We start from the raw sequence: 110507 nt of genomic DNA on the forward strand, positions 1-110507 counted from the left end.
GGGCCGGCGGGCGCCTCGCCGTCGCCACCACCACGTACGGCGCCGGGTTCACGAACGCGCTGACCCCGCTGGCCGAGGCCGTCCAGGCGGACATCCCGCTGCTGCTCGTGGTCGGTGATGCTCCCACTACCGGGCTGCGCGCGTGGGACGTCGATCAGGCCCTCGTGGCCAAGGGGCTCGGCGCCACGACGTTCACGGTCTCCGCCGCTCGTCCGCTGGCGGTGACGACGGCGGCGGTCGAGCACGCGCTCCGTCACCGCGAGGCCGTGGTGCTGGCCATCCCGTACGACCTCGCCGCTGCGGAGGCCGCCGAGGAGGAAACCCCGGCGGCGCCGGCACCCCTCCCCCGCCCGGCACCGGCGGCGGGTGACGTCGACCGCGTCGCGGCGCAACTCTCGTCCGCCGAACGGCCCCTGGTCCTGGCCGGCCGCGGCGCCTGGGTGAGCGGGGCAGGCGACGCGGCAGCACACCTCGCCGACCGCCTCGGCGCCCTCACCGCCACCTCGGGTCTCGGCGCGGGACTCTTCGGGGACGCCGCCGCCCTCGGCATCGCGGGCGGCTGGGCCTCGGAGCGCACCGCCGGTCTGATCGAGCAGGCCGACGTGGTCCTGGTCCTCGGCGCGCGGCTCAACCAGTTCACGCTGCGCTTCGGCCACTCCTTCGGCGCCGACGCCCGGGTCATCCAGGTGGATCTCGCCGCCGGCCCCACCTCGCCGGCCGTCACCGACTTCGTGCACGCCGATGCACGCCTCGCGGCGGAGGCGCTGCTCGCCGCCGTCGACCGCCGCGAGGGCGATCAGCGGTGGAGCACGCGTGCCGCCGGGGACGCCCTGCGGGCCCATGACGCCCGGGACGACGGCGAGCCGACGGCACCGGACGGCCGGCTGGACCCTCGGAGCCTGTGCCGCGCGCTGGACAGGATGCTGCCGGCGGACCGGACGGTGGTGCAGGACGGCGGCCACTTCATCGGCTGGGCGCCCGGGTATCTGCGCGTGCCCGCGCCGAACCGCCTGATCATGGTGGGCACTGCGTACCAGACCATCGGTCTCGGCTTCCCCAGCGCCGTCGGTGCAGCCCGCGCGCTGCCGGACTCCACCGTGGTCCTGTGCACGGGCGACGGCGGCGCGCTCATGGCCCTCGCCGATCTCGACACGGTCATCAGGACCGCACGCCGCGCCGTCATCGTGGTCTTCAACGACGCCGCCTACGGAGCGGAGGTCCACCAATATGCCGTTCGGGGCATAAACCCGGGGCCCATGCTGATCGACGAGGTGGATTTCGCCGCCGTCGCCCGGGCCCTCGGGGCGCGGTCCGCGACCATCGACGCGCTCGACGACCTCGCCGCGGTGGCGGGCTGGCTCGCGTCCGACGACGACGGAGTCCTGCTGCTGGACTGCAGGATCTCCCGGCAGGTCGTCGCCCCCTATATGCAGGAGATCGTCGCCGTCGCCGCCCGGGTGGGCGCCCGCTGAGGTCAGTGCCTCACGCGGTAGCGGGAGATCACGACGCCCGAGCCGAAGACACGGCTGCCGACGAGTTCGAGGTCCGCGCGGCGGTGGTGGCGTGGGAAGAACGGGCGGCCGCCCCCGACCAGCACCGGATGGACCCGCACCTGGTACTCGTCGATGAGGTCCAGCGCAGCCGCCTCCTCGGCGAGGGTGGCCCCTCCGATGGCGATGTCCCCCTCCGCCGGGTCGGCGCGCAAGCGCTCGATCTCGTCCGCCAGGCTGGCGGACGCTAGACGGGTGTTGCTCCCCCGCACCGCGGACAGCGAGTGGGAGAACACCACCTTCGGCAGCCCTTTCCACAGTGCGGTCCACTCGCGGTCCGGCTCGTCGGCCGAGGAACCCTGGTCGGCGGTCTCCCAGTACAGCATCGTCTCGTAGAGCCGGCGCCCCAGCAGGTGGACGCCGACCGTGCGGATCTCGTCGATGGCGGACCGGAAGACCTCCTCGTCGGGCGTCGTGAAGTCGAAGCCACCATCCGGACCGACGATGTAGCCGTCCAGGGAGACCCCCATCGAGTAGGTCACGTTGCGCATCAGCTCTCTCCTCCGTGATGTATCAGGACTCGGTACTTAGCAGGGTCACCACATCTCCCACGCTGATTGCTCCGGTGCGGTCGACGCGGGCCTGCACCCCGAACTCCATCCCATTGTGGACGGAGAGTGCCCTCAACGCCTTGGGACCGGCGCCCATCCCGGCCTGGGGCTGGTCGATCATCGTGCAGCGGGGCATGCCGGCATCGACGGTGACGATCACGTCCGCCCCGATGGCAAGCTCCACGCCCGTCCAGTCGCGTTCGAGGAACAGCGGAGCGGACCCCGTGTCCAGGACGAGATTCGGGCGGAAGCGACGTTCCTCCACCATTCCGCCCAGCAGGTCCGCGAGCGCGGCGAGGGACGACGTCGTCAGCAGGTGGAGCGGCGACTCGTCGTGGTGCTGGAGCGTGGTCCCCTGCCTCAGCACCAGCTCCTGGCCGAACCCCGTGGTCAGTGCCTCGGAGGCTGCAGGGTCATCCACCCGGTACGGGACACCCGCCGGACTGCGGAGGAGGGGGACGCCGTCGTGCCCGTCCAGCTCCGACGTCCAGTCCAGCAGCCCTGGGACGGGCCGGAAGCGGCGTGTGCGCTTGCCGCTGGCAATCCCGCCGTCGTGCGTGTAGACCGCCCAGCGGCGGTCGTGCTCGAGCCCCGACGGGGTGACGGCGGCGGCGCCCACCGCCTGGCCCGACGTCGACTTCACCGGATAGCGGTACAGCGCGCGGACCCGCCCGACGGGTGTTCCCTGGTGCGGCATGCGGTCATTCTCGCACCACGGCTCGCAGGCGTCACGGAGGCGCTGGAGCCGGCCACCACCCGGCAGGGGCGAGGCGCCCTCCGGAGAGCCGATCGGGGGGGGGGGGGGGGGGGGGGGGGGGGGGGGGGGGGGGGGGGGGGGGGGGGCTCTGGGGGGGGGAGATGGGGGGCCCCCCCCCCCCCCCCCCCCCCCCCCCCCCCCCGCAGCGTACGATGAGCCCTCTACCAGGGGGTCCCATGGCGCTCGAGGACGACGGACAGGCGGGTGGACGGATCCGCGGACCGGAGCGTAGCGCCGGCCCCGCCACGGATCGAGGGGTGAGCCGTGCGCGCGTGGTGGATTGACGACCCCGCGCACGATTCCCCCGATCCCACGGCCGGGCCCGGCACGAGGAGCACGTCGACGCTGGTGTTCGGCACCCGGCCCTACCCGGTCCCCGGCCCCGGTGAGCTGCTGGTGGGCGTCCGGGCCTGCGGGGTGTGCAGGACGGATCTGCACCTGGTCGAGGGCGATCTGCCGGCGAAACACCCACGCACCGTGCCGGGGCACGAGATCGTCGGCACGGTGGTGGACACCGGACCCGGCTGCCGGCTCTTCCGCGTGGGCGACAGCGTGGGCATCGCGTGGCTCCGCTCCACGTGCGGCGCCTGCCGCTTCTGCCTCCGGGGCGACGAGAACCTGTGCCTGTCCCCCCGGTTCACCGGCTGGGACGACGACGGCGGGTACGCCGAGCTCGTGACCGTGCCCGAGGCCTTCGCGTATGCGGTGCCGCCGGGGTTCGACGACGAGGAGGCGGCCCCGCTGCTCTGTGCCGGGATCATCGGGTACCGGGCGCTGCGCCGGTCCGGGGTGCGGCCCGGTGGTCGGCTCGGCATCTATGGCTTCGGGGCGTCCGCCCACCTCGCCGCGCAGGTGGCGCTGTTCGAGGGCGTGGAGGTGTCCGTCATGACCCGCTCGGCGAGCGCGCGGCGCCTGGCCGCGGATCTGGGCGCCGTCTTCGTGGGGGACGTCGCCGCGGAACCGCCGCAGCCGCTGGACGCCGCCATCCTCTTCGCGCCCGCCGGCAGCCTGGTGCCCGCCGCCCTGCGGGCCCTGGACCGCGGCGGCACCCTGGCCATCGCGGGTATCCACCTCAGCGACATCCCGGTGCTGCACTACGCGGACGAGCTCTTCCAGGAACGCCGGCTCTGCAGCGTCACGGCGAACACCCGGACCGACGGCCGTGAACTCCTGGCGCTCGCCGCACGCATCCCGCTGCGCCCCACCATCCAGCGGTATCCGTTCAGCGCCGCGGACCGCGCGCTCGAGGACCTGGCGGCGGACCGCGTCGACGGCGCGGCGGTCCTGCACCTGGCCGGCGGTACCGGTGGGGACACCGGGGCCGACGGGGCCTGAGCGCCGTGAAGTCCGCGGCCACCCCGGCGTCCCGGCGACGAAGTGGGTGACCCGGACGGCCGCCGGCCCGGAACGGTCCGCGCCCGCGGCAGGAGGTCGGGCCGACCGGCGGCGGCCTCAGGGCGCGAGCGCGACGCCCTCACCGGTGAGGTTGGCACGGAACCCGTCGCCCTGGACGGCGACGTCCCGGAGCACGAGCCCCTCGGGCAGGCCCTCGATCTCGTGCTCGATCGTGACGAAGCGGCGGACGATTGCGGCGATCCCGTCGGAGAGGAAGCCGGGGCCGCCGAGGTCGATCGAGCGCGGCTCCATGACGAGCCTGCCGTCCTCGACGTCGACGGTGCCGGTGGCGGTGACGGGGAGGTCCCGGCCCAGGGCTTGGACGGTGCGCACCACCGTGACCTGCCCGTCGTCGGCCGGGCGGACCACGGCGCCCCCGCCGAGCTCGGCGGCGACGGCGTCGAACGGCACCGTCGCGTCCACGGTGAGGCGCTCGGCGACCAACCCGGTCGGTCCGGTGACCACGCCCTGCCCGACGGCCCGGACGTCCCGCAGGGTCGAGCCTGCAGCCACCACGGTCCCGGCGTCCAGCTCGAGATCGGCGAGCCAGACCTCGTCCTCGCCCAGTCCGGCAGGGGGCTCCGCCTGCGGCTCTTCCAGGGGCGGCGGTCCGGAGTCCGCGCCCGCCGGCGCACCCCCGCCCGCGCCGGCCGGGCTGCTCGCCGCCCACCAGAGGACCACGACGGCGACCCCGAGGACGACGAGCATCCCCAGAGCACCGATCAGCCAGTCCCTCACGCGCGTCCACATCATCAGCACAGTCTGGTGGAGCGCCGCCTCGGACGCGAACCCCCGCTCCGGGACGGCCTGCCGTCAGCCGCGGGGCCGGAGGTCGTAGATCCGCCGGAGCTTGCCGCTGGAGCGCACGAGGGAGCCCTGCTCCACGACGGTGACGGCGCACGTGGAGCCGATGTGCGTCTTGACCTGGTGCCGGAGCTCGACGGCGGCCGCGGCGGCATCGGCGGCCGTGACGCCCTCGCGCGGTTCCACCTTGATGGTCAGCTGGTCCATCCGCTGGCCCTCGGGGCGCGTCAGTTCGAGCTGGAAGTGCGGGCTCAGGGCGGGGATGCGCAGCGTGAGCTCCTCGACCTGGGTGGGGAACAGGTTCACGCCGCGCACGATCACCATGTCATCGCTCCGCCCGGTGATGCGCTCCATGCGGCGCATGCCGGGCCGCGCGGTACCGGGCTGGAGGCGGGTGAGGTCGTGGGTGCGGTAGCGGATGATGGGCAGCGCCTCCTTGGTGAGGGACGTGAAGACGAGTTCTCCCGCCTGGCCGTCGCCCTGCACCTGCTCCGTGAAGGGGTCGATGATCTCGGGCCGGAAGTGGTCCTCCCAGATGTGCGAGCCGTCCTTGGACTCCACGCATTCGCCGGCGACGCCGGGGCCCATGACCTCGGACAGACCGTAGATGTCGCAGGCGTCGAATCCCGCGCGCCCCTCGAGTTCCTGCCGCATACCCTCCGTCCACGGCTCGGCGCCCAGCACTCCGGTCCTCAGGGACGTCGAGGACGGGTCGATCCCGGCGGCGGCCATGGTGTCGAGGATGGTCAGCAGGTAGGTGGGCGTGGCGAGGATGGCGTCGGGTTCGAAGTCCCGGATGAGCTGCACCTGCCGTTCGGTCTGGCCACCGGAGATGGGGATGACGGTGCAGCCCAGCCGCTCGGCGCCCGCGTGCGCCCCGAGGCCGCCCGTGAACAGCCCGTAGCCGTAGGCGTTGTGGACCTTCCAGCCGGCCTTCACGCCGGAGGCACGGAGCGAGCGCGCCACGAGGGACGCCCACCGGTCGAGGTCCCCCGCCGTGTAGCCGACGACGGTGGGCTGGCCCGTGGTGCCCGACGACGCGTGGATGCGGGCCACGCGCTCCTGCGGGACGGCGAACATGCCGAACGGGTAGGTGCTGCGCAGGTCCTCCTTGGTGGTGAACGGGAACTTTGCGAGGTCGGCGAGCTCGCGCAGGTCCTCGGGGTGGACGCCGGCCTCGTCGAACTTCCGCCGGTACAGGGGCACCTGTGCGTAGGCGTGAGCGAGCGTGGCCTGCAGGCGGTCCAGCTGGACGGACTCCAGGTGGTCGCGGGACCACGTCTCCTCGACGTCGAGGGTGGCGGGATCCGCGGCGGACGCGCGGAGGGGGGTGGTGGTCATGGCTGGTCCTTCGCACGGAGGGGTATGGGGTGGTGGGGCCGTCTCACAGGACGGATCCGACGGCGCGGGCCGCTGCGGCGACACGGGCGCCGATGGCCTCGACCGGCTGGTCGCTGCGGAGGTAGACGACGGCGAGCGCGGCCGGGAGCCTGCCGCGGACGTGCACGGGGGCGGCGACGGAACTGACGCCGGGGATCACCTCGTCCTGGCTCGTGGCGTACCCGGTGGCCGCCGCGATCCTGGATTCCTCCCGGTAGGGCGAGCCCGGCGCCAGGCGCTGCCAGTGCGCCTCGGTGAGGGCGGACTGGATGGCGATGCCGGGCGCCCCGGCGTCGAAGGGGTGGCGTGAGCCCGGCCGCTGGACCAGGGTGCCCTCGCCGTGCGGCGGTTCGACGGCGACGAGGGTGACGCAGTGGTGCCGGTCCCAGACCGCGATGAACGCCGTCATCTGCAGGTCGGACGCCACCGCGGTGAGTTCGGGCAGCGCGGCGGTCTGCAGCCTGGGTGCCACGCCCCGGGCCAGGTTCGCGAGTCCCGGGCCGGCCTGGAAACGGCCGCCGGCGTCCCGGACCACGAGCGAGTGTTCCTCGAGGGTGCGCAGGATCCGGTAGGCGATGGAGCGGTGCACCTCCAGCGCGCCCGCGATCTCCGCCGTCGTCAGTCCGTCCGGGGTCTCCGCGAGGATCTCCAGGGCCCGGATGCCCCGCGACAGGGTCTGGGAGGCGGGGGCCGACGGCGTCGCTCCTGCGGCGGCCGTCATGCCCGGGCCCGCCTGTGACATCCGCATGTCAGGCGAAGGCCCGTCCGGTGTCCGCCGCCCCGGGGCGGACCGCCCGGGAGGCCAGCAGCGGGGCGAAGAACGCGGCGAGGCCCGCCGTGTCGGCCAGTGGGAGCACGTGCGCCACGTACTGGTCGGGGCGGACGACGACGACGACGCCCGCGCGCTCCAGTCCGCGCAGGTCGAAGATGTCCGAGGCCGGATCGGCGGCGTACACCTTCTCGTAGTCGGTGAGCCCGAACGGGCCCACCGCCGGTGTGAACTCCGCCGGCACCCGCCCGAGGTCCACCTGCGTGTGGTCCTGCTGGTAGATCACCTTCAGGTCGAACCAGGCGTCCCGGTCGGCGTCCGGGCGCGTGGCGGCGAGCGGCGAGTCGGGGTGCGTGCCGATCCAGTCGGCGAACGCCGCCACACCGGAGGACGCACCGGGCTCCGCCCGGTCGGCGAATACGTAGAGGCGCCACCGGCCGTCCGCCGTCGCGTGGTGTCCGAGGTGCATCGGGACGCCGTCGCACACACGGACGACGGGCGCGGACTTGAAGCGCTTGCCGACGGGGAAGCCGGTGGCGAGGTCCTGGTGCGTGGGTTCCGCGACGAGCACGGACGGCGCGTACTGCGTCATGAAGCCCGCAGGGAACTCCATGGTCCTCACGTAGAAGTCCTCGAGTTCGGACGGGTCGGCGAACTCCTCCGGCTTGCGCGCCATGAGCGTCGACCATTCCTTGTCGAACGCGATGAGGTCCTTCGCGACGACCTGCCGTTCGGCCGAGTACGTGGCCAGCAGGGCCTCCGGGCTGCGGCCCTCGAGAACGTGCCCGAGTTTCCAGCCGAGGTTGAAGCCGTCCTGCATGGACACGTTCATCCCCTGGCCCGCCTTGGCGCTGTGCGTGTGGCAGGCGTCGCCGGTGATGAAGACGCGCGGGGTGCGGGTGCCCACGTCCTCCGGCAGGACGTCGTCGAACCTGTCGGTGAGGCGGTGGCCCACCTCGTAGACGCTGTGCCAGGCGACGTTCCGCACGTCGAGGGTGTAGGGGCTGAGGATCGTGTTGGCCTTGGCGATGATCTGCTCGAGCGTCGTGGCCCGGACCGCGCCGTTGTCCGCCGGGTCCACCTCGCCGAGGTCCACGTACATACGGAAGAGGTGCCCGCCCTCCCTCGGGATCAGCAGGATGCTGCCGCCGGCCCCGGACTGGATGGCGCACTTGCGGCGGATGTCGGGGAAGTCGGTGACCGCGAGGGCATCCATCACGCCCCACGCGTGGTTGGCCTTGTCCCCGGCGAGGGTGCAGCCGATCGCCTGACGGACCTTGCTGCGGGCGCCGTCAGCACCGACCACGTACTTCGCGCGGACGGTGCGCTCCGTACCGGCGCGCTCCCCCGCGGCGCGCGTGAGGGTGACCCGCACCGGGTAGTCCTGCTCGTGGTCGACCTCCAGCCCCGCGAATTCGAAGCCGTAGTCGGGTTCCATGCGGGTCGGCGCGTTCTTCATGAACTCGGCGAAGTAGTCGAGCACTCGGGCCTGGTTGACGATCAGGTGCGGGAACTCGCTGATGCCGGTCGGATCGTCCTCGGGGCGGGCGGTGCGGACGATGCGCGAGGAGTCGGCGGGATCGGGCTTCCAGAAGGCCATCTCGACGATCCGGTACGCCTCGTCGATGATGCGGTGAGCGAACCCGAAGGCCTGGAACGTCTCGACGCTGCGGGCCTGGATGCCGTCGGCCTGGCCGATCGCGAGCCTGCCCGGGCGGCGTTCCACGATCCGGGTGGTGATGCCGGGGAACTGGGAGAGCTGTGCGGCGGCGATCATGCCGGCGGGTCCCGTGCCGATGATGAGGACGTCGACCTCGTCGGGGAGCTCCTGCGGGCGGTCCAGTCCGACGCCGGCGGCCGGCTGGACGCGTGGGTCACCCGACACGTAGCCATGGTGGTGGAATTGCACGGGCTGGCCTCACTTCATCGTGGATGTGCCGTTCGCGACGTTCGATAATCGAACGCCGCGTTCTTCTTTCGTAGGCCGATGGTAGCCCGGGCGGCGGCGGCACTCAATGGCGCGCTGTGGCGTAAGTTACTGATCATGCAGAACCGCAAGCGTCCGGACGCGGCCGATCCGCAGTCCCTGCTGCTCGAGGACCGGAACATCACGGACTTCATCGACCAGTTGTCGGTCCTCGGAGAACAGCTCTTCACCGACGACGAGTCGGTGCCGTGCGGACTGATGTCCCGGCGCGGGAATCGGCGCCTGAACGTCAAGAGCAGCTCGGACACAGCCACGGCCCTCAACGAGCTCCAGCACCATGTCGGAGAAGGACCATCGCTGGCCGCGATGACGAACCATGAGCTCGTGATCGTCGACGACGCACGACGCGACGGGCGGTGGGCCCGTTATTTCGGCTCCTCTGCGGCCACCGGGTTCGCGTCGATGCTGAGCGTTCCACTGGAACTCGGACCAGAAGGACTCGCGACACTGAACTTCTACGCCCGCCCGATCGGATACTTCACCTCCGAGAGGCAACGGGTCGCTGCGGTGTTCGCCTCCCAGGCCGGCAGGGCCCTCGAGATGGCGATGCGGGTGGCCCGCTACCAGGACGCCGCGGCCGATCTGTACTCGGCGATGGAGACGCGGACCAACATCGACATCGCGGTCGGGATCATCCTCGGCCAGAGCCGGTGCACCCAAAAGGAGGCCTTCGAGATGCTCCAACGGGCCTCCAATACCCGAGGCCGGAAACTCAGCGACGTCGCCCGCGATCTGATCGTGCAAGCCACGGGCACCACGCCCCACACCCATTTCACGAACTGACAGACGCTTCCAGCGTCAGTGTCGACCCGCGTCATCGCGTCCACTGATCGCTATCGCCTGGTCCCGGACGGTGGTGCCCGTGCGGGCCGCCAGGTCGATGAGCTGCTGCATGGCCGTCTCCTTGTCGACGGCGTGGCGTTCCATGAGGATGCCACGAGCGATCCCCACGGCGTCCCGGCCGGCGAGCGCGGTCCTGCGCTCGTCACTCAGGCGTTGAGGGAGGTCGCTGGTCTGGATATGACCGAGCAGGGCTGCTGCGGATCGAGCGAGGCTCTGCAGGATCTTCCGGTCCGCGTCGGAGAACGCACCTGGGCTGTCCGAGTAGACCTTCATCGCACCCAACCGCCCCGGGTCCTTCGGCAGGGGCACGCTGAGGCAGGATCTGATTCCGCACCGGACGGCCGCTGCCCTCCACCTCTCCCACCGGAGGTCATGATGCGTATCGAGGATGTGGACGGGCGTGCCGGTCGCCCAGGCGCTCAGGCAGGGTCCTTCGCCCAACTCGTATTGCAGGTCGTCGACTTCGAGGACACCGTTGCTGGTGGCCCCGACACTCAGCCGCCCGCCGCCGCTGTCGAGAAGGCTCACACCCGCCCCGTCTGCTGACCGGATCACGGCGAAAGCGACCTCCGCGAGGCCGTCGACGGCGTCGTGGGCGGTCTGCTCCGTCAGGAGGCGGCCTCGGGTGCGCCCCGGGACCCCAGGCACCGGGGAGGGCGGAGGCGGTGTGGTGACCATGGGTTGCCGACCGATCGTTGACACGGGGACGCTGTCCTCGCCGTTAGTGGGTGAAGTGGGTGACGCGCTGCTGCGGGTCGTACGCGCTGACGATCCGTTCCTCGTCCTCGAGATCAAGGGGCACCGTCACGAGTGAACCGATACCCATGGCTTTCCCCGCAGCCCGGCCGGCGGCCTGACGCATGATCATCGCCCGAACCTCGACGGTCCCGCTGCGGGCTGGGGGTGGACCGGCCCGCCGTCGTACTGCCGGATCGCGGCATCGCCATAGCCGCTGATGGCATCCTCCGTGAGATCCTCGAGGCGGGCGAGCCCGAGAACCTCGAGGATGAGGTGGACGTGCCCCTCGACGGCGCGCAAGGGCAGGTTGAGCACCCGGGCAACGTGCTGGCCGGTCAGACCGCAGGCGATCATCGCCGCAATCGATTCCTGCCGATCTGTCAGGACGGGTCGCCGAGCGGATTGCACGGGTCCACTACCGTGCTTCGACACGGACGAGGTGAAACCGGGCGAGGGGGGCCCTGAAGTGTGGGCAGGCGACATGTCGGGACTCCTTGGCGGCAGAGAGAGCGTGGTGCCACCAGGGTCCGGGGTGTCAGCTTCAAGACTCCGCCATGCCCGCGTCTTCGTCAATCAGCGTGTCCGACCCGACGGCGATTGTTGTGGCTGCAGGGGGTGTGCACTGGGATACTGGGCGTTCAAGCCCTTGGACGGGAAGGCCGGGTTATGGTGGGGTCAGTTCTACGTGAATTCAGTGATCGTCGGCGGATTGTTGAGGGGCTTTCGGAACGATGAGTGTGCCTGCGGCCGTAGGGCCACAGCCAACGATCCGAGACCTGTCATGAAGACCGTATCCCCAGTCCTCCACCCGTGCGTCCGAAGCACCGGCCGACGCGTCCCGCCCCTCGCCCCGGGTGGGTGCGCGTGTTGAACCTCCCCGGTGATGACGATCTGTGTGCGGTGTTCCTGTCGGAACTGCCGGTGACAGGCGCTGCTATCTCGATCTTCGTCGGAACGGCGAACGAGACCCGCATGGGTGCGACGGATGACCGAGCGATCGCCTTGGACGAGGCGCAGTTCTCGGTCGGAGAGGGGCCACGATGGGATGCGATGCGGACCCGTGCGCCCGTGATCGTTCCGGATACACGCGCCGCTCACCTGGAATGGCCGGCTCTCGGCACTGCCCTTGCCGATGCGGGGGCGGCTGCTGTCTTCGTTCTGCCATTGATCGTCGGCGCCGTCAATATCGGTGTCGTGGAGATGTATCACACCCGTCCAGGATCACTCAGCGCCCCGACACTCCTTCATGCGCAGACGCTGACCAGCACGACGTCCTGGGCCCTGATGCACTCCATCCTCGACGAGGGTCGCCGCAACCCGGGAGCGATGACGGAGTCCGAGCCGCTCGCGCGTCGGGAGATCCACCAGGCCACGGGGATGATTCTCGTGCAGGCAGACGTGTCGGCCGCAGAGGCTCTCATGCTGTTGCGCGCACACGCTTTCGCCCACGAACAGACCCTCGCAGAGGCGGCACAGGCAGTCATCAACCGAAGTCTCACCTTCGCGGCGGAACCGGATGCTGTGTCGGACAGTGCCGGCAGTGAGGAACACTGATGAAAGTACTTCCATATTCCCGCCACCAGGGCGACGATACGAAGCAGTGCCGGAGGGCAGAACAATGGTGACCCGATCGAGACCCGAAAAAGTGAGCACCGCGTTCGTCAAGCTCGCCGATACCCTGGTCGCCGACTACGACGTCCTCGACATGCTCCACACTCTCGCCGAGGAATGCGTCGATCTCCTGCAGGTCGATCAGGTAGGCCTCCTGCTTGCCGGCCCTCATGGAGACCTCCAGGTCGTGGCGTCGACCAGCGAGGAGTCGGAACTCGTCGAGATCCTCCAGCTGCAGGCCGGAGAAGGCCCCTGCATCGAGTGTTACCACACCGGATCCGTCGTCACGATCGCTGATATCGCCGCTCTCGACAAGTGGCCGGCCTTCCAGCAGGCTGCCCTCCGGCAGGGTTTCGCGTCCGTCCATGTCGTTCCCCTGCGCATCCACGAGCGAGTCATCGGCGCCATGGGGCTCTTCGGCTCCGCAACCGGTGACCTGGAGCAGGAGGATGCCGTGATCGCCCAGGCGCTGGCGTCCGTGGCCACGATCAGCCTCCTGCAGGAGCGAACGATCCGGGAAAGCCAGATCGTGAACGATCAACTGCAGAGGGCGCTGAACAGCAGGATCATGATCGAGCAGGCCAAGGGTGTCATCGCCCAGATCTCCACGGTCACCATGGACGAAGCATTCAGTCGCCTGCGCAATCACGCCCGCTCCACGCACCAGACCCTTAATGACACCAGCCAGCAGGTCATCGACCGCACCCTGGTTCTCTGAAGCCGCACTCGGACCACCTTCCCCCGGCGGAAACGAGTGCGGTCGGCCCTGATCGCGGCTCCGGTGGGCGGCTACACTTGTGCCACTAGTTTCACCGGGACCGCTGACGGGCCCGCATGATCCGCCCTTCAACTGTTCGCATTGTCCGCGGAAAGGGTCAGGAAGATGCTGCGCTCGCGTTTCCTTCCACCGCCCCGGGCCAGGTGATGCACCCGTGACCGCGAACGAATCACTCGGGCTGGATCAGCTGTGTTCGGCTCTGTGCACCTCGTTCATCGAGGCGATACCGGTGTCGGGCGCTGCCCTGTCGGCATTCAGCGGATCCGCCCGGGAGACGATGCTGGGGGCCAGCGACGAGCTCGCCGCCCGGCTCGACGAGCTCCAGTTCGATCTCGGGGAAGGCCCTCGGTGGGAAGCCGCCCACTCCCGGACGCCCGTCCTCCTCCCCTATGTGCGCTCGATGACCCACGAGAAGTGGCCGGTCTTCGGAAAAGCGCTGACCGACACCGAGGTGCAGGCCCTGTTCGTCTTCCCGCTGGTCATCGGAGCCCTGGACGTGGGGGTCGTGGAGCTCTACCGGACCACCCCGGGCGAGCTGAGCCACTCCGAGCTGGTCGAGGCAGGCGTGCTCGCTGACGGGGCCGCCTGGAGTCTGCTGCGCCGCATCCTCGTCCCCGACGATGAGGACGACCCCGAAGAAGGGCTGACACCCTCCCGCCGTGAGATCCATCAGGCGACGGGTATGGTGCTCGCCCAGACCGGGGGGACGGCGGCCGATGCCCTGCTGCTGCTCCGAGGGCATGCCTTCGCGAACGGACAGACGGTACGGGAGACCTCCGGCGCCGTCCTCGACAGGCGGCTGGACTTCTCACCTCCGTTCGAATCTATGAAATGAACCTGAGGAGGCCTACCGTGGGCTTCATGGAATCCACCACCCGGGCAAGCCGGGTCAGTGCCGCGTTCGTCAGGATCGCGGACACTCTGGTCGATGAATACGATGTGCTGGACCTCCTGCACACGCTCGTCGACGAATGCGTAGGACTGCTCGACGCGACCGCTGCCGGGCTGATGCTCGCCGGTCCGGACGGTGTACTGCAGGTGCTCGCGTCCACCAGCGAGGAAAGCCGTCTCATCGAAGTCCTGCAGCAGGAGACCGGGGCCGGCCCGTGCGTGGAGTGTTACGTCACCGGGGTACCCATCACCATCCGTGACATCGCCGGGACCGGAGACCGGTGGCCGAGGTTCAAGGACGCGGCCGCGACCCAGGGCTTCCAGTCCGTGCATGCCTTTCCCCTGCGCGTGCGCGGCAAGACCATCGGTGCGATGAACCTGTTCCGCACCGAGACCGGTGAACTGAGCGAGGAGGACGTGGCCATCGGCCAGGCCCTGGCCGATGTGTCGACGATCAGCATCCTGCAGGAACGCTCCATCCGGGAATCCGCGATCGTCAACGACCAGTTGCAGCGGGCCCTGAACAGCCGGATCCTCGTCGAGCAGGCCAAGGGGGTGATCTCCCAGATCTCGAACGTCTCCACGAACGAAGCCTTCGAACGTCTGCGGACCTACGCCCGATCCCACAGGACCAGTCTGACCGACACGGCCGAAGCAGTGCTGCGGCGCACCCTCACCCTCTGACCACCAGCAGTCCTGTCGGACCGCCGACCGCGCAACCGGCGTCGCGGTTTCCTGCCGCTCAGCGGCAGCGCAGGGGCACGATGAGGAGGATGCGCGTTCCCTCGCCGGGGGAGCTCGAGATCGAGAGCGTGCCGCCGCAGAGTTCGGCGTGGTGCCGCATCGCCGTCGGGCCCCGGCCGGATACCAGCTCGGCGGACCCTGAGCCGTCGTCGGTGATTCCCAGCTCGAGATGATCCTGAACGGCCCGCAGGGTGATGGTGATGCAGTGCGCTGCAGCGTCCCGGAACGCACGGCACAGGCCTTCCCGGAGGACTCCCTGCACATGTTCGGCCACGCCGGGGTCGACAGCGATGTCGAGGGGCCCGGAAAGGCGCAACTCGGGCTGGAGAGCATGATCCCGGGCCATGGCCGCGACGAGGGCCAGGATACCGGCGCTGAAGGTCGGCGGGGGCGATCGGAGGGAGTGGATGGTACGGCGCAGGTCCCTGATCGCGGCATCCAGTTCGGCGCCCACGACGCTGATGCGTTCGAGGGCCTCACGGTCCGAGAGGTGTCTGCGCAGGCCCTGGATGCGCAGGCCCGCCGCGAACAGGCGTTGGATGACCTGGTCATTCTGCTGGACCATCTGCTCGGACCCGGCATCACCCGTCGGCCACGTCGGCGCGAGACGGGATGAAGGGGGTCGTGAATCGACGACGGAGGACATGATGGGCTCCTTGGCGGCTGGGAAGTGATCGTGCCACCAGGGTCCGGGGTGTCTGATACAAGACTCCGCCGCGCCCGCCCCGAGGTCAAGGAGTGTCGCATCCACCGCCCGGACCACGCATTGGTTGTCCGATCCGCTATCGGGGCGTCCCGGAGGTCGCCGGCGGGATGCTCATGATTCTCCCGTTCCTCGGTGGTCGACTGTCGGACTGGCCTCCAGGAGGGTCGGATCGGTCCACTGCGTGAGTGCGACGGTGAACCCGTGGACGAGGCGCTCGAAGCTGCGGTCGACATTCGCGCTCATGGCGAATGATCCCGTGGTCTCGAAGGAGACGAAGCCGTGCAGGGCGGAGCGCAGGGCGCGGATCGCGTCGACGGCGTCGTCGCCCGCCAGGTCGTAGGCGGCGAGGACGTCGGCGATGATCTGGACGCCGGCGAGTGAGACGGCCTCGTCCTCGATGTCGCCGGGAGAGGGCATCCGCTGGGAGGCTTCGTAGCGGGCGGGGTGGTCGCGCGCCCAGTCGCGGTACGCATGGGACATGGCGTGGATGGCGACGGCGCCGGACCGGCCGACAGCGGCGCGGGCCAGGACCTCGCCGAGTTCGCGCTTCGCGTGGACCGAGAGATCCCGATGCAGTCCTGCCATCGAGTCGATGTGCTTGTAGAGCGATGGTTGGCGGATGCCGAGCCGTCCGGCCAGCGCGGCGAGCGTCAACCGATGGAGGCCCACTTCGTCGATCATGAGCGCAGCCTCCTCCACCACGCGATCGCGGGAGAGCCCGGCCCTAGGCATGCTGCACGGTCTCGAGGAAGCGGAGGATGGCGTCCGAGGTCACTGCGGGCCGCTGCGCCTGGGGGTAGTGCCCGGCTTCGGCGACCATGACGACCTCCGCACGAAGAGCATCACCGACGAAGCGGGCTTCGGCCGCGGGATCCTTGAAGTCGGGGTCCTTCTCACCCATGACCACCATCGTCGGGGCGGTCACCGAGCCGAGCTTCGCCTCGGCGGGATCGTGATCGGTCTGCCGGGTGGTGAGCGAGAAGGCCCTGCCATAGGGCTTGCGCTTGAGGCTCGTCACCACCGCCTTGCGGTATTCCTCGAAATCGTCCGGCTTGCGGCCGGCATAGAGGGTGGGCATATAGCTCTTCCACACGACCGCGACCCATGGCGGGGCCATCATGGTGCGGAACATGGCCCGCGTGAAGGCATTGGACGGAGGGTTGCGCACGAACGGGCCGATCAGCACCAGGCCATCGACCCGGTGAGGGTGCTCGGCTGCGACGATGACCGCGGAACCGGCGGCCAGGGAGTTGCCGACGATGACCGCCGACCCGCCGAGCTGCTCGATCAGCGCCTGGACATCGCCGGCCGTCTCGACGTCGCCGTAGGAGGAGAAGGTCGTGTCGCTGTCACCGTGACCGCGAAGGTCGGTGCTCGCCACCGAGTAACCAGCAGCGACGAGCACCGGCGCCAGGAAGCGATAGGAGGAGCGCAGCTCCCCCATGCCTGGTACGAGGACGAGGAGCGGACCTGAACCCTGAAGGTCGTACGCCACGCGCCCCTCGGGACGGATGAGGTACTGGGTGGGAGGTGGGGAAGTAGAAGAGGTCATGCGGCTAGTGTGTATCCCTAGGAGGCTATAGTCAATAGCTTCGATGACCTGGAGCTCTAGGGTTCGTCGATGACCTCGCTGATGTACTGGATGGTGAGGACCGGCGAGCTCATCTCGTCGGTGCCGGCGACCAGCGCGACATACACCTGCTGGTCCTCGAAGCCGACGGCGATGTAGTCGAAGCTCTTCCAGGTGGGGTGTTCCGCAGCGCCGTGCCAGGCCGGGTGGAGCAGCAGGTCCTCCCACTCGGACTCCGGCGGCAGGCCGTCCAGCCCGAGGGCTGCGACGACCGAGTGCTCGACGGCGACCGGGCAGAGGAAGTACTGGCGGGACGCGTACGGGCTGATGTCGATCAGGGCACCCTCGGCGAGGGCCTTCTGCCGGGCCGGGCCCGGGTGCTTCTCGGGGATCTCGTGACTGAGCTGGTGCTCGAGCAGGTCGACCTGCTCCGTGTTGGGCATCCCCTCAGGGTGCAGATAGGGGTTGACCCGCGATGCCGGGTCCCGAGGCACGAACCAGGCAGGGGCTGTCAGCTCCTTGCCTTCCGGTGCCGGCAGGTACGCCTCCTCGAGCATGGAGGTCTCGTCGAGCAGCCCGATGATCAGTCGATCCAGGTTCACGGCTCCCAGGCCGGCGCCGTACTCGATGTCAGCATGGCGCACGCCCTTCTTCGCGAAGCAGTAGGCCGCGAGTTCATGCGCGAACGTGCGGGGACCCTCCCAGCCGAGTTCGAAGTCCGAGGCCACCTCGGCCGCGACGACGGCGAAGCGCTGCAGGAAGCCGGACGTGTAGTAGCGCCGGAACGCCGGCGGCAACATGTCCACGATCTGCGCCCCAGCGGAAGCGATGTACTCCTGCACATCGCCGCCCGCAGCCTCCAGGGTGCGCAGGGCGAAGAGGTCCTCGAAGAGTCCGCCCAGGACGATCGGGATCGACTGCCTCAGGGATCCGCGGAGCAGTTGCGCGAGGACCAGCTCCTTCAACCGGTCCTCGGGGGACTCGTAGTTGGATGCCGGCAGCCGGCCGTCCTCGTCGAGCTGCATGCGCCCGATGCAGGCACCCTGCAACTCCGGGCCGCCGAAGTAGCCGAAGAGGGTCAGATGCACGCCCTCGAGCTTCCGGCCCTCATTGATCAGGTCGATCTGCCCGGGGGTCAGGTTGTGCGGATCGATCTCCGGTGCCACGGCTCTCCTCGGTCGACGGTGGCGCCAGACTAGCAGCGACGCCTCCCCGGTGTTCCGTCACGCCGGTGAGGATGAGAACCTTCTCATCGACGGCTCATCGTGACCTTACGTCCGGGTGACTGAATGGAGACTTCCAGAGGATCAGCACTCGGTCAGGACATGAGTGCTGCCCTTCCATGCTCCGCAGGTCTCTGCGCGCACATCAGGAGGACCAGCATGCGTATTTCTGTCATCGGTTGCGGATACCTCGGGGCCGTCCATGCAGTGTGCATGGCCCAGCTCGGCCACGACGTAGTAGGCATCGACGTCGACCCCCGCAGGATCGGCGAGCTCCAAGCGGGGCGTGCCCCGTTCTTCGAACCGGGGCTGTCCGAACTGCTCGACGAGATCCTGACGACCGGTCGGTTGAAGTTCAGCTCCAGCATGGCCGATGCGGCGGGAGCGGAAGTGCATTTCCTCTGCATCGGAACACCGCAGCGAAAGGGCGAGTATGCGGCGGACCTGCACCACGTGGAGAGCGCCTTCGCGTCGCTGCTCGATTCCCTCGAGCCGGGCAATCTCATCGTCGGCAAGTCCACGGTCCCGGTGGGCACCGCGGCCCGCCTGGCGGACGACCTCTCGCGGCGGTACCCCGACGCCGACCTCGCGTGGAACCCCGAGTTCCTCCGTGAAGGATTCGCCATCAACGACACGCTGTCCCCTGACCGTTTCGTATACGGCCTCCCGGAGGGCGAGGCCGGCATGCGCGCCACCCGACTGCTCGACACCGTGTACGCCACACCCCTGTCGACGGGCACCCCGCGTCTACGCTCCGACTACGCCACCGCCGAGCTGGTCAAAGCCGCAGCGAATTCGTTCCTCGCCACGAAGATCTCCTTCATCAATGCCATGGCCGAAGTGTGCGAGGTCACCGGCGCGGACATAACACTCCTGGCCGACGCCATCGGTATCGACGATCGGATCGGTCGGAAGTTCCTGAACGCCGGCATCGGCTTCGGCGGTGGCTGCCTCCCCAAGGACATCAGGGCCTTCATGGCACGCGCCGGCGAGCTGGGCGCCGATCAAGCGCTCACCTTCCTCCGTGAAGTGGATGACATCAATGTCCGGCGTCGCATCCGCACCGTCGAGCTCACCCGCACGCTGGTGGGAGGCTCGCTCCTCGGGAAGCGCCTGACGGTGCTCGGAGCGGCGTTCAAACCCGACAGCGACGACGTCCGCGATTCCCCTGCCCTCAGCATCGCCGCACAACTGCAATTGCAGGGCGCGGAGGTCACCGTCACCGACCCCGAGGCGATCGACGGTGCACGGCGCCGCTTCCCGGAGCTCCTGTACGAGGAGGACCTGTCGCGTGCCATGCAGGACGCCGACGCCCTGCTGCTGCTCACCGAATGGGAGGAGTATCGCAACCTCACCCCGGGAGCGGCCGCCGCATCGGTGGGCACGAAGAACATCCTGGACGGCCGCAACGTCCTGGAGCCCGCTACGTGGCGCCGCGCAGGCTGGAACTACAAGGGAATCGGCAGGCCGTAGACCATCGCCGTGGCACCGGCGTGAGCCGTGCGAAAGATGAGAACTCCCTCATGCACCCATCATGCGCGGCTCATGCGGGACTGACGTACTGATATCTCCACCATCCCAGCACCAGGTCAAGAAAGCCGGCAATCAACGATGGCAGATTTGCAGCCCGAGGAGCTCAGGGTCGTCCTCTACTCCCATGACTCCCAGGGGCTCGGGCACACGCGCCGTAACCTCGCCATCGCCTACGCGCTGTCGGCCGGCCTGCCCAGCCACGCGAACCGGAAGGTGACCGGCCTCCTCGTCACGGGGGCATCCTCCGCAACACGCTTCGACGTCCCGGCGGGATGGGATTGGGTGGTCCTGCCGGGGATACGCAAGAGCACCGAGGGTTACCGTCCACGTCATCTGACCATCGGGCAGGATGCCCTCATCCAGCTGCGCATGCACATGATCGACGCCGTGTTCGACCGTTTCCGCCCGCACCTGGTGGTCGTCGACCGCCATGCGTTCGGAGTGGACGGCGAACTGGGACAGGCCCTGACGAACCTCCGCCTCAGGCGTCCGGCATGCAAGGTGGTCCTCGGACTGCGTGAGGTACTCGACAGCCCCCACGCGATGAAGCAGGAGTGGAGCAGAATGGGTGGAATCGACGTCCTGGCGCCGGTCTTCGACCAGATCTGGGTGTACGGAGATCCTGCGATCCACGACCCTCTGGGAACAGGGGAGATCCCGGGGACCCTCGGCCCGCTCGTCCGCTACACGGGCTATCTCGCCGCGGGCAGGGTCTCCCGCGGACGGTCGACCCCCGTGGGTCAGCCGTACGTACTGACCATGGCCGGCGGCGGCTCGGACGGCCTCGCGCTGCTGCTCGCCGCTGCCGGCGCCGAGGTTCCCGAGGGCTACGGGCATCTCGTCATCACCGGGCCCCAGATGCCGAAGGAGCACCGCCGCCTGGTCGAGCGGGCCGCGGGACCCGGCACGTCGGTCGTGGTGAAAGTGCGCGACGCGCTCTCCGAGATCGAGGGAGCCTCGGCGATCGTATCGATGGGCGGGTACAACTCCGTCAGCGAGATCATGACCACATCCGCTCCTGCGCTCATCGTTCCGCGGACAGAACCTCGGATGGAGCAACTCATCCGTGCCTCTGCGCTGGCCCGGCATGGTGTCGTCGAGATGTGCCACCCCGACGACCTCTCCCCGGAACTCATCGGCGCGTGGTTCGGTCGTGCCGCAGGCACCCGTGTGGGCCGTTCCACGGTCGACCTGACCGGTGTCGCCGCACTCGCCCCTCTGGCCACTGAACTCCTCGCCACCGAGGCGGGCTCCCAGGACCGGAGGTGGGTACATGCTGCTGTCTGACCGACCCGGACCGTCGCGCACCGCCTATGTCATGAAAATGTATCCGCGGTTCTCCGAGACGTTCATCGTGACCGAGATCCTTGCCCGGGAAGCGCAGGGCGAGGACCTCCGCCTCTTCTCGTTGCGTCCGCCGATCGACCCCCGATTCCACCCGGAACTCGCTCGCGTTCAGGCCGGCGTGACGTACATACCGAAGCCTTCGAGGATCCTCGAGGCCTGGGGCCTGCTCGGGGAAGGCCTGGCGACGATCCCCAGTTTCGGGGAGCGCTTCGCGCACATGCTGCCCGATCTACTGGCGATGGAGCCGACGGAAGCCCATCAGGGAGTCGGGCTGGCTGCGGAGTTCGCCCGCCAGGGCATCACCCACGCTCACGCGCACTTCGGATCGATGGCCGCCCGCGCCACCGCCATCGCCGCAGAACTCGTCGACATCCCCTTCTCCTTCACCGCCCACGCGAAGGACATCTTCCACGAGGAGGTGGACGCGGCGGTCCTGGCGGATCTCATGCGCCGGGCTCATCACGTCGTCACGGTCAGCGACTTCAACCACCGCTTCCTCGACCGGCTCGCGACCGGCGCGGACGCCTCCGTGCACCGCGTCTACAACGGCCTGGAACTCGGCCGGTTCCCGTACGAGGACCCGGCACCACGCGGGCCGGTCCTGCGTGTCTGCGCCGTGGGCAGGCTGGTCGAGAAGAAGGGCTTCCGCTACCTGCTCGACGCCGTCGCCCGGCTGAAGGCCGACGGCCTCGCCCTGGACGTCCGCATCGCGGGAGGCGGTCCTGAGCATGAGGATCTCCTTGCGCAAGTACGTGCGCTCGACCTCGCGGACGACGTCACGCTGCTCGGCCCCCGGACTCAGGAAGAAGTCGTCGCCGTGCTGCGGTGGGCCGACGTCTTCGTCGCGCCGTGCATCATGGCCGCCGACGGCAACATGGACGGCCTGCCGACCGTGCTCCTGGAGGCCATGGCAACCGGCGTCCCCTGTATCGCGAGTGACGTGACAGGAATTCCGGAGGTCTTCGATTCCGGGGACGGCGCCCCCACGGGCATCCTGACCCGGGCGGGGTCCACAGCCGATCTCGTCGACGCCCTCACCTACTGTGCATCCGCCGACCTGACCGGGATGGCACGCGCGGCGCGGCAGCTGATCGAGTCGTCGTTCGACTCCGTGGAGCAGGCTCGTCGGCTGCGCGAGCTCCAGGCCGGACAGGGCGCCCTGAGCTCGTCGAAGGGGTCCTGATGCACGTCGCCTATGTGTGCGTCGATCCCGGTATCCCGGTGTTCGGCTCCAAGGGAGCCTCTGTCCACGTCCAGGAGATCGTCCGGAGCTGGCTGGCCCGCGGCGCCGATGTCACCGTCTATTGCACGCGAATCGGCGAGTCGGTTCCCGACGACCTTGCCGGCGTGCGGGTGGTCACCCACCCCATTCCCCGCGGCAGCGGCCCGGAGCGTGAACAGTCCCAACGGGACGCCGCCGCTGCACTGGCTGCACAGGCCGTGGAGGACGGCGTCACCGCGATCTATGAGAGATACTCGCTCTTCAGTGATGCGCTTGCACGGATCATGAACGCATTGTCGGTCCCCGGCATCCTCGAGGTGAATGCGCCCCTCATCGATGAACAACGGACCCACCGCGCACTGCACGACGAGGGAGCAGCACTGCACGCACTCAGGATCCAGCTTTCGGCGGCGACGGTCGTTGCGTGCGTGTCCGATCCCATCGCTGCCTGGGTTGCCGCACACGCATCGTCCGATCCCCCGCCCAGGATCATCACTGCACCCAACGGGGTCAATGTGAGACGCATCGTGCCCGCACCGGAAGCCGATGGCACCCCCACCGTGGTCTTCGTCGGAACCCTGAAACCATGGCACGGGGTCAGCGACCTCATCGAGGCGAAGGCGCTGTCCGACGGTTCCTGGAGACTGAGGATCGTCGGGGACGGTCCCGAAGCCGCAAGCCTGCGTTCCCTGGCCGCCGCGAAGGGTGTGGACGCCGACTTCACCGGGGCGTCGACTCCTGCCGAGGTGCCCACGATGCTTGCCGGTTGTGCGATCGCGGTGGCACCCTATCCCCGGACCGAGCGGGAGGAGGAGCAGTACTTCTCCCCCCTGAAGATCTACGAGTACTGCGCCGCCGGATTGCCGGTCGTGGCATCGGCCGTCGGGCAGGTTCCGGGCATCGTCGACGACGGGGTGACGGGCGTCCTCGTCGAACCCTCGCACCCCGCGGCGTTGGCGGCCGCCCTGGACGAGCTCGCGGGAGACCCACTCGCACGCCGCACCATGTCCATGGCTGCCCGCCGGTTCGCGGAGCGCCACAGCTGGGACGCCGTCCTCGATGCCATCCTGGAAGAGAGCAACCTGTGAGCAGGCCGACCACCCCCGGTCCACCGACCTCCGGACCACCGGCGAAACCCCTTCGAAGGACGCTGCGCATGGTGCGGCCGCACCTCGGCCGGCACAGGACGCTCATGGCCGGCGGCGTCACGGCCCTTCTGCTGGAGGTCGCGTTCCGCGTTCTGGAACCCTGGCCCGTGAAATTCGTCATCGACGCCGTGACCAGGAGCCTCGGCGCCGATTTCTCCGGTGGTGGACCCTCAGCATCCCCGGGTCTGCTGATCCTGTGCGGGGCTGCGCTGGTGGCGATCATCGGGTTCCGTGCCCTGTTCAACTTCCTCGCCACCATCGCGTTCGCCCTGACCGGTTCCCGTGTGGCCACCGACCTACGGTCCCGTGTGTTCGCGCACGTCCAATCGCTGTCACTGTCCTACCACTCCTCGTCCCGGACGGGCGACATGGTCCAGCGCCTCATCGGCGACGTGGGGAAGCTCCAGGAGGTGGCCGTGAGCGCGGGCCTGCCGCTGATCGCGAACTGCATCACACTCGTGGCCATGGCCGGCGTGATGTTCTGGCTGGATCCCCTCCTCGCCCTCGTCGTCGTCGTCGCTTCGGCGGCATTCCTTCTGCTGTCGAGGCTGAGCACCGGGAGGATCACCGTCGCCGCACGCCGTACCCGGAAGGGCGAGGGGGCGCTGGCGAACACCGCGCAGGAGAGCCTGGGAGCCATCCGCGTCGTCCAGACGTACGGTCTCGAACAGACACTGGCACGCCAGTTCGGGACCAGCAACGAGAAGACGCTGCGCGAAGGCGTGCTGGCCCGCCGTCTGGCCGCGGCCCTCGAACGCCGCACCGATGTCATCGTCGGCGTCGCGACCGCACTGGTGCTCACGGGAGGCGGCTGGCGTGTGGTGCAGGGCGCCATGACGCCCGGCGACCTCGTCCTGTTCCTGATGTACCTCAAGACGGCGATGAAGCCCCTCCGCGACCTGGCGAAGTACACCGGGCGCATCGCCCGCGCGACCGCATCGGGCGAGCGCGTCGCCGATCTGCTCGATCAGCCGGTCGACATCGAGGACAGCCCCCACGCAGTTCCCCTGTCCCGGGTGTGGGGCGACCTCGAGCTGCGCGGCGTGACGGCAGGGTACACGCCCGACGAACCAGTGCTCCGGGATGTGGACCTGACGTTCATGGGCCACCGTCGCACAGCCGTCGTCGGCCCCTCGGGCTCCGGGAAGTCCACCCTCGCCTCGCTCGCGGTACGGATGATGGACCCGCAGACCGGGAGCGTCCACCTGGACGGCAAGGACCTCCGGCACGTGACCCTCGAATCACTCCGCTCCAATGTCAGCCTGGTGCTGCAGGACGCCGTCCTCTTCACGGGCACCATCCGGGAGAACATCCGCTATGGCCGCATCGACGCTTCGGACGAGGACGTGGAGTACGCGGCGAAGCTCGCCAACGTGCACGGCTTCGTGGCGCAGTTCCCGGACGGGTACGACACGACGGTGGGCGAACGGGGCGGGACCCTCTCCGGCGGCCAGCGCCAGCGGATAGCGATCGCGCGGGCGCTGCTGCGCGATGCACCGCTCGTGATTCTCGACGAGGTCACCACCGGCCTCGACAAGGACTCGCGCGCGGAGGTCCTGAAAGGGCTGGACCTGCTCTCGCGGCATCGCACCACGATCACCATCACCCACGAACCCGCCGTCGCGTTGACGCACGACTGGATCATCTGGCTCGAGGACGGGACCGTCCGCTTCGAAGGGTCCCCCGCGGACATCAGGGAGCACCCGGTCTACGGGGGGTGGGCCGGTGAAGCCGACGACGTCAAGGACCTGTCAGCCACCGGCCGGCGGCAGCCATGAGCGTCGCCCTCATCGACCCGGCGCTGCCCGCGCTGCCGGCCATCTTCGATCCGGTCGGATTGTCCGCCCTGTTCTCGCGTCCGGTGCACGCCGACCGGCTACGCCACAAGCAGGGCGTCTCCGCCGTCGCACGCCTCCGGACCCGTCACCCGGGACAGGCTCCACCGGCCGACGCCCGGCGGGCACCCGATGCGGATCCCGCCCCGCGATGGGTGGCGACCTACGCGCCGCACCACGCCGCCAAACTGGACAAGACGCTCGCGCGGGCCGCGAACCACGGATATGACATCGACGTGATCGGACTGCCCGGACGGCATACGCTCGTCGCCGGCCCTATCGGCCTGGACATGAAGCTGCACGACACCCTCCGGGCATTCGAGGGGCACCATCGCCTGTCCCTCGGGCCGGGCCGGGTCCTCAACTACAACCCCCACCGCCGCGTGGTCTTCCGGATGGAGACGGCCGCCGGCGCCACGGTCTGCAAGGCCGGCCGCGCTGATCCCGCAGAGACAGCCTTCCTCGCCGACCTCGCACGCCGCGGTGTCCCGGTCCTGCAGCGGATCATCCCCCTCGACGCGCCGCAGGCCGGCACCCTGCGCTACTACCCCTGGTTCGGACAGGGAGACCTCCAACAGGTGGCCGGCGAGGATGGTCACGACGCCGCCCGCTCCGCCGGCGCCGCCCTTGCACTCCTGCACGCACAACCCACCGACCTCGCACCACGACCAGCACGGGACCTGCTCCACAAACTGCGCACCCTGAACGAGCGGGACCTGCACCTGACGCCGGGAAGCCAGGCACGACTGAGCAGGATCCACGCCGCGCTCGTCCGACGCCTGGGCGACGACGACCGCACAGCCCTCGTCCATGGTGACTTCTCCGCTGATCAGGTGCTCGTCGACGCCTCTCACGTGGTGCTCGCCGACTTCGACCGGTCGACGACGGCGCCCCCCGGCACGGATATCGGCTCGTTCGTGGCCGTCGACCTGCTGCAGGAACGCGCTTCAGGCCGTACCCTGCGCGGACACTTCCTCGACGGCTACGAGGACGCCGGTGGGCGCATCGACCAGGACACCGTGCTCGCCTGGACCGCCGCACATCTCCTGGATCGCCTCGACGAGCCGTTCCGGTCCTGTTCACCCTCGTGGCGTGACGACACCGAGGAACGGCTCGAGATGCTCGCAGCCCTGGTCGCGTGATGCTCATCCCCGACGATGTCCTGGACAACGAGGGCACGCGGCTCACCATCCGCCGCACCTGGCCGCACGACGGTGGACTCACCATCGAAGCCGTCGACGAGACCACAGGGCGTCTGCGGGCCGGACACCTCGATGCGGATGGCACGGTGGCGTTGACGCCCTTCGGGGAGGACCCGGCCCTGGCAGGTCTTCCCGCGGCCGTCGACGCCGGTGAACTCCTGGTACACCGCTTCACCAGGAGGGCCGTCGTGAGGACGGACGGCGCATACCTGAAGCTCCTGCCACCTCGGAAGGTCGGCCGGGTCGTCACCGCTCACGCCACGGCTGCCGGGCTCGTCGCAGCCGCAGGCATCGCCACTCCCCGCGTCACCGCCGTCGACGGGGCTACGCTCACCCTGTCCGCGGTGCCGGGCGCCAGTCTGTACGATCTCGGCTGCTCGAGTACCAGTGCCGGGAGCGATGGCACGGCAATGCTCGACCACGCCTGGTCCGTCTGGGCCGCTCACTGGCCGGCTTTCGCCGCCGTCCCCGGTGGTGATGCTGGTCGTCTGCCTTCCTACGGCCCACATGACGAAGTCGAGACCCTCGCCACCTGGATGGTCCGCTGCCTCGACTTCGGTGCCTCTCCGGTCCCGGACGCGGCCCTGCGTGCGGCAGTACGCACCGCTGCCGGCCGTCTTCTGCACGGTACGGCGCAGGCTCCCGTCCTGTCCCACCGCGACCTCCATGACAAGCAGGTGCTCATCTCCGGCGGGGGGAGCAGCCAGGGGACGCTCGGGCTGATCGACTGCGACACGCTGGCCCTGGCCGAGCCGGCCCTCGACCTGGCGAACCTCCTGGTGCATCTGTCGTTCCGTGAGGCGCAGGGCCTCCTCAGCGCCCGACGGCGTGCCGCCGGGGAGCGTGCGATCCTCGCCGTGGCGGAGGAACTGCTGGTACCCGAAGACCGGCTGGACGCCTATGCGCTGTCGACGAAGCTGCGCCTCACGTGCATCTACGCCTTCCGCCCGCGTTGGCGGCAGCTCACGAAGGACTGGTTCCACGACTCCCTCTGATGCCGGCCGACGCGCTCGGTGCTCGGCGTCGGGCTAGGGCCGGGGACGATCGGCGACCAGTCGGTACCCCATGCCGCGGACGGTCGCGAACCGCTCCGGTCCGAGCTTGTTGCGGAGGTACCTCACATAGACGTCGACCACGTTGGAGCCGGGGTCGAAGTCGTACCCCCAGACGCGGGAGAGCAATTGCTCCCGGCTGAGGACCTGGCCGGGGTTGCGCAGGAACGCCTCGGTCAGGGCGAATTCGCGGGCGGACAGGTCCACCTCCCTGCCGTCGATGAGGGCGCGGCGGGTCCGGAGGTCCAGCTGGAGGCCTTCGTGGGAGAGGACGGAGCTCTCGGTGCGGGACGGATCCGGGCGCAGGCGCAGACGGACGCGGGCCAGTAGCTCCTCGAAGCGGAAGGGCTTGGTCATGTAGTCGTCGGCGCCGCCCTCGAGGCCGGCCACGGTGGCGTCCGTGGTGTTGCGCGCGGAGAGGATGATGACGGGGGTGTCGTTGCGGGCCTCCCGGAGTCGTCGGAGCACCGTGAAGCCGTCCTGGTCCGGCAGGCCGAGGTCGAGGATGACGAGTTCGAAGTCCCCGGTCTGCGCCAGGTGATAGCCGTCCCGTCCGTTGACCGCGCTGGTGGGCACGTAGCCGGCCGCCCGGAGCCCCTTCGCGATGAAGGCGCTGATGCGTTCCTCGTCCTCGACGATCAGGATCTGGGTCACGGTTCCTCCTTCGTGGCAGGGCCACGGTGCTCGCGGGATACTGCATCGGCCGGGTTCCGGCGGGCCGCCGTCGGAAGTTCGAGGGTGAAGGTGGAGCCGCGGCCTGGCGCCGACAGGACACTGACACCGCCGCCGTGGGACTGCGCGATCGCTTCGACGATGGACAGACCGAGGCCCGCGCCCTCGGCGCGTCTGCCGTCGGAGCCGCGTTCGAAGCGGCCGAAGATGCGCTGCTGGTCGGCGGCGCTGATGCCGATGCCTTCATCACGCACCCACAGGCTGAGACGGTCGCCGTCGAGCCGGGAGCCGACGGCGATCGTCGACCCGTCCGTGGAGAACTTCACGGCATTCGCGGCGAGTTGAAGCAGCGCCTGCGTGACCCGCCGGTCATCGAGTAGGACCTCCCCTTCAGCCCGTGAGTCGATGATCCATCGCCGGTCACCCAGTCCGCGTGCCTTGTCGAGGATGTCGTCCGTCAGGCGATCGACGCTGGTCGGTTTCGGGCGGACGAAATCGGGACGAGCGCTCCCGGCCAAGGTGACCAGGTCGTCGACGAGGAGACGCATGCGTTCCAGCTCGTCGAGGGCGACGGCCCGCACGGCGTCGACGTCCTCCCGATCGGTAGGATCCTGCAGCTCGAGGTGACCCTGGATGATGGTGATCGGCGTGCGGAGCTCATGGCCGACGTCGTCGAGCAGTTGCCGCTGCGACGTGAAGGACTTCTCGAGGCGGTCGAGCATCGCGTTGAAGGTCCGCGTCAGATCGGACAGGTCGTCGTTCCCGGTGACGACGATCCGCTGCGAGAGGTCGCTGTCATTGATGGTCTGTGCGGTCTCCCGGAGCCGCCGCACCGGGTGCAGCAGGTTGCCGATGAGCAGCCAGCCGACTGCGCCGATGAGCAGCAGCGCCCCGAGGCTGATCAGGGCGAAAGTGGTGAACGTCCGGTTCAGCTCCGCCCGTTCCGCGTCGATGTCGTAGGCGAGGACGAAGGTGGTGGGCTCCGTGTCCTCGCTCAGCATGACCGGCACGACGATGGCGCGGTAGGTGGCTCTGGCGGTGTCGATCGTCGTGATGGCGACGTCGTCCGCCGACGAGCGGTCCGCCGCGGCGGCCACCAGCTCGGGGTCGTCCTCGAGGCGCAGGGACACGGCGTCGTTGGCGAGGAGAACCGCGTCACTGGCGCGGATGCCCATCATGCCTTCGTTCGGGGCAGGAAGGGTGCGCTGCATGACGAGGTAGACGAGGGTCTCGGCAGTGACGAACGGAGATCGGGTGGCGGGATCGATGCCCGTCGCCAGAAGGGTCTCGAACTCCCCGAAACTGCGTTCCAGCGAGTTGTCGATGTCCGCGTTGAGTGTTGCCCGTTGCAGTCCGTATGCCGTGGTTCCTGCGAACAGGAGACCCAGGGCGGACAGGGCGAGCAGTGCGCTCAGTACACGGGACCGGACCGACCACCGACGGGTCGCACGGCTGAAGACGCGGCCGATCCGGTCCAGTCTGCCCCCGTCCTGCGCCGTCGGGGTGTACCGAGGCGGAGGTGGGCGGCGCACCAGGTGACCGCGGGCAGGCACCGCAGGGAGCGGCCGCGTCTTCTCAGTCGTCATCGTCGTCATCCCCATCGCCCACGTCGTCGTCATCGTCATCGTCATCGCCGATGATCGGTGGCGGCGCGGGCACGACCTCCGGTGGAGGGGCGGGGGCAGGGGCCGGAGCGGGGGTTGACGCAGGCACGGACGGTGTCGGGGACCCGTCTGCGGGCGGCTCCGGGCGCGGAGACTCCGGGGTGGGATCCGCCGGCGGGAGCGACGGCGGTCCCGGAACCGACGCGGGGTCGGTGAAGACGACCGCGGGTCCGAGCTGCTGATCGGGAGGATCACGCACGATATTGACGAGGGTGAGCACGCCGGTCACCATGAGGGCGGCAAGTACCGCGCCCAGGAGCCACATCTGAAGCGCCGCGGATCGCATGGCTCAAGTATCCCGCCGCTTCGTGAGACCAAGATGAGAAGGACTCGTCGATCGTGCTTATCCGCCGGCCACCGCGTACTCCCCGTGCAGGTCCTCCGCCAACCCTTCGATGTCCCAGGTCGTGGGTTCGCCCGTGGCCACGGCAGTCACGTCGACCACCATCCAGTTAGTGCCGCGGGCGAGGTGCACCTCACCCTGGTTCGAGCCGGTCCAGATCTCGAAGGCCTTCCGGAGGGAGTCCTCGTCCGGGTACAGATCGATCTGCACGTTCTCCGAGCACAGCTTCTGTTCGGACGTCAGCGCGCCCCCGTCCGCCGGCACGATCGGATCACCCGCAGGTTCGGCCTCGCACCCCAGCACTCCGTCCACGGCGGCGTACGCCTCGTCCATGGAGGTGAATGCCGGCGGGGCGTCGGTGTGCGCCTGCCCTGGGGTGCTGCAGCCGGCGAGCAACCCGACGGTGAGAACGGCGGCCGCTGCAGCGCCTGGAGAACGTCCTTGGTGCATAGCTTGTACCCCCATGACTATCGAACGCACTCTGCCAGAACCCGCCCGATAGGCGAAGCATCGCGTGAAGCGATGCCCGAGCCGACGACTCAATCCTTGAAGGTGAAGAACGTGACCGGCGCGGCGGTGGCTCCCAGTGCCCGGTAGAACTCCAGGGCGTGCACATCCTCATTGTCTGCAGGAACGAAGATCTCGTGAATGCCCTCGGCCGCGGCGGCGGCACGCAATTCGAGGACGAGTCGACTCGCGATGCCCTGCCTCTGATGGTCCGGCCGCACGGCGAGATCGTAGATGAACAGCTCCGACGACTGCGAGCGTGTCATGGGCAACGTGTGAGCGGTCAGGCCACCGATGATCTCCGGACCGATCGACGCCGCGAAGACCCAGAAATTCTCTCGCCCAAGAAGGTCATCGACATAGTCCTGACCGAGCTGCTCATAGTCCTCCTCGAAGACCCGCGCCATCATCTCGACCATGATCCTTGCCGTGGCAGCGTCCCCCCGGACCAGGCGCCTGACGTCGAGCTCGCTCATCGCAGCATCATCCCACGCTCCGACCGCCCCGTCCCGGGTGAGAGGCGCGATCCGTCAGGTGGCGCCGAATGCGTTCGTCCGTCGAGACGGTTGGTGGCCGTGGCAGCCTGCTCAGGGCCAGAGGGCGAAGGTGAGGACTGCGGCGGCGAGGACGAACAACGTGAACGCTGCTGGGAGGGAGCGTCGGACAATGCCCGTGGAGAACCGGTCCAGCACCTTGCGTAGGCGTGTCCTGACTGTATCGCCGTGAGTCATGCCGAGGGCGAGGAGGATCAGGCATGGGATGCAATAGACGAGCGCGTAGCTGGCGAGGACGACCAACCCGATGGGGATGTCGACATCCGCGGCGACCATGCGTTCGATGGCGATGAAGTAGGGAAACGCGTTGGGCAGGTCGGCTCCGGTGATGATCACACCCAGCGGGAAAGCAGTCCACACCCCGAACCACGGCGGAAGATCGATCCCTTTCCTCTCCCGGTCCCTGAAGCGGCGGAACCCTGCTACCGCGAGAGCGACGGCGGCGATGAGGAACACTGCACGGCGTAGCCAGATGAGCCCTTCACCTACGGCATCGGCGGCGACGCTGGCACCGAGGAAGATCGCCGTGCCGAGGGCGAAGACGGTGCTCATCGCCCCGAGAACGAACGTCAAGGCCGAACCGACAGGCCGATGGGCGACGGTGAGCAGGATCAGGGTGATCACGACGATCGTCGCCGGGTTCAACGAGTCGGCCAGGGCGAGACCCGCGATACCGGCGAGCAGTCCACCACCGATCACGTCGGGGACCTGCCATTCAGCCACTGCAGGATCGAGTCGAGGCTGGCCCCGGTGTCGTCGTCGGCAAGGCTGTTCAGCAGCATCCCGTCACCCAGGAGGCGGATGATCGAGGCCGTCACAGGGTCCCCCGTTTCAACGGTGAACAGGTGTTCCCACCGCCGGGTGGCCTCGGCCGCATGCTGCAGAAGCGTATCGGTCAGAGAGGTCCGATCAGTGAGCAGGATCGACATCGCCCGGTAGAGGGCAGCCTCTTCACGGGAGGACGACAAGCGCAACCAGGTCTCGACCACCGTGCCGCGCTCAGCGGCCGCGGTCAGAGCCTGGTCCAGATCCCGTATCGCCTGCACCGCGATGCCCTCCACCAGGGCATTGCGCGAGGAGAAGTGGTGCATCAACCCGCCCTTGGACACCCCCGCCTGCTGGGCGATCACCCCCATGGACGGCACCGACCCGGTCTCGATCGCCAATCGCCGAACGGTCTGCAGGATGTGTTCCCTGGTGCTCATGAAGCAACGGTACCACGAGAACCGACCGACCGGTCGGGTTGGTATCGGGAATCGGGCATCCTCATCACTCCCTCCGGCCTCCAGGTGACTGATCGTCGGTGCCGGCGGGGATGCGGATCCGAGGGCGTCATTCATCCGGCCATCTATTGACAAAGTTTATTGTCAAGCTCAGGATGGTCGCATGCAGGACGTCGAAGTCATCGAGAACGCAGAGGCAGCCGCCGTCGTGCTGGATCCGGTCCGCGCCAGGCTGCTCGGGGAGCTGGCCGTTCCGGCCTCCGCCGCCGGGCTCGCCCTGCGAGTCGGCCTCGCACGCCAGAAGGTCAACTACCACCTCAAGGCGCTCGAGCTGCACGGCCTGGTGGAACTGTTCGAGGAGCGCCGGCACGGGGGCATCACCGAGCGGGTACTGCGGGCGTCGGCTGCGTCCTACGTCGTATCACCCGCCGCCGTCAGCGCATCCGCGGCCGATCCGGAGGCCAACGACGACCACCTGTCGGCGGCCTACCTCGTAGCACTGGCCGGCCGCCTGGTGCGCGAGGTCGGCGCCCTGGCCCGCCGGGCCGGCGCATCCGGCAGGGCCCTGCCGACACTGACCATCGACACGCAGATCGGGTTCCGGTCGGCCGCCGACCGGGCTGCCTTCGCCGACGAGCTGACCGCTGCGGTACTCGACCTGGCCGCTCGCTACCACCATGACGACGGGCGCCCGCACCGGCTCGTCGTCGCTGCACACCCACTTCCCGAGGAGAACCGATGAACACGATCCCGAACGTCCCGTACCGCCTGGAATTCGCCGTCGAGGTCCCTGGGACCCCGGAGCAGGTCTGGCAGGCCATCGCCACGGCCAAGGGCATGAGCGCCTGGTTCCTGCCGACCGAGATGGAAGAGCGCGAGGGCGGCTCGCTGCATTTCACCATGGGCCCCGAGATGGGGTCGGATGGCCGGGTCACCGGCTGGGACCCGCCACGCTGCCTCGAGTACGAGGAGGACTGGGCCGCCCTCATGGGCAAGGACCCGGCTGCGCTCAGCCCGCTGACCTCCGAGTTCCTCGTCGAGGCCCGGTCGGGCGGCACCTGCGTGGTGCGCGTCACCAGCAGCGGCTTCGGGACCGGTGCCGCCTGGGAGTCGGAGTTCTGGGAGGACATGGGCGCCAACTGGATGCCGTTCTTCGACAACCTGCGGCTCTACCTCTCGCACTTCCCCGGCCAGGAGACCACGCAGCTCGAGGCCACCGCCTCCCATCCCGGCGACGCGCAGGCGCTCTGGTCGATCCTGCACGACGCGCTCGGACTGGGAGACGAGGGTGCCACGGTCGAGATTCGCGGTGCCACCGGCACGGTCGAGCGTGTAGGCGAGCGGCAGACGCTGGTCCGGCTCACCGCGCCGGTGCCCGGGATGCTCAGCGTCTTCACCTACGGCGAGAGCGCCGGGACCGCGACGGCGGGCGTACGGGCGTACCTGTTCTCCGCCGACGCGGCGGACTACGTGCGGCGCGAAGAACCGGAGTGGCAGAGCTGGCTTCAGGGGCTCACCGTCCCGGCCTGACCTGCGCGCCGTTCCCCGCGGGGGCGGTCGGAGACCGCGAAGCAAGCCTGATCGCGGTCTCCGAGTACGGCAGGCAGCACGGCTAGATGGTCTCCCAGGACCAGTTGGAGACGAGGTCGGTCACCCCGAGCTCACGCAGTCGTCGGTTCCCGAGCAGGCTGTCATCGAAGCGTGCACCCCCGCACCACGCACCCACCCGTGGTGCGCGGCCGGCGATCCGGGTGAGTCGATGCACGACGTCGGTCACCTCGGAGGTCACCGTCGCGGGCGTGATCTCGTCCGCCGAGCGATGGGTGAGCGTGTGGAAGCCCAGTGCGTGGTTCCGTGCCAAGCGGATCAACTCGTCGTCGCTCAGGGTGCCGGCACGGTCGTCCAGGACCTCGAGAGCGATGGGCAGGATCACGACGCGGAGCCCGAGCCGTTCGCAGATCGGGACGACCATCCGTGCCGCGTCCTTGTATCCGTCGAACAGGAGGACGACGACCCGCGGATGGAGCTCCTCGTCCGCGCCGGCCGTCAGGAGATCCCGGAGCCGTGCCAGCTTGTTCAGCCGCCGGTCCGCGATCTCGAGGTGTCCCGGCAGGACATCGTGGAAGTTCAGGGCGAGGAGCGGGATCGCCGACAGCTCACCCTTCGACCACCCTGCGCCTTCGCTCTCCAGCAGGAGTTCCCCGAGGACGCTCTGCAGGACGTAGGCCTCGTAGGTGAACGGTACGGGGCGCCGGAGTGCTGCCGGCAGTGGGCCCATGATGCCCGGGATCAACGTGGACGGATCCGCTCCGGCGGCCACTGCGGCGTCGTCGAGCAGCACCACCGGTGCTCCCCCGGGCTGCTCACCCTGATCCAGGATGTACGTCTCCAGCTCAGCGGCGCCCTGTTCACTGTTCATATGTCCGGCGTGTCCGGCGTGGGAGCGGGAGCACTACTGCTCACCGAGGACGAGTCGGGCGGCATGCCGGCCGGGCTCACGGTACAGCGGCAGCAGCCCGGCCGCGACGGCCTCGACGGCGTCACGATCCAGCCATGCCGGGCCGCCGAGCCGCTCGACGGCCTCGCCGGTCAAAATCACTTCCCGCCAGCCGTCGCCCTCGGGTCGCCGGCCCACGCGCGCGAGATCGCCCCGCCCGTCGTCGACCAGTCTCCGCACACCCGCCTCGCCGATCCGTCCATAGGCGACCGTTTCCACTTCGGTCCCGGGCACCACCACCTTGACCGCCCGTGCCACGCCGTCATCGGTCGGTCCAGGGGGCGTCAGGTCGGCGACAAGAACGTCGAGACCGTGGTCGGTCATGATCGCCAGCGGGTCGGCGGTCGGTCGCGTCGGGAGATCACGGAACCGCATGACCGATCGGCGGGAGAACACCGTGGTATCCAGGCGCGCCCGCACGGCTGCGTCCTGCTCCGCGCCGGCAGTCAGCCAGCCCACGGTTGCCTCGAGGACGCGCGGCTCCTCGGCGCCGGGATCGACGACGGCCAACGCGTCGTGCAGATAGTCCTGCGGCGTGATGCGTCGGACCGCGGCGAGGGGGCCGTGCATGAACGCCTTCCGGGCCCGGGCAGAGGCGAATTCGAGCACCGCCTTGCGCAGCGCCACATCCCGATCGGGATGTGCAACCTCCCCGCAGGCTGTCGCGACGACGAGATCGTCGCCCGGTGCGTGCCCGACGACGTACAGGTCGGACACCCCGTGATCGATCGACGCGATCTTCACCAGCACGTCCACCCCCGCACTGCGCAGCGCTTCGAGCACCTGGCGGGTCTCGGCGTCCCCGTCGTCGGGGCCCAGTTCGACGACCGTCCCCCGGTCGAGCGCCCGGAAGGTGAGACCGTTGCCGTCGCGCTGAAGAATCTCGAGGACACCGTGGACAACGGCCTGCCGCAGGCTCGTCCCCGCGCCCATCCCGTTCGCGACGGGCATCAGCAACCGCTCACCCGTATCGCGATCATCGAGCTCCGACGGGCTGCTCGCGACGAGATCGACCGGAACGAGCACCGGCTCCCCGTCGAGTTCGAGGGCCGGCGCGCCCCGGCGGTCGGAGCTGTCGAGGCTTCGGGTGGCGAGGGCTCGACGCATCGGCACCCAGGTCAGGACCATGTCATCGGAGTAGGGGGAGCCCACCGGCAGCCCCAGGGTCCGCGGGTCCGCGACTCCCGCTGCGCCATGGCGACGCCGGATTTCGCTGTACGACGCCGTCGTCCGCTCGAGGCGTGCGAACGCCATGAGGGAGAAGGCGCTCTCGACCGTCTCACCGAGAGCACCGACGCGCGCCTGCGCCGCGGACGGACCGTATCCGACGCCGCCCAGAGCCGCGCCTGCTCCCCGCCACCACGTCGCCCACGTCGGGACGCCGGTCCGGTCGAGGCCGTCGATCGCGAACTGCGCCTGCAACCCCGGGAGAGCGGCCTCGTAGGCTGCTGCGGCCGCCGCCAGTGCCCCCTCAGCCGGCAGCGCAGTCCCGCTCCTGTGCATCATGCCCCCAGTAGAGCACACGGCTCCACGATGCGATCCGAGTGGACGCCGTCGCCCGCAGACAGTAGTCCTCGGGGTCGTCGGGGACGGTCGCCGGGCGGAAATACTTTGCCGACGCCCTTCGGACTGTCGGCGCGGCGCTGTAGGTTGTGATCACCCTCACCCGGAAGGCATGAACATGACTATTTCCAGACGGCAGATCCTTGGCGGAGCAGGTTTCCTCGCGGCGGCGGCGGCGCTGAACGGATGCGCGGGATTCTCCGGCGGCTCCAACTCCGGCGGGGGTGACGGTGAGCAGGACACCCTGACGTTCACCACCTGGGGCAGTCCGGCCGAGGAGGAGGGTTTCCGCCGCGGGATCGAGGCGTTCAAGGCCGCCAACTCCGGTGTGGACGTCCAGCTCAATCTCGTACCCTACGAGCAGATCTTCCAGAACATCGACGCCCAGCTGCAGGCGGGGACGGCGCCGGACCTCTTCCGCGTCGACTACGGCACCATCGGTGCCTACAGCAGCCAGGACCAGCTCCTCGACCTCAGCAGCTACTTCGACACAGCGGCGGGCGAGGAGTTCCTGCCCGCCATGTGGCAGGCCGTCCAGTTCGAGGACAAACCGTACGGCGTTCCGCACCAGACCGACACCTCTGCCCTCGTGTACCGTACCGATCTCTTCGAGCAGGCGGGCATCACCAGTGTTCCCGACAGCCTCGACTCCGCGTGGACGTGGGAGGAGTTCCGCAGGGTTGCGGAGCAGCTCCGCGGCTCCCTCCCCGACGATCTCTACCCCTTCGTCTACAACTGGCAGCTCGGCGGTTCCACCCGCTGGCTGAGCTGGCTCTTCCAGGCCGGTGGCCGACTCTTCAACGACGATCTCACCGGCTCCGCCATCCAGTCCGACGCCGGGACGAAGGCCCTGGCCTTCACCCAGGGTTTCTTCACCGACGATCTCGTACCCCCCAGCAGCTCCGTGAAGTCCTCCACGTACGCGGACAACGCTTTCTCCGCCGGAACCACCGCCATGGCCTTCGTGGGCAACTTCGTGCTTCCGAGCCTGGATGAGGCCATCACCGACTTCGAGTGGAGCGCCACCTACCTGCCCCGCGACGAGCGTGGTGCCTGTGACCTGGGCGGCAACGCCCTCGTGGCGACGAAGAATGCCCGAAACCCCGAGCTTGCGGCCGAGTTCCTGAAATTCATGACGCAGCCGGATCAGATGTCGGACTTCTGTGCGCGCGCCATGGAGCTGCCCACCCTGAAGAGCCTCGTCGACTCCGAACTCGATTACCAGACGCGGCCGGACATCGCAGGCATCTTCGTGGAACAGGCAACCACCCTGGAGCCGTCCGACGTGGAGCAGCTCACCTCCCCCGCCATGGCGGCGATCAACCCCAAACTGCGCGACCAACTCGAGGCTGCCTTCACCCAGGGCCAGCCGGTCGAGGAGACCCTGGCGAACATCGCAGCAGCCGTGGATGAGGCAGCCGGCTGATGTCCGCCAGCACCTCGGCCCGCGAGGAGTCCACCGATGACACCCGAGGGCTGCCCCCACCGGTTCCCACCTACACGGCCAGGGCAAGGAACGGGGCGCATCGGCGCACGCTCGCCTCCTACGGCTTCCTGGGACCCAATCTCGTACTGCTCGGCGTGTTCCTCTTCCTGCCACTGGGCTGGGCCTTCCTGATCAGCTTCCAGGAATCCAGCGGCTTCGGAGCGAGTGGCTGGGTGGGGCTGCAGAACTACCAGCGGCTCGTCACTGATCCCACATTCTGGCAATCGGCGCTCAACACCGCCGTCTTCACCCTGATCACGGTGCCATTGAGCCTCGCCCTGGGGCTGGCCCTGGCGGTCCTCATGAACTCCGTGCTCCCTGGGCGCAAGCTCTTCCGCACGCTGATCTACCTGCCCATGGTCATCTCGGGCGTCGCCACGGCCCTCATGGGGGTGCTGCTCTTCGATGAGGCGACGGGCATCATCAACAAACTCCTCCGCGAGGGCGGGCTGGCAGGCATCCCCTGGCAGTCGCAGGGATCTGCCGCGTTCGCCTCGATCGTCCTGGTGACGCTGTGGATCCGCGTGGGGTTCAACATGGTCATCTACCTTGCCGGGCTGCAGAGCATCTCGCCGGAACTCTATGAAGCGGCGAAGCTCGAGGGCGCCAGTTCATGGCAGCAGTTCCGCTACCTCACCGTGCCCCTCGTCGGCCCGTCCACATTCTTCCTGCTGATCATGGACGTCATCTACTCCTTCCAGGTCTTCGACACCATCTTCGTGATGACCGGGGGAGGTCCGGGCCGGTCGACCTCGGTGCTGGTCACGTACGCCTACGAGAACGGCTTCGTCACCCGTGACCAGAGCTACGCGGCGGCTATCGGCATCGTGATCTTCCTGCTGACCCTCGTCTTCACCGTCCTCCAGTGGCGGGGCAACCGCACGCGCGACACCACCGGATAGCTCGACGCAGCGCCGGCCGGCACCGGTCGGCGCCAACGACCACCCATGACAGCCCACGAGGACAGGATTCCCATGGCGCATCCACTCTCCCCCAGGGGCAGTGACCGGGCGACTCGCCCGGCCGGTCCCCCAGCAGGACCGGCCGACTTCGTCCCCCGCGTCAAGCGGATATCGCCCGCGCAGCATGCATCCGCGGCGGCCCGACTGGTGACCGCCGTCATCGTGGGCCTGATCATGATGTTCCCGCTGTACTGGATGGTCACGATCGCCTTCTCCCCGAACGCCGACGTCTTCAGCCGCGAGCTGCGCATCTGGCCTTCCGAGTGGTCGCTCGAGAACTTCCGTACCATTTTCGGCCGCTTCCCGACGGCCACCTGGTTCGGCAACTCCGTGGTCATCACGGTTATCGTCACGGTCCTCACCGTGACCGTGAACCTGCTGGCCGGCTACGCCTTCGCCAAGCTCGACTTCCGCGGCAAGGGAGCCATCTTCCTCCTGGTGTTGAGCACGATGATGGTCCCGGTGCAGGTCCTGATGGTGGCGCAGTTCCGCCTCGTCACGGAGCTCGGGATCTACGGCACGTTCTGGGCGGTCATTCTGCCGTCGGCTGCTTCCGCGTTCGGCATCTTCCTCGCCCGCCAGTTCATCATCGCCATTCCCGACGAACTCATCGAAGCAGCGAAGGTCGATGGCGCGGGCACCCTCCGGATCTTCCTGCAGATCATCCTGCCGCTGTGCAAGCCGCTGATCGCCGTGCTCGTGCTGCTCACCGTGATGTACCAGTGGAACGATTTCGCGTGGCCGCTCATCGCGCTCAAGGACAGCCAACTCTTCACCCTGCCCATCGGCCTGCTGTACCTGAGAGGGCAGTACGGGGCCGACTACGGTGCCATCATGGCGCTGGCGCTCGTGTCCATCACGCCGATCGTCATCATGTTCCTCGCCTTCCAGAAGTACTTCGTGCAGGGCCTCGCACGCAGCGGCATCCGGTAGGAGGACAGAAGCAGCAGGGCGCCACTCCGGATCCGGCCGTCGCGTCACCCGACGGCGGCCTGCGCCACGGGGACAGTCGTCCGGGTCGCCGAGTCACCGAGGCCGTCGAGTATCCGGTGGAGTCCCCACAGATACTGTTCGGTGGACACGTACCGGGCCATGACCTGAGCGGCGGCGGCCGACAGCGGGTACGTCTCGGCCGGTATTCCGGAGAAGCCGGAGTACCGTGCCGCGATGCGATCCGCTTCGGGGGGTGCCTGACGGACGTCACCGAGTTCCGCCACCTCCAGGGCGATCGAGCCGAAGACGTAGACGATCAGCAGGTAGGAGGCCTTCGCTGCGTCCGTGGGCGAGAACCCTGCGCCGGAGAGGACTTCCATCAGCCGTTCATTGAGGGCAAGGGCGCGGGGTCCGTCCATGGGACCGCCGATCATCAGTCCGACGGCACCGGGATGAGCCGTGAGGCGCTCCCTCAATTCGACGGCCAGGAGCTCGATCCGCCGTCGCCAGGGCACGTCCGGATCCGCGAATGCCGCGTGATCGACCTGCCCGAGAAGATGCTCGACGATCGCCCTGATGACGGCGGCCTTGTCGGGGAAGTACGTGTAGACCGCGTTGGGAGCTACGCCGATCCGGGCGGCGATCCCTCGGATGGACGCCGCAGCGACACCGCCCTCGTCCAACAGGCCGAGAGCGGCCTCCACGATCTCCTCCCCGGTCGAAACCCTCCGCGGGCCGCGACGGGAACCCTTGAGTTGCTCGGCCATCGACGGACTCCTTACCCTTGACACTTTTCTGTACAGGGTACAGCATTTGTACACCGTACAGATAAGGTCTCGGGAAAGCAGGGTCGATCATGACAACCAGAAGCAGCATCAGGAGCCTACGGCGGCTCACCGGCACCCTCTTCGTGGTCAGCGCCGTTGCTTTCGCCGCTGCGGCGACAGCCCTGTCCATCGCCTTCGACTGGCCGGACATCCTGCGGGAACCGCCCGGCACCGTCCTGCCTGCTTTCGCAGCCGGCGGACCCGGCCTGGTCTGGCTCTGGTTCGCGACGGCCTGGACCTACGGCCTCCTCGCCCTGCCCGTTCTCCTCCTACCCGCGGCCCTCGGACTGCAGAGGAGTCCCGCAGTGCGGGTGGCTACCTCTGTGGGCGCCGCTTCGGTGCTGGTATCCCTCATCGGGTTCCTTCGCTGGGTGTTCGTCGTCCCACCACTCGCTGACTCCTATGTCACCGGTGATGCAGTGACCCGGGCGGCGGTGGAGGCTGCATGGACCGCGCAGCATCAGTTCGGGGGAGCGCTGCTGGGAGAACACCTGGGCCAGGTGCTCGTCATCGGCTGGTCGGTCACGCTCAGCGTGATCATCCTGCGCAGTGGGATCCTCCCACGCTGGCTCGGCACCGTGGGCATCGTTGCCGGCGCGATCTACCTGCTCAACCAGGGCGACGTCTTCTCGACCACCGTGCCCGGTTTCCCTGTCTGGGACCTGGCCGGGCTCCTCGGCAGCACCGCCTGGGGACTCTGGGTGGCCGCCCTCGGCGTCGCCCTGTTGACCCGCCCTGCTCCCGACCACGCAGGCTCTGCCGGCCGACCGGAGTCCACGTCCTTCCCTCACGCCCCGACGGACAGCCGGCCGGCCCCCTCCGGACCGAGGACCTGATCCTCATGGTGCACTCCCCCTCATTCCGATCCCCGTTCCTGCGCACCTGGCTTCTGTGGATTGCAGGATTCATTGCGTTCCCCGTCGCCGGCCTCATCGGCAGCTTCGTCGTCGGTCGCGTCGACAACAGCGCCTCGGCGCTCGTCGGCGGCGCGATTGCCGGGCTCATCATCGGCAGCGGCCAGACGCTGGCCGGCAACCACCGCCTGCAGGCGGGCAGGTGGATACCGGCGACCACTGTGGGGACGAGTGCGGGGCTGCTCCTCGGCGCCTCCGCGGTGGACTACGGCACGTCCCTCGCCGACCTCGCGCTGATGGGAGCCCTCAACGGCCTCGTCGTGGGCGCCTGCCAGGCTGCAGCATTGCCGCGCGGCGTGCGTCCCCGCTGGGTCTGGGCGGCCGTCGTTCCTGCCCTGTGGGCGCTGGGCTGGACCGTCACGACCCTGCTGCGGGTCAGGGTCGACGAACAGTTCATCGTCTTCGGAGCCACCGGGGCCCTCGTCTTCGCCGCACTCTCCGGACTCGCCCTCCACTGGCTCGTTCCCTCCCGGGCGGATGCTACTCCCGCAGCGCTCCCGACGAGGTCGGCGACAACGTGAGCGCCGGGCTGCACGTCATCTTCGGCACAGGAGCGATCGGCCTCGCCACCTACGATGCGCTCCGTCGCCGCGGCCGCACCGTACGACTCGTCAACCGTTCAGGCCAGGCCCCCGTCGGTGCTGACGTCGAGGTCCTCGCCGGCGATGGCCGGGACGCCTCTTTCGCAGTGAGCGCGGCTCGTGGCGCCGCCGTCGTCTACCAGGCACTGAACCCGCCGTACTCCCAGTGGAGTCAGCAGTTCCCGCCACTGCAGGCAGGCGTGCTGACCGCTGCCGAAAAGGCGGGCGCACGCCTGGTCAGTCTTGAGAACGTCTACATGTACGGGCGTCCCGCAGGACGCCCGCTCACCGAGGACCGCAGGAACAACGCCCACACCAGGAAAGGGCGGCTCCGGGCGGGCATGGCCGAGGAACTACTCGCAGCACACAGGGCCGGCCGCGTCGAGGTCACCATCGGTCGCGCGTCGGACTACTTCGGCCCCCGCGGCGGTGCCCAGTCCAACCTCGGCGACCGCGTCTTCCCCTCCGCGCTGGACGGCAGGACCGCGACAGTCCTCGGCAACCCCGACCAGCCCCACACCTACACCTACCTCCCCGACATCGGCGAGGGTCTTGCCGTCCTCGGCGACCACCCCGACGCCCCGGGACAGATCTGGCACCTGCCCAACGACCCCCACACCCGCACCACAAGACAACTCGTCGAGATCATCTACAGGCAGGCCGGCCGGCCTCGGCCCAAGCTCCGCGCCGTCCCGCCACTGCTGCTGCGCGCGCTCGGACTCATGAACCCCACCGTGCGCGAACTCCTCGAGATGCAGTACCAGTTCGAGGAACCCTTCATCGTCGACAGCAGCAAGATCACCGACCGCCTCGGCATCACCGCCACACCGATCGAACACGCCATTACCGAGACGCTCCGAACCTACCGTCAGGTGCAGGACCCATCGGAACCATAGTGCCGGTCGACACCGACCCCACTGCGGTGATCCCGGTGGCAGGCGTCGTCGCCCACGCTGCTGATCGCGGGAGGCTCAGCGCCGGATCCCTTTCCAGAAGTACGCCACGGGGCCCACGAAGTTGATCGCGATGATGGCAGCCCACATGCCCTTGCTGCCGTTCACCGTGTCCTTGGGCCGGGTGGCCAGGTCTGTCCAGGCGAACGCGGCCAGGGACAGTTGCACGGCGCCGAGGACCAACACCCTCGCCTTCTGCCCGTCCGTGAGGTCGCTCCAGCGCTTCTTGGCGGCTTTCTTCGAGTGATGGGTGGATGCATTGCGGTCAGCCATGGGGGTCTCCCGAGTCGGAGCCGGTACCGGAAGCGGGGCTGATGCCTCATCTCCCGGCGCACGGACAGGCGGTACGTTCGGATGCCAAATTCCACCACGGACCGCAGTCCACCACCATGCCCCGGGCGAAATTCCTGCGGCGGCAGAAGATACCCGACCTTGACGCATCCGAACGCCCCTGCCTACTCTTCGTATACGATTTCGTACTCGATGAGGAGCAACGGGTGGAACTGCTCGACGACGGCGTCCTGACCGCAGCCCGCAAGGTCATCGCGGTGCACATCAACTACCCCAGCCGGGCTGCCCAGCGGGGCCGCACGCCCGAACAGCCGTCCTATTTCCTCAAGCCACCCTCCTCGCTCTCCCTGTCCGGTTCCAACGTCGAGCGTCCTGCCGGCTGCGAGCTGCTCGGCTTCGAGGGCGAGATCGCCCTCGTCATCGGCTCCCCCGCCCGCCGGGTCTCCCCCGACACCGCGTGGAGCCACGTCCGCTGGGTCACGGCCGCCAATGACCTCGGCGTCTACGACCTGCGCTACGCGGACAAGGGGTCGAACCTGCGGTCCAAGGGCGGGGACGGCTTCACCCCGGTGGGTCCCGGGCTCCTGCCGGCCGACGCCGTCGACCCCGCCGCCCTCCGGATCCGCACCTGGCACAACGGCGCACTGGTACAGGACGACACCACCGCCGACCTCCTCTTCCCGTTCGCGCGGCTCATCGCAGACCTGTCCCAGCTCCTCACGCTCGAACCCGGCGATCTGATCCTCACCGGCACGCCGGCGGGAGCGTCGGTCGCCGGTCCGGGCGATGCGCTGGAGGTCGAAGTGACCGCGGGCGGCCTGTCCACGGGACGGCTGGCCACGACGGTCAGCGAGGGCACGACCCCCCTGGCCCCCTTCGGTGCCCGTCCGAGGGTGGACGACGTCCAGCGCGAGGAGGCCTACGGCTCCCGCGAGGCGGCCGGACTGCCCACGCCGCAGAAGGTCCTGACACCCTCACTGAAGGCGACGCTCGAAAGCGTCTCCACCGCCACCCTCTCCTCCCTGCTGCGCAAGCGGGGGCTGAACAACGTCAGCATCGACGGCCTGAGCTCCACGCAGCCGGGCCGGCGCGTCGTCGGACTCGCCCGCACCCTCCGGTACGTGCCGAACCGCGAGGACCTCTTCATCGCCCACGGCGCCGGGTACAACGCCCAGAAACGCGCCATCGACACCGTCGACGAGGGGGAGATCCTCGTGATGGAGGCCCGCGGCGAGAAGGGCACGGGCACGGTCGGGGACATCCTGGCCCTCCGTGCGCAGGTGCGCGGAGCGGCGGCGATCATCACCGACGGAGGCGTCCGCGACTTCGCCGCGGTGGCCTCCATGGACATGCCCACCTTCTACGCCAACCCGCACCCCGCCGTGCTGGGGCGGCGCCACATCCCGTGGGACACCGACGTCACGATCGCCTGCGGAGGGACGACCGTCCAGCCCGGCGACATCATCGTGGCGGACGCCGACGGCATCCTCGTGATCCCGCCCGCCCTCGCGGCGGACCTGGCCGCGGACGCCGTCGCCCAGGAGCGGGAGGAGACGTTCATCGCGGAGATGGTGGCCGACGGGCACGGCGTGGACGGCCTGTACCCGATGAACGGCGCCTGGAGGGAACGCTACGGCCAGTGGCAGGAACGGCATGCTCATGGCTGAGCCGGTAGCGACCGACGACGCCCCCGCGGCGGGCAGCAAGTCGCAGCAGGCCTACGGTGCCGTGAAGCAGCGGATCGTGGACGGCGCCTATCCTCCCGGACACCGGTTGGTCCTGGCCGCCATCGCGCAGGACCTGGGGGTCAGCGTCGTGCCCGTGCGTGAGGCCATCCGCCGCCTCGAGGCCGAGGGCCTGGTGACCTTCCAGCGCAACGTGGGAGCGACGGTCGCGGGGATCGACCCCACCGAATACCTCTACACCATGCAGACCCTGAGCCTCGTCGAGGGAGCGGCGACGGCGCTGTCCGCACCGCTGATCGACGCCGAAGTGCTGGACCGGGCCGGCGCGGTCAACGAGGAGATGCGCGCCTGCCTGCAGGACTTCGATCCCCTCCGTTTCACCCGGCTCAACCAGGACTTCCACGCCATCCTCTTCGAGCGCTGCCCCAATCCGCACATCCTCGACCTGGTGCACCGCGGGTGGAACCGGCTCGCGTCGCTGCGGTCCTCGACGTTCCGCTTCGTGCCCGAGCGCGCCCGCGAGTCCGTCGAGGAGCACGCGCACCTGCTCTCCCTCATCGCTGACGGTGCCGACGCCGACACCATCGAACGCTTCGCGCGCCTCCATCGCAGCGCCACCCTCGACGCCTACCTGACGCACTTCAGCGCCACCGAAGCAGCCACCGACGCAGACCCTGACGCAGCACACGACCACGGTTAGGACCCACCCATGACGAGCCCCGGTGCACAGCCGATCGCAGCAACCGAGCAGCACATCCCGGAAGGACTGCCGTCCTCCCTCCAGCACTACATCAACGGCCGGTTCGTCGACTCCGTGGGCGGGGCGACGTTCGATGTCCTCGATCCGGTGTCCAACACCACGTACGCCACCGCGGCGGCCGGCCAGCAGGAGGATGTCGATCTCGCGGTGGCCGCCGCACGGGAGGCCTTCACCGACGGACCGTGGCCGCGGATGAAGCCCCGCGAGCGCGCCCGCGTGCTGAACCGGATCGCCGACGCCGTCGAGGCGCAGGAGGCCCGGCTCGCCGAGCTCGAGACCTTCGACACGGGCCTGCCGATCACGCAGGCGAAGGGCCAGGCCCTGCGCGCTGCCGAGAACTTCCGCTTCTTCGCGGACCTCATCGTCGCCCAGTTCGACGACGCCATGAAGGTGCCCGGCTCCCAGATCAACTACGTGAACCGGAAGCCGATCGGCGTCGCCGGCCTCATCACCCCGTGGAACACGCCGTTCATGCTGGAGTCCTGGAAGCTCGCGCCCGCCCTCGCCACCGGCAACACGGTGGTCCTGAAGCCCGCCGAGTTCACGCCCCTCTCCGCGTCCCTGTGGGCGCAGATCTTCAGGGACGCCGGGGTGCCCGACGGCGTCTTCAACCTCGTCAACGGTCTCGGCGAGGAGGCCGGGGACGCCCTCGTCAAGCACCCCGACGTCCCCCTCATTTCCTTCACCGGGGAGACCACCACGGGCCAGACGATCTTCCGGAACGCCGCGGCGCACCTGAAGGGACTCTCGATGGAGCTCGGCGGGAAGTCCCCGTGCATCGTCTTCGCCGACGCGGACCTCGACGCCGCGATCGACTCGGCCCTCTTCGGGGTCTTCTCTCTCAACGGCGAGCGCTGCACCGCCGGCTCCCGCATCCTCGTCGAGCGGCCCGTGTACGAGGAGTTCTGCGATAAGTACGCGGCCCGCGCGAAGACCATCGTCGTCGGCGATCCCCACGATCCGCGGACGGAGGTCGGGGCGCTCGTGCACCCGGAGCACTACGCCAAGGTGGCCTCCTACGTGGAGATCGGCAAGACGGAGGGCCGCCTCCTCGCCGGTGGCGGGCGCCCCGAGCACCTGCCCGAGGGCAACTACATCGCGCCCACGGTGTTCGCGGATGTCTCCCCCGACGCGCGGATCTTCCAGGAGGAGATCTTCGGGCCCGTCGTCGCCATCACCCCGTTCGAGGACGACGCCGAGGCGCTGGCGCTGGCCAACAACACGCGCTACGGGCTCGCGGCCTACGTGTGGACGAAGGACCTGACCCGCGCCCACACCTTCGCGCAGAACGTGGAGGCCGGGATGGTGTGGCTCAACAGCCACAACGTCCGCGACCTCCGGACGCCCTTCGGTGGCGTGAAGTCCTCCGGCCTCGGGCACGAGGGCGGCTACCGCTCCATCGACTTCTACACCGACCAGCAGGCCGTGCACATCACCCTCGGCACCGTCCACACCCCGAAGTTCGGCAGCGTCACGGACTCGGCCGCCAACGAAGGCTGAACCTTCCCCGTCCGCCCGACGAAGAGAGAATCCCATGACCACTCCTGTTCCCACACCCTCGGTCCCGGCACCGGACATCGTCCGCTGCGCCTACATGGAGATCGTGGTCACCGACCTCGCCCGCTCGCGTGAGTTCTACGTGGACGTCCTCGGCCTGCACGTCACCGAGGAGGACGAGGACGCGATCTACCTCCGCTCCCTCGAGGAGTTCATCCACCACAACCTGGTGCTGCGGCGCGGCCCGGTCGCCGCCGTCGCCGCCTTCGCCTACCGGGTGAAGTCGCCCGCGGAGGTGGACGCCGCGGAGGCGTACTACCGCGAACTGGGCTGCCGGACCGAACGACGCCGGGACGGATTCACGAAGGGCGTCGGCGACTCGGTGCGCGTCGAGGACCCGCTGGGCTTCCCGTACGAGTTCTTCTACGACGTCCAGCACGTGGAGCGCCTCACCCAGCGCTACGACCTGTACTCGGCCGGCGAACTCGTGCGGCTGGACCACTTCAACCAGGTCACCCCCGACGTCCCGCGGGGACGTGCGTACCTCGAGGACCTCGGCTTCCGCGTCTCCGAGGACATCCAGGACTCCGACGGCCTCACCTACGCCGTGTGGATGCACCGGAAGCAGACCGTGCACGACACCGCCCTCACCGGAGGCAACGGCCCGCGCATGCACCACGTGGCGTTCGCGACGCACGAGAAGCACAACATCATCCAGATCTGCGACAAGATGGGCGCCCTGCGCATCAGCGACCGCATCGAGCGCGGACCCGGGCGGCACGGCGTCTCCAACGCCTTCTACCTCTACATCCTCGACCCGGACGGCCACCGCGTCGAGATCTACTGCCAGGACTACTACACGGGCGATCCGGACAACCCGACCATCACCTGGGACGTCCACGACAACCAGCGCCGCGACTGGTGGGGCAACCCCGTGGTGCCGTCCTGGTACTCGGAGGCCTCCCTCGTGCTGGACCTGGACGGCAACCCCCAGCCCGTCGTCGAGCGGGAGGAGCGCAGCGAGATGGCCGTCACCGTCGGCGCCGACGGCTTCTCCTACACCCGCAGCAAGGACGACGGCGTCGAGGGCTTCAAGCTCGGCACCCAGCTCTGACCGCCGCTCCGCCACCGAAGGAACCCGATGCTCGATCCGCAGACCATCAGCCAGATCGCCGACGAACTCCTCGACGCCGCCCGGACGAGGACCCCGGTCCCGCTGCTGACGGCCCGCTACCCGGGCATGACCGTCGAGGACTCGTACGCGGTGCAGCGCCTGTGGCGGCAGCGGAACGAGGACGCCGGCCGCACGCTCGTGGGGCGGAAGATCGGGCTCACCTCACGGGCGATGCAGGCCGCGACGGGCATCACGGAGCCGGACTACGGGGCGATCTTCGACGACATGGTGTTCGAGACGGGCTGCTCGGTAGCGTGGGACACCTACACGCATCCACGGGTCGAGGTGGAACTCGCCTTCGTGCTCAAGCACGATCTCGCCGGGCCGGGCTGCACGATCTTCGACGTCCTGAATGCCACCGACTACGTGGTGCCGGCCCTCGAGATCCTCGACTCGCGCATCGAGATGCAGGGGCGCACCATCGTGGATACCATCTCCGACAACGCGGCGATGGGCGCCATGGTCGTCGGCGGCAGACCGGTGAGGCCGGACGCCGTCGACCTCCGCTGGGTGTCCGCCATCCTCTACAAGAACCAGGTGGTCGAGGAGACCGGCGTGGCCGCCGGGGTCCTCGACCACCCGGCCGCTGGCGTGCACTGGCTCGCCAACAAGATCGCCGCCCACGGGGACGGCCTGAAGGCGGGCGACATCATCCTCGCCGGATCATTCACCCGGCCCATGTGGGTTCATGCGGGCGACACCGTCCACGCCGACTACGGACCGTTGGGGGCTGTCACATGCCGCTTCCACTAGGGGATTCCTTCCGCGAGGCGCTGGCCGCCGCCGACCGCCCGCTCGTGGGCATGTGGGTGTGCTCGGGTAGCCCGCTGGTCGCCGAGATCTGCGCCGGCGCGGGGCTGGACTGGCTGCTCGTGGACGCCGAGCACAGCCCGAACGGCCTCGAGTCGATCCTCGCCCAGCTGCAGGCCGTCCAGGGGTACCCGGTGCGGACGCTCGTCCGGCCACCCGTCAACGACGCTGTCCTCATCAAGCAGTACCTGGACCTGGGCGTGCAGAACCTGCTGGTCCCGATGGTGCATTCCGTCGCGGACGCCGAGGCCGCCGTCGCCGCGACCCGCTACCCACCGGAGGGCGTGCGCGGCGTCGGGTCGGCGCTCGCCCGGGCCGCCCGCTGGAACCGGGTGCCCGACTATTTGGCGCGTGCGTCCTCGACGATCAGCGTCACCGTGCAGATCGAGTCGACGGCGGCCGTCGACGCGGTGGAGGACATCCTCGCGGTCGACGGCGTCGATGCGATCTTCGTCGGCCCGTCCGATCTCGCGGCGTCCATGGGTGTTCTCGGCCGGCAGGAACACCCCGAGGTGGTGGCCGCCGTCGAGCAGTGCCTCGCGGCCGCGACGCGGGCCGGCAAGCCGGCGGGCGTCAACGCCTTCACCCCGTCCGTCGCACGGCGGTACCTGGACAACGGGGCCGGGTTCGTCCTGGTCGGCGCCGACGTCGCGCTGCTGGCCCGCGGTTCCGAGGCCCTCGCCGCCGGCTTCATCCCGGCAGCAGACGGCGGTCCCCGCGCGAGCTACTGACGGCTCGGGGCCGGATACTGCTCCCGGATCCTGTGGTGGACCTCTGCCGCAGATGCCGCCCCCACGGCCGCCGCATGGACCAGCGCCGCCACCCGGGCGGTCCCGCTGCCCAGCCGGGTGGGGGACGACAGGTCGAGCACGTCGACCGCCAGCAGCACTTCGATCGCGAGGAGATCCGAGAGCAGTCCCAGGGCCTCCTCCGTCTTCCTGACACCGAGGACAGCCCCCGTGGCATGATCCTCGACGCCCAGATCCAGGACGGTCGAGTTGAGCGTCGCGGGGGCCGCCAGAAGACGGAGGGCCGTGAAGCAGGCCGACGCGGCGTACCGGAGCTGGACGCCGGGCAGTGACGCCGGGCCCATCGCCGGCGGTGGAGTCCCCCGTTCCAGGGATCCCATGACGGCGTCCCACAGGTGGCTCATGCGCCGCTCGCTGAGCTGCCCCACGTGGACGAGGGCCACGCGCAGGGCGTCGAAGGACACGGCCATCACGATGGGATGGAAATTGCCGTTGCTGATCATGGTGCCCGAGGTGACGTCGGCCAGGGGGTTGTCACTCGCGGAGTTCAGTTCGACCTCCACCGACCGGCGCGTGGCCGCCAGGAACTCCCGCAGGGCCCCGTGGACCTGGGGGACCACCCGGAACGACAGTGCATCCTGGACGGACCGTGGTCCTGCAGCGTCCAGCAGCCGGCTGCCCTGGAGCAGGTCCAGAAGGTGCGCCGCGGCGGCGATCTGCCCGGGGTAGGGCTTGGCGCGGCCGACCGCGGGCAGGACGATGGACGGATTGCCGCCCGTCGCCTCGAGGGACAGGGCGGCGGCTTCATCGGCGGCGTCGGCGACCCGGGCGGCGTGGGCGGTCACGATGGCGCCGTGCCCCACGGAGACCCCGTTGGAGGAGATCAGGGCGAGGCCGTCCTTCCCCTCGAGGCGCAGCGGCGGGATCCCGGCACGGCGCAGCGCCTCCCCGCCCGGGAGGGTCACGCCGTCGTACCGGGCAAGGCCTGCGCCGACGGCCACCTGCGCGATACCCGCCATGTGGCCGATGTCCGCGGCCCCGATGGAGCCGGTTCCGGGCAGAACCGGATGCACCCCGGCGTTGAGCATGGACACCAGGGTGCCGGCTGCCGCGAGGCTCGCCCCGGACCCCCCTCTCGCCATGCCGTTGATCCGCACGACGATGGCCGCCCGGACGACGTCCTGTGCGAGCGGCGGCCCGAACGCTCCTCCGTGGGTGTCCACGAGCATCCGCTGCTGCCGTTGGAGTTCCTCGCGACGGACGCGCTGGTCCTTGCCGTGCCCGACATTCGTGGAGAGCCCGTAGACCGGGATGCCTGACGCGAGCGCCTCGTCGATCAGCACCCGGCCCGCCGCGATCCGCGCTCGCGCCGCCTCGCCGAGCCTCAGTTCTGCACCCTCGACGGCGGCCAGGAGGTCCTCGATGGTCAGGGGCTGGGCGTCGACACTGACGGGGTCCATCATCGCCTCCAGGATCGGGTCCGCCGAGGAACGTCGCTGCGGACGTGGCGACACTGTACTCCTGCCGGTCCTTCGTGGGGAGGCCGGCGGTGAAGCTCCGGGCCTCCCACCCGCGCAGCCCGCAGCAGATCTGCCTGCGGCAGCGTGCCATTGCCCGGGCACGGCGGCGGGACGAGGGTGGGGCCATGACCGACGAACGCAGATCACCATCCCTCGACGACACCCTGACCCAGCAGCTCATGAGCCACCGGATCCTGCTGCTCGGCACCGAACTGGACCAGGAGGGCGGCAACCGGCTGTGCACGCAGCTGATGCTCCTCTCCGCCGAGGATCCTCAGCGCGACATCAGCCTGTGGATCAACTTCCCCGGCGGATCCGTGCCCGCGATGCTCGCCATCCGCGACGTCATGCGCCTCATCCCGAACGAGGTCTCCACCGTGGTCCTCGGCCTGGCCCTGAGTGCCGGACAGTTCCTCCTCAGCTCCGGCACGCACGGCAAACGGTTCGCCCTGCCCCACGCGCGGGTCCTGCTGCATCAGGGCTCGGGAGGAATCGGCGGCACCGCGATGGACATCGCCATCCAGGCGGAGGACCTCCGGCACACGCGGGACACCGTGCTCGGGCTCATCGCCGCGGACACCGGCCAGCCGATCGAGCGCGTCACGGCCGATTCCCTGCGGGACCGCTGGTTCACCGCAGCCGAGGCCCGGGCGTACGGGTTCGTGGACAGGATCATCGACCACGTCGACGACATCCGGCCGGGCCGACGCCCCGCCGTCAGCCTGGGAGGCGTGCGATGAGCAGCTACACCATCCCCTATGTCACCGTGCACCACGGCAACGGGTCGCAGCAGACGCTCGACATCTTCAGCAGCCTGCTCACGGAGCGCATCATCTACCTCGGCACGCCGCTGGACGACGGCGTGGCCAACGCGCTCATCGCGCAGCTGCTCCATCTGGAGTCCGTCGGCTCGTCGCTGCCGATCGACCTCTACATCAACTCGCCGGGCGGGTCCATCAGCGCCATGCTCGCCGTGTACGACGCCATGCAGTACGTCACGTCCCCGGTCCGCACCACGTGCATCGGGCAGGCGACCTTCACCGCGGCGGTGCTGCTCGCCGGGGGAGAGCGCGGTGCGCGCTCCATCCTGCCGCGCGGACGCGTGGTGCTGCACCAGCCGACGGTCGACACGGGCAGGGGCACCATCCCGGACCTCATCCTCGAGGCCGACGAGGTGGAGCGGATCACGGCGCTGCTGGACGAGCTCCTCGCCCGGCACACGGGGAGGTCGGTGGAGGACATCCGGCGGGACACGGACCGGAACCTCGTCCTCGACGCCCGGCAGGCGGTGGACTACGGGGTGGTCGACATCGTGGTGGAGTACCGGAAGACCGACCTGCCGGGATAGGGACGCTCAGGCGGCGAGGTGGACCTGCGACGAACCGCCCTGGGCCATGCGGGCGGTGGCATGGGAACTCAGGGTCCGGACCGTCACGCCGAGCGAGCGGGCGATGGCGGCGAGGATCTCCGACGAGGCGTCCTTGCGTCCGCGTTCGATCTCGGAGAGGTACTGCGGCGAGATGGCTGCACGGCCTGCGACGTCCGTGAGCCGCTCGCCCCGGTCCAGGCGGAGGTCGCGCAGCACGTCGCCGTAGGCCTCCCGCAGGAGCGGTTCGCGCTCCCGGCCGGTTCCCGGGGTGCGCGGAGGACCGGCCGGGCGGCGTTCCTCCCGGGGCGGGACCTCCCGCGGTCGTCCGGTGGATGCAGGTGACGGAAAGTACAGAATCTCGCCCATGCAGCCCGACTGTAGTCCGGCGAGGAGCTCCATGGGGGCCGCTCTGCTCAGAGCAGAGCGGCCTCGGCCGGGAGATCCCAACGTCGGGCCCGTGGAGATGGTCGATCGTTTCCACTCGGAGGGACCCGTGCGACCTCAGTGGGTCCTGCGCCGGTACATCATGATCGCGACGGCATACGCGACTGCGAGGAGCGCGGCGCACCACCCGAGCGCCATCCAGAGATCGGCGCCGACGGGCCGGCCCGCGAACAGGTCCCTGATCGAGTTCACGATGGACGTGACGGGCTGGTTCTCGGCGAACCATCGGACCGGGCCGGGCATGGTCTCCGTCGGGGCGAAGGCGGAGCTGATGAACGGGAGGAGGATCAGGGGATAGGAGAACGCACTCGCACCGTCCACCGTCCTGGCGGACAGCCCCGCGATCACCGCCATCCAGGTCAGCGCCAACGTGAAGAGCACCAGCATGCCGGCGACCCCGAGCCAGGCACCGACACCCGCCGTCGTCCGAAAGCCCAGAAGGAGGGCGACGCCGACGACGATCACGAGTGAGACGAGGTTCGCGACGAGCGAGGTCAGCACGTGCGCCCACAGCATGCTGGACCGTGCGATGGGCATGGACTGGAAGCGCTCGAAGATGCCGCTCTGCAGGTCCAGGAACAGACGGTATGCGGTGTAGGCGACGCCGGACGCGATCGTGATGAGCAGGATGCCCGGCAGCATGTAGTTCACATACGAGGACGTGCCCGTGTCGATCACCCCGCCGAACACGACGACGAACAGCACCATGATGGCGACCGGCATGACCGCCGTCGTCACGATGGTGTCGAAGCTGCGGGTGATGTGGCGCAGCGAACGGCCCGTCAGGGCGGCGGTATCCCCGACGAAACGGGTGCTCATCGGGATTCCTTTTGGGTCTGCCGGTCGCCCGGGGCCGGTTCTGCCGTGCCCCCGCCGATGATCCCGAGGAACACGTCCTCGAGGGTCGGCTGCTTCTCGACGTACTCGACGCGGGCGGGGGGAAGCAGCCGCTTGAGATCGGCCAGGGTGCCGTCGGCGATGATCCGGCCCTCGTGGAGGATCGCGATGCGGTCGGCCAACTGCTCGGCTTCGTCCAGGTACTGGGTGGTCAGCAGCACGGTCGTGCCCCGCTCTGCAAGCTCCCGGATGGCCCGCCACACCTCGAGCCTCGCCTCGGGGTCGAGCCCCGTGGTCGGTTCGTCAAGGAAGATGACGGGTGGGTGGCCGATGAGGCTCATGGCGATGTCCAGGCGACGCCGCATCCCACCGGAATAGGTCGCGGCCTTGCGGTCCGCGGCCTCGGTCAGCGCAAAGCGCCGGAGCAGGTCATCGGCGATCCCGCTCCGATCCTCGAGGTGCCGGAGCCTCGCGACGAGCACGAGGTTCTCGCGTCCGCTGAGCACTTCGTCCACGGCGGCGAACTGCCCGGTGAGGCTGATGGACTCGCGCACGTCAGCTGCGTGCGTGGAGACATCGAAGCCGTTGACGGCGGCGGTCCCGGCGTCGCCGGCGAGCAGGGTGGACAGGATTCTCACGACGGTCGTCTTGCCAGCGCCGTTCGAACCGAGCAGCGCGAAGATGCTGCCGACGGCCACCTCGAAGGAGACGCCGCGCAGGACCTTCACCTCCCTGTACGACTTCTCGAGCGCTGTCACCCGGATCGCGGGAGCCTGGGTGGTCATCGCCGTTCCTCCGCCTCAGCACGGTCGATGGCCCTGGCGAGCCGCTCCCGTTCCTTCCGGATCCAGCTCCCGCCGCCGTAGTTCTGCATGAACTCCTCGGCGAACTCCACGGGGTCCGTCCCGACGACGTCGCGGAGCGGGGTACCCGCGGCGATGCTCTGCTCGAACAGGTCGGCGAGGTCGTTGACCATCGCGATGAGGCTGCTGCCTTCATCGCTCGGTCCGAGGTGGAGGAGGTAGCGCTCGAGCGCGAGGGCCGCCTCCCGGTATCCGTCGGGCATCCGCCGCACACGCTCCCTGTACTCCCTGTACCGCTTCTTGGCGCCGAGATCCCCGACGATCTTCTCGATCCACATGGTCACCGTCCTCCTTCGCGGAGCTGTTCGAGCCGTTCCGAGAGGAAGCTCCAGGTCCTCCAGAACTCGTTGAGGTACTCCTGCCCCTGCGTGTTGAGGGAGTACACCTTGCGAGGTGGCCCCTTCTCGGAGGGCACTTTCTCGACGTCGACGAGACCGCGCTGCTCCGCGCGGATCAGGAGCGCGTAGATGGTGCCTTCCGCGATGTCCGTGAAGCCCTGATCCCTCAGCCACGCCGTGATCTCGTAGCCGTACGCCGACCTGCCGGACAGGAGTGCGAGGACGATCCCCTCGAGGGTGCCCTTCAGCATCTCCGTCGCCTGCTTGCCCATGGGCCCTCCTCAGCTACTCAGTGACGCTGTCTACTGGTACAAAGCAACACTGTGTACTGGTAGCTAGCAAGAGGGAGTAGTGGGCTTCCCGGGGGATTCTCTGGCGTGGCTGCATTCGCTACGATCCGAGCATGACCCGACGTCCGTTCCGCCGCGCCCCGCAGGGGCCGGTCGACCTCCCCGCCGCCCTCCTCGCCGTCGTCGGCGGCTTCCAGGCCGCACTGGCCGCAGGCGCGCCGTGGGGAGAAGCGGCCTACGGGGGCGCCCACCGGGGTGTACTGCCGGCGAAGTACCGGGCATCGAGCGCCGTGTCCACGCTGGTGTACGCCGCGCTGGTCCTGGTCACCCTCGGCAGGGGCCCGGGCCCGACGGCGCGTCGCCGGATCCTCACGGCGGCGTCCGGACTCATGATGGTCGGCACGGTGATGAACCTCGCGTCGCGGTCCCGGATCGAACGGCTGGTGTGGACGCCGGTGGCGGGGACCCTCGCGGTCACGCTGCGGCGCGCGGCCCGCGCACCCCGTACGGGGGTTACGTCGGGTCCTGGAAATCCAGGACGACCTTGACGTCGTCGTCGTGCTGCTCGAAGGCGTCCCGGAAGTCGTCGATCCTCACCCGTCGCGTGATCATCCGCTCCAGCCAGGACTCGTCGGCTGCTGCGAGAGCTGCGGCCGCTGACGTGTAGTGCCGCTTGTTCGCGTTGACGGTACCGAAGATGACCTCGTTCTGGAGGACGGTGGTGCGGTTGAGATCGCCGATGTCCGTGGGGGTCTTCCCGCCGACCCCGGAGATCCCGGTCAGACAGGTGATCGAATTCTGCCCTCCCCCGGTGATGGCCTCGAGGATGACCGGGGCGACGCCGGTGCATTCGATGATGACATCGGGACGCACCTGCGAGTGCTGCAACGAGTCCGTGTGATAGACGGCGCCGAGGTCGCGCACCAGTCCGGGCTTCGGCCCCTCCGTGATGAGGTCGTACACATGTACTTCCAGTCCGCGCTGGATACCGAGAAGCGCTGCCAGGAGGCCGACGGGACCCGCTCCGGTCACAGCAACGGTTTCCGGCGCGAAGTAGGCCCTCTGGCCGATCCGCTCGATCTGCTCCCACGCCTTGCAGACGACGGTCGTCGGTTCTAGGAGCACACCGACCCGCTGCAGGGCGGGGTCCAGCTTCACCAGGGCGTCCGCCTGGCCCCGCCACTGCTGGCGGGCGAACCCGTCGAGTTCCTTGATGCCATGTTCTGCATAGCGGCCGTTCAGGCACATGTCCCACTCGCCCGCGGCGCACGCCCCACACGGAACCGGGTCAGGCCTTCGGACGATGCCGACCACGATATCGCCCGGCGCCAGATCCGAGCCGGCAGGGGCCTCAGCAACCCGGCCCAGATTCTCATGCCCCAACACCAGGTGGTCCTGTCCCGGAGGAGCGACACCGAAGTCGCCGGCGACGATCTCGGAATCGGTTCCGCACAACCCCACCGACAACGTGTCGACGAGCACGTCGCCCTCCTCGGGGGGCGGCGCGGCAATGTCACGCAGCTCCAGTGAGTCCGCCACCCCGGGGGTGACCGTCAACGCACGCACGCTCTTCTCCTTCCGCTGGTCTGCCGGCAGGTGCCGATCCCTATCATCCGAAAGTCGGTGGCGGAAGCGCAGGCGGATGAAGCGACAGGAGACATCTTGACAGGGGCGCCTGCAGCGATGCTCGAGGCAAGGAACCGTCCCGCGCCGGTGGCGGGTGCTCCTGCCGACGATGGGCACTACCGTGGTCCTCGTGCTTGCCTCTGATCTATCCTCGCTGCGTCGGCCGATCATCGGCGCGCCCATGGCCGGAGGGCCCTCCACCCCTGAGCTGGTAGCAGCGGTCACCAATGCGGGTGGCCTGGGGTTCCTTGCCGGCGGGTACAAGTCGCCGGATCACCTCGCCCAGCAGATCAGCGCCACCCGGACCCTTACCGGGGGCCCGGTGGGGGTGAACCTCTTCGTCGTGTCCGCGGACGACGCGGACGGGAAGGAGCTCGAGGCATACCGCCAGGAGCTCCAGGTGGAGGCGGACCGGCACGGGGTCGAACTCGGACGGCCCCGCTGGGACGACGATGCGTGGGAGGGCAAGCTCGACGTCGTGCGCGCGGCGAAGCCGGAAATGGTTTCCTTCACGTTCGGCTGCCCGGCCGCCGCCATCCTGCGCGACCTCGACGAGCTGGGGATCCTCACCGCGGTGACCGTCACGGATGCTGCTGAAGCACGCACCGCTGCAGGCAACGGCGCCCAGGTCCTCGTGGTGCAGGGACCCGGAGCCGGAGGCCATCGCGCGACCTTCGATCCTGCCGCCGAACCCGGTACCCATCCGCTGACCGAACTTCTCGCCACCATCAGGACCATGACCGATCTGCCCCTGATAGCAGGCGGGGGCATCAGCACACGGCACCTCGCCACAGAGATCCTCGGTGCCGGGGCTGCTGCCGTCCACGTGGGAACGGCTCTGCTGCTGGCTGACGAGGCAGGAACAACCCCCGCGCACCGCTCGGCACTGAGGGACCCGCAGTTCACGGAGACGTCGGTCACGCGCGCGTTCACCGGACGACCGGCACGGAGCCTGCGCAACCGCTTCATGGACGACCACCCGACCACCGCCCACGCCTACCCCCACATCCACCACATGACCTCCCCCCTGCGTGCAGCCGCAGCAGTGCGCAACGATGTGCAGGCACTCCACCTCTGGGCCGGGACCGGGTACCGGCACATCCGGCAGGGCTCTGCGGCCGACATCGTCGCCGCGCTGACCCCCTGACGCGGGCCACATCATGACAGGGAGACCTCCTATGACAACCAGTCCGAGCATCGGACGAGAATCCGCGGGACGGCAGGTGAGGCCGGCAACTCTCGGTCAGGCGGCCTGGGCGCTGATGTTCGTGGTCGTCTACATCGCCGTGGTCGCCGGCACGATCGTCGTCGTCGGGCTCTCAGGCATCGTCGACTTCACCCTCGCCACCCTGCTGCCGGTGTTCCTCGTGACGGTCACGGTCGCCGCGATCCTCGCCCTCTATCTCCACCTCGTCCGCCGAAATGGCCTCCGGCCGGCCGATCTCGGCTTCCGGCGCCCCACGCCCCGGCTGTTCCACCTGCTCTGGCAGATCCCGGTCATCATCCTCGTCTGCGGCAGCCTGCAGGGCCTCTTCCTCGTCGCCCTGACCGGCCTCGGCGTGGACACGGCGTCGGCCGGAACCGCCGACCCCCTCGCGGAGATCATTACTTTGTCGGGCCCGTGGATCGCCGTCTGCTTCCTGATCATCGCCGTCCTCACCCCGCTCTGGGAGGAGGTCCTGTTCAGGGGTGCCTTCCTGGACGGATTCACCCGGCGCTTCCGGCCCGTCGTCGCGATCACCCTGTCCGCAGCGCTCTTCGCCGCGGTCCACCTCGTCCTGCTGACGTTCGTCTACCTCTTCACCCTCGGCATCGCGCTGGCCCTGCTTCGACGGTTCCACCGGAACCTCTGGGCCCCGATACTCCTCCATGCCGCCAACAACGCGCTCGTCACCCTCACCGTCCTCGCCGTCGTCTGACTCAACCGGCCCACCCCGCCGTCCGGACTCGACGACGGCGCCGCCCGCAGACCTACAGCTGGTCCTCCAGGTGGAAGACCTCCTCGAGGCGGAGGAAGCCCTCATCCGGGCGACCCTCGAGCGCCACGAAGAACGGTCCCATCTCCGCCTGCCACCGGGCATTGACCTCGGTCGCGGCCATGGCGGCGTGCGACGCGGCGAAGTCCTCGCACTCCACGTACCCGATCAGCAGGCCGTCCGGGCGCAGGAACAGCGAGTAGTTGTTCCATCCGGTGTCCTTCAGCGCCCGGGCCATGTCCGGCCAGATCGCCGCGTGGCGCTCCCGGTACTCGGGGATGCGCTCGGGCCGGACCTGCAGCTGGAAGCAGACGCGTTCCATGGGTCTCCGTTCGTCGTCGTTCATGTCGCGGGTGGGAAGGATCAGAGCGAGACGTGGCGGTGCTCGACGCCGAGCAGGGACGCCGCGGCCTTCACATCGGCGGCCCGATGGCCCACGCACAGCGCCCAGTGGTGGCCGACGCCGGTCCGGCTCCACTCGTCCACCCACACCCCGGGGTCTCCCCCGAAGTCCACGCGCGACGTCGTGTTCCCGATCGCGAGCAGCGAGCCGGGGACAACAGTGCCCTCGGAGGTGACGAAGACGTAGGAGCCGTCCGGGTCCTGCCCGATGCCGAACGTCGTCACCGGTCCCTGCCGGACGTCGAACTCGACGGACACGCCCCAGCCCCGCTTGCCGTGATAGACGCCGAGCCCGCGCAGCAGCGGCCGGGCGGCGCTGACCGCGAGGTGCGCCGGGCCGTCGTGCCCCATCTCCACCACGCCGTCGAAGAAGTTCAGGGCCTGGATCTCCGTGAAGGACCCGCCGGCGCCCATCGCCTGCGAAGCGAGCATCGCGATCGAGGTCCGCAGCTCGTACTCCCCCGCCATGGGGACACCACGGGCCGTGAGGATCGACGCGCCGAGGATCATGCCCGCCCCGAGCCGTTCGTGCTGCTCCCCCGCGAGACCGCGGTGGTAGTAGGCGAGGGAGTCGAGGTCGAACTCCGAGACGAGCCGGTCGAGCCCCACCGAGACCTTCGCGCCCCACGCGAAGTCGTCGTCGTCCACGGATCCGTCCACGGTGAACAGGCTGCGCGCGAGATCCACGCGCTCCCGGACCTGGCTCTCCGTGACCTCCCCGACGAACTCGCGCAGGTCGTCGAACTCGACCACCTCCACGTGGGAGCCGAACGTCGTCGAGACCGTGGTGAGATCGGTGGAGACGTCCAGCATGCCCGGGTACAGGTGTCCCATGAGGCCGTGGCGGGCGTGCCGGAGCCGGCCCCGCACGCCCGCCGCGTGGACCCACCGGCCGATGCGCTCCCAGGCGGACTCCTGCTTCAGGTGCCCGGACACCGAGCGGAAGGGGATGCCCGCACGCCCGAAGACGTTCGCGACCTCCGGGACGGGGCACTGCCCGCAGTAGGCGAGCCACCGGCCGGTGTCGAAGTTCGCGTGATCCATGGCCTCCGTGGGTTGCAGGTCGATCACGAGGACCGGGGTCTGCGAGCGCTGGGCGATCGGGAGCACCATGGAGGACGTCAGGTAGGTGGTGAGAAAGATGACGATCAGGTCGCAGTCCGCGCGCCGGAGCTCCTCGGCCGCCCCGGCCGCCTCCCGCGCGTCGGACACGAAGCCGACGTCGGTCACGTCGGCGTCGAGCGCCTCGAAGCGTGAGGTGACGTACCGCACCGATTCCCGCAGCTGGGGCAGGAGGTCGGGGAACTGCGGCCAGTATGCTCCGAGTCCCCCGGAGACGAGTCCGAGGCGCGTGGGACGACGGCGGACCGGCTCGAGCCGGCCCGGGAGCGCAAGGGGCGTGTCGGGTCCTGCCGCGGAATCGGTGGTCATGGGCGTGCTCCTCAGGTGGAGGGTCGGAATCCCGCGGGAAGGGCGGGGCATCCGAGGACGCCCCGCCCTGCTCGGCGGCTAGAAGTCGTAGTCGTCGATGTTGTCCGCATTGAACTGCGTGGGCGGACCGACCAGCACGATCCCGCCGTCGCCGATCTCACGCTCGCCGAGCTCGCCGGCCTCGAACGTGTCGCCGGCCTCCCCGGTGATGTCGCCGTCGGCCAGTGCCTTGCCCGCGAAGGCCGCGACGTAGCCGAGCTGCGCCGGATCCCAGAGCGCGAACTCGGTGACGGTGCCGTCCTTCACGAACGGCCGCATCTCGTTCGGCAGGCCGAGGCCCGTCAGTGCGACCTCGCCCTTGTACTCGGAGGTGGAGAGGTACCGGGCGGTCGCGGCGATGCCGACCGTGGTGGGAGAGATGATGCCCTTCAGGTCCGGGTAGGCCTGCAGGAGCCCCTGCGCCTCCTGGAAGGACTTCGTGTCGTCGTCGTCGCCGTAGACCTTCGCGACGAGCTCGATCTCCGCGTAGTCGGGGTTGGACGCCAGTTCCTCCTCCATGAACTTGATCCACTCGTTCTGGTTCGTGGCGTTCGCGGTGGCGGAGAGGATGGCGATCTCCCCCGCTCCACCGATCTGCTCGGAGATGAGCTCGAGCTGGATCAGCGCCACCTCCTTCGCGTCCACCTGGCTGACGAAGAGGTCGCGGTAGTCGGGGTTGGTGTCGGAGTCGAACGCCACGATCTTCGCGCCGGCGGTACGGGCCTCCTCGAGGGCGGGGCCCACGGCATCGGGATCATTGGCGGCGATCACGATCACGTTGGTGCCGCGCTGCGTCTCGGCGTTGATGAAGGACACCTGGCTCGATGCGCTGGCGTCCAGCGGGCCCACCACCTCCGAGGACGCGAAACCGGCCTCCGAGGCGCCGTCCTCACCGCCGCCCAGCACCACGTCGGTGTAGGGGTTGTTGAGCTGCTTGGGGATGAAGGTGATCGTCTGCTCGCCTTCCGACCCGCTGCCGCCCTCTCCACCGCTGTCGGAGCCGGTGTCGCCGCCGCAGGCGCTGAGGACGAGCGCGGCGCTCGTGGCGAGGGCCGCGACGGCCATCCGCCGTCGGGTGGATCCGGAATGGATGAACCTCATTGTTTCTTCCTTTCGATGTGCGCTGGGAACCAGTCGCCGGTGCAACCCCAGGGGGACGGCCTAGGGAAGTGGTGCGGTGCGGACACGCCTGGCGTGGCGTGCCTCGCGGATGGCGGACGCGATGTTGGGCGCCACCACCGAGATGATGAGCAGGGAGCCCGTGACGATGATGAGGACCACCTCGGAGACGCGGTCCAGCTTGAGTGCGTAGTTGATGGTGCCGATCAGCAGCACCCCGGCCAGGACCCCGGGGATGGACCCCTTGCCGCCGAAGATCGAGACTCCGCCGAGCAGCACCGCGGCGATCACCGCGAGTTCCAGGCCGCTCGCGTTGTCGCTCCGGGCGCTCGAGTACCGGAGCGTCCAGTAGATGCCGGCGAGCGCGGACACCGTGCCGGTGGCCAGGTACAGCAGGAACTTGGACCGGGCGACGTCGATGCCGACGAACGTCGCGGCCTCCCTGCTGTACCCGAGGGCGAAGAGCCCCCGGCCGAAGGGCGTGAAGTGCAGGACGACGGCGAACGCGACGATGAGCACGACGACGCCGATCATGACCGTCGGGATGCCGGTGCCGCCGATCTTCGAGGTAGCGAAGGCGGTGAGCCCGGGCGGGAAGTTCGCCACGGCGTTGTCGCCGATCACCACGAGCGCGAGGCCGCGGAAGAGCGCCAGCGTGCCGATGGTCACCGCCAGGGACGGTAGCCCGAGATAGGCGATGAGCACTCCGTTGAAGGCTCCCGCGACGAGTCCCGCCAGCAGGCACACCACCAGGATGAGCGCGATCGGCATGCCGCCCTGCCAGAGGACACCCATGAGGGCGCTGGTCAGCCCGGCGATGCTCGCGACCGAGAGGTCGATCTCCCCGGAGATGATGACGAGCGTCATCGGCAGCGCGATGAGCAGGGTCGGGATGACGTCGAGGAGCAGGAACCCCACGGTGACCGGTGACGCGAACCGCGGGATCGTGAGGCAGGCGTAGAGCACGACGACGATGAGCACGTAGATCATGACGGCGTCGCGCCCGAGGAGGATCCGCGCGGCGCCCGTACGCCCCTTCGGGATGGCGAGCACCTTCGTGGTGTCGGCCTTCCGCCCCGCCGGACGCGCCTGCTTCGGCTGCTTCTCCTCGGGGGTCCTGGTGCCTGGGGCGGACATGCGCCTGCCTTTCGCTGGGGTGCCGTTCTCCGGCGGGTGGCCTTCGGTCGGGGTGGCGTTCTGCGCACCGGGCTGGTCGTCGAGGCGGTCAGACATTGCGGGCCTCCGCGATCCGGAGCTTGCGGGCGGACCGGACACTGGCGATGCGGTCGATGACGACGGCGGCGAGGATCAGGACGCCGACGATGGCCTGCTGCCAGAACTTGTCGACGCGCAGCGCCGTCAGGGCGCTGGTGATCGTGGTCAGGAGGAGGGCGCCGATCGCGGCGCCGAGCACGGTGCCGCTGCCGCCGAAGATCGCGACGCCGCCGACCACCGCGGCGGCGACGACGTCGAGCTCGAGGCCCGCCCCCGTCGTCGCGCCCACCGAGTTGAAGCGGCTGGCGTACAGGACGCCGGCCAGGCCGGCCAGCAGTCCGTTGACCACGAAGGCGAGCAGGACGCGGCGGGTCACCGGGATGCCGAACAGGCGGGCGGCGTCGGGGTCCGACCCGATGGCGTACAGGTCCCGTCCCTGCCGGGTGCCGAGCATGTAGACCGCGACGATCGCGACGACGCCCACCGCGATGAGCGTGATCAGGGGGAACCCGAGGAACGTGTCCACGGACAGGTCGCCGAACGCCTGGGGCCGGTCGCCGGCGAAGTACTGGGTACCACCGGCCCAGGCGTTGTTGATGCCCCGATAGATGTAGAGCGTGCCGAGCGTGATGACGAGGGCCGGGACCTTCGCGATGGTGATGAGGAGACCGTTGAACGCGCCGAGGGCGGCGCCGAGGAGCATCCCGAGGACGAAGACCACGACGATCGGCACATCGGGCGCGGCGGCGAAGAGGCTGCCGGTCCCGAAGGCCACGAGCCCGAGGATGGATCCGACGGACAGGTCGATGTTCCGGGTGATGATCACGAGGGTCTGACCGACGGCCAGGATCATCAGGATGGTCGCGTTGAGCAGCAGGTCCTTGATGCCCTGTTCACTGAGGAACAGCGGGTTCAGCGCCGCGGTCACGGCGACGAGCAGCACCAGGGCGAGGATCACCGGGAGTTCGCGGAGCTTCAGGAGCGAGGCGAGGACCGAGGTCCTCTCGTGTCCGGGAGCCGGGCGGGCGGGCGCGTTCTTGCTGTCGAGGCTCATCGCGAGGACTCCAGGGATGCTGTTGCGGCATGCATGACGGTTTCTGCGGTGGCCTCTGCGCGGTCGAGTCGCCCGGTGATCCGGCCCTCCCGCATGACCAGCACGCGGTCGGCCATGCCCAGCACCTCGGGCAGCTCGGAGGAGATCATGAGGATCGCGATGCCCCGTCCCGCCAGCTCGGAGATGAGGCGGTGCACCTCCGCCTTGGTCCCGACGTCGATGCCGCGCGTCGGCTCGTCGATGATCAGGAGTTTCGGGTCCGTGGCGAGCCACTTCGCGAGGACGACCTTCTGCTGGTTCCCACCTGACAGGGTGGAGACGGCGTGTTCGGGTGAGCCCGCCTTCACCTGCAGCCTCCTGCCCCAGGTCTCGGCGGCCTCGCGCTCGGCACGCGCCCTGATGATGCCGAACCGCGCGAGGGAGTGACGGAGCGTCAGGGCCGTGTTGCGCTCGACCGACAGGTCCATGACGAGCCCCTGCTTCCGGCGGTCCTCCGGGACGAAGCCGATCCCGGCGTCGATCGCGGCACGCGGGTCCTTGCGGCGCAGCGGCGTGCCGGCCATCCGGACGGTGCCCGACTCGTAGCGGTCGATCCCGAACACGGCGCGGGCCACCTCGGTGCGCCCGGCTCCCACCAGCCCGGACAGTGCGACGATCTCGCCCGCGCGCACCTCGAAGTCGATGTCGTGGAAGACGCCCGGCCGGGTCAGTCCCTCGACCTCCAGGATGACGTCGCCGGCCTCCGTCTCGGTCTTCGGGAACAGGGCGTCGATGTCGCGTCCCACCATCTCCCGGACGATCGCCTCCACGGACGTGGCCGGCGTCTCGTGGGTAGCGATGTAGGCGCCGTCCCGCATGACCGTGATGCGGTCGCACAGGCCGAAGACCTCGTCGAAACGGTGGGAGATGAACAGGATGCCGCTGCCGGCGTCTCGCAGGCGTCGGGCGACGGCGAACAGGCGGTCCACCTCGACGCCGCTGAGCGCCGCCGTGGGCTCGTCCATGACGAGGATGCGGGCATCGAGGGAGATGGCCTTGGCGATCTCGATGATCTGCTGGTCGGCGATGGACAGTCCCTCGGCCACGCGATCGGGGTCGATCGGGACACCGAGCTGGCCGAACAGCTCCCTCGCGCGGCGCCGCATCTCGACGCGGCTGATGAGGCCGAAACGGCCCCGGGGCTGCCGCCCGATGAAGATGTTCTCGGCGACCGTGAGATCGGGGAAGAGCGTGGGTTCCTGGTAGATGACGGAGATCCCGGCAGCCTTGCTGTCGGCGACGTTGCGGAAGCTGACGCTCTGCCCGCCGACGAGGAACTCCCCCGCGTCCGGGTGGTGCACCCCCGCCAGGATCTTCACGAGGGTGGACTTCCCGGCGCCGTTCTCACCGACCAGCGCGTGGATCTCGCCTGCCGCCAGGTCGATGGTGCCGTCGGCGAGGGCGACGACCGGACCGAAGGTCTTCAGCGCCCCGCGGAGCGCCAACACGGGGGTCCGCCCCGGTGCGGACGGGTCCGTGGCGTCACTGCCAGGGCCATCAGGGTGCGTCACTGCGACTCCTCGGGAAGAAATGAATCGTTTCAGATTCGATGTCCTCGAATAGTAGGCGCGACCCACAGGGCCGTCAACAGGCCGAGATCGGACTGTGACCCCGGCGCGACCGCGGGGTCGACCCGTCAGCCGGGGGCGTGGACCCGGGCCTGCGTGCTGCGGCGTTCCACGAGTTCGGGATCGAAGATCACCTGGCGCCGGCGGGCGGTGGGCCCCTCGATCTCCTCGAGGAGCAGCTCGACGGCGGTGCGCCCCATGAGCTCGGTCGGTTTGCGGACGCTCGTCAGCGGGACCACCGTGGAGGCGGAGAAATCGATGTCGTCGTACCCGATGAGCGCGAGGTCCTCGGGGATCCGGAGGCCGCGGATCAGCAGGACAGCCTGCATGACGCCGATCGCGAGGAGGTCGTTGGCGCAGAAGATGCCGTCCGGCAGCTCCTCGTGCCGGCGCCGGGCGATGGTCTCCCCGACGTCCCGGCCGGCCAGGACCGTCATGGCATCGGCTTCGAGGACCTCCAGCACGGCGCCGTCGTGCTCCGCGATCGCCTGGCGGGCACCCGCCAGACGGTCCGCGACCTGGCGGTAGTCGGCCCTGGTCCCCACGAACGCTATCCGCCGCCGGCCCGCCTCGAGCAGGTGCCGGACGGCGATGTAGCCGCCAGCGACATCGTCCACGGACACCGAGCTGCAGCGTCGCTGTGGGTCGACGCGGTCCACGAGTACCACGGGCATGCCCCGCTGGCGCAGCGCCTCGACGCGTGGGCCCACATCCCCGACCGGCGAGATGAGCATGCCCTGCACACGCTGCTGCTCGAAGACGTCGATGTACCGGGCCTCGCGCTCCGCGTCCTGGCCGCTGTCGCCGAGCACCACAGTGCTCCCGTTCTCGGCAGCACAGTCCTCTGCCGCGCGGGCGAGCGAGGAGAAGAAGGGATTCCCGACGTCGAGCACCACCAGGCCGATGGTGCGGCTCTGGCCCGCCCTCAACTGCCGGGCGGCGTCGTTCCGCACGAAGCCGAGCCCGTCGATCGCGGCCTGCACGCGCTCGCGGGTGGCCGTGGAGACGCGCGCAGGATGGTTCAGCACGTTCGAGACGGTTCCGACCGCCACTCCGGCCCTGTCCGCGACGTCCTTGATGCTGACTGGTCGGCTGCTCATGGGGACTCCGGCTGTCTCGGAGGTCTCGTCGCGCGTCGGCGGGGCGCCGACAGGACGGTTGACACTCGGTCTCCCGCAAGGATAGCTTTGAAACGTGCTAATGAAACGATTCAAAAGCACGGCGCATCCCCTTCCTCGTCTGGGCCCTGTCCGGACGGGCGACAGAACCCGAGAATCACCGCCGGTGGAATGAAGCACCCGGCCCGCACGCTGGAGAGAGTACATGACTGTCATCGACGACATCGCGGCAGAGCTGGACCAGCTCGCCATCGAGGTGCCCTCCTGGGCCTACGGCAATTCCGGGACCCGGTTCAAGGTGTTCGCGACGCCCGGCACGCCGCGCACCGTCCACGAGAAGATCGCCGATGCCGGCATGGTCAACCGACTGACCGGCCTTGCCCCGAGCGTGGCCCTCCACATCCCCTGGGACAGGGTCGACGACTACGCGAGCCTCGCCGCGCATGCCGGCGAGCACGGCGTACGGCTCGGCACCATCAACAGCAACACGTTCCAGGACGACGACTACAAGTTCGGCAGCCTGACGCACAGCGACGCCGCCGTGCGGAACAAGGCGATCGACCACATGTACGAATGCATCGAGGTCATGAACGTCACCGGCTCCCGCGACCTGAAGATCTGGCTCGCGGACGGCTCGAACTACCCGGGGCAGGCCGACATGCGCTCCCGGCAGGACTGGCTGCAGGACTCCCTGCGGAAGGTCTACGACCGCCTCGGCGAGGGCCAGCGGCTGGTGCTCGAGTACAAGTTTTTCGAGCCGGCGTTCTATCACACGGACGTCCCCGACTGGGGTACCTCCTACGCCCACTGCCAGCAGCTCGGCGACAAGGCCCTCGTCTGCCTCGACACGGGCCACCACGCGCCCGGGACCAACATCGAGTTCATCGTGGCGCAGCTGATCCGCCTCGGGAAGCTCGGCTCCTTCGACTTCAACTCCCGCTTCTACGCGGACGACGACCTCATCGTCGGGGCGGCGGACCCGTTCCAGCTCTTCCGCATCATGGCCGAGGTGATCCGCGGCGGCGGCCTCGACCCGTCCAGCGGGATCGCCCTCATGCTCGACCAGTGCCACAACCTCGAGGAGAAGATCCCCGGGCAGATCCGCTCGGTGCTGAACGTGCAGGAGATGACGGCGCGCGCCCTGCTCATCGACCGCCCCGCCCTCACCGCAGCGCAGGAGGCCGGCGACGTCCTCGGCGCCAACGCCCTTCTGATGGACGCCTTCTACACCGACGTCCGCCCGGGCCTGGCCCGGTGGCGCGAGTCGAAGGGACTCCCTGCGGATCCCCTGACCGCGTACCGCGACAGTGGATACCAGGACCGGATCAACACCGAACGGCAGGGCGGCCAGCAGGCCGGATGGGGAGCATGACAGTGACGACGAAGCAGCCGACGACGGCCACACCTACCAACGGCACAGCCAACCAGACCGTCAGCGACCTCATCGGGCGCTCCAACCGGCTCGGCGCCGACAAGCGCACCACGAACTACGCCGGCGGCAACACCTCCGCCAAGGGCACGGGCGTCGATCCCGTCACGGGCGAGGACGTGGAGCTGCTCTGGGTCAAGGGATCCGGAGGTGACCTCGGCACGCTCACGGAGTCCGGGCTCGCCGTCCTGCGGCTCGACCGCCTGCAGTCCCTGCGCTCCGTGTACCCGGGGGTCGAGCGCGAGGACGAGATGGTCGCCGCGTTCGACTACACCCTCCACGGAAAGGGCGGGGCGGCGCCGTCCATCGACACCGCCATGCACGGGCTCGTCGACGCCGCGCACGTGGACCATCTGCACCCCGATTCCGGGATCGCCGTCGCGACCGCGGCGGACGGCGAGGCCCTGACCAGCACCATCTTCGGGCCGAAGGTGGTCTGGGTGCCCTGGCGGCGGCCCGGTTTCCAGCTCGGCCTCGACATCGCCGCCCTCAAGGAGGCGAACCCCGAAGCCATCGGCACCATCCTCGGCGGCCACGGCATCACCGCCTGGGGCGACACGTCAGCGGAGGCCGAGGCGAACTCCCTGTGGATCATCGAGGCGGCGGAGCGGTACATCGCCGAGCACGGCCGTCCGGAACCCTTCGGGCCGGCGCAAGAGGGCTATGCCGCACTGCCCGAGGAGGAGCGCCGGGCGAAGGCCGCGGCCCTCGCGCCGACCATCCGTGGTCTCGCCTCCACGGACAAGGCACAGGTGGGCCACTTCACCGACGATCCCCGCGTCCTCGACTTCCTCGCGTCCACCGGGCACCCGCGCCTCGGGGCGCTCGGGACCAGCTGCCCCGACCACTTCCTGCGCACCAAGGTGAAGCCGCTGATCCTCGACCTGCCGGCGGACGCCGACGTCGAGAGCTGCCTGCTGCGCCTGCGCGAACTGCACGCTCGATACCGCGCGGACTACGCCGCCTACTACGACCGCCATGCGACGCCGGACTCCCCTGCCATGCGCGGCGCGGACCCGGCGATCGTGCTGGTGCCCGGCGTCGGCATGTTCTCCTACGGCGCCACCAAGCAGACCGCCCGCGTCGCCGGGGAGTTCTACCTCAACGCCATCAACGTCATGCGAGGCGCCGAAGCCATCTCGACCTACGCGCCGATCGAGGAGAGCGAGAAGTTCCGCATCGAGTACTGGGCCCTCGAGGAGGCCAAGCTCGCGCGCATGCCGAAACCGAAATCCCACGCGGGGCGCATCGCCCTGGTGACGGGAGCGGCGTCGGGCATCGGCAAGGCCATCGCCACGCGCCTCGCCGCGGAGGGCGCCTGCGTCGTCATCGCGGACCTGGACATCGACAGCGCGAGCAGGGTCGCCGAGGATCTCGGCGGGTCCGACGTCGCCATCGGCGTGCAGGCCGACGTCACCGATCCGGCCCGGGTGCTTCAGGCCGTGAAGGCCGCCGTGCTGGCGTTCGGCGGACTCGACCTCGTGGTCAACAATGCCGGGCTGTCCATCTCCAAGCCGCTCCTGGAAACCACCGAGAAGGACTGGGACCTGCAGCACGACGTCATGGCGAAGGGGTCCTTCCTCATGTCGCAGGCAGCCGCGAGGGTGCTGATCGAACAGGACATGGGCGGGGACATCATCTACATCTCCTCCAAGAACTCCGTGTTCGCCGGGCCCAACAACATCGCCTACAGTGCCACGAAGGCGGACCAGGCCCACCAGGTGCGCCTCCTCGCCGCCGAGCTCGGGGGGTACGGGGTGCGCGTCAACGGCATCAACCCGGACGGCGTGGTCCGCGGTTCCGGCATCTTCGCCGGCGGCTGGGGTGCCAAGCGGGCAGCGGTCTACGGTGTGGAGGAGGAGAAGCTGGGCGAGTACTACGCCCAGCGGACGCTGCTCAAGCGCGAAGTGCTGCCGGAGAACGTCGCCAATGCCGTGGCCGTCCTGACCTCCGCCGAACTCTCGCACACCACGGGGCTGCACATCCCCGTGGACGCGGGCGTCGCCGCGGCGTTCCTGCGCTGACATGGCGGTCGACCCGACACCGGTGTTCGTGGCCGTGGACATCGGGGCGTCCTCCGGCCGGGTGATCCTCGGCAGGCTCACGGACGCCGGTCCGGAGCTCGAAACCGTCCATCGCTTCCCCAACGGCGCGCATTTCCTCGGCGGCGCCCTGCGGTGGGACATCGAGGCGCTCTTCGCGGAGGTACTGACGGGTCTCCGTCTGGCAGGTGAGGCCGCGGCGCGGGCGGGTGGCACCGTGGCGAGCATCGGCATCGACACGTGGGCGGTGGACTACGGGCTCGTCGACGACGCCGGCACGCTCCGGCATCTGCCCTTCAGCTACCGGGACGACCGCACCGCGGCGAGCATCGCCGTCGTGCATGGTGCCGTGCCGCCCGAGCGGCTGTACGCGCGCACCGGGCTGCAGTTCCTGCCGTTCAACACGGTCTACCAGCTCGCCGCCGAGCGGTCGCTCGAGGGTGTCCAGGCGCTGCTCATCCCCGACCTGCTCGCGTACCGGCTGACCGGCGAGCGCCGCACGGAAGCCACGAACGCCTCCACCACGGGACTGCTCGACGCCGCCACCGGCACCTGGGCGGCCGATCTCTTCGACCCGCTCGGCCTGCCCCCGGAACTCTTCCCGCCGCTCGTCGAACCCGGCACGGTGGTCGGCCGCCTGCTGCCGGCCGTCGCGTCGGCGACGGGCCTCCCGGCGGCCACCGCCGTCGTCGCCGTCGGGTCGCACGACACCGCCTCCGCCGTCGCCGCGGTCCCCGCGGACTCCCCGCACTTCGCGTACATCTCCTCGGGCACGTGGTCGCTCGTCGGCGTCGAGCTCGACGCCCCCATCCTGACCGGGGAGAGCCGCGCCGCGAACTTCACCAACGAGCGGGGCGTCGACGGGACCATCCGCTACCTGCGCAACACCGGCGGACTCTGGCTGCTGCAGGAGTGCCTGCGGGAATGGAGCATCGAAGGGCCCGAGCCCGATCTCGCCGGGCTGCTGGCCGCCGCGGCGAACCTGCCGGCCAACGGGCCGACCATCGACGCGGACAGCACCGACTTCCTGGCGCCGGACGCCATGCCCGCGCGCATCCGGCGGGCCGCCGGGGCGGGGCGGGACGTCCTGCCGACGCGGGAGGCCGTGGTCCGGTGCATCCTGGACAGCCTCGCCGCAGCCTATGCGCGGACGCTGCAGGACGCCGTCCGGCTGTCAGGACACCGCATCGACGTCCTCCACGTGGTGGGCGGAGGGTCGCAGAACACGCTGCTGTGCCAGTTGACCGCCGACCGCACGGGGCTGCCGGTCCTCGCCGGCCCGGTCGAGGCGACGGCGCTCGGCAACGTCCTGGTTCAGGCGAGGGCCGCCGGCGTGCTGGGCGCGGCTCCCGGAACCTCCGGCTCTCCCCTCGCAGGTCTACGCGCGGCCGCCCGCAGTTCGGCCCGGACCGTCCGCTACGAGCCTGCGCAGCGCGTGGCTGCGACGGAGCGGATCGCGTCAGCGAGGTGACCGCAGTGCCACGGGCCCCTTGGCCGTCGACGGATCGACGACGGCGCCGCGCTGCACCATCTCCGCGAGCCCACGGTTCACGAGGCGGCGCGCGGCGCTCCGGGCGGGCTCGTGCAGAAGACTCCCGCCCTCCTCGTCGAGGGCACGGGCGGCATCCGCTGGATCGAGGCCCTGTCCGCGCGGCAGGCTCCGGAGACGCCTCAGGAGCCAGTCCTCGAGGGCCGCGTCGATCGGCTTCACCTTGCGGGCCCGGCAGGCGTCGCTGCAGTAGAGCACCGTGTCCCAGGTCCGCTCCCACTTCTTCCGCCACTCCATGCGGCGGCCGCACGACCTGCAGAACTTCGGCTCGGTCGAAGCACCGGGACCGGGCCCCTGCGCGGGCGGTCTCACCCGCGGCGTCACGTGCGTCCGAACTCGGTGCGGACGGTGGCGAAGCCGAGCCGCACGGCGATGTCCAGGTGGCGTGCATCGGAGGCCTGCTCGACGACAGCCACCGGGCTCACCACGCCCTGCTCGTCCGCGCTGCTGTCCGTGGTCACGGCGGTCCTTCCTGCCATCCGTGCCGGTCCTGCGGCGGGCAGACGTGGGAGAGGACTGCAGCTCGGTGGTGCATCAAGCATAGGAGACGCTGCTACGCCATCAACGACGCATCACCCTCGATGCCGGCTACCTCCGCGAGCACGGGCAGCTCGGCTGCACCGCGCCCGTGCACCGCGCCCAGGTCCCCATCGTTCGACACCGCGCACGCCATCCTCGACGAGCGGACCGACCGGGCCGGCGCCCGGCCGCAACACCAACCGCCTCCACGTCGCCCTCGGGGACGACAACGACCGGACAGTGCCTCGCGAAGGAGTTCTGGCGACGATCACCGCGAATCACGACCGCAGCTTACCGCCCATGAGGCGGTGCGGGCAGAAGCCGTTCGTACCGACGACGTCGCGACCCTCGCCGGCGTCTACAACGATGGCTGTATTCGCCTACATCTGCGAGGGCCTGCCGACCGTGGGACAGCGCGCACTGCCGGCGGTCGACGAGCTCACCGCAGCGTTCGACCAGATCGGCTCGAGCAGCGTAGAATAGGACGTTCGTCAACGTAAGTTGACATAACGATAAATATCGGCGGTTTAGGGGTGAGTTGTTTGTGGTGAGGTAGTGGACACCCCGGCGGTTAAGTAGCCGCCGGGGTGTCCCAGAATAGAAGCCTGCACCTATCTGAAGCGTCAGGCGACTCCCGCTATGAGGCTACCTATTCGTCATCATCCTTCCCGATTTTTGTGTCGGGCTGGCTGTAGAGGAATTCCTCGATTGTGATGCCCCGGCGCTTGGCGATCGCCTCGGTCACCACGTGAAGTGCGACGGTTTCCGCAATCACTCGCGTGAAGCCGCTGCTTGCCTCGGGCAGCCGGATCACGCGCACATTCCTGTGGGGCATCGCGTTGAGCTCGTCGTCTTTGCTTGCCGAGACGACGAGGACTTTCACCCCGGCTTCTGCCTGGGAGGCTACGATTCCGAGCCCCCGACTGTCGCCGAAGAGTACGAGGCCTGTTCCTTCGCGGGCACTCTCCATCGGCCCGTGAAGGTACTGGTAGAGCTCGTAGCCCGCTGTGGGCAAGCGCAGTGCTTCCCGAAAGACGAGGGCGCCTTGGGCTGCGGAGGTAAATGAGACACCGAGTCCTGCGAAGTCCACGAACGAGACGTCATCGAAGAACTCTGCGATGTCGTCGGCCTCAGGACCATACCGGTCGAGCGATTCCTGCACGATTGCCGGCACGGTGGATTCGTCGAAGGATCGATCCGGCAATCCTGCGGCACGCAGGAGCGCGGAGTAGGCCGCGAGCGTCGCAATGTAGCCCGCCGTGTAGACGGGTGAGTCGGGGATACCCCCGAGAGATACGACAGCATCAGAGACTTCGGCTATCTCGGCCTCGGGGTAGTTGGTGATCGCGATTCGGCTGCCCGCGCGCAACCGGCGAGCTACGTCGATTGGTTCCGGGCTGCGGCCGGATTCGGAAACGATCAGGTTGTGATCACCTGGTTCGAAGCCGTCCGGGGCGTCAAAGAGATCAGATGCGGTGATATTGACTCCACGAACGCCCTGTTCGGTGAGAGCCCAGATGAGTGCGTTCGCGGAGTGACTTGAGGCTCCCATGGAGATGACAGCAACGGTCTCACCAGGCTTCCAAGGCGCAATCGACGCCTTCGTGACCGATGTGCTGATGTGGCGCGTCGCGGTCTCGAGAGCGCTCGGTTGGTTCCAGACGGTCCATGAGAAAGTTTCACGGTTCTGCATGAGGGTTCCTTTCGTGCTGCTGTGGGTTGTCAGCCTTTGACGGCGCCGGCGGCGAGACCGCTGACGACCTGGCGTTGGAAGAGGAGTGCGATGAGGACGGGTGGAACCGATGCGATCAGGCCGCCCGCTGCAACCAGCCCGAAATCGGTCGTATAGCGGCCGGTAAACTCCGCGATTGCGACGGGCAGGGTTTTTGCGGCATCCGTCGAGGTAAAAATGAGCGCGTACATGAATTCGTCCCATGCGAGTAGGAACGCGAACATCGTTGCCGAGAACAGGCCTGGTTTCGCCGACGGGAGGATGACGTGAAAGAGTGCGCCCAATCTCGTCGTTCCGTCGATGCGGGCTGCTTCCTCGAGATCCGCCGGAATCGTCGCGAAGTAGTTGCTCAGGATCCAGAGAGTGAAGGGAACGACCAGGGCGCAATTGACGAGGATGAGCCCGATCCTCGAGTCCAGCAGTGAGAGCGAGCTGAGGATGAGGTAGAGCGGAATGAGCAGCGCCACCTGCGGCAGCATGTAGGTTGCGAGGAAGATCATGAGAGTCGTGCGTTGGAACGGGAAGCGCAGCCGCGCGAAGGCGTAAGCGCCGAAAATGCCCACCACCATGGAGATGACGACAGTGCTCGTGCCCACGACGAGCGAGTTCATGAATGCAGCGCGGAACGACGCGCCCACGGGTGATGATGCGTCGAAAAGGACGGTCGTGTACCGGTCGAGATACAACTCGCTCGGCCACCATCGGACGGGTCGCGCGACGATGTCACTCTGGGTGGAGACGCTCGCGAGAAGCATCCACGCCAGAGGTGCAACGCAACCGATGGCGACGACAACGGCAGCCGTGTAGATCAAGATACTGCCCCGGACGGTGCGCTTCACAGCAGGCTCATTTCCGACCGTCGGAGCAGTCGCAGGTAGAGGGCGGACAGGGCAAGGATGACGATCACGATCAGGTAGGAGATCGCCGAACCGAGTCCGTAGTTCTGTTCAGAGAACGCCGTCACGTACGTGTAGTACGAAATGGTCTGCGTTCCGTTCGCCGGACCGCCCCTCGTCATCGCGTAGACGATGTCGAAGACCTTCACCGCCTCGACGGTGCGCAGCACGAGCACGAGTGCGATCGCCGGCGCGAGCAGCGGAATCGTTACGGAGCGGAACGTGCGGAACCATCCGGCGCGGTCCATTCGCGCGGCCTCGTACAACTCCTGGGGGATGGTGGTGAGACCAGCGAGCAGGAAGAACGCCACGAGTGGAGTCGTCTTCCACGCATCAGCGATAATGACGAAATTGAGCGCGGTGAAGGGGTCGGACAACCACGCCTGGTACTGGTCGATGATGCCCAATTGCGAGAGCAACCCGTTCAGTGCGCCGTACTGGGCGTTGTAGATGCCCTTCCATAACGCTGCGTTCACGATAGTTGGCAGAGCCCACGGCAACACGACGAGGGCCCGCAGAAGCCAACGGCCCCTGATACGCGCATTGAGCAATGACGCGATCGCCAGTCCGAAGACGAGTTCAAGAGCCGTTGACGCGAGAGTGAAGTACAGGGTTCGACCCATCGCGTCCCAGAAGCCTTCGCTTGTGAGGGCCTGGGCATAATTTGCGAGGCCGACGAACGGGGTGTCGGTCGCGACGGCTGATTTCACCTCGAAGAGCGAGATGAGCAGTGTCCGGAACATCGGATACACGATGACGCCGAACACCACAAGGAACGCCGGCAGTAAGAGCCAGAATGCGAGGCGTCCCTGTCGCTCCTTCCGGCGTTTCACCGCTTTCCCGGGCACGGGTTCAGCCTCGCGCGGCGTGGTTCCCTCCTCAGGCGGCTTTGCAGCCGTCGCGACGACCATCGTCAGCCTTCTGCGATTTCGTTCGCTGCTGTGACGGCGTCATCCATAGCCTGCTGCGCGGACTTGGTACCCAGGAGTGCGTTCTGCAACTCGACCTGGATGATTTGGGAGACGCTCGAGTAGTTCGGTACAGCCGGCCGGAGGATCGAGGCATCGTACGCAGCCTCTGCAACCTCGAAGATCTCCGGGTTTGTCTCGACGAGTGCCTGGTCGGAGTAGCTCGACGCCCAGTTAGGCAGCCCCGCTCCCACATACCGGTCCTGAACCCCTTGACTTGTCAGGAAGGAAATAAACTCCCACGCGGCGTCCTGGTTCTTTGAGTTCGCTCCGATCGAGTAGGCCATGGCGCCATTGACGCCGGGGCGCTCACCCGAAGGGCCGGATGGCGTGGGCAGTACTCCGGCTGAGATGGAGGAAATCGACGGATCCTGCAGGTCCCGAAGCGTAGAGTCCCAGTTGAGGCCGAAAGCAGTTTCACCCTGAGCCATCGCCTTGGACACATCATCCTCGAGGAAGGTCGTCGATGCCGGGTTCGAAAGCCCCTCGTCGACGGTGGTCTTCATCCATTCAAGCGCTGCAACTCCGGCCTCGTTGTTGATGACGAGGTTGCCTTGGTCGTCGGTGAATTCTCCACCGAACGCTCCTAGCATCTGTGCGTAGTCACAGACGAGGGCCTCGGCCTGGGCCCAACTCCACGCGATCGGGTACTCACTGAGCCCCTGCGCCTTGATTTTTCGGGCGACGTCGAGCACTCCGTCCCACGTAGCAAGGTCGGACTGGTCAGCTCCGACTGCGGAAACCATGTCTCGGTTGAAGTAGAAAAGCTTGGTGGCTGGGCCATTGGGCACGCCGTAGTACTTGTCTTGGTATTCGGCCGTCGGAAGCACACCGGGAAGCATGTCGTCCTGCCATGACGAGGGGAACCGGTCAGTCAGGTCGGCGACAATGCCCTTTGACGCAAACTCTGCCGGCCAGATCACGTCGATTTGGAACACGTCGTAGCTTCCAGAGGGAGCCGAGGTGACGATCTTGTCGTGCAGAGCCTCGTATGAGACGAAAGTGGGCTTGACGTCGATATCGGGGTATTCATCCTCGAAATCCGCGACGATCTCGGCGTAGTCCTCCTCTGTGTAGCCCGCTTGCTTCATGAAGAGAGCGTTGACGGTTCCGGTGCCGTCACCGGTGGAACCACCTGCATTCGAGACTCCCGTGACACTGCATCCAGTGAGTGCCAGTGTGATCGCGAGCCCCCCTACTACGGTGCCGCGGTATGTCGTTGCCTTGACGGTGTTCATGTCGACCTCCATTGGTCAGTGATTCGTCGGTTTCGTAATTTTTAGGTTCAGCTGTGCGTCGGACGTGATGGCTCAACTTCTGGCCGTGTAGCTTCTACAGCCGTGAGGCGGTCTGTTCTGACCGCGAGTGTGTTGTCATGCTCTGATCGTTCAAGCCGCCGGGCGAGGCTGATCGCGCCGCCTACGGGGGGCGTGTCGAGCACGCGGAAGGGCTGGGTAACACCGGAGAGGGCGAGTTCCGTCTCAAGTGCCCGCGCCAGAAGCGGTTGATTGGAAACCACTCCACCGGCGGCCACAATGGCGTCGGCAACAGCGCCCCGATCGATAACGAGTGTGACCTGTCGCGCGAGCTCGGCCGCGGCGCGTTCGATCGTGCTCACCGCGGCGGCCGAGCCGGCCTCGGCGGCGGCGAAAACGATCCGCGCTGCGCTGGCCCAACGGTGCATGGTTGCCGTCGACATGAAGATCCACGCCAGCTCGTTCACATCCGTGGCTTCAAAGTGACTCATGAGGGAACGTCCGAGAAGTTCAGGTTCGTCGCCGGCGTCTGCTCGCCTGATGACAGCCAAGATTGCTTCTCGTGCAATGCCCGGCGCGCTTCCTGGGTCCGCGATCATCCACCCATGTCCGCCAGCGGCGATGGGTGTCCCGTCATGTGCTGTCCCCACCACGATTGAGCCGGTACCGGCAATCACACCAATGGCGTGCTCGACACCGGCCGCCGGGCCCACGAGAGCGGCATCATTCGTCACGAGGACGGGACCGGGGTGTTGTGAGGCGAGAGCGGCCTTGAAAGCCTCGATCTGTGAAGCGGTGTCACAGCCATGGGCTCCTACGACGAGTGGCACGTCGTGTGCAGTGCTCGTGATCTCTGCAACTAGCGCGAGCAGGGCCGCCACGCTGCTCGGATGATCAAGGCTGCGCGCTTGTAACCACTCATGCGTCGGCACACGCCGCTCACGCATACTCAATGCTTCATCCTCTACGCGGATGTGAGTCTTTGTGCCGCCGACGTCGATGCCAACAAATACAGGCAATGCTCCACCGACTTTCTTATAGATCAGACTGAAAAGAAGTAGTATGAGCGTAACGGCGTCACCGGGTGGCGTCAACGGTCTCCTCAATTGCTTGTGCATGAAGGAGTGCCGGGCACGTCATGATGGACAGAACGGCGAAAGAGAGGGGAGTAGGTGCCATTGAAGGCGAACCAAGCGGATGAAACCCCCGTGCGGCAGGTTCGATCGCGCACTGCCGCCACGACGAGCACGCTCGCGCTGGTCAATCAGACGGCGATCCTGGATGCGCTGAAGGGGCATGGCCCGATGTCGAAGGCACAACTCGGCCAGGCGACAGGACTCAGTTCGGCGACCATCAACCGAATCACTGCGGCCCTCATAGCGGACGGCCTCGTCGCGCACCACAGTGTCGAGACCTCCACGGGGGGAAGGCCGCCGATCGTGCTGGCCTTCGTCGGCACAGCACACGTCGTCGCAGCAGTTCAGGTCCGATCGGAAGACATCACAGGTGCGCTTGTTGATTTCGAGGGTGCGATCATCGAACGATTCGACCTTGCCGTCCCGCCCGGTTCCCCGACACAGGGTGTGAGCGCCTACAGAAAACTCTTGGCTAAGCTCGAGCGACGCGGGCAGGAGCGCGGCACCCCGGTTCTCGCGATCGGCGTGTCCGTCACGGCCATCGTGACGCCCGCTCGTACCATCACGGGTCTTGATCAATCACGCTGGGGTGACCTCAGCGTGCAGCAGCTTGAAGAGGGACGGTCTGTCGAGGTCGTCGTCGAAAACGATGCAAACGCCCTGGCCATCGGCGAATTACACCGTGGAATTGGGCGGCGCAGCCCGAACTTCGTGACGCTCCTACTCGAACGAGGCCTTGGAGCAGGCATCGTGGCGAATGGCGCCCTCTACCGAGGCGCCAACTTTGCGGCAGGCGAAATTGGGTTTCTCCTCGTCGAACCGTCCTCCTTGGGCAAGCGTTTCGACCAGACGGGTGATCTCGAAAGCCGGCTAAGTGCCCCCACCATCACGCGACTGGCAGACGACGCAGGAATTCCCCATGATGGTGCCATCTCCGCAATGGAGCTCATCTCTCTAGCCCGCTCAGGTGACCCGGGCGCGCAGCCCCTCGCGGATCGGGTTCTGGATGACGTAGCCCGGGCGCTCGGCGCGATCGCAAGCATCTTGGACCCGCAAGCCATTGTTCTAGGTGAGGGACTTGACCGAGAGTTTGATTTCGTGGCGCCCTCACTTCACTCGCGACTTGAAGGGCGCATCCAGCACGTTCCTGCAATCGTGACAGCCTCACTCGGCGCGGACGCAGCCCTCCTCGGCGCCGCTGAAATGGCAATCCGAGCCGCAAGCGACTACGCGTACCTCGCGTATTAGTCTGCGCTCATCGCTGCCGTCGTCGGAATCTAATCGACTAGGTGGCGTTCCGTAAGTCTTACGAACATACGGACTTGCGGCGGACAAAACCGAGCGCTGCTAACGGGAGTTCGACGAAGAACCAACCGGTAGCAAAATTTGAGCAGCCGCGCGGTCTTCCCAGCCTGGATGGCTCCGAAAGGAAGTGACGAAGATGGGAAATCGCATGGACCTGGTCATCGTCAACTGTGACGGGACACTCGTGGACGGCGAGGTAGTCAGCATCAAGGTGGACCAACGATTACTTGCTGACCAGAACTGGAACCTCGCTGTCAGGGGCACCACGGTTGGTGCACAGGTTCTGCCCCGCAAGCTCGCTCTTGCCGGGGGAGACCACCAACAAGGGATTTCGAAGCTCTGATTGATATAATCCAAGGTTATCGGCGAATTGATGGAGTCACGAACGGGCCGTCTTTTCTGACTAACGGTGTTCCGCTAGAGCTTTGACGGCATAGCGACCCGCCTGACGAGATGTCATCGCGCGACGTTTCTTCCCTTTCTGGCACTCCGGGCAGGACATGGGACAGAATGCGGTCATGGACACCACCGACAACGGACCGAACCCGAACGCCTTCGACATCGAGAGTGCTGCGACAGAGAACACCGCCTACCGCCGCGTCGCCTGGACGGGCAAGCACCTGCAGGTGACGCTCATGTCGATCGAGCCCGGCGGAGCGATCGGCCTCGAGGTACATCACGGCACCGACCAGTTCCTGCGCATCGACGCCGGGAAGGGCCGCGTGAAGATGGGTCCCTCGAAGGACGACCTCTCCTTCCAGCAGGACGTCGAGGACGGCTGGAGCATCCAAGTGCCCGCCGGCACCTGGCACGATGTGGAGAACACCGGGGACGAGCCACTGCGTCTCTACACGATCTACGCCCCTACACACCACGCGCAGGGCATCGTACAGGAAACCCCGGAGGCTGCCGAGAAGGACGAGGAGCAGGGCCGCGACGAACCGCCGTCGTGGGTCGAAGAAGTAGACGACAAGGGAGAAGAGAGCGCCTGAGTCATCAATTGCGATGACGCCCACTAAGCGCGCGGCGGACAAAAGCAACGCAGGCCATCCGTTCGTTCTTGCGTCAACCGCACCAGGAGTCGCGCAGCTCCACTGGCGGGCGTCAATTCACGGGAAGGCAGAGACACAGAATCACAGAAAGTGGTCTGGCTGGAGGCCGTGATGCAGTTCGACGCACCATCCCCACCCTGGTGTTGGTTGTTCAACTGCAAGCATCCGCCGGGCAGTCCTCGGGACATGAGTTGTTCCACATTCCCCAAAAGGCCCCCGCTTGGCGAACAAGACGGTCGCGTGGCGGTCGAAGTGGTCGATCCACCAGGACGACATGCCACCGTTCGCCTGGGCCTCTAGCCATTGCTCGTACAGGGCCCGGAACCGGTCGATGGCTTCGGGGTGGTTCCACCATTCGGGGCACCAGTACTGGTGCTGGGACCGGTCCACGGACTCGAGCATCGCCATCAGGGACTCCACCCAGTCGACCAATTCCTCCGGGGTAAACGCGAAACCCTCCGTCTCGTCGTCGTAACCGTTAGGTCGGGTGCTAGCTGCGTCATCACCTAGGTCGTGGAGGATGTCGGTCATGGGTGGTGTCCTGCCCGGATGCGGTCGAGGGTGGGTCCGATGCGGGCGGTGAGCGCCTTGTCGCGGAACCAGGGGATGGTGCGGACGATGGTTCCGCCGCCGTGGGAGGTTTTCACCCACGCCCGATTGGTGGGCAGGTCGGAGAGTCGGGCGACGGACAGGATGTCCCGCCGCTGGGTCTGCACCCACCTCGAGGATCCGTTCCGTGAGGTGGAGGTGCTGCGGATCTTCGCGTCGTACTGGCCGATGACCTTGGTCAGGGAGTCCAGGAACGCGGTGTCGTCGGATCCGCCGCCGTAAACCTTGATCGCGGCCGCGGACCAGAGGGTGTCCCACCCTGTGCGCTCGAGCATGGCCACCCCTGCCCGCGGGTTTGGAAGTAGGCGCTGACGACGATGCCCATCGACCCGAAGAACGAGTACCACTCGGGCGGATGCTTGAGCTTGACCACGTTCCCGACCTCGTCCAAGTCGGCCACGAGAGGCACCTGCAGGCGTCCGTCGGCGCGCCGTGCGGCGTGCTGCGCGGCAGTGAACACCGCGTAGACCAGCGTGGACACGAATGCGGCACGGAGCCGGCGGCGTCTTGCGAGAGCAGGATCAGGGTGTCCCTGCTGGTCACGAACCGGGCCGGATCAAACGCCGGGACGCCCGGGGTGGGCGTCGACCACGCCACCAGCTCGTCATGGACGAGGGCCGAGGCCATGCGCTGGGCGCTGGCTGCCACGGACCCGCGGGTGTCCTCGGGTTGGCCGTTCATGCCTTTCAACGCCGACGCGGGGCCCACGTGCCCGGCGGCTTCGAGGAGCTCGGCGGGTTCCATGAAGTCCGCCGAGGACACCCACCGCAGCACCTCCCTCATGGTGCCGTTTCTCTTGGCGGCGGCTAGCAGGCACCAGGACAGAAATTCGCGTCCCTGCGAGTCGAACTGGGCGTCCCCTTTGCCCTGGCCGGCGTTCGGGGCGGACGAGGTTTCGAAGATCGACGCTACCTCGCCGGCGCTCACGGTGTCGGTGACGATTGTGAGCGGGTTGAAGATCATCGCCGGCCGGTGACTGTCGCGCCAGATCCGCTGCGGGTCGAACAGCCACACCGTCCCGGTATCGGAGCGGGCGGCCAGGACCTCGGCAACACCGTCGACCTTCTTGCTGGTCATGATGTAGGCGCCGGGTGCCTCGAGCGCGTGCCGGACGACCTGCGTTGTCGTCTTGCCTCGCCCGGTCCGCCACACACGGATCGAGCACTCACGCCAGCCCTGGATAACTGCCTTCGTGCCGGAGTCACCGGCGTACCCGATCGTCAGGCCCGGGCCGATACCCTCAGCGTCCGGATGGAGCCGGGCCGCTTCGGTGAGGCGCGCATCGAGCATCGCCGGGCGCATCTTCCCGCCAGGACTCATCCGACGGGACGCCTCAGCGGTCCTGGACACAGGTCGGGTGCTCCACCACGCAAAGGCAGCAATGACCACGACCGCTTCCGCGCCGAGCAACCAGCTCGCCGCTGCCGGCCACGGATCCCCGGTGGCAAGACCGATCGCCAATACGATCGGGTTCCATGACAGGTCGGTGGGAACCGGGGTGAAGGCTTCCCCGAGATGGATCAGGGCGACTGGCGCGCAGGGACTGCCAGAGTTCGTCCATGATCATCAGGTGATGGCGCTCTTCCATCAGCCCGGCGTCGGCCGGCGTCTTCGCGGCCGAGATGCCGGCCTGACCGTAGGACCAGCACACCGTCTGCACCGCAGCCCGAAGCGTCAGCTGGGACTCGTCGATGAGAGAAATGTCGACGTCAACGGAGGTGTCGATCTTCAACTCCTTCGTGGTCTGCTGGCAGAACACGTCCCCGAACGGTCCATGCTCGCCGAGGGCGTTCAGGCCCGCCAGGAGGTTCTTGACCTGCGGCAGGTACTCGTTGGAGTCCTCGATGAGCAGTGCCGACTGGATCTGGGAAGGTGCGGACTTCATGGCGGCGGCGACGTCGCCGACCAGCGGCTGCCGGTCCTCAGCGTCTGCCTTCTCGGCGGCCAGGGCGATCGCCACGGATAGCACCGTCTGTTCCTGCTTCTTCGCATCCAATGGTTCCTTGAAGACCAGTTCGATGAGCCCGGTGAGGGTCATCAGGCGCCGCGCGTGGATCTCGGCGCGCATCTGCCGCTTCAGAGGAGCCGGAAGCCGTCCCAGCTCCCGCGGCAGACCCGGGCGCCGCCCCTCGGCGCAGAGATGCTGCCCGACGCGAGGAAAACCCGTCAGCCGTGACCCTTGAGGTGACGCCCTCGGCACGGCAGACTGAGCACACCAGTCTCATCCGGCACATCAGCGCCACACCATGGTCTCGTTCACGCTCCACGGTCAGCAGGACAGCGCTGCCCCGACCCCTGGAGCCACACCATGAATGACGCCGTCATCGAAAGCGGTTCCCTCCGCCTCGCGCAGGAGAGCGACCTCATCGCCACCCTCGAGGCCCTCGAGATCAGCACCGATCTCCCCCGCGCCGTGGCGGACGCAGCCGAGATCAGAGCCTTCGCGGAGACACTCGGGCGGCTCGACGTCGCGTTCTGGGCGGAGGTGACCGGGCTCGACGCGCTGGCCCGCACGGACGGCGCGCCCGGCGCGAGGACTCGGGGCCAGGAGATCCTCGAATGGGCCACGGAGCAGGGCGACGCGCGGCTCGCGAGCCGCTGCCATGCGCTCATCGCGATGATGGACCTCATCGCAGGCCACTCCGGCTCCGGCGCGGAGCAGGCGACGATCGCCGTCACACTGCTGGACGGCACCGAGAAGCCCCGGCTCCGGGCGAACTTCCTGACACGCCAGGCGCTCGGCCTCCTGGTCGCCGGCCTCCTGCAGCACGGCTTCGACGTGTCCCGACGGGCGCTCGCCCTCGCGGACCAGCTGGCCGACCCCGAACTCCTGGCCCGGATTGCGTCGAACGCGTTCCACTCCGCACTCGACGAGTCGATGCCGGACGAGGCCCGCTTCTGGATGCGGCGGCTGGAAGCCGTGATCGCTTCATCCCCCGACCTCGAAGCCGAACTGTCGGACGTCCTCGCCCGCGGCCATCTGGCGGACAACCGCCCCTGGGACGCCCTCGACGTGCTGGAGCGGGCCGGCGACGACGACGCCTCGACGTCGCAGCCGGAGACGCGGGCCACCCGGATGCTCCTGCTCGCGCAGGCCCACCATGGGGTCGGCAACCTGCCCGCGGCGCGACGTGCCCTCGACCGGGCGGAGCAGATCACGGTGAGTTATGCACTCGAGGAGGTCGCCTCCACCGTCCTGGAGGAACGCGCCGCCATCGCGGCGTCCGCGGCCGACTTCCGGCTAGCCTACGAACTCCACCGGCAGTTCCACCAGGCGGCGCGGAGCCGGTGGATCGAGGCCCGCCGCTCCCGGGTGGACCACCTGTTCGCCGAGCAGAACGTCACCGAGGCGCTCGAGCGCGCGGAGCAGGCGGAGGCGGCCGTCGCCGTCGACCCCCTGACGAAGGTCCGCAACCGGCGGTGGGTGGAGGACACGCTGCCCGACGTCGTCCGGACCTGGCAGGCCGGAGGACCGTGGACCGCGTCCCTGGCCATCCTCGACCTCGACCACTTCAAGCTGGTCAACGACCGCCACGGCCACGCCGCGGGCGACGACGTGCTGGTCGCCGTCGCCGCGGCCCTGCAGACGTGCGGCGGGGTCCAGCACGTCGCCCGGATCGGAGGCGAGGAGTTCCTGCTGGTCCTGCAGCAGGACGCCGATCAGGAGCAGGTCGCGGACCGGGTGCTGTCCGCCGTCCGGTCCCTCCGGTGGCCCGGGATCGACGGCGGCCTCCGCCTCACGGCGAGCATCGGTTTCGCCGGCTGCCACCAGGGGGCGACGACGTCCGATCTGCTGCAGGAGGCGGACCGCCGCCTGTACAGCGCGAAGCGGGCCGGCCGGGACAGGGCGGTCGGCCCCTGGTCGAGGTAAGCGTGCGCTCCGCGGCACCGACGAGGGTTCATGGTTCGGCTGCGCCCGGGGGTGGAGACCAGACGTCACCCTTCTTGGTCACGCCGCAGCAGGCAGGGGCGGTGTCGATGCCACCTCGGTGCCCACATACCTCGGGCCCGCGTCAGGGCGCGCGCTCGTCCTTCGTGGCCTGTTCGATCTTGAGGAGGCCACCGGCGATGACGCTCGCCCTGGCAAGGACGTCCAGTTGTGCCGGGTTGTACAGAGCCGTGAGCGATTCGATGACCGTGTTCCGGGTCACCTCGAGGCCTTTCGACAGGTGCTTCCCCGGGTCCGTGAGCCACGAGTAATCCCTGATGGCATGGGCAATGGTTGGTGCATAACGTTCGGCGAGTGCGGCGCGTACGGTTTCGTCGGCGTCAGAAGCCAACTCGTCGAATTCCTTGCTCACCGGATCTGTGTCCTCCCTGACCATCTTCCGCAGATCCTGCATCGCGTCGTCGTCGTACAGTTGGGAGTAGATGAGCATCAACGACTGGTCCTGCTTGGACAGGCGGGGTGCAACGTCCTCGAACCCTGCCGGGACGCCCGTCACGGAGGACCCCTGGAGGATCGCCTGAATCTCCGCCCTGGCACGCTGCAACCTCTCGATGCTTACCGCGAGGTCCGCGTCGATCGCCCTCAACGCCTCGGACGACGAATCGCCATCGAGGGCAACTTCGTCGATCTGATCGAGCGGTACACCGAGATCCCGTAGGCGGCGTATTTTCAGGAGACGGACGAGGTGCCTGACCTGGTACTGCTTGTAGCCATTGGACATCCTGTCCGGCTGCTCGAGCAGTCCGACCCGATGATAGTGACGGACGGTGTTCACCGTCGTCCCGGCCAGCTCGGCGATTCCTTGAGTGCTCCAGGCCATTCTCGTCAGCCTTCTTCGTTCATCGTCACCGGTTCAGTCGCGACGCACCTGCTATGTGTCGGTCGACCCTTCAGAAGGAAACTCCATGTTCCCACCACACAGTCAAGATGCAGAGAGAACTCTCCTGCGAAATTGCAGTGGAGGCGGTACCGGGCAGACCGGTCGATGGCGGTGCCACCGACGAGTCCATGACGCCAGACGCCCCGAGCCCCGCTTGAGGTCTCCGTCACCAGCCCAATACTCCGACAAGCCCGGTCGCAAGCGCCGAGATGACGACGGTCCATACCACGATGGCGATCGCCTGCCAGAGCAGGACCCGCTCCTTCCTGACGCCCGACGCCGCGAAGAACGTAGCCGTGAGTTGCGTGGGAAGAGCGAGTGGGGCGAGGAGACTCGCGCCCGGCACCCCGAATCGGGAGAGCCAACCCTGCAGGCGCCGCTGTCCCTTCGCGCGCCGGGGTGACGGAGCGGCGGATGCAGGACCTGCCGGCTCGCCCCCGCCTCCTCGAGAGGCGACAACCTTCTCCCGGACACGGGAGCTGATGGTGACGACGGCGAGCACGCTCAGGAAGTTGCCGATCATCGCCGAGACCGCTGCCACCACCGGATTGATCCCGAGGAGGATGCCGATGCCGGCGGCTCCCTCGCCCTCGATGTACGGGATCATCCCGGCGATCGCGACTCCCACCGGCTGCACGATCTCGGGTAGCTGTTGAACCCACTCCTGCATGCCCTCATACGGGTTGTCCATCATGTCCTCCTTCGAATGCACGACGAGCGTGGATCGATCCACTGTCCTCACGCTTCTAAGGCGGCGCCGATTGCGCTCTGCCATGGCGTGATGTCGTGTGCTGGAACCAGTAAAGAGGCTGTGCCGACAACAGGGTCAAGGGCTCGAAACGAGTCGTTGGTCACACCGCCTGCTGGGGTGTCCTACCTCACCGCTTCGCCTCCTGCTCCTCACCGGACAGATGACAGTGGAACTCGCTGGCGCTCCGACCGCGACGGATCCGGCAGGTCAGGTCCGCTCCGCGCTGCTCAACGCCTCAGCGCGTCGATGACCTGGGAGGTGATGTCCAGGACGTCGCCCGAGCGTTTCAGCTCAACGTCGCCACCCGTCATCGTTATCGGCGTCCACGCGCGATAAATCTCCGCTCTTCTCGTCGAGATCGAAGCCTCGACCGTCCGAGGCTGAGCCGTCAGAAGCATCACAGCACAGAGGCACCCGCCGGATGGGCAGCCCAATGCCGCATCCCGGGGGCGGTAACTCGAGGCTGTGGTGTTGAAATTCCCGGCCGAAGTGGATCCTCCCGTGGAGGGTCGGTTGACCGACCACCAGACCCACCAGCACCCTTGACGTATACCCCCCGGGGGTATACATTCGAGGGGTTGGCAGCCCCGCTCACTCTCGGTTCCCACAAGCACGACAGGTCCCCAACGCGAACCTGGAAGCGCAACTTCGCGAAAACACAACACGTCTGTAGGACTTCCCTTCGCTCGTCGGGGCGATGTCATCCGGACGAACAGCCCGCCTTCGAACGGGTTCTCACTTCATTCGAACACCTCCAAGTCTGGAAACGTCCCCCATGTCACAGGGCAGTCGTCAGCTCCCGAACACCACGAGCCACGCAACCCAAGGAGTACCCGAAAAGCGACGCCGGCCATTCCGGCGCACACTGAAAACCACCGGCATCGTCGCTCTCACCGCACTGGGGCTGACCCTTGCGTCCACAGCGGCCAACGCGCTTCTGGAACAGCAGGAGAAGTCGAGTACCGCCCAGTACGGTGACCTCGTGGAAGTCGCCGGCGGCGAGGTCAACGTCGTTCGGGCCGGCACCGAAGGTGCACAGCCCCTGGTCCTGCTCAGCGGCCTGGGCACGATCGCTCCGGCGCTGGACTTCGCCCCTTTGATCAGGGAACTCGATGCTTACGACGTCATCGTCGTCGAGGGCTTCGGATACGGCTACAGCGACATGAGCGCACCCGAACGGACCGTGAAGAACATCAGCACCGAGATCCACCAGGCCCTGGCCTCACTCGACCTCGAGAAGCCATACGTTCTGGCCGGACACTCGATCTCCGGCTTCTACACACTCGACTACGCCAACCGGTATCCGAGCGAAGTATCCGCGGTGGTGGGCATCGACCCCAGCGTGCCCACCCAGCTGGAGGAGCATTCCGCGGCCAGCGGCGGCATCAATTTCATCGGGGTACTGTCCACGATCGGCGTGGTCCGAACAGCGGTCTCGGTCGCTCCCGGAGCGGTGGACCCGGCAAGCGACGACTTCACCACAGATGAATTGGAGCGCATGCGCCGAATGACAATCTGGAACTTCGGCAACGCGGCAGTCGCCGACGAAAGCGCCCGGATCGCCAGCAACGCCGCAGCACTCCAGGGAGTGACCTACCCGGAGAACCTGCCCGTTCTTCACTTCCTCGCCAGTGACAACGTGGCTACCAATCCCGACTGGCTCGAGTCGCACAAGAACCAGCTCAAGAACGTCCGCCACCACGAAATCGTCGAGCTCAAGGGCCCGCACAACCTGCACTGGACGCAGTCAGCGGCCATGGCTCAGGAAATCACACAATTCCTTCAGGACAGTGCCACATCTCAAGCGTCGCCCACACCCCTTGCTGCATCGACCGAGGTGACCCAAGGGAACTAGAAGATACCCCCTCCAGACAACCGAGTAACGCCACATAGTGGCGTTACTCGGCTCCTGGGACTGTCGGACAAACGGTGCGGGGTCCGGCAGGCTTCATCAGTGAGTGGTTCTTTCGAACCGGCCTGCGACGGTGAGCACGAACGCGTGGACGGCGGGCTTCAACCTGATCACACAGCGTGCCCTGCCACCGCCGGTCGGATCAAGAGACCGGGTGACGTACAGACCGCAAGCCCGCTCATCCCGTAAGGCTGAAGAGACCCCTGACGCCCTCGTCGAGGGAAAGCCTTCACATAGCTCTTCGTCCAGTCGCGCCACAGCCTGTAGCGCTCATGGTCACCATCAGCCGTCTATCTGTTTCTGTATGTTTCCGTCTTTCTGCGACCAGAGGCTATCAGGGGTCTGGCGTGGTATCCGCCGCGTCGCGTTCTCGTTCCAGGGCGTTGAGTATGAGATCCAGGCCGTACAGGAACTATTTGCCGAAGCTGTATCCGGTCTGTAGGACGTGCTCGACGGTGAATTCGTGAAGGTAGGGGTATTGATCGACTGACAGATGCGCAAGGAGAATCTGGCCCATCGCGGCCGCCTCCTCTTCGCTGTCGAAGGGCAGCACTTTGTCCCGCTTCGCGAGGCCATGATGTAGCTGTCCGGGTTACTCCAGCGGGGTGAGCCAGGTCAGCTCGGAACCGTCTCCTATGATCAGGTCGGTGAGCGCTTCGTTGAAGACGCGCCCGTAATCGGCGGTGATGTGTGCCTGGAACGCCTGCTCGTCGCGATAAATCTCGTAGACGAGGAAGTCGTTCGGCGATTCCCTGCGGCGGTGGGGGTCGAAGACGATGTTGCCCGGTTCGGCGCGTACCTTGGTCGTGAGATCCAGTAGAAGCGCCTGGACTTCATCTGCCTTTCCGTCCTGTGCGGTGAATTCCGCGTAGAGCGCGACGGCACCTGATGCGTCAGCTGTCATGCTGCCTGAGCTCCTGTCATGATGGCGACCGCTTCGGTCATGGTGTGGCTCTGTGGGGTGATGGTCGTGGCACATTTGCCGAGGCGCTGGATATGGATCCGGTCGGCGACCTCGAAGACATGGGGCATGTTGTGGCTGATGAGGATGACCGGGATGCCCTTGGACCGAAGGTTCTTGACCAGTTCGAGTACCTGCTTCGATTCGCGGACTCCGAGCGCTGCTGTGGGCTCGTCGAGGACGACGACCTTGGACCCGAAAGCTGCGGCTCGGGCGACGGCGACGGCCTGTCGCTGGCCGCCGGACAGGTTCTCGACGGGTACGGTGACGTCCTGCAGGGTGCTGATCCCGAGCTCGGTGAGTTCGGCTCGTGCCTTCTGCCGCATGCCTTTGGTGTCGACGACGCGGAACACCGAGCCGAGGATGCCCTTGCGGCGTTCCTCTCGCCCGAGGAAGAGGTTGGCTGCGACGTCCAGGGCGGGTGAGACGGCAAGGTTCTGATAGACGGTTTCTATGCCGGCCTGCCGGGCGTCCTGGGGGCGCTTGAAGGAGACGCGCTGGCCTTCGAGGAGGATCTCGCCCTGATCCGGCACTTCGGCACCCGTGAGGCACTTGATGAGCGTTGATTTTCCGGCCCCGTTGTCCCCGATGATCGCCAGCACCTCTCCCGGGTAGAGCGCGAGGGACACTCCATCAAGACCGACGACTTTACCGAAGGTCTTCACGAGATCGCGTGCCTCGAGGATGGGCTGACGGCCGGGGTCCTCGGTGGTCGATGGGAGGGCTGCGCTCACTGCGTCGCTCATTTGCGTACCTTTCGGATCCACTGGTCTACGGAGACAGCGATGATGATGAGGACGCCCACGGCGAAGGTCTGCCAGAGAACGTCGAGGCCGGCGAGGGAGAGCCCGTTGCGGAACACTCCGACGATCAGGGCTCCGAGGAGGGTGCCCCAGACGGTGCCGCGTCCGCCGAAGAGGCTCGTGCCGCCGATGACGACCGCGGTGATGGAGTCCAGGTTCAGATCGGCGCCGGCGTTGGGCGATGCTGCGTTGCTGCGCCCGATCTGGATCCAGGCGCCGATGGCGAGGATGGCGCCTGCGGCGAGGTAGACGCTGACGAGGACGCGGTTGACGCGGATGCCGGCGAGGCGTGCGGCTTCCTTGTCGTCGCCGACGGCGTAGACGTGCCGTCCCCACGCTGTCTTCCCGAGGATGAGTGCGACGGCGATGTAGAGCAGGAGCATGAGGACGACGCCGTAGGTGATGTTCACTCCCGCGAAGCTGACCGTCGTACCGGTGGCGGTCAGCACGCCGGGCATTTCGGCTCCGCGGACGGTGGCGCCGGACGAGTACAGCAGGGTCAGCGCGACGAAGATGTTCAGGGTGCCGAGTGTCACGATGAAGGGCGGCAACCGGAATTTGGTGACCAGGAAGGCGTTGAACGCGCCGGCAGCGAGGCCGACGACCAACCCGAGGAGCAGCGCGATGAATCCGGGAACGCCGTTCTGCGAGCTGGTCTGGGCGATCACCATCGAGGTGAGGACCATGACCGCACCCACGGAGAGGTCGATGCCGGCGGTCAGGATGATGAGGGTCTGCGCGATCGCGAGGGTGCCGACAACCGCGACCTGCTGGGTGATCAGTGACAGGTTGGCTGGGGCGAGAAAGCGTTCGTTGAGCAAACCGAACACGATGATGGCGATGATCAGCACGATGGCGGGGCTGAGCGCCGGGTAACGGTGCAGAGTGTTGCGCACGCGCGTGAGCGGTGTGGTGCGGTCCAGGAATTCGCTGGCGAGGTCGTGGCCGCCCGATGAGGGCGCCGCTTGTACTGTCTGGTTCATGGAGGAACTCCGTTGGTCGTCGCTGATAGGCGGTCCGCGGGGAGGATATCGACCCGCGGACCGCCTAGATCGAGGGGTGGCTTATCCCCAGCAGATGTCGCTGGCAGCAGCGGCGTCGATGGACTCGAGGCCGTCCTGGGGCTCATTGGTGACCAGGGCTACGCCGGTGTCGAAGAAGTCCTTGCCGTCTGTTGGCTTGGGCGCCTCACCGGTTTCGACCAGCTGGGCGATCGCCTGCACCCCGAGTTCGGCCATCTTGACCGGGTACTGCTGGCTCGTGGCGTCGATGATGCCTTCGTCGACCTGTCCGACGCCCGCGCAACCCCCATCGACCGAGACCACGATGACGTCTTCCTTGCCCGCGGCCTTGAAGGCCTCGTACGCGCCGTATGCGGCGGGTTCGTTGATCGTATAGACGACGTTGATGTCGGGGTTGGCGCTCAGCAGCGTCTCTGCCGCCGTGCGGCCGCCGTCTTCGGCGCCCTGGGAGGCTTCGTTGCCGACGATTTCGTACTCGCCACCACTGTAGGAGCCGGTCTTCTCCTCGTCGCCGTTCTTCTCCGCGTCGGCGGTGTCGATGCCCATGCCATCCAGGAACCCCTGGTCGCGGTTGTAATCGACGGAGACGATCTTGTCGTCGAAGAGATCGATCAGGGCGATCGTGGCCTTCTCACCGGCCAGCTTCGACGCGGCCCACTTGCCGATCTCCTGGCCGGCGACGAAGTTGTCGGTAGCGAAGGTGATATCCGCGGCTTCCGGGTTCGTCGGCGGTGTGTCCAGGGCAATCACGAACAGGCCCGCATCGCGTGCCCGGATCAGCGCGTCCTCGACGGCCGGACCGTTGGGTGTGATGAGGATGCCCGCGTCGCCCTTGGAAATGGCGTTCTCGATGGCCTGGATCTGGGTGTCTTCGTCGCCGTCCTCTTCGCCCGCAGCGAGGGTCAGTTCCACGCCTTCGGCTTCGGCCGCGGTCTGCGCGCCGTCCTGCATGGCGACGAAGAAGGGGTTGGTCGTGGTCTTGACAATCAACGAGACGCCGATCGGCCCCTCAGCCGAACCGGACGCAGCGGCGTCGCCGGAGGTGGAGGACGAGTCTCCCCCTCCGCAGGCGGTGAGGGCCAGAAGCGAAAGTGTCACGATCGAACCCGCTGTCGTCATACGCCGGCGGAATGAGTGGGATGGACGGGATGGCATGCGATTCATCCTTGAATCTCCTTAGGTGGCGGGAGGCATCCTCCCTGACAACGATGTCATGTCAGGTATAGACTATGATCTGGCTCACAGTCAACCTTCAGGAATGATGGAGATTCAAACGTGACATCGATGTCAGGGGCAAGTTCCCAGCAGTCTCCGCGATCGCGGCCCACTATGCGCCATGTGGCGGCGCTGGCTGGAGTGGGAATCAAAACTGTTTCCCGCGTGATCAATCAGGAACCAAATGTTTCGGCAGCGACCATCGCGAAGGTGATGGAAGCGGCACGGTCGCTGAATTATCACCCCGATGAGCAGGCCGGGAACCTGCGGCGGGCCGATGGACGCACCCGAACTCTGGGTCTGCTGGTGAGCAGCGTGGACAATCCTTTCGCCGGAGCGATGCACCGCGCTATCGAGGACCTGGCGCTGGAGCGCGGGATCGCCGTCTTCGCCTCCAGCCTGGATGATGACGCCGAGCGGGAACAGGCGTCAGTGGCTGCCTTCCTGCGGCGGCGCGTCGATGGCTTGATCCTCACGACGATCTCCCGCGATCAGTCCTATTTGGCGTCCGAGATGCGCCATGGAACTCCCATTGTCTTCGTCGACCGGGAGCCGGCGGGCATCACCGGAGACTGCGTGGTGAGCGACAACCGCGAAGGCGCCATCACGGCGACCAGTCACCTGCTCGAGCACGGCCATCGACGGATCGCCTACCTGGGAGACCGCAGTGACATCTACACGGCAGCCCAGCGGCGCCTCGGCTTCTTCGATGCCCTTGGTCGAGCGGGTATCCCGACCGGGGATATACCCGTCATCGAGAATCTCCACGATGAACACTCCGCCGCGCAGGCGATGCTCACCCTGCTTGACTCCCCCACACCACCGACAGCAGTTTTCACCAGCCAGAACCTGGTGACGATAGGTGCGATCAGGGCGCTGCGTACCCGCGGGGCACACCGGACCACAGCACTTGTCGGATTCGACGACTTCCAGCTCTCGGACCTCCTCGACCCAGGAGTCACCGTCGTGGCCCAGAACCCGGAGGACATCGGGCACACTGCGGCCCGACGCCTCATCGGCAGGCTGGACGGAGAAGAAGCACCGCCTCGTACCTGCATCGTCCCCACCACGCTCATCATCCGTGGCAGCGGCGAAATACCCCCTGCTCAGCGCTGAGTTCGATAGAAGGAATCCCCATGACACCCCAGAGCACCCGTAGCGTCGTCGTCATCGGCGACGCCCTCATCGATGAACTGCGTGAACCGACCGGATCACAATCCTTTCCCGGCGGCGCAGCTCTGAACGTCGCAGTGGGGCTGACTTTGCTCGGTATCCCCGCGACGCTCATCGCCATGGTCGGTGATGACGCCGACGGCAGGCGCATCAGGGATTTCCTGAGCCATCACGACGTGGAACTCCTGGCAACACCCGCACCCTACGGCACCGCCCGCGCCGTCTCCGACCGCACGCACGGTGAACCCCGATACGTCTTCAATCAGGCTGCCCAACACCGGACCCTCGTGTATCAGAGCCCCCACCGGGCAGCCGTCGCACAAGCGACGCTGGTCGCGGTGAGCTGCTTCCCCTTCGACAACCAGGCAGAGGTCGATGCCCTCACCGCCCTGATCGAGAACCCGGAACAGCGCCTCGTCATCGACCCGAACCCCCGATCAGGGATGCTCGCCGACAAAGAGCGTTTCCTTACCAACTTCACGACCCTTGCTGCCCAAAGCCTCCTCACAAAAGTCGGCGATGACGACGCCCAACTTCTCGCCGATGAGGACCTGCACACCTTCGGCCGGCGCCTCCATCGAGCAGGAGCATCCACCATCCTGGCCACGGCGGGCCCTCAAGGAGCATCACTACTGCGCGCACTCCAGCCGGAGGTCCACCAGCCGGTAGCCGAGCTTCCCGGCACCATCGTCGACACGATGGGCGCAGGGGATGCGACCCTGTCATCAATCCTCTCAACGCTTACCCGGGACGGAATGCCCGCCACCGAGACAGCCATCACCCGATCCCTTGCCAAAGCCATGCTCGTCGCCGCCGCTACCTGCCGCGCGCACGGCGCCCTGCTGCAGCATCCTTCATAACTAGCAAGGCGCAGCGAATAGGTTCCTGCACGACGGATTTCAGCACTTCTCGGCCGTTCGAAACCCGGAACTGCACCTCCTTGAATTGTCCAGCGGACAGTGCGTAGCATCACACTCACCAATTGACAACGTTGTCAGAATTCCTGACGCGCAATGAAGGGCGTACCAGATTATGAAGTCCGGAACCCGCAGCCGCACACTCACAGCGGGAGTGATCGCCGCGTTGGCGGCCTCGCTCCTCGCCGCCAGCGGCCCCGCATTGGCCGAAGAAGCATCCGTCGATCCCGCGACGCAGCAATATCGGCCGTTCATTCACTTCACCCCCGAGAAGAACTGGATGAACGATCCCAACGGGATGGTGTATTACCAAGGCAAGTACCACCTGTTCTTCCAGCACAACCCCTTCGGTACGACGTGGGGCAACATGAGCTGGGGCCACGCGACCTCCACCGATCTTCTCCAATGGGAAGAACAGCCCCTGGCGATCGCTCAAACCGTCAATGCCGAGGGCGTATCGATCGAGGACATCTTCTCGGGATCGATCGTGGTCGACGAGACCAACTCGTCGGGCTTCGGCACGGCAGAGAACCCCCCACTGGTCGCCGTCTACACCAGCGCCTACACCGGTGCGCACCCGACCCACGCCGGCAAGCAGGCTCAGTCCCTCGCCTACAGCACCGACGAAGGCCAGACCTGGACCAAGTACGAGGGAAACCCGGTCCTCGACCGGAACTCGGCCAACTTCAGGGACCCGAAAGTCTTCCGCTACGACGGGCCGGCAGGTTCGTACTGGGTGATGACCACCGTCGAAGCCACCGACCACAAAGTTGTCCTCTACAAGAGCGACAACCTCAAGGACTGGACGCACCTCAGCGACTTCGGACCCGCCAACTCCACCGCAGGTATCTGGGAATGCCCGGACCTGTTTCCGATCGCGGTAGACGGGGATCCCAACAACATCAAATGGGTCATGATCGTCAACCTCAACCCGGGGGCTGTTGCAGGAGGAAGCGGCGGCCAATACTTCGTCGGCGACTTCGACGGCACCACCTTCACCTCGGATACAACGGAACCCGTTGACTCCATGCCCGAAGGCACGACGTTCGCGGGCTTCAACGACGGAACGTACAACGGCTGGACCGTCAACAACGAACCAGGTAACTGGAAGAACGGACCCTGGTCCGGCACCCCGGCTACAGGCGCGCTCCCGGGCCAGATGACTGTTTCCGGGTACAGCGGGGCAGGGCTGATCAACGGCTTCAACGACGGCGACTGGCCCGTCGGGACCATCGAGTCCCCCACCTTCACCGTCGGCAGCCACGACCACCTCAACTTCCTGGTCGGAGGCGGCAATCACCCCCACGTCCCCGGCGGCCAGCTCGAGAACACCCCAGCACCCGGGACCCTCCTCTTCAACGGCTTCGAGTACGACCAGGGCACCCTGACCGATCAAGGGTGGACCCTCGGCGGGGACTTCGAAGCCGCCCGCAACCCATCCACCTCAGGTGGTGAGAACTCCATCGGTACCGGCCGCATCAACACCTTCGAAGCCGGACCCAATGGCGACAACAACACCGGCACCCTCACCTCCCCAGAATTCACCATCGACAAGCCGAACCTGAGCTTCCTGATCGGCGGCGGACGACGTACCGATGGAACGCTCCAAGCCGAACTCGTCATCGACGGGCAAGTCGTCCGAACCGCTACAGGGAGAAACTCCGGATCGCTCAACTGGGAGAACTGGGACGTCAGCGCCCACACGGGCAAGCAGGCCACCCTTCGAATCGTCGACAACACCTCAGGAGGGTGGGGGCACCTCACCTTCGACCACGTCGTCCTCGGCGATGAACCCGCCCTAACCCGGAGCGATGAGACTTCCGTCAACCTCGTCGTCGACGGACAAGTAGTCCGAACCTCCACCGGCAACAACAGCGAGACCCTCGACTGGACCACCTGGAATGTCAGCGAATTCGAAGGCCGCGAAGCCAGCATCACCGTCGTCGACAACAACCGCGGAGGCTGGGGCCATATCCTCGCCGACGAGTTCATGTTCTCCGACACCCCCGCTACATCCCGCCTCGAGAACTATGACTGGCTCGACTGGGGCAAGGACTATTACGCCGCCGTCTCCTTCAGCAACGTCCCCGACAACAAAAGGATCATGCTCGGCTGGATGAGCAACTGGGACTACGCCAACGACATCCCCACCAGCACCTGGCGCAGCTCCATGGCACTGCCCCGAGAAGTCAGCCTCACCGAAACCGCAGACGGGCCCCGCCTCGTGCAGAAGGTCGTCGATCAAATCGACATCCTCCGCGAAGACGACGCCGCCTACAGCACTGGCCCGCAAAAGATTGCAGAGGGCACCGAGACCCTCCCGGTGACAGGTGACGTCGTGCAGCTCGATGCCGTCTTTTCCCCCGGCGACGCCGAGTCCTTCGGCCTCAGCGTCCTCGGCGATGGCACCGAAACCACGAAGATCGGCTACGACGCGGGAACCAGCAAACTGTTCGTCGACAGGACCAACTCCGGCAACGAAGACTTCCACCCAGCGTTCTCCTCCGTCGAAGATGCACCTGTGCCCTTGGAAGACGGACGCATCGCCATACGTGTCTACGTCGATCGAGCATCCGTCGAGGTCTTCGCCAATGAGGGTCTCACCACCATCACCGACCAGGTGTTCCCGAATGCCGGCGCCAACCAAATCGGCCTTTTCTCCCGGGGCGGGTCGGCCACGCTCGAAAGCCTGACCATCACACCGCTCACGCCGGCTATGTGGCATGGAGTCGTGCCCCCGAAAGCTGAAGACAAAGCCACCACGGCCCCCGGCAAGGGCAAGCTCTCCATCGACCACGGCAAGGACAAGGGGCCCCACGACGGCAACTACACCGTGAACATGAATCTGACAGATGGCGAGAACGGCAGCACCTTCAACCTGTACGAAAACGGTGAACTAGTCCACACCCGGAAGCTCACCTGGAATACCCCGCAGCCGCAGAGCGCGACCGTGGAGATCACCAACCGGGCCCCGGGCAAGTACGTGTACACAGGAGAGCTGACCAACAGCAAGGGCACGACCGAGACGACAAAGCAGACCGTCGTGATCGCGAAGGCACGCAAGTAGCACCAGCCAAAGGGGCGGCGCGACAGTTGTGCCGAAGGTCTACATAACGCCTGAGGGGCGAGCTCCCTGTATATCCGTACCGGGAGCTCGCCCCCTTCGTGTTGAGGGCGTCAACTGCCTAAGACCAGCGCGGGCTCGAGCTGACACAACGCAGGTCGGTGGCTAATTATTCGGCCATTTACTAGCCCTACTTCAGGCTAGAATCATGGCATGAAGGCGGTTCCCCTGAGTGAAGCGAAAGACAAGCTTTCAGCCCTGGTCGACGAAGCGGACAGGACCCACGAGATCATCCAGATCACCCGTCACGGGCATCCGTCGGCAGTTCTGATGTCCGCCGATGATTTGGAGTCCCTGCAGGAAACCATCCATTGGCTGTCGCAGCCCGGCATCCGGGAGGACCTGGCGCAAGCCAGGCACGACATTGCCGAAGGCACAACAGTCAGTGGCGATGACCTGCGCCGCGAATTCGGGCTGCCACCGAAGTGAGTGGAACACCACCGGATGATCCGGGTCCGTGGAGGGTCGAAGTCACCAGTCCCGCGCTGAAGGGATTCCGCCAGCTACCAGAAAAGGCCGCTGCCGCGATCGTCGAGTTCGTCACCGGGGCTCTAGCCGACAACCCCCGCAAGCTCAGCAAGCCCCTCACGAACGAGCTTTTGGGACTGCGCACCGCGCGCCGTGGTGACTACCGGGTGCTGTTCACGGTCGATGTCGAAGAGCACGTCCTGGACGTACTCCGCATAGAACACCGCTCCAGCATCTACAAGCCACGCTGATCCCAACCGAAGGCCGAGTTCGACATCACACCCTGAGCGAGGCCCCGGGATGCTCCTGGCACGAGATATCGATTATCGGCGAGTCGCTTCGTCTTCGTAACGCACGACCATCCATCTTCGTCGCCACTTCTCACCAAGGTCGCCTCCGGGACGGGCAGCGCGGGTCGTAGGGTCAGGTCAGTGCGGTGCATGGGCTGTGATGAGGTGTTCGGATACGTCCCAGAGGCGGTGTGCGTCGTCCAGGTCGCGTAACGGTGCCCAGTACTCCTGGATTACTGGGGGCCCACCGGCAGTGCGCCTGGGTCCGAAGAAGTAGTCGCCCCCGTAGTCGGGATCGGTGGCTGCCATGAGCGCGGGCAGTGCCGCGTTCTGCGGGCTGCCTGCAAGGCCGATTTGTGCGAGGAGCCCGATAAGGCGGCGCTCCGGGGGGATCCGGTCGCGGCCCATGGCAGGCTGTGCGGCCAGGAGGTTGGTGGGTGAGATTCCTGGGTGTGAAAGATTGCTGCTGATACCCCACCCGTTGGCTCGGCTCCTGGCCTCGAGTTCCCGTGCGAAGAGGCCCACGGCGACCTTCGACCCGGTGTAGGCCTTCATGACGTCGTAGCTCTGCTCGTAGTTCAGGTCGTCCCAGTTCATCGCGCCCTTACGGGCGGCGACGCTGGTCTGATGGGTGATGCGCGCCCGGCCCTCGCGCAGGAGTGGTAGCAGGCCCAGGGTGAGGGCGAAATGGCCCAGATGGTTCGTCCCCCATTGCAGCTCGAACCCGTCCCGGGTCATCTGACGTGTGGGCGGGCGCATGACGCCTGCATTGTTGATCAGGATATTGATGGGGCGTCCCTCGGACGCGAGTGTGGCTCCGAGGGACGCTACTGAGTCCAGCGAGGACAGGTCCAAGGATCGGGTGCTCACCTTTGCGCCCTGGATGGCGAGGCGGATGCGCTGCACTGCGGTGTCGCCTTTGTCCCGGTTCCGCACAGGCATGATGACTTCGGCGCCGGCCCGAGCCAACCTGGTGGCGATAATGGTGCCGATCCCGTCGCTCGCACCAGTAACGACGGCAAGTTTCCCGCTCAGATCGGGAACGGAGAGATCGTATACGCGTGGCATCAGTGGTTCCTTTGCTCAAGTGTCGACAGTCACCGGATCGGTGCCTGACTTCATGCTTCACCGCTTGCCGCACTGCAGCTAGGACCTGTCGATCCACGGCTACCGGATCCACCCCTACCACCCGGACACCTGCAGCCTGGATCTCGTGGGGCGGCTCAGGACACGGTGACGTGTGTGCCGATGACAGTAAGGAGTTGAAGCTTTTCGTGGCTGTCGCTGCCGGGCACGGCCGTGTAAACCAGCAACCGATGAGACTGATCCGGATCGAGCAAGGTCTGGCAATTCAGGTCCAGCCGGCCTACTGACGGGTGGATGAACCTTTTGATCTCCGGTGGTTGGACGCCCACTTCCTGGGTGTCCCAGACACGGCGGAAGGCCTCGTTGTCCTGCAGTAGCGCGGCGAGCCCGGCCGCCCGCGAGGTCGACCCTCTGAGCGCGATGAGCTGGCGCAGTCCGGATGCATATACCCGTGATAGTTGCTCACGCTCCGCGGGTGGGTACGCTTCCCTGGCGGTAGGGTCGGTGAACCACCGATAGCCGATGCTTCGACCCGGCCCGGCTCGCTTGGACGCGTCGCCGAGAAGGGTCATTCCGAGCGGGCTTTGCCGCAGGGTCTCGCCCACCTCATTGATAACCTCCGCAGGCGTATCGGTCAGCCGGTCGAGGATTCGCAGCAGCCCGGGACTGACAAAATCACTTGCAGCTCCCCGCCCTGGTGGGTTGTGACCGGCGAGGCGGAAGAGATGATCGCGCTCCCCCAGCGTCAGGTGCAGCCCCTGGGCGATGGAGGAGATCATCTGCTCCGATGGGCGCGGACCTGTGCCGCGTTCCAGCCTGGCGTAGTAGTCGGCCGACATGTGGCACAGCGCAGCCACCTCCTCTCGGCGAAGACCATGGGTCCGCCTGCGCTGACCACGCAGAAGCCCGACGTCCTCCGGCTGCAACGATTCCCGCCGATACCGCAGGAACGCACCCAATCCTTCCCGATCCATCACCTTCACCCTCCTCGTCATAAGGCCCGACTCACATCCAGCCTCACCCGTATTCCCACTTCTACTTCTACTCCGGACGGAATCCGATAACCACGGCCTGCCGATCCACCTCTTCCGTCCGTCAAGTTGTTCGTCGTGGAACAGGCCGGCAACGCCGTGGAAACGGGCGCGTCCCACGCTTGAGCCATGACACGTTCTACTGGTTCCACGGCCGCGTCGCTTCGGTGCGATTCCTGCGGGCAGCTGCCCGAGCCAGGGAAGGTCCGGCTGACGGTGGCCAATGTCGCCGTGATGCTGCCCATCGAACTGGTTGTCCATGCCGTCGTCGTCCAGACGCACCTCAGCTATCCGCTCAAGGTCCTCATCCTCGCGCTCACCGCGACCGCACTGGTGATTTGGGTGGCGGAGCCCTCCGTCATGAGGTTCCTCCGGGCCTGGCTCCACGCGCCGGCCCTGAGACAGCGCAAGCGCCTCGACACGGCGACCGATCTTTGGCGGGCCCGCGTCCTGGTCAAGGACAGCCCGGGCGCTTTGGAGCGTATCTCCCACCAGTTGGCCCGTCGTGGCGTGAATATCCTGTCGCTGCACATCCACCCCGGCGCACAGGCCAGTGTCGACGAGTTCGTCCTCGCCGCACCCGCAGGCGTCGGCGAGCAGGACCTCATCCGGGCCTTCACCGCTGGTGGCAGCCCATCGGCCCGCGTCTGGCCGTCGACGGCTCTGGCTCTCGCCGACGGGCAGACGAAGGCGCTCTCGCTCGCCTGCCGGGTCGCGCAGGACCCCGTGGAACTGCGCTACGCCGTCGCCGAACTCCTCAGGGCCGAACCCGTGCTGGCGCCGTCGCCGACCGTCAGGTCGTTCGTCGAAGGATCCGAGGTGCTCAAGATCCCTTCCCCTGCCGGGGAACCGCTGGTCTTCTCCCGGGCCGGGGAGCCCTTCACGGCCGCCGAATCGGCGCGGGCCCATCGGCTGTCGGAGCTGGCCGCGGCGGCCACGCACCCCACGCATCGCACTTTCTGAGGGTGTGGCGTCTGTACACTCCGGCGCAGCAGGCCTTGCCTACCGGTGACCAGGCACTCCCCTGGCCGGCCACGACCTGACAGGGAATCAATTGGGGACCTGAGGTTTACCGAAGAAGACGAACCAGTTAACATGCCTGTGCGGCTTGGCGTCGACGACCCGCCTCACTGGTGTAGGTGAGTAAGGCGGGCTGTCGGCGAGACCGATCGTCCCTACTGGGCGGCAATGTCTGGGCTGCATCACTCGATTCCGCGATTGTGAGATCAGGTCGCCAGCGGCCCAAGAATCGAAAGGTCTATCATGTCCGTCATTCGGCGACATCCCGTCCTCACCTTCTTCCTCCTCGCCTACGTCCTCTGCTGGGGTGCTATTCCCTGGCAGAGCTTTTTCGCCCCCGGTGTCTTGGTCGCGGCCTTGATCGTCGTATCCCTGACCGAGGGCGTCGACGGGTTGAAGGCGATGGGGTCACGGTTGATCCGCTGGCGCGTCCGCTGGGTCTGGTACGCCATTGCGATCGTCGTGCCGTTGGCGGTCAAGTTCGCGTCCATCGGCCTCAACGTCACGTTGGGCGCCCCGGTTGCGGAGATCGCGGAATTCAGTGTCTGGTACAGCCTGCCGATGGCAATGGCGATCAACATCGTCAATCCCCTCAACGCGCAGTTACCGGAGGAGTCGAGCTTCCGCGGCTGGGCTCAGCCGAAGCTGCAGGCTACCCGCACCCCGCTTGCCGCGACCGTGCTGATGGCCGTCGGCGTCACCGTTTGGCATATCCCGTTCTTCCTGATGCCGCAGTTCGGGTCGAGTCCGGTTGAGGCCGCCGCCACGGTCGCGGTGACATTCTGGTACGCGTGGTTGTTCAACCACGCCTCCGGCAGCTCACTGATCACCTTGATCGCTCACGCGACCGAAGGCACGATCGAAACGAGCACTCTGTGGCGGACCCTGGACGACACGACCCGGATGATGTGGCTCTACAGCCTGGTTTGGTGCCTGGTCGCCTTGGGCCTCCTGGTCTTCGACCGCAAGTTCTGGACCAAGCCACCGGCAGTCATCGAGTCGGGCCGGAAGACCTCACCCGTCGCAACAGAGCCCGAATAGAGCCTCGACACAGCCGCTGACCGTGCAGCGACCGAGCATCGAAAAAGAAGCCACCCTGCCCGATGGGCGTTGTCGGTCGGCGAACTCATGGCCACTTGGCGGTCGGCCGATGTGCAGGAGGGTGACCGTCACGGGGCTTGGACGGGCAGGCGGAGGAGCTGGTCGTCCGCCTTGAAGGGCTCCCCGCGTCCGTCGGTGTTGCTGGTGAGGATCCACACGTCGCCGTCGGGACCGACGGCGACGTCGCGGAGCCTGCCGTAGTCTCCGGTGAAGTAGTCCACGGATCGCCCGGGGTCGGCTGCCGGCACGGTGCGCAGCACCTGACCGCGAAGGTTGGCGATGTACAGGGTGCCGTCACGGTGGGCCATGCCACTGGGGCTGGCAGCCTTCGGGTCCCATTGCTGGACGGGATCGGCGAACCCTTCCGAGCCGGCGATGCCTTCGACGACGGGCCAACCGTAATTGGCACCGGGCGTGATGATGTTGAGTTCGTCCCAGGTGTTCTGCCCGAACTCCGTGGCGAACATCGTGCCGTCGTCCGACCAGGCCAGGCCCTGGGGGTTGCGATGCCCGTAGCTGTAGGTGAGGGAGCCGGGGAACGGGTTGTCGTCCGGGACGTCCCCGTCAGGGGTCATGCGCAGGATCTTTCCTGCGAGGGAGGTGCGGTCCTGGGCGGTGTCGCGTTGGCCGGCGTCGCCGGTCGTGGCGTACAGCATCCCGTCGGGGCCGAAGGCGAGACGGCCGCCGTCGTGGTAGTTCGCCGCAGGGATACCGTCGAGCAGTGTCTCCGCCTGCCCCAGCTCAAGGCCTCCCGGATCCCCGACGAGAGTGAAGCGCTGGATGCGGTTGCCGTCCGCGGCCGTGGAGTAGACATAGAGCCGCTGCTCGTCGTCGACCGCCAACCCGAGCAGGCCACCCTCCCCCGCTCCGGCGACGCCCTCGACGGTCCCGATGCCACGGGTCGAACCGTCATCGAGAACCTCGAGGATCCTGGCGCTGTCCCGCTCACTGACGAGTGTCGCCCCGTCGGGGAACACCACCGACCACGGGGCGTCGAGACCCGAGACGACGGTGACGGGCTCGGCAATCGCCGCCGCTCTGCCCTGCGACGGCGTTGCGCCCTGCGGTCCCGGCTGGTTCGCGTCGCCGGTTCCGCCGCAGGAGGTGATGAGCGCCGCAATGCTGAGACCGGCCACGACGAGGGCCCTGCAGTGTGTGAAGCGAATATCCATGGTGGTCCTCCTACGGCTGGGTCGATCGGCGCTCGTCCGGTGAACGTAGCATCAGTCGAGGGTCAGCAGGACCTTCGTGGCGCGGCGTTCTGCCATGGCTCGGTAACCTTCCGCGGCGTCCTCGAGGGGCAGGGTGAGGTCGAAGACCTTGCCCGGATCGATGGTGCGGTCCCAGATCAGCTGAATCAGGTGGGGCAGGTAGCGGCGCACGGGGGCCGGTCCGCCGAGGGTGTGGATGCCGGCGAAGAACAGTTCCATGCCGGGGATCTGCACGTCGTAGTTCACGCCGACGTAGCCGAGGTGCCCGCCGCCGCGGGTCGCGCCGACAGCCTGCATGAAGGACTCCTGCGTTCCCACGGCCTCGATGACCGAGTGGGCGCCGAGGCCGCCGGTGAGTTCCTTGATCCTCGCCACGCCCGCCTCGCCGCGCTCCTCGACGATATCGGTGGCCCCGTAGAAGCGGGCGAGTTCCTGGCGGTCTGCGTGCCGGGACATCGCGATGATGCGTTCGGCGCCGAGCTGCTGCGCCGCGAGGATGGCCATCAGACCCACGGCACCGTCACCGACGACGACGACGGTCCTGCCCGGGCCGGCCTGGGCGGCCTCGGCCGCGAACCAGCCCGTGCCGAGGACATCCGAGGCGGCCAGCAATGAGGGGATCAGGTCGGCGTCCGGCTGGCCCGGCGTGGCGACGAGCGTTCCGTCGGCGTAGGGGATGCGGGCCTTCTGGGCCTGGGTGCCGATCCCGCCGGCCACGAAGGAGGCGTGCACGCACTTGGACTGGAAGCCGGCCCGGCAGATCTCGCACGTGTTGTCGGAGATGACGAAGGACCCGACGACGAAGTCGCCCACCGCGAGGGTCTTCACCTCGGAGCCGATCTCCTCGACGACGCCCACGTACTCGTGGCCCATCAGGGTGTGGTCCACGGGCTCGATGCCGCGGTAGGGCCACAGGTCGGACCCGCAGATGCAGGTGGCGGTGAGGCGGATGATCGCGTCGGTCGGCTCGATGATGGTCGGATCCTCGCGGTCCTCGACCCGGACATCGCCGGGGGCGTGCATGATGACTCCACGCATGGTGGTACTCCTTCGACTGGTGTGACCGGATGGTCATTGCATCCAGTCAAACCCCGATCCGACGCGCGAAGGAGTCCCTGTCGAGGGATGTACCGACAGGGCACCCCAGCGCGGAAAAGGGCGACCTACGCTTGGCGCTATGGATAATCGAGCCGAGGTCCGCGAATTCCTGATGTCGCGGCGCGCGAAGGTGACACCGGAGGGGGCAGGGCTGATCGCGGGCCTGAACCGGCGGGTGCCCGGGCTCCGCCGCAGCGAGGTAGCCACCCTGGCCGGCGTCAGCGTCGAGTACTACGCGAAGCTCGAACGCGGTGCCATCGCCGGCGCGTCCTCCTCGGTCCTGGACGCACTCGCCCGGGCGCTGCAGCTGGACGACGCAGAGCGCACCCACCTCTTCGACCTCGCCCACGCGGCGGACGGCATCCCCGCCTCCGGTCGGCCCCGGCAACGAACCCCGAAGAAGCCGCCGGCCCGGCCGAGCCTCTACTGGGCCCTGGAGTCCATCACGGACGGCATCGCCTTCGTCCGCAACCAAGGCCAGGACCTCCTTGCCGCGAACGCCCTCGGCCGCGCCTTCTACTCACCCCTCATCGGCGACGGCGGAATGGTCCCCAACCTGGCACGCTTCCAGTTCCTCGACCCCGCATCCCGCGATTTCTACCCCGACTGGGACGCCTTCGCGGCGATGTGCGTGACGATCATGCGCGCCGAGGCCGGAAGGGATCCCCACAACCGTGCTTTGCAGGACCTGGTGGGTGAGCTCTCCACCCGCAGCGACACCTTCCGCACCCTCTGGGGAGCCCACGACGTACGGCGGCACGGGACCGGGACCAAGCGCTACAACCACCCCGTGGTCGGCGAACTCACCCTGGCCTACGAGGAATTGCTGCCCACCGCCGAGCCCGGGCTGGTCTTCATGATCTACACGGCGGAACCCGGATCGCCCTCCGCCGAGCGCCTCCGGCTGCTGGCCTCCTGGGCCGCCGACCACTCCTCGAGCCTCACGGTCCGGCATCAGTGACCTGTACGGCGTGACACCTGGAAGGGTCACATCCTGGCGGCACCCGGCTCACCGTCCGGAGTGAGCGAGCCAGGCCTCGAGCGCGTCCCGGACGAGTTCCGCGCCGCCCCGGCCGCCGTAGTTCACGGCGAACCGTGGATCCTGGACGTACATCGCCCCGAGTCCCCGGACGTACTCGGGCAGGAGTGCCCCGTCTCCGTCGCGGGGCACACCCGGGACGGAGGAGAGCCATGCGATGTGGCGCCCGGCCAGCTCCTGGGCTTCGCTACCGGTCGGTGCGACACCCCGGGCCGCTGCGTCGGTCCAGCCTGCGTTGAGCTCCGCGACCTCCCGGCCGAACGCCTCCCTCTCCGCGTCGGTCCGTCCGCGCCACCAGGCATCGCCCTGGGCGTAGGCGTCGTGGCCCCACCGCTCCTCGACCTCCTCCCGGTAGCGCGTGTGGTCGAATCCGTCGAACATCTTCTCGGGCATGGGTTCCTCTCCTCGTTCCAGGGCCTCGACCGTCGTGAGGACCGCTCTGATCTGGCGGTCGAGCCGTTGCTGCTCCCCGCGGAGGTGGTCGAGGTGGGCGCGCAAGGCGGATGCCGGGGCCACCGCGTCGCCGTCGTCGAGCACCGCGCGGATGGCCGGTATGGGCAGTCCGAGGGATCGCAGCAGCAGGATGCGCTGGAGCCTCACGAGTGCCGCGGCGTCGTAGAACCGGTACCCGTTGGCGCCCACGCGGGACGGTCGCAGCAGGCCGGTATCGCCGTAATGGCGCAGCGTGCGGCTCGTGGTCCCGGCAAGCCGAGCCACCGTGGTGATCGGGTATTCCACGTCGCACGCCTCCATCCGCCTCCTCCCGCCGCACGGTGCGCCGGGAGGATTCAACTGTAGGAATTGACGCTGCGTAAAGGTCAAGCGGCCCTATCGAGGCTGGGCCGCGGCGGGACGGGGCGGGCCGGTCAGTTGTACCAGAACCATTGCGGCGGACGCCACGACGCCGGGACGGCGTGCGCGTTGAAGGTGCCGCATTCGGAGCACGTGTAGCTCGCGCTCGCGGGGAGGAGCTCGGTGGAGTGGTCGGCCTGGCGCGCGGGCACGAACTCCTCGAAGATCAGGTAGTCGTCCGTGAGGCACAGGGGGCAGGAGGGAACTTCTTCAGTGAGCGGGGCTGAGACGGCGGAGCTACTGGTACGCAGGCTCCGCCCGTGATCGATTGTTGTCATGAGGTTCACCGTTTCCGTACCTGCAACCGACGCTGGGTGCAGGTACTTGGGGTACGTATACGGCGAGAATAGACCTCTACTACTCAATGCGGAAGCCCAGGATCCCACGTAATCACGCCGATTACGGGCCCGGCTGGCACAATGGCCCCATGATCATCAGGGCTCCCAGATCGACGGCGGCACTTTCGCCGGAACAGGCCGCACCCCTGCGCCGCGCACTCGGTGGCAGCGCCGACGTCACCGTGTTCGTCGACGGCACCGCACACCGGCTTCCCGCAGAAGCCCAGGCCGCCGTCGTCGACCTCCTCGCCCGCCTGTCCGACGGCGACGCCGTCCAGGTGACGTCGGTCGCCGAGCTGCTAACCACCTCGCAGGCGGCCGAGCTCGCCGGCATCTCCCACAGCTACCTGCGCAAGCTCACCGATGCCGGCACCCTCCCGGTGGAGTACCGCGGATCGCACCGGCGCCTGCGCCGGGCCGACGTCGAGGACTGGCTGCGCAGCCAGCTGCGCCGCTCGGCCCCCTCGGCCGCTGAGCCTGCAGCGTCGGACCCCTCGCCGACTGCGCCCGACCAGGCGTAGCGGCGTCGTCGCCGTGATCGGCGGTGATCCTAGGACTGCTCGAAGCGGGGTCTGGAGCGCCACCTGCGGGCCTTGAGCGCGAGGTGCAGTTCCAGGCGCACCATGCCGGCCAGCGGGTCCGCGCCGATGATCGAGCGGATCCTCGTCAGGCGGTTGTAGACGCTGCTGCGGTGCAGGTGGAGTTGAGTGGCGACGTCCTGCACGGAACCGTTCTTGTCGTACAGCAGTTCGAGCACCGGCAGGAGTTCCCCGAGCCGGTCCGCCTCGCACAGTTCGTCGAACCGCACGCTGCCGTGCGCCGGGAACTGCCAGCCCATGGCGCCGAGGAACTGGTAGACGCCGATCTCGGCGAACGCCGACACCCCGCCGAGCTGGGGATCCACCGCGTCGGCCTGGGCCGCGTGCTGCGCCTGACGGAATGCGTCCGCGAAGTCCCGTGGGTCGGCGGCAGGTTCGCTGAGCCCCAGGACGAACCGCCCCGCGGGACGTCCCGCCCGCTTGGCCACCTCGACGCGGCACCGGTCCACCACATGCTGGAGGGCGCTGCGGCCCACCCTGGCCTCGCACAACAGGGCGGAGTGGGTGGACGCGCCGGCGCTGAACAGGACGGGCTCGACGCCGACCGTCGCCTGGAGGGCGATGGTGCGCTGGAGCAGGGCGGCCTCGTGCGGGTCCTCCCTCCCGGCGCGGGCCGACGACTCCGACAGCTCGTGGACGAGGGCCACGCGCCACGGCCCGTGCCCACCGAGCTCCCGCCAGCCGCGCAGGTCCTCCACCGCTGCGGGGACGCCGCGGCATGCAGCGAGGAACGTGGCCTCCCGCTGTGTGCGCCGCTCGGAGGATGCCGTGTCCGTCTCGAGCAGCAGTTCGGCGAGGCGGTCGATGGTCGGCCGGACCGCCGGCAGGGCGGCAAGGATGACCGGGGCAGGATCCTCGCTGGAGTGCTGCTGCACCCACAGATAGCCCACGCGGAAGCCCCGGACGAGGAGGGGGACGCACACCCGCCCCAGCATCCCGAGGTCATCGTTCGCGGGGACGACGACCGCACGGACGGCCCGTTCGATCCCGTGGCGCAACTGCCACTCGCTGACGTCCGCCGGCACCTTCTTGCTCAGCAGGAAATTGACCCGGACGCGGTCGGCGGAGGTCTGGTGACTGCTGTACGCGAGGAGGACGCCGTCGGGATCCTCGAGGGACAGACCGCGCCCGAGCGTCTGCGCGAGCGACTCGACGAGGTCCTCGATCTGCTGGTTCTGCACAGCCCAACACTAAGCGGGGCCGGCCGCCATGGGCGACACTTGCCGCTTGCGGACTCGACAACTGTCGATGGCCCCGGCAGCGCCGATCTGCTAGTGATCCAGCTCACATGCCGAACGAACGGCGGTAGGACGGGGATCCACGAACACGGGGCACGGTCTGCGCCGCCGGGTATCGCCTGGCCGCCGGGACCGGCCCGGGGTCGCGCCTCGAACCGCTCCCTATTCTGGAGCTACCCCGTCCGCCCGATCGACCCCGTGGAGAACCCAATGATCATCGGCGTCCCCAAAGAAGTGAAGAACAACGAATTCCGCGTCGCCATCACGGCGTCCGGTGTGCACGAGTTCCGGGCCCACGGGCACACGGTGCTCGTGGAACGCGGAGCGGGGGTCGGTTCGAACATCACGGATGCGGCATACGAGGCTGCAGGCGCCGAGCTCGTCGACGCCGCGGACGACGTGTGGGC

The 110507-nt window shown here is 67.8% G+C and carries 114 protein-coding genes and 1 pseudogene (2 of these 115 cut by a window edge); 52 read left to right on the forward strand and 63 right to left on the reverse strand.

Annotated features, from left to right (window positions below; genetic code table 11):
- On the forward strand, positions 1-1472 hold the 3' portion of the coding sequence (locus AC4D2F_RS09180; protein WP_490910259.1) for a thiamine pyrophosphate-binding protein. It extends 178 nt beyond the left edge of the window; only the last 1472 of its 1650 coding nucleotides appear in the window; the start codon falls outside the window, past its left edge; it ends in the stop codon at positions 1470-1472.
- A 2-nt stretch (positions 1473-1474) separates the two neighbouring features.
- Here AC4D2F_RS09180 and AC4D2F_RS09185 read toward each other — a convergent pair whose 3' ends face one another.
- Together AC4D2F_RS09185 and AC4D2F_RS09190 are read right to left on the reverse strand one after the other, a co-directional pair.
- Positions 1475-2041 carry a dihydrofolate reductase family protein gene (locus tag AC4D2F_RS09185; protein ID WP_490910260.1) on the reverse strand — a complete coding sequence of 189 codons (567 nt, stop codon included), beginning with the start codon at positions 2039-2041 and terminating at the stop codon, positions 1475-1477.
- Between the two features lie 22 nt (positions 2042-2063).
- Positions 2064-2798, reverse strand: a complete 735-nt coding sequence (locus tag AC4D2F_RS09190; protein WP_490910261.1) for an MOSC domain-containing protein — start codon at positions 2796-2798, stop codon at positions 2064-2066.
- Positions 2799-3122: 324 nt separating this feature from the next.
- On the opposite strand from AC4D2F_RS09190, the gene AC4D2F_RS09195 reads away from it, so the two are divergent.
- Positions 3123-4193 (forward strand): zinc-dependent alcohol dehydrogenase family protein, encoded by a 1071-nt coding sequence (locus AC4D2F_RS09195; protein ID WP_490910262.1) that lies wholly within the window; start codon positions 3123-3125, stop codon positions 4191-4193.
- Between the two features lie 117 nt (positions 4194-4310).
- Here AC4D2F_RS09195 and AC4D2F_RS09200 read toward each other — a convergent pair whose 3' ends face one another.
- The 4 genes from AC4D2F_RS09200 to AC4D2F_RS09215 are packed head-to-tail and all read right to left on the reverse strand — an operon-like array spanning position 4311 to position 9115.
- The gene (locus AC4D2F_RS09200) at positions 4311-5006 is read right to left on the reverse strand and encodes an LmeA family phospholipid-binding protein (protein ID WP_490910263.1); all 696 of its coding nucleotides are present in this window, start codon (positions 5004-5006) and stop codon (positions 4311-4313) included.
- Positions 5007-5066: 60 nt separating this feature from the next.
- Entirely contained in the window at positions 5067-6398 is a 1332-nt protein-coding gene (paaK, locus tag AC4D2F_RS09205; RefSeq protein ID WP_104167809.1) for a phenylacetate--CoA ligase PaaK, read from the reverse strand.
- A gap of 43 nt (positions 6399-6441) precedes the next feature.
- Positions 6442-7158: an IclR family transcriptional regulator gene (locus tag AC4D2F_RS09210; protein ID WP_490910264.1), complete on the reverse strand. Its 717-nt coding sequence runs from the start codon at positions 7156-7158 to the stop codon at positions 6442-6444.
- A 28-nt stretch (positions 7159-7186) separates the two neighbouring features.
- A complete protein-coding gene (locus AC4D2F_RS09215) occupies positions 7187-9115 on the reverse strand; it encodes an FAD-binding monooxygenase (protein WP_490910265.1) in 1929 nt (642 codons plus the stop codon).
- Positions 9116-9250: 135 nt separating this feature from the next.
- Here AC4D2F_RS09215 and AC4D2F_RS09220 point away from each other — a divergent pair, with 135 nt between their 5' ends.
- Entirely contained in the window at positions 9251-9976 is a 726-nt protein-coding gene (locus AC4D2F_RS09220) for a GAF and ANTAR domain-containing protein (protein ID WP_490910266.1), read from the forward strand.
- 15 nt (positions 9977-9991) lie between these two features.
- On the opposite strand, the gene AC4D2F_RS09225 is transcribed toward AC4D2F_RS09220, so the two are convergent.
- The 3 genes from AC4D2F_RS09225 to AC4D2F_RS09235 are packed head-to-tail and all read right to left on the reverse strand — an operon-like array spanning position 9992 to position 11128.
- The gene (locus tag AC4D2F_RS09225; RefSeq protein WP_490910267.1) at positions 9992-10714 is read right to left on the reverse strand and encodes a GAF and ANTAR domain-containing protein; all 723 of its coding nucleotides are present in this window, start codon (positions 10712-10714) and stop codon (positions 9992-9994) included.
- A 43-nt stretch (positions 10715-10757) separates the two neighbouring features.
- Complete coding sequence (locus AC4D2F_RS09230) at positions 10758-10904, reverse strand: hypothetical protein (RefSeq protein WP_490910268.1); 147 nt, start codon at positions 10902-10904, stop codon at positions 10758-10760.
- Positions 10901-11128 carry a hypothetical protein gene (locus tag AC4D2F_RS09235; protein ID WP_490910269.1) on the reverse strand — a complete coding sequence of 76 codons (228 nt, stop codon included), beginning with the start codon at positions 11126-11128 and terminating at the stop codon, positions 10901-10903. Before AC4D2F_RS09235 ends, AC4D2F_RS09230 begins: the two co-directional genes overlap by 4 nt.
- A 510-nt stretch (positions 11129-11638) precedes the next feature.
- On the opposite strand from AC4D2F_RS09235, the gene AC4D2F_RS09240 reads away from it, so the two are divergent.
- The 4 genes from AC4D2F_RS09240 to AC4D2F_RS09255 all read left to right on the forward strand — a co-directional run bounded on the left by AC4D2F_RS09240 (position 11639) and on the right by AC4D2F_RS09255 (position 14738).
- Positions 11639-12328, forward strand: coding sequence for a GAF and ANTAR domain-containing protein (locus AC4D2F_RS09240; RefSeq protein WP_490910270.1), 690 nt, complete (start codon positions 11639-11641; stop codon positions 12326-12328).
- A gap of 91 nt (positions 12329-12419) precedes the next feature.
- The gene (locus AC4D2F_RS09245; RefSeq protein ID WP_490910271.1) at positions 12420-13103 is read left to right on the forward strand and encodes a GAF domain-containing protein; all 684 of its coding nucleotides are present in this window, start codon (positions 12420-12422) and stop codon (positions 13101-13103) included.
- 214 nt (positions 13104-13317) lie between these two features.
- On the forward strand, positions 13318-13998 hold the full coding sequence (locus tag AC4D2F_RS09250; protein ID WP_490910272.1) for a GAF and ANTAR domain-containing protein: 681 nt from the start codon (positions 13318-13320) through the stop codon (positions 13996-13998).
- A gap of 26 nt (positions 13999-14024) precedes the next feature.
- Positions 14025-14738, forward strand: coding sequence for a GAF and ANTAR domain-containing protein (locus tag AC4D2F_RS09255; protein WP_490910273.1), 714 nt, complete (start codon positions 14025-14027; stop codon positions 14736-14738).
- 58 nt (positions 14739-14796) lie between these two features.
- Here AC4D2F_RS09255 and AC4D2F_RS09260 read toward each other — a convergent pair whose 3' ends face one another.
- From AC4D2F_RS09260 to AC4D2F_RS09275, 4 genes are all read right to left on the reverse strand, one after another.
- Positions 14797-15444 carry a sensor histidine kinase gene (locus AC4D2F_RS09260; protein WP_490910274.1) on the reverse strand — a complete coding sequence of 216 codons (648 nt, stop codon included), beginning with the start codon at positions 15442-15444 and terminating at the stop codon, positions 14797-14799.
- Positions 15445-15615: 171 nt separating this feature from the next.
- On the reverse strand, positions 15616-16236 hold the full coding sequence (locus AC4D2F_RS09265) for a TetR/AcrR family transcriptional regulator (RefSeq protein WP_490910275.1): 621 nt from the start codon (positions 16234-16236) through the stop codon (positions 15616-15618).
- Positions 16229-17056, reverse strand: coding sequence for an alpha/beta fold hydrolase (locus AC4D2F_RS09270; protein WP_490910276.1), 828 nt, complete (start codon positions 17054-17056; stop codon positions 16229-16231). The genes AC4D2F_RS09265 and AC4D2F_RS09270 overlap by 8 nt, the downstream gene beginning before the upstream one ends.
- A 56-nt stretch (positions 17057-17112) precedes the next feature.
- Positions 17113-18240, reverse strand: a complete 1128-nt coding sequence (locus AC4D2F_RS09275; RefSeq protein ID WP_490910277.1) for a hypothetical protein — start codon at positions 18238-18240, stop codon at positions 17113-17115.
- 216 nt (positions 18241-18456) lie between these two features.
- On the opposite strand from AC4D2F_RS09275, the gene AC4D2F_RS09280 reads away from it, so the two are divergent.
- From AC4D2F_RS09280 to AC4D2F_RS09310, 7 genes are all read left to right on the forward strand, one after another.
- On the forward strand, positions 18457-19770 hold the full coding sequence (locus tag AC4D2F_RS09280) for a UDP-glucose dehydrogenase family protein (RefSeq protein WP_490910278.1): 1314 nt from the start codon (positions 18457-18459) through the stop codon (positions 19768-19770).
- Positions 19771-19908: 138 nt separating this feature from the next.
- The gene (locus AC4D2F_RS09285; protein ID WP_490910279.1) at positions 19909-21117 is read left to right on the forward strand and encodes a glycosyltransferase family protein; all 1209 of its coding nucleotides are present in this window, start codon (positions 19909-19911) and stop codon (positions 21115-21117) included.
- A complete protein-coding gene (locus AC4D2F_RS09290; RefSeq protein WP_490910280.1) occupies positions 21104-22360 on the forward strand; it encodes a glycosyltransferase in 1257 nt (418 codons plus the stop codon). The genes AC4D2F_RS09285 and AC4D2F_RS09290 overlap by 14 nt, the downstream gene beginning before the upstream one ends.
- Positions 22360-23487, forward strand: coding sequence for a glycosyltransferase family 4 protein (locus AC4D2F_RS09295; RefSeq protein ID WP_490910281.1), 1128 nt, complete (start codon positions 22360-22362; stop codon positions 23485-23487). Before AC4D2F_RS09290 ends, AC4D2F_RS09295 begins: the two co-directional genes overlap by 1 nt.
- 68 nt (positions 23488-23555) lie before the next feature.
- Positions 23556-25325, forward strand: a complete 1770-nt coding sequence (locus AC4D2F_RS09300) for an ABC transporter ATP-binding protein (protein ID WP_490910282.1) — start codon at positions 23556-23558, stop codon at positions 25323-25325.
- Positions 25322-26524 carry a phosphotransferase family protein gene (locus AC4D2F_RS09305; protein ID WP_104167792.1) on the forward strand — a complete coding sequence of 401 codons (1203 nt, stop codon included), beginning with the start codon at positions 25322-25324 and terminating at the stop codon, positions 26522-26524. The genes AC4D2F_RS09300 and AC4D2F_RS09305 overlap by 4 nt, the downstream gene beginning before the upstream one ends.
- The gene (locus tag AC4D2F_RS09310) at positions 26524-27579 is read left to right on the forward strand and encodes a phosphotransferase (RefSeq protein ID WP_490910283.1); all 1056 of its coding nucleotides are present in this window, start codon (positions 26524-26526) and stop codon (positions 27577-27579) included. The genes AC4D2F_RS09305 and AC4D2F_RS09310 overlap by 1 nt, the downstream gene beginning before the upstream one ends.
- A 33-nt stretch (positions 27580-27612) precedes the next feature.
- Here AC4D2F_RS09310 and AC4D2F_RS09315 read toward each other — a convergent pair whose 3' ends face one another.
- From AC4D2F_RS09315 to AC4D2F_RS09345, 7 genes are all read right to left on the reverse strand, one after another.
- Positions 27613-28290: a response regulator transcription factor gene (locus AC4D2F_RS09315; protein WP_490910284.1), complete on the reverse strand. Its 678-nt coding sequence runs from the start codon at positions 28288-28290 to the stop codon at positions 27613-27615.
- Complete coding sequence (locus AC4D2F_RS09320; protein WP_490910285.1) at positions 28287-29894, reverse strand: sensor histidine kinase; 1608 nt, start codon at positions 29892-29894, stop codon at positions 28287-28289. The genes AC4D2F_RS09315 and AC4D2F_RS09320 overlap by 4 nt, the downstream gene beginning before the upstream one ends.
- On the reverse strand, positions 29884-30258 hold the full coding sequence (locus AC4D2F_RS09325) for a hypothetical protein (protein ID WP_490910286.1): 375 nt from the start codon (positions 30256-30258) through the stop codon (positions 29884-29886). Before AC4D2F_RS09325 ends, AC4D2F_RS09320 begins: the two co-directional genes overlap by 11 nt.
- Positions 30259-30315: 57 nt before the next feature.
- Positions 30316-30765: a hypothetical protein gene (locus AC4D2F_RS09330; protein ID WP_490910287.1), complete on the reverse strand. Its 450-nt coding sequence runs from the start codon at positions 30763-30765 to the stop codon at positions 30316-30318.
- 89 nt (positions 30766-30854) lie between these two features.
- Positions 30855-31298: a GNAT family N-acetyltransferase gene (locus AC4D2F_RS09335; RefSeq protein WP_490910288.1), complete on the reverse strand. Its 444-nt coding sequence runs from the start codon at positions 31296-31298 to the stop codon at positions 30855-30857.
- 111 nt (positions 31299-31409) lie between these two features.
- Positions 31410-32099, reverse strand: a complete 690-nt coding sequence (locus tag AC4D2F_RS09340; protein ID WP_490910289.1) for a GAP family protein — start codon at positions 32097-32099, stop codon at positions 31410-31412.
- Entirely contained in the window at positions 32072-32581 is a 510-nt protein-coding gene (locus tag AC4D2F_RS09345) for a TetR/AcrR family transcriptional regulator (protein ID WP_490910290.1), read from the reverse strand. Before AC4D2F_RS09345 ends, AC4D2F_RS09340 begins: the two co-directional genes overlap by 28 nt.
- Before the next feature lie 181 nt (positions 32582-32762).
- Here AC4D2F_RS09345 and AC4D2F_RS09350 point away from each other — a divergent pair, with 181 nt between their 5' ends.
- Together AC4D2F_RS09350 and AC4D2F_RS09355 are read left to right on the forward strand one after the other, a co-directional pair.
- Positions 32763-33341: a winged helix-turn-helix domain-containing protein gene (locus AC4D2F_RS09350; protein WP_490910291.1), complete on the forward strand. Its 579-nt coding sequence runs from the start codon at positions 32763-32765 to the stop codon at positions 33339-33341.
- The gene (locus AC4D2F_RS09355; protein WP_490910292.1) at positions 33338-34129 is read left to right on the forward strand and encodes an SRPBCC family protein; all 792 of its coding nucleotides are present in this window, start codon (positions 33338-33340) and stop codon (positions 34127-34129) included. The genes AC4D2F_RS09350 and AC4D2F_RS09355 overlap by 4 nt, the downstream gene beginning before the upstream one ends.
- 82 nt (positions 34130-34211) lie before the next feature.
- Here AC4D2F_RS09355 and AC4D2F_RS09360 read toward each other — a convergent pair whose 3' ends face one another.
- Positions 34212-35018 carry a polysaccharide deacetylase family protein gene (locus tag AC4D2F_RS09360; protein ID WP_490910293.1) on the reverse strand — a complete coding sequence of 269 codons (807 nt, stop codon included), beginning with the start codon at positions 35016-35018 and terminating at the stop codon, positions 34212-34214.
- Positions 35019-35051: 33 nt separating this feature from the next.
- A complete protein-coding gene (locus AC4D2F_RS09365) occupies positions 35052-36602 on the reverse strand; it encodes a YcaO-like family protein (protein WP_490910294.1) in 1551 nt (516 codons plus the stop codon).
- Positions 36603-36777: 175 nt separating this feature from the next.
- Between AC4D2F_RS09365 and AC4D2F_RS09370 the strand changes: the two genes are divergently transcribed.
- From AC4D2F_RS09370 to AC4D2F_RS09380, 3 genes are all read left to right on the forward strand, one after another.
- Positions 36778-38085, forward strand: a complete 1308-nt coding sequence (locus AC4D2F_RS09370; RefSeq protein WP_490910295.1) for an ABC transporter substrate-binding protein — start codon at positions 36778-36780, stop codon at positions 38083-38085.
- Positions 38085-39047, forward strand: coding sequence for a carbohydrate ABC transporter permease (locus AC4D2F_RS09375; RefSeq protein WP_490910296.1), 963 nt, complete (start codon positions 38085-38087; stop codon positions 39045-39047). The genes AC4D2F_RS09370 and AC4D2F_RS09375 overlap by 1 nt, the downstream gene beginning before the upstream one ends.
- Positions 39048-39119: 72 nt before the next feature.
- Positions 39120-40040, forward strand: a complete 921-nt coding sequence (locus AC4D2F_RS09380; protein ID WP_490910297.1) for a carbohydrate ABC transporter permease — start codon at positions 39120-39122, stop codon at positions 40038-40040.
- 44 nt (positions 40041-40084) lie between these two features.
- On the opposite strand, the gene AC4D2F_RS09385 is transcribed toward AC4D2F_RS09380, so the two are convergent.
- Positions 40085-40807 (reverse strand): TetR/AcrR family transcriptional regulator, encoded by a 723-nt coding sequence (locus AC4D2F_RS09385; RefSeq protein ID WP_490910298.1) that lies wholly within the window; start codon positions 40805-40807, stop codon positions 40085-40087.
- An 89-nt stretch (positions 40808-40896) separates the two neighbouring features.
- Between AC4D2F_RS09385 and AC4D2F_RS09390 the strand changes: the two genes are divergently transcribed.
- From AC4D2F_RS09390 to AC4D2F_RS09400, 3 genes are read left to right on the forward strand one after another with little or no spacing between them, the layout of a single operon-like run.
- The gene (locus AC4D2F_RS09390; protein WP_490910299.1) at positions 40897-41703 is read left to right on the forward strand and encodes a DUF4386 domain-containing protein; all 807 of its coding nucleotides are present in this window, start codon (positions 40897-40899) and stop codon (positions 41701-41703) included.
- A 5-nt stretch (positions 41704-41708) separates the two neighbouring features.
- Positions 41709-42302, forward strand: a complete 594-nt coding sequence (locus tag AC4D2F_RS09395; protein WP_490910300.1) for a hypothetical protein — start codon at positions 41709-41711, stop codon at positions 42300-42302.
- Positions 42299-43258, forward strand: coding sequence for an NAD-dependent epimerase/dehydratase family protein (locus AC4D2F_RS09400; protein WP_490910301.1), 960 nt, complete (start codon positions 42299-42301; stop codon positions 43256-43258). The genes AC4D2F_RS09395 and AC4D2F_RS09400 overlap by 4 nt, the downstream gene beginning before the upstream one ends.
- A gap of 75 nt (positions 43259-43333) precedes the next feature.
- Here the strand turns inward: AC4D2F_RS09400 and AC4D2F_RS09405 are convergent, their stop codons facing one another.
- Positions 43334-43588 (reverse strand): hypothetical protein, encoded by a 255-nt coding sequence (locus AC4D2F_RS09405; protein WP_490910302.1) that lies wholly within the window; start codon positions 43586-43588, stop codon positions 43334-43336.
- A 224-nt stretch (positions 43589-43812) separates the two neighbouring features.
- Here AC4D2F_RS09405 and AC4D2F_RS09410 point away from each other — a divergent pair, with 224 nt between their 5' ends.
- The 6 genes from AC4D2F_RS09410 to AC4D2F_RS09435 are packed head-to-tail and all read left to right on the forward strand — an operon-like array spanning position 43813 to position 50263.
- Positions 43813-45273 carry a fumarylacetoacetate hydrolase family protein gene (locus AC4D2F_RS09410; protein ID WP_490910303.1) on the forward strand — a complete coding sequence of 487 codons (1461 nt, stop codon included), beginning with the start codon at positions 43813-43815 and terminating at the stop codon, positions 45271-45273.
- Positions 45266-45991: a GntR family transcriptional regulator gene (locus tag AC4D2F_RS09415; protein WP_490910304.1), complete on the forward strand. Its 726-nt coding sequence runs from the start codon at positions 45266-45268 to the stop codon at positions 45989-45991. The genes AC4D2F_RS09410 and AC4D2F_RS09415 overlap by 8 nt, the downstream gene beginning before the upstream one ends.
- A 9-nt stretch (positions 45992-46000) precedes the next feature.
- Positions 46001-47551, forward strand: a complete 1551-nt coding sequence (gene hpaE, locus AC4D2F_RS09420; RefSeq protein ID WP_490910305.1) for a 5-carboxymethyl-2-hydroxymuconate semialdehyde dehydrogenase — start codon at positions 46001-46003, stop codon at positions 47549-47551.
- 34 nt (positions 47552-47585) lie between these two features.
- Positions 47586-48662, forward strand: a complete 1077-nt coding sequence (hpaD, locus tag AC4D2F_RS09425; RefSeq protein WP_490910306.1) for a 3,4-dihydroxyphenylacetate 2,3-dioxygenase — start codon at positions 47586-47588, stop codon at positions 48660-48662.
- A gap of 27 nt (positions 48663-48689) precedes the next feature.
- Positions 48690-49475 carry a 2-oxo-hept-4-ene-1,7-dioate hydratase gene (gene hpaH, locus AC4D2F_RS09430; protein ID WP_490910307.1) on the forward strand — a complete coding sequence of 262 codons (786 nt, stop codon included), beginning with the start codon at positions 48690-48692 and terminating at the stop codon, positions 49473-49475.
- Positions 49460-50263 carry an HpcH/HpaI aldolase family protein gene (locus tag AC4D2F_RS09435; protein WP_490910308.1) on the forward strand — a complete coding sequence of 268 codons (804 nt, stop codon included), beginning with the start codon at positions 49460-49462 and terminating at the stop codon, positions 50261-50263. Before hpaH ends, AC4D2F_RS09435 begins: the two co-directional genes overlap by 16 nt.
- On the opposite strand, the gene AC4D2F_RS09440 is transcribed toward AC4D2F_RS09435, so the two are convergent.
- Positions 50257-51795: an aromatic amino acid ammonia-lyase gene (locus tag AC4D2F_RS09440; RefSeq protein WP_490910309.1), complete on the reverse strand. Its 1539-nt coding sequence runs from the start codon at positions 51793-51795 to the stop codon at positions 50257-50259. The two genes, AC4D2F_RS09435 and AC4D2F_RS09440, sit on opposite strands and share 7 nt — an antisense overlap.
- 131 nt (positions 51796-51926) lie before the next feature.
- Here AC4D2F_RS09440 and AC4D2F_RS09445 point away from each other — a divergent pair, with 131 nt between their 5' ends.
- Positions 51927-52541 carry a ClpP family protease gene (locus AC4D2F_RS09445; RefSeq protein ID WP_490910310.1) on the forward strand — a complete coding sequence of 205 codons (615 nt, stop codon included), beginning with the start codon at positions 51927-51929 and terminating at the stop codon, positions 52539-52541.
- On the forward strand, positions 52538-53149 hold the full coding sequence (locus tag AC4D2F_RS09450) for a ClpP family protease (RefSeq protein WP_490910311.1): 612 nt from the start codon (positions 52538-52540) through the stop codon (positions 53147-53149). Before AC4D2F_RS09445 ends, AC4D2F_RS09450 begins: the two co-directional genes overlap by 4 nt.
- A gap of 6 nt (positions 53150-53155) precedes the next feature.
- On the opposite strand, the gene AC4D2F_RS09455 is transcribed toward AC4D2F_RS09450, so the two are convergent.
- The 5 genes from AC4D2F_RS09455 to AC4D2F_RS09475 form a co-directional block, all read right to left on the reverse strand.
- Entirely contained in the window at positions 53156-53536 is a 381-nt protein-coding gene (locus AC4D2F_RS09455; RefSeq protein ID WP_104167765.1) for a helix-turn-helix domain-containing protein, read from the reverse strand.
- Positions 53537-53671: 135 nt separating this feature from the next.
- Positions 53672-54433 (reverse strand): ABC transporter permease, encoded by a 762-nt coding sequence (locus AC4D2F_RS09460; RefSeq protein WP_490910312.1) that lies wholly within the window; start codon positions 54431-54433, stop codon positions 53672-53674.
- Positions 54430-55236: an ABC transporter ATP-binding protein gene (locus AC4D2F_RS09465; RefSeq protein ID WP_490910313.1), complete on the reverse strand. Its 807-nt coding sequence runs from the start codon at positions 55234-55236 to the stop codon at positions 54430-54432. Before AC4D2F_RS09465 ends, AC4D2F_RS09460 begins: the two co-directional genes overlap by 4 nt.
- Positions 55233-55592, reverse strand: a complete 360-nt coding sequence (locus AC4D2F_RS09470; protein WP_490910539.1) for a DUF1048 domain-containing protein — start codon at positions 55590-55592, stop codon at positions 55233-55235. The genes AC4D2F_RS09465 and AC4D2F_RS09470 overlap by 4 nt, the downstream gene beginning before the upstream one ends.
- 2 nt (positions 55593-55594) lie before the next feature.
- Positions 55595-55924 (reverse strand): PadR family transcriptional regulator, encoded by a 330-nt coding sequence (locus tag AC4D2F_RS09475; protein WP_490910314.1) that lies wholly within the window; start codon positions 55922-55924, stop codon positions 55595-55597.
- A 131-nt stretch (positions 55925-56055) separates the two neighbouring features.
- Between AC4D2F_RS09475 and AC4D2F_RS09480 the strand changes: the two genes are divergently transcribed.
- Positions 56056-56490 (forward strand): hypothetical protein, encoded by a 435-nt coding sequence (locus AC4D2F_RS09480; protein WP_490910315.1) that lies wholly within the window; start codon positions 56056-56058, stop codon positions 56488-56490.
- On the opposite strand, the gene AC4D2F_RS09485 is transcribed toward AC4D2F_RS09480, so the two are convergent.
- Complete coding sequence (locus AC4D2F_RS09485; protein WP_490910316.1) at positions 56456-57508, reverse strand: glucose 1-dehydrogenase; 1053 nt, start codon at positions 57506-57508, stop codon at positions 56456-56458. The two genes, AC4D2F_RS09480 and AC4D2F_RS09485, sit on opposite strands and share 35 nt — an antisense overlap.
- Before the next feature lie 190 nt (positions 57509-57698).
- Between AC4D2F_RS09485 and AC4D2F_RS09490 the strand changes: the two genes are divergently transcribed.
- Positions 57699-58715, forward strand: coding sequence for a nitronate monooxygenase (locus AC4D2F_RS09490; protein WP_258069865.1), 1017 nt, complete (start codon positions 57699-57701; stop codon positions 58713-58715).
- Positions 58716-58746: 31 nt separating this feature from the next.
- Positions 58747-59487, forward strand: a complete 741-nt coding sequence (locus tag AC4D2F_RS09495) for a CPBP family intramembrane glutamic endopeptidase (protein ID WP_490910317.1) — start codon at positions 58747-58749, stop codon at positions 59485-59487.
- A 52-nt stretch (positions 59488-59539) separates the two neighbouring features.
- Here the strand turns inward: AC4D2F_RS09495 and AC4D2F_RS09500 are convergent, their stop codons facing one another.
- The 7 genes from AC4D2F_RS09500 to AC4D2F_RS09530 all read right to left on the reverse strand — a co-directional run bounded on the left by AC4D2F_RS09500 (position 59540) and on the right by AC4D2F_RS09530 (position 67511).
- Positions 59540-59890, reverse strand: coding sequence for an L-rhamnose mutarotase (locus AC4D2F_RS09500; protein WP_490910318.1), 351 nt, complete (start codon positions 59888-59890; stop codon positions 59540-59542).
- A gap of 17 nt (positions 59891-59907) precedes the next feature.
- The gene (locus AC4D2F_RS09505) at positions 59908-61377 is read right to left on the reverse strand and encodes an arabinose isomerase (RefSeq protein ID WP_490910319.1); all 1470 of its coding nucleotides are present in this window, start codon (positions 61375-61377) and stop codon (positions 59908-59910) included.
- Positions 61378-61455: 78 nt separating this feature from the next.
- Positions 61456-62517 (reverse strand): rhamnose ABC transporter substrate-binding protein, encoded by a 1062-nt coding sequence (gene rhaS, locus AC4D2F_RS09510; RefSeq protein WP_181033627.1) that lies wholly within the window; start codon positions 62515-62517, stop codon positions 61456-61458.
- A 60-nt stretch (positions 62518-62577) separates the two neighbouring features.
- Positions 62578-63768, reverse strand: a complete 1191-nt coding sequence (locus AC4D2F_RS09515) for an ABC transporter permease (RefSeq protein ID WP_490910320.1) — start codon at positions 63766-63768, stop codon at positions 62578-62580.
- Positions 63761-64804, reverse strand: coding sequence for an ABC transporter permease (locus AC4D2F_RS09520; protein WP_104167760.1), 1044 nt, complete (start codon positions 64802-64804; stop codon positions 63761-63763). Before AC4D2F_RS09520 ends, AC4D2F_RS09515 begins: the two co-directional genes overlap by 8 nt.
- Positions 64801-66354 (reverse strand): sugar ABC transporter ATP-binding protein, encoded by a 1554-nt coding sequence (locus tag AC4D2F_RS09525; protein WP_490910321.1) that lies wholly within the window; start codon positions 66352-66354, stop codon positions 64801-64803. Before AC4D2F_RS09525 ends, AC4D2F_RS09520 begins: the two co-directional genes overlap by 4 nt.
- Before the next feature lie 125 nt (positions 66355-66479).
- Positions 66480-67511 carry a LacI family DNA-binding transcriptional regulator gene (locus tag AC4D2F_RS09530; protein WP_490910322.1) on the reverse strand — a complete coding sequence of 344 codons (1032 nt, stop codon included), beginning with the start codon at positions 67509-67511 and terminating at the stop codon, positions 66480-66482.
- Positions 67512-67734: 223 nt separating this feature from the next.
- Between AC4D2F_RS09530 and rhaI the strand changes: the two genes are divergently transcribed.
- The 3 genes from rhaI to AC4D2F_RS09545 are packed head-to-tail and all read left to right on the forward strand — an operon-like array spanning position 67735 to position 72471.
- Positions 67735-68901, forward strand: a complete 1167-nt coding sequence (rhaI, locus tag AC4D2F_RS09535; RefSeq protein ID WP_490910323.1) for an L-rhamnose isomerase — start codon at positions 67735-67737, stop codon at positions 68899-68901.
- A complete protein-coding gene (locus AC4D2F_RS09540) occupies positions 68898-70982 on the forward strand; it encodes a bifunctional aldolase/short-chain dehydrogenase (protein ID WP_490910324.1) in 2085 nt (694 codons plus the stop codon). The genes rhaI and AC4D2F_RS09540 overlap by 4 nt, the downstream gene beginning before the upstream one ends.
- 1 nt (position 70983) lies before the next feature.
- Positions 70984-72471 (forward strand): rhamnulokinase, encoded by a 1488-nt coding sequence (locus AC4D2F_RS09545; RefSeq protein ID WP_490910325.1) that lies wholly within the window; start codon positions 70984-70986, stop codon positions 72469-72471.
- Here AC4D2F_RS09545 and AC4D2F_RS09550 read toward each other — a convergent pair.
- The 7 genes from AC4D2F_RS09550 to AC4D2F_RS09580 form a co-directional block, all read right to left on the reverse strand.
- On the reverse strand, positions 72460-72873 hold the full coding sequence (locus AC4D2F_RS09550) for a DUF2256 domain-containing protein (protein WP_490910326.1): 414 nt from the start codon (positions 72871-72873) through the stop codon (positions 72460-72462). The genes AC4D2F_RS09545 and AC4D2F_RS09550 overlap by 12 nt on opposite strands.
- Positions 72870-73010, reverse strand: coding sequence for a hypothetical protein (locus tag AC4D2F_RS09555; RefSeq protein WP_490910327.1), 141 nt, complete (start codon positions 73008-73010; stop codon positions 72870-72872). Before AC4D2F_RS09555 ends, AC4D2F_RS09550 begins: the two co-directional genes overlap by 4 nt.
- A 707-nt stretch (positions 73011-73717) precedes the next feature.
- The gene (locus AC4D2F_RS09560) at positions 73718-74761 is read right to left on the reverse strand and encodes an SIS domain-containing protein (protein ID WP_490910328.1); all 1044 of its coding nucleotides are present in this window, start codon (positions 74759-74761) and stop codon (positions 73718-73720) included.
- 29 nt (positions 74762-74790) lie between these two features.
- The gene (locus AC4D2F_RS09565) at positions 74791-75639 is read right to left on the reverse strand and encodes a carbohydrate ABC transporter permease (RefSeq protein ID WP_490910329.1); all 849 of its coding nucleotides are present in this window, start codon (positions 75637-75639) and stop codon (positions 74791-74793) included.
- Entirely contained in the window at positions 75636-76607 is a 972-nt protein-coding gene (locus AC4D2F_RS09570) for a carbohydrate ABC transporter permease (protein WP_490910330.1), read from the reverse strand. Before AC4D2F_RS09570 ends, AC4D2F_RS09565 begins: the two co-directional genes overlap by 4 nt.
- Positions 76608-76609: 2 nt before the next feature.
- A complete protein-coding gene (locus AC4D2F_RS09575; RefSeq protein ID WP_490910331.1) occupies positions 76610-77902 on the reverse strand; it encodes an extracellular solute-binding protein in 1293 nt (430 codons plus the stop codon).
- 47 nt (positions 77903-77949) lie between these two features.
- On the reverse strand, positions 77950-79038 hold the full coding sequence (locus AC4D2F_RS09580) for an N-acetylglucosamine kinase (protein WP_490910332.1): 1089 nt from the start codon (positions 79036-79038) through the stop codon (positions 77950-77952).
- A gap of 54 nt (positions 79039-79092) precedes the next feature.
- On the opposite strand from AC4D2F_RS09580, the gene AC4D2F_RS09585 reads away from it, so the two are divergent.
- The 3 genes from AC4D2F_RS09585 to AC4D2F_RS09595 all read left to right on the forward strand — a co-directional run bounded on the left by AC4D2F_RS09585 (position 79093) and on the right by AC4D2F_RS09595 (position 81353).
- On the forward strand, positions 79093-80304 hold the full coding sequence (locus AC4D2F_RS09585; protein ID WP_490910333.1) for an ROK family transcriptional regulator: 1212 nt from the start codon (positions 79093-79095) through the stop codon (positions 80302-80304).
- Positions 80305-80509: 205 nt separating this feature from the next.
- A complete protein-coding gene (locus tag AC4D2F_RS09590) occupies positions 80510-80704 on the forward strand; it encodes a hypothetical protein (protein ID WP_490910334.1) in 195 nt (64 codons plus the stop codon).
- 175 nt (positions 80705-80879) lie between these two features.
- On the forward strand, positions 80880-81353 hold the full coding sequence (locus AC4D2F_RS09595) for a cupin domain-containing protein (RefSeq protein WP_490910335.1): 474 nt from the start codon (positions 80880-80882) through the stop codon (positions 81351-81353).
- A 141-nt stretch (positions 81354-81494) separates the two neighbouring features.
- On the opposite strand, the gene AC4D2F_RS09600 is transcribed toward AC4D2F_RS09595, so the two are convergent.
- From AC4D2F_RS09600 to AC4D2F_RS09610, 3 genes are read right to left on the reverse strand one after another with little or no spacing between them, the layout of a single operon-like run.
- Positions 81495-81944 carry a DUF4913 domain-containing protein gene (locus AC4D2F_RS09600; RefSeq protein WP_490910336.1) on the reverse strand — a complete coding sequence of 150 codons (450 nt, stop codon included), beginning with the start codon at positions 81942-81944 and terminating at the stop codon, positions 81495-81497.
- On the reverse strand, positions 81941-82297 hold the full coding sequence (locus AC4D2F_RS09605; protein ID WP_490910337.1) for a TraM recognition domain-containing protein: 357 nt from the start codon (positions 82295-82297) through the stop codon (positions 81941-81943). The genes AC4D2F_RS09600 and AC4D2F_RS09605 overlap by 4 nt, the downstream gene beginning before the upstream one ends.
- Entirely contained in the window at positions 82201-82482 is a 282-nt protein-coding gene (locus AC4D2F_RS09610) for a type IV secretory system conjugative DNA transfer family protein (RefSeq protein ID WP_490910540.1), read from the reverse strand. Before AC4D2F_RS09610 ends, AC4D2F_RS09605 begins: the two co-directional genes overlap by 97 nt.
- Between AC4D2F_RS09610 and AC4D2F_RS09615 the strand changes: the two genes are divergently transcribed.
- Positions 82378-82998, forward strand: coding sequence for a hypothetical protein (locus tag AC4D2F_RS09615; protein ID WP_490910553.1), 621 nt, complete (start codon positions 82378-82380; stop codon positions 82996-82998). The genes AC4D2F_RS09610 and AC4D2F_RS09615 overlap by 105 nt on opposite strands.
- 357 nt (positions 82999-83355) lie before the next feature.
- Here the strand turns inward: AC4D2F_RS09615 and AC4D2F_RS09620 are convergent, their stop codons facing one another.
- On the reverse strand, positions 83356-84090 hold the full coding sequence (locus AC4D2F_RS09620) for a hypothetical protein (protein WP_490910338.1): 735 nt from the start codon (positions 84088-84090) through the stop codon (positions 83356-83358).
- A gap of 240 nt (positions 84091-84330) precedes the next feature.
- On the opposite strand from AC4D2F_RS09620, the gene AC4D2F_RS09625 reads away from it, so the two are divergent.
- A complete protein-coding gene (locus tag AC4D2F_RS09625) occupies positions 84331-85893 on the forward strand; it encodes a GGDEF domain-containing protein (RefSeq protein WP_490910339.1) in 1563 nt (520 codons plus the stop codon).
- 142 nt (positions 85894-86035) lie between these two features.
- Here the strand turns inward: AC4D2F_RS09625 and AC4D2F_RS09630 are convergent, their stop codons facing one another.
- Positions 86036-86791 carry a MerR family transcriptional regulator gene (locus tag AC4D2F_RS09630; protein WP_490910340.1) on the reverse strand — a complete coding sequence of 252 codons (756 nt, stop codon included), beginning with the start codon at positions 86789-86791 and terminating at the stop codon, positions 86036-86038.
- Positions 86792-87017: 226 nt separating this feature from the next.
- A complete protein-coding gene (locus tag AC4D2F_RS09635) occupies positions 87018-87584 on the reverse strand; it encodes a small multidrug efflux protein (protein WP_490910341.1) in 567 nt (188 codons plus the stop codon).
- 793 nt (positions 87585-88377) lie between these two features.
- On the opposite strand from AC4D2F_RS09635, the gene AC4D2F_RS09640 reads away from it, so the two are divergent.
- Positions 88378-89457 carry an alpha/beta fold hydrolase gene (locus tag AC4D2F_RS09640; protein ID WP_490910342.1) on the forward strand — a complete coding sequence of 360 codons (1080 nt, stop codon included), beginning with the start codon at positions 88378-88380 and terminating at the stop codon, positions 89455-89457.
- Positions 89458-89553: 96 nt separating this feature from the next.
- Here the strand turns inward: AC4D2F_RS09640 and AC4D2F_RS09645 are convergent.
- The 5 genes and pseudogenes from AC4D2F_RS09645 to AC4D2F_RS09665 all read right to left on the reverse strand — a co-directional run.
- Positions 89554-89685: pseudogene (locus AC4D2F_RS09645) on the reverse strand (IS256 family transposase); the annotation flags it as partial.
- Between the two features lie 421 nt (positions 89686-90106).
- Positions 90107-90418, reverse strand: a complete 312-nt coding sequence (locus tag AC4D2F_RS09650) for a putative quinol monooxygenase (protein ID WP_490910343.1) — start codon at positions 90416-90418, stop codon at positions 90107-90109.
- Positions 90415-91221, reverse strand: coding sequence for an ATP-binding cassette domain-containing protein (locus AC4D2F_RS09655; protein ID WP_490910344.1), 807 nt, complete (start codon positions 91219-91221; stop codon positions 90415-90417). The genes AC4D2F_RS09650 and AC4D2F_RS09655 overlap by 4 nt, the downstream gene beginning before the upstream one ends.
- Positions 91218-92261 carry an ABC transporter permease gene (locus tag AC4D2F_RS09660; RefSeq protein ID WP_247827038.1) on the reverse strand — a complete coding sequence of 348 codons (1044 nt, stop codon included), beginning with the start codon at positions 92259-92261 and terminating at the stop codon, positions 91218-91220. Before AC4D2F_RS09660 ends, AC4D2F_RS09655 begins: the two co-directional genes overlap by 4 nt.
- A gap of 81 nt (positions 92262-92342) precedes the next feature.
- A complete protein-coding gene (locus tag AC4D2F_RS09665) occupies positions 92343-93419 on the reverse strand; it encodes a substrate-binding domain-containing protein (RefSeq protein ID WP_490910541.1) in 1077 nt (358 codons plus the stop codon).
- Between the two features lie 210 nt (positions 93420-93629).
- Between AC4D2F_RS09665 and AC4D2F_RS09670 the strand changes: the two genes are divergently transcribed.
- From AC4D2F_RS09670 to AC4D2F_RS09690, 5 genes are all read left to right on the forward strand, one after another.
- Complete coding sequence (locus AC4D2F_RS09670; RefSeq protein WP_490910542.1) at positions 93630-94631, forward strand: LacI family DNA-binding transcriptional regulator; 1002 nt, start codon at positions 93630-93632, stop codon at positions 94629-94631.
- A 20-nt stretch (positions 94632-94651) separates the two neighbouring features.
- Complete coding sequence (locus tag AC4D2F_RS09675) at positions 94652-95548, forward strand: PfkB family carbohydrate kinase (RefSeq protein ID WP_490910345.1); 897 nt, start codon at positions 94652-94654, stop codon at positions 95546-95548.
- Positions 95549-95720: 172 nt separating this feature from the next.
- On the forward strand, positions 95721-98672 hold the full coding sequence (locus AC4D2F_RS09680; RefSeq protein WP_490910346.1) for a GH32 C-terminal domain-containing protein: 2952 nt from the start codon (positions 95721-95723) through the stop codon (positions 98670-98672).
- 210 nt (positions 98673-98882) lie between these two features.
- On the forward strand, positions 98883-99158 hold the full coding sequence (locus tag AC4D2F_RS09685; RefSeq protein ID WP_490910347.1) for a type II toxin-antitoxin system Phd/YefM family antitoxin: 276 nt from the start codon (positions 98883-98885) through the stop codon (positions 99156-99158).
- Positions 99155-99448 carry a type II toxin-antitoxin system RelE family toxin gene (locus tag AC4D2F_RS09690; RefSeq protein ID WP_490910348.1) on the forward strand — a complete coding sequence of 98 codons (294 nt, stop codon included), beginning with the start codon at positions 99155-99157 and terminating at the stop codon, positions 99446-99448. The genes AC4D2F_RS09685 and AC4D2F_RS09690 overlap by 4 nt, the downstream gene beginning before the upstream one ends.
- Before the next feature lie 177 nt (positions 99449-99625).
- Here AC4D2F_RS09690 and AC4D2F_RS09695 read toward each other — a convergent pair whose 3' ends face one another.
- Both AC4D2F_RS09695 and AC4D2F_RS09700 read right to left on the reverse strand, forming a co-directional pair.
- Positions 99626-100555 (reverse strand): SDR family oxidoreductase, encoded by a 930-nt coding sequence (locus AC4D2F_RS09695; protein WP_490910349.1) that lies wholly within the window; start codon positions 100553-100555, stop codon positions 99626-99628.
- 155 nt (positions 100556-100710) lie between these two features.
- Positions 100711-101550 (reverse strand): helix-turn-helix transcriptional regulator, encoded by an 840-nt coding sequence (locus AC4D2F_RS09700; protein WP_490910543.1) that lies wholly within the window; start codon positions 101548-101550, stop codon positions 100711-100713.
- A 183-nt stretch (positions 101551-101733) separates the two neighbouring features.
- Between AC4D2F_RS09700 and AC4D2F_RS09705 the strand changes: the two genes are divergently transcribed.
- A complete protein-coding gene (locus tag AC4D2F_RS09705; RefSeq protein ID WP_490910350.1) occupies positions 101734-102567 on the forward strand; it encodes an amino acid-binding protein in 834 nt (277 codons plus the stop codon).
- Between the two features lie 300 nt (positions 102568-102867).
- Positions 102868-103665: a CPBP family glutamic-type intramembrane protease gene (locus tag AC4D2F_RS09710; protein WP_490910351.1), complete on the forward strand. Its 798-nt coding sequence runs from the start codon at positions 102868-102870 to the stop codon at positions 103663-103665.
- A 128-nt stretch (positions 103666-103793) separates the two neighbouring features.
- Here AC4D2F_RS09710 and AC4D2F_RS09715 read toward each other — a convergent pair whose 3' ends face one another.
- Both AC4D2F_RS09715 and AC4D2F_RS09720 read right to left on the reverse strand, forming a co-directional pair.
- On the reverse strand, positions 103794-104897 hold the full coding sequence (locus AC4D2F_RS09715) for a PQQ-dependent sugar dehydrogenase (RefSeq protein WP_490910352.1): 1104 nt from the start codon (positions 104895-104897) through the stop codon (positions 103794-103796).
- A 51-nt stretch (positions 104898-104948) separates the two neighbouring features.
- Positions 104949-105974 carry a zinc-dependent alcohol dehydrogenase family protein gene (locus AC4D2F_RS09720; RefSeq protein ID WP_490910353.1) on the reverse strand — a complete coding sequence of 342 codons (1026 nt, stop codon included), beginning with the start codon at positions 105972-105974 and terminating at the stop codon, positions 104949-104951.
- A 139-nt stretch (positions 105975-106113) separates the two neighbouring features.
- Between AC4D2F_RS09720 and AC4D2F_RS09725 the strand changes: the two genes are divergently transcribed.
- Complete coding sequence (locus AC4D2F_RS09725) at positions 106114-106995, forward strand: helix-turn-helix transcriptional regulator (RefSeq protein ID WP_490910354.1); 882 nt, start codon at positions 106114-106116, stop codon at positions 106993-106995.
- A 48-nt stretch (positions 106996-107043) separates the two neighbouring features.
- Here AC4D2F_RS09725 and AC4D2F_RS09730 read toward each other — a convergent pair whose 3' ends face one another.
- Entirely contained in the window at positions 107044-107811 is a 768-nt protein-coding gene (locus AC4D2F_RS09730; RefSeq protein WP_490910355.1) for a MerR family transcriptional regulator, read from the reverse strand.
- 128 nt (positions 107812-107939) lie between these two features.
- Positions 107940-108203 (reverse strand): hypothetical protein, encoded by a 264-nt coding sequence (locus tag AC4D2F_RS09735; RefSeq protein WP_104167728.1) that lies wholly within the window; start codon positions 108201-108203, stop codon positions 107940-107942.
- A gap of 149 nt (positions 108204-108352) precedes the next feature.
- On the opposite strand from AC4D2F_RS09735, the gene AC4D2F_RS09740 reads away from it, so the two are divergent.
- On the forward strand, positions 108353-108784 hold the full coding sequence (locus tag AC4D2F_RS09740) for a helix-turn-helix domain-containing protein (protein WP_490910356.1): 432 nt from the start codon (positions 108353-108355) through the stop codon (positions 108782-108784).
- A gap of 29 nt (positions 108785-108813) precedes the next feature.
- Here the strand turns inward: AC4D2F_RS09740 and AC4D2F_RS09745 are convergent, their stop codons facing one another.
- Positions 108814-110043 (reverse strand): PucR family transcriptional regulator, encoded by a 1230-nt coding sequence (locus AC4D2F_RS09745; protein ID WP_104167726.1) that lies wholly within the window; start codon positions 110041-110043, stop codon positions 108814-108816.
- A 267-nt stretch (positions 110044-110310) separates the two neighbouring features.
- Here AC4D2F_RS09745 and ald point away from each other — a divergent pair, with 267 nt between their 5' ends.
- Positions 110311-110507 carry the start of an alanine dehydrogenase gene (ald, locus tag AC4D2F_RS09750; RefSeq protein WP_490910544.1) on the forward strand. 916 nt of this gene lie beyond the right edge of the window, so the window shows 197 of its 1113 coding nt (coding positions 1-197); it begins with the start codon at positions 110311-110313; the stop codon falls past the right edge of the window.

The sequence above is a fragment of the Arthrobacter sp. TJ-263 genome (assembly GCF_058269155.1).

Coding starts and splice junctions, on each gene's coding strand:
- AC4D2F_RS09185 (WP_490910260.1), bottom strand. CDS start 2,041: ATGCGCAACGTGACCTACTCGATGGGGGTCTCCCTGGACGGCTACATC.
- AC4D2F_RS09190 (WP_490910261.1), bottom strand. CDS start 2,798: ATGCCGCACCAGGGAACACCCGTCGGGCGGGTCCGCGCGCTGTACCGC.
- AC4D2F_RS09200 (WP_490910263.1), bottom strand. CDS start 5,006: ATGATGTGGACGCGCGTGAGGGACTGGCTGATCGGTGCTCTGGGGATG.
- paaK (WP_104167809.1), bottom strand. CDS start 6,398: ATGACCACCACCCCCCTCCGCGCGTCCGCCGCGGATCCCGCCACCCTC.
- AC4D2F_RS09210 (WP_490910264.1), bottom strand. CDS start 7,158: ATGACGGCCGCCGCAGGAGCGACGCCGTCGGCCCCCGCCTCCCAGACC.
- AC4D2F_RS09220 (WP_490910266.1), top strand. CDS start 9,251: ATGCAGAACCGCAAGCGTCCGGACGCGGCCGATCCGCAGTCCCTGCTG.
- AC4D2F_RS09225 (WP_490910267.1), bottom strand. CDS start 10,714: ATGGTCACCACACCGCCTCCGCCCTCCCCGGTGCCTGGGGTCCCGGGG.
- AC4D2F_RS09230 (WP_490910268.1), bottom strand. CDS start 10,904: ATGATCATGCGTCAGGCCGCCGGCCGGGCTGCGGGGAAAGCCATGGGT.
- AC4D2F_RS09235 (WP_490910269.1), bottom strand. CDS start 11,128: ATGATCGCCTGCGGTCTGACCGGCCAGCACGTTGCCCGGGTGCTCAAC.
- AC4D2F_RS09255 (WP_490910273.1), top strand. CDS start 14,025: ATGGAATCCACCACCCGGGCAAGCCGGGTCAGTGCCGCGTTCGTCAGG.
- AC4D2F_RS09260 (WP_490910274.1), bottom strand. CDS start 15,444: ATGTCCTCCGTCGTCGATTCACGACCCCCTTCATCCCGTCTCGCGCCG.
- AC4D2F_RS09265 (WP_490910275.1), bottom strand. CDS start 16,236: ATGCCTAGGGCCGGGCTCTCCCGCGATCGCGTGGTGGAGGAGGCTGCG.
- AC4D2F_RS09270 (WP_490910276.1), bottom strand. CDS start 17,056: ATGACCTCTTCTACTTCCCCACCTCCCACCCAGTACCTCATCCGTCCC.
- AC4D2F_RS09280 (WP_490910278.1), top strand. CDS start 18,457: ATGCGTATTTCTGTCATCGGTTGCGGATACCTCGGGGCCGTCCATGCA.
- AC4D2F_RS09285 (WP_490910279.1), top strand. CDS start 19,909: ATGGCAGATTTGCAGCCCGAGGAGCTCAGGGTCGTCCTCTACTCCCAT.
- AC4D2F_RS09290 (WP_490910280.1), top strand. CDS start 21,104: ATGCTGCTGTCTGACCGACCCGGACCGTCGCGCACCGCCTATGTCATG.
- AC4D2F_RS09295 (WP_490910281.1), top strand. CDS start 22,360: ATGCACGTCGCCTATGTGTGCGTCGATCCCGGTATCCCGGTGTTCGGC.
- AC4D2F_RS09300 (WP_490910282.1), top strand. CDS start 23,556: ATGGTGCGGCCGCACCTCGGCCGGCACAGGACGCTCATGGCCGGCGGC.
- AC4D2F_RS09305 (WP_104167792.1), top strand. CDS start 25,322: ATGAGCGTCGCCCTCATCGACCCGGCGCTGCCCGCGCTGCCGGCCATC.
- AC4D2F_RS09310 (WP_490910283.1), top strand. CDS start 26,524: ATGCTCATCCCCGACGATGTCCTGGACAACGAGGGCACGCGGCTCACC.
- AC4D2F_RS09320 (WP_490910285.1), bottom strand. CDS start 29,894: ATGACGACTGAGAAGACGCGGCCGCTCCCTGCGGTGCCTGCCCGCGGT.
- AC4D2F_RS09325 (WP_490910286.1), bottom strand. CDS start 30,258: ATGCGATCCGCGGCGCTTCAGATGTGGCTCCTGGGCGCGGTACTTGCC.
- AC4D2F_RS09330 (WP_490910287.1), bottom strand. CDS start 30,765: ATGCACCAAGGACGTTCTCCAGGCGCTGCAGCGGCCGCCGTTCTCACC.
- AC4D2F_RS09335 (WP_490910288.1), bottom strand. CDS start 31,298: ATGAGCGAGCTCGACGTCAGGCGCCTGGTCCGGGGGGACGCTGCCACG.
- AC4D2F_RS09345 (WP_490910290.1), bottom strand. CDS start 32,581: ATGAGCACCAGGGAACACATCCTGCAGACCGTTCGGCGATTGGCGATC.
- AC4D2F_RS09350 (WP_490910291.1), top strand. CDS start 32,763: ATGCAGGACGTCGAAGTCATCGAGAACGCAGAGGCAGCCGCCGTCGTG.
- AC4D2F_RS09355 (WP_490910292.1), top strand. CDS start 33,338: ATGAACACGATCCCGAACGTCCCGTACCGCCTGGAATTCGCCGTCGAG.
- AC4D2F_RS09360 (WP_490910293.1), bottom strand. CDS start 35,018: ATGAACAGTGAACAGGGCGCCGCTGAGCTGGAGACGTACATCCTGGAT.
- AC4D2F_RS09365 (WP_490910294.1), bottom strand. CDS start 36,602: ATGATGCACAGGAGCGGGACTGCGCTGCCGGCTGAGGGGGCACTGGCG.
- AC4D2F_RS09370 (WP_490910295.1), top strand. CDS start 36,778: ATGACTATTTCCAGACGGCAGATCCTTGGCGGAGCAGGTTTCCTCGCG.
- AC4D2F_RS09375 (WP_490910296.1), top strand. CDS start 38,085: ATGTCCGCCAGCACCTCGGCCCGCGAGGAGTCCACCGATGACACCCGA.
- AC4D2F_RS09380 (WP_490910297.1), top strand. CDS start 39,120: ATGGCGCATCCACTCTCCCCCAGGGGCAGTGACCGGGCGACTCGCCCG.
- AC4D2F_RS09385 (WP_490910298.1), bottom strand. CDS start 40,807: ATGGCCGAGCAACTCAAGGGTTCCCGTCGCGGCCCGCGGAGGGTTTCG.
- AC4D2F_RS09390 (WP_490910299.1), top strand. CDS start 40,897: ATGACAACCAGAAGCAGCATCAGGAGCCTACGGCGGCTCACCGGCACC.
- AC4D2F_RS09395 (WP_490910300.1), top strand. CDS start 41,709: ATGGTGCACTCCCCCTCATTCCGATCCCCGTTCCTGCGCACCTGGCTT.
- AC4D2F_RS09405 (WP_490910302.1), bottom strand. CDS start 43,588: ATGGCTGACCGCAATGCATCCACCCATCACTCGAAGAAAGCCGCCAAG.
- AC4D2F_RS09415 (WP_490910304.1), top strand. CDS start 45,266: ATGGCTGAGCCGGTAGCGACCGACGACGCCCCCGCGGCGGGCAGCAAG.
- hpaE (WP_490910305.1), top strand. CDS start 46,001: ATGACGAGCCCCGGTGCACAGCCGATCGCAGCAACCGAGCAGCACATC.
- hpaD (WP_490910306.1), top strand. CDS start 47,586: ATGACCACTCCTGTTCCCACACCCTCGGTCCCGGCACCGGACATCGTC.
- hpaH (WP_490910307.1), top strand. CDS start 48,690: ATGCTCGATCCGCAGACCATCAGCCAGATCGCCGACGAACTCCTCGAC.
- AC4D2F_RS09435 (WP_490910308.1), top strand. CDS start 49,460: ATGCCGCTTCCACTAGGGGATTCCTTCCGCGAGGCGCTGGCCGCCGCC.
- AC4D2F_RS09445 (WP_490910310.1), top strand. CDS start 51,927: ATGACCGACGAACGCAGATCACCATCCCTCGACGACACCCTGACCCAG.
- AC4D2F_RS09450 (WP_490910311.1), top strand. CDS start 52,538: ATGAGCAGCTACACCATCCCCTATGTCACCGTGCACCACGGCAACGGG.
- AC4D2F_RS09455 (WP_104167765.1), bottom strand. CDS start 53,536: ATGGGCGAGATTCTGTACTTTCCGTCACCTGCATCCACCGGACGACCG.
- AC4D2F_RS09460 (WP_490910312.1), bottom strand. CDS start 54,433: ATGAGCACCCGTTTCGTCGGGGATACCGCCGCCCTGACGGGCCGTTCG.
- AC4D2F_RS09465 (WP_490910313.1), bottom strand. CDS start 55,236: ATGACCACCCAGGCTCCCGCGATCCGGGTGACAGCGCTCGAGAAGTCG.
- AC4D2F_RS09470 (WP_490910539.1), bottom strand. CDS start 55,592: ATGTGGATCGAGAAGATCGTCGGGGATCTCGGCGCCAAGAAGCGGTAC.
- AC4D2F_RS09475 (WP_490910314.1), bottom strand. CDS start 55,924: ATGGGCAAGCAGGCGACGGAGATGCTGAAGGGCACCCTCGAGGGGATC.
- AC4D2F_RS09480 (WP_490910315.1), top strand. CDS start 56,056: ATGACCCGACGTCCGTTCCGCCGCGCCCCGCAGGGGCCGGTCGACCTC.
- AC4D2F_RS09495 (WP_490910317.1), top strand. CDS start 58,747: ATGACAACCAGTCCGAGCATCGGACGAGAATCCGCGGGACGGCAGGTG.
- AC4D2F_RS09500 (WP_490910318.1), bottom strand. CDS start 59,890: ATGAACGACGACGAACGGAGACCCATGGAACGCGTCTGCTTCCAGCTG.
- AC4D2F_RS09505 (WP_490910319.1), bottom strand. CDS start 61,377: ATGACCACCGATTCCGCGGCAGGACCCGACACGCCCCTTGCGCTCCCG.
- rhaS (WP_181033627.1), bottom strand. CDS start 62,517: ATGAGGTTCATCCATTCCGGATCCACCCGACGGCGGATGGCCGTCGCG.
- AC4D2F_RS09515 (WP_490910320.1), bottom strand. CDS start 63,768: ATGTCTGACCGCCTCGACGACCAGCCCGGTGCGCAGAACGCCACCCCG.
- AC4D2F_RS09520 (WP_104167760.1), bottom strand. CDS start 64,804: ATGAGCCTCGACAGCAAGAACGCGCCCGCCCGCCCGGCTCCCGGACAC.
- AC4D2F_RS09530 (WP_490910322.1), bottom strand. CDS start 67,511: ATGAGCAGCCGACCAGTCAGCATCAAGGACGTCGCGGACAGGGCCGGA.
- rhaI (WP_490910323.1), top strand. CDS start 67,735: ATGACTGTCATCGACGACATCGCGGCAGAGCTGGACCAGCTCGCCATC.
- AC4D2F_RS09540 (WP_490910324.1), top strand. CDS start 68,898: ATGACAGTGACGACGAAGCAGCCGACGACGGCCACACCTACCAACGGC.
- AC4D2F_RS09545 (WP_490910325.1), top strand. CDS start 70,984: ATGGCGGTCGACCCGACACCGGTGTTCGTGGCCGTGGACATCGGGGCG.
- AC4D2F_RS09560 (WP_490910328.1), bottom strand. CDS start 74,761: ATGCAGAACCGTGAAACTTTCTCATGGACCGTCTGGAACCAACCGAGC.
- AC4D2F_RS09570 (WP_490910330.1), bottom strand. CDS start 76,607: ATGGTCGTCGCGACGGCTGCAAAGCCGCCTGAGGAGGGAACCACGCCG.
- AC4D2F_RS09575 (WP_490910331.1), bottom strand. CDS start 77,902: ATGAACACCGTCAAGGCAACGACATACCGCGGCACCGTAGTAGGGGGG.
- AC4D2F_RS09580 (WP_490910332.1), bottom strand. CDS start 79,038: ATGCACAAGCAATTGAGGAGACCGTTGACGCCACCCGGTGACGCCGTT.
- AC4D2F_RS09590 (WP_490910334.1), top strand. CDS start 80,510: ATGGACCTGGTCATCGTCAACTGTGACGGGACACTCGTGGACGGCGAG.
- AC4D2F_RS09595 (WP_490910335.1), top strand. CDS start 80,880: ATGGACACCACCGACAACGGACCGAACCCGAACGCCTTCGACATCGAG.
- AC4D2F_RS09600 (WP_490910336.1), bottom strand. CDS start 81,944: ATGACCGACATCCTCCACGACCTAGGTGATGACGCAGCTAGCACCCGA.
- AC4D2F_RS09605 (WP_490910337.1), bottom strand. CDS start 82,297: ATGCTCGAGCGCACAGGGTGGGACACCCTCTGGTCCGCGGCCGCGATC.
- AC4D2F_RS09615 (WP_490910553.1), top strand. CDS start 82,378: ATGCTTGAGCTTGACCACGTTCCCGACCTCGTCCAAGTCGGCCACGAG.
- AC4D2F_RS09620 (WP_490910338.1), bottom strand. CDS start 84,090: ATGCGCGCCGAGATCCACGCGCGGCGCCTGATGACCCTCACCGGGCTC.
- AC4D2F_RS09625 (WP_490910339.1), top strand. CDS start 84,331: ATGAATGACGCCGTCATCGAAAGCGGTTCCCTCCGCCTCGCGCAGGAG.
- AC4D2F_RS09630 (WP_490910340.1), bottom strand. CDS start 86,791: ATGGCCTGGAGCACTCAAGGAATCGCCGAGCTGGCCGGGACGACGGTG.
- AC4D2F_RS09640 (WP_490910342.1), top strand. CDS start 88,378: ATGTCACAGGGCAGTCGTCAGCTCCCGAACACCACGAGCCACGCAACC.
- AC4D2F_RS09650 (WP_490910343.1), bottom strand. CDS start 90,418: ATGACAGCTGACGCATCAGGTGCCGTCGCGCTCTACGCGGAATTCACC.
- AC4D2F_RS09655 (WP_490910344.1), bottom strand. CDS start 91,221: ATGAGCGACGCAGTGAGCGCAGCCCTCCCATCGACCACCGAGGACCCC.
- AC4D2F_RS09660 (WP_247827038.1), bottom strand. CDS start 92,261: ATGAACCAGACAGTACAAGCGGCGCCCTCATCGGGCGGCCACGACCTC.
- AC4D2F_RS09665 (WP_490910541.1), bottom strand. CDS start 93,419: ATGACGACAGCGGGTTCGATCGTGACACTTTCGCTTCTGGCCCTCACC.
- AC4D2F_RS09670 (WP_490910542.1), top strand. CDS start 93,630: ATGCGCCATGTGGCGGCGCTGGCTGGAGTGGGAATCAAAACTGTTTCC.
- AC4D2F_RS09675 (WP_490910345.1), top strand. CDS start 94,652: ATGACACCCCAGAGCACCCGTAGCGTCGTCGTCATCGGCGACGCCCTC.
- AC4D2F_RS09680 (WP_490910346.1), top strand. CDS start 95,721: ATGAAGTCCGGAACCCGCAGCCGCACACTCACAGCGGGAGTGATCGCC.
- AC4D2F_RS09685 (WP_490910347.1), top strand. CDS start 98,883: ATGAAGGCGGTTCCCCTGAGTGAAGCGAAAGACAAGCTTTCAGCCCTG.
- AC4D2F_RS09695 (WP_490910349.1), bottom strand. CDS start 100,555: ATGCCACGCGTATACGATCTCTCCGTTCCCGATCTGAGCGGGAAACTT.
- AC4D2F_RS09705 (WP_490910350.1), top strand. CDS start 101,734: ATGACACGTTCTACTGGTTCCACGGCCGCGTCGCTTCGGTGCGATTCC.
- AC4D2F_RS09710 (WP_490910351.1), top strand. CDS start 102,868: ATGTCCGTCATTCGGCGACATCCCGTCCTCACCTTCTTCCTCCTCGCC.
- AC4D2F_RS09715 (WP_490910352.1), bottom strand. CDS start 104,897: ATGGATATTCGCTTCACACACTGCAGGGCCCTCGTCGTGGCCGGTCTC.
- AC4D2F_RS09720 (WP_490910353.1), bottom strand. CDS start 105,974: ATGCGTGGAGTCATCATGCACGCCCCCGGCGATGTCCGGGTCGAGGAC.
- AC4D2F_RS09725 (WP_490910354.1), top strand. CDS start 106,114: ATGGATAATCGAGCCGAGGTCCGCGAATTCCTGATGTCGCGGCGCGCG.
- AC4D2F_RS09735 (WP_104167728.1), bottom strand. CDS start 108,203: ATGACAACAATCGATCACGGGCGGAGCCTGCGTACCAGTAGCTCCGCC.
- AC4D2F_RS09740 (WP_490910356.1), top strand. CDS start 108,353: ATGATCATCAGGGCTCCCAGATCGACGGCGGCACTTTCGCCGGAACAG.